The sequence below is a fragment of the Halalkalibacter sp. AB-rgal2 genome, assembly GCF_041821005.1.
GTDB lineage: Bacteria > Bacillota > Bacilli > Bacillales > Bacillaceae_D > Halalkalibacter.
On the sequence record NZ_JBGUAV010000008.1, the window covers coordinates 1 to 115,343 of the forward strand.

Consider the following 115,343-nt stretch of genomic DNA (forward strand, 5'->3'; position numbering starts at 1 on the left):
AGTTCTTCAAGGAACGGCATTCTCTATTTAGATATGAGATATTTTGATATTACTTTTTGGTCTATAAGCTTGTTATACATTCTTGCATTAGCGGGGATTTTAAGTTCAAAGCATTTAAAAGGCTTTATGAAAGTGTTACTCGCGACTGTTGTGATTTGGCTTTTAGTTGCTCTTACTTACCTTTCACTAGGAAGTGCGATGATGATCTTTTTAGCTACGTGTCTGATCATGTCGGCAGTAGCGCCGATGAAGAGAAAAAGAATATTCTATATCGTAAATAGCGTTCTTTTATTAATAGGAAGTACGGTCTTCGCATTGTTTCTTGCAGAGCATCAAATGGAACGAATCGTAGGTTTTTTGTATCCAGAGGATTATCCAAGTAGCTATGGCTATATCTACGTGGTGATCAAAGAACTATTGCGAGAGGCTACTTTTTTGGGGAATGATTATACATTTATAGGTGAAAAGCTCCCTGAAGCACATACAGACTTCATTATTGTCTCTATCATTCATCAGTTCGGTTGGGGGGGTGGAAGCTTAATATTTATTACGTTGTTTGCATTTCTAATTAGAATTCTTCAAATTGTCAAGAAAACAAATGATCCTTTTGGTCGTATCATCGCTTTAGCAAGTATGGCGGTGATTGGGGTAACGAGCGTTTGGAATATGGGAATGGTCTTTGGGCTATTACCGATAATAGGAATCTCCTTACCGTTCACAAGTTATGGTGGAGCATCTATGATTTTATATAGTATTTATGTTGGCTTTATTCTGAGTGTCTATCGGAGGAAAGATTTAGTCCAACATCAAACAAGTAGAGCTGTTTGAAACGTTAACAGCTCTTTTTTCGTATATAATGAAGGATAGTCGAATATCGTTTAGAAATAGTATAACAGGGAATATCATTCGTATGAGAAAAGGATAGGAAGGGTTGTGTCGAACGTGCATGTGTCATTAATTGTGGCAATGGATAAAAATAGAGTGATTGGTAAGGACAACCACTTGCCATGGAGCATTCCTCATGATTGGGCTTATGTTATGAAGAAAACGGAGGGGGTACCCATTATCCTCGGAAGAAAAAATGCTGAATCTAACGGGAAAGCACTCCCTGGACGACGCAATATTGTTGTGACAAGGAATAAGCAGTTTATGTACCCTGGATGTGAGATTGCTCATTCTGTTGAAGATGTGTTTGCTTTATGTCGAGATGAAAAGGAGATTTTTATATTTGGTGGCGAGCAAATCTATGAGCTGTTCATGCCTTATGTCGAAACGATGTACATAACAAAGATTGAGCATCAATTCGAAGGTGATACTTTTTTCCCGGAAGTGGATAGGACTGAGTGGCAGGAAATTTCTGTTGAAAAAGGGCTAAAGAATGATGATAATCCATATGATTATTATTTTTGTGTGTATGAACGTAAGAAGTGATAGAGAAATAGAACATAATGAGATTTAGTAAAGAGTGTCTAGAACCATCAACAAATTATATTTTTACTCAAAGGTAGGAGAAGTATGGTTCAAACTGAAAAAGTATTTATAGAAGTAGATGGACATCAACTAGGAATGTTTATTGAGACAGTAAATGAAGATCACCCAGTTTTGTTATTTTTGCATGGAGGGCCAGGCTTTCCACAATATCCAATGATCAAGAAGTCTGAACTTAGGTTGGAGGCGGAATTTACCGTTTGTTATTGGGATCAGCGTGGAGCAGGAATGTCGTATAATGCTAGGACGCAAGGTGAATTAACCTTGGATAAAGCGATAAAAGATACATTGGAAGTGACCCAGTTTTTAAAAGAAAGATTTCGCAAAGAGAAAATTTATCTATTTGGACATTCGTGGGGTGCTTTGTTAGGAAGCGTTGTAGCAAGTCGATTTGGAGAGCATTATGCTGCTTATATCGGTTCGGGTCAGTTCGGTCGCCATAATCAATCGAATGAAGAAACCTATCAATTTCTATTACATACCGCGATTGAGAAAGGGGATCAAAAAGCTGAAAAGGATATTCGTGCGTATACGTTTGATGAAAATTTCTATCAGAGTCAGACGTACAGAAAGATCTTGAGCAAGTATTTAACGAAGTATGGTGGAGGGATGAAACGCGAGAGTTATACGCAGTGGGACGGATTAAAAGAATGGTTTACATGTAAAGAGTATACGTGGGGAGAAAGATTCAATCTTCCTAAAGGGGTTTTTGCTTCTTATGATGCTTTATCAGAAACGATGGCCAAAGCTGATGCAACGCTACTTGCACCGAATTTTCAAATGCCTGTATACATTTTTCAAGGTAAATATGATTATCAAACGAGCTACAACGAAGCTAAAAGATTTTTTGAATTGATTAAAGCCCCACATAAACAATTCTATTCGTTTGACAATTGCGCTCACTCTCCATTTTTGGAGGAAGCAAGTAGATTTCTATCGATCTTAAAAGAGGAAGTATTGAGAACACCTATAGAGAAGGGAACTGGTAAAGTTTGATTTTCAACTTTTTTGGTGCTCTCAGAGCGAGGAAGCTTAGTTAGAAAGGCTTCCTCACTTTTCTTTTTAGGTTATAGTTTCTAGTAGATCTTTGAGTATATGACAAAGGATACAAAGATAGTAGTGATCATTAGCGCAATTAATACATATAGTAATTCGTTCGCATTCAACGTGATGAACTCAAGCTGTAAGCCAAATATAAAAAGGATAAAATAAACCATTAATGCAATAAAGGATGCGAACATCCCCTTCTCTCTAATGCGTCTCATGCGTTCATCTTTTTGTTTAAATTGTGGGTAAAGGTAAGCGAGGCAAAAACACATAATCGCTTGTGCTAGAAACAAATACATAACCATTAATGGTGGTTTACTTGTGAAAAGGCTAACGAAAAGTAATAACCCACTGAAACCAATGAAGCTAAATCCAAATAGTGAAAATATTCTTTTCATATACTCCTCCTGTCATAATAACTCACTTTTCCATTTATAATTTACTTGGAAAAACTATATCATTATGAAAATTCCTTCATCCTAATGAGATCCTTTTGATCATTGATGAAGCTTTCTCGCAATCGACTCTAATATATAAACAACAGGGACTTGAGTTGTCACATTTGCGTTTTCGCAATGCTCGACTGTCACGTAGTATGGGATATTAATTGTTGAGATTTTCGCAACGGTTGAATGTTTATCATTCGTAATACTGATGATTGTGCTGTTTACTTTTTTTAGTTGGTTCATTTGAGCTAATGTAAAAGGTGTTTCACCAGATACGGATAAAGCAATGGTCACACTATTATTACGAAATTTAGCATGGATGGGGAAATGAGGATCTTTAATGTAAATTGAGAATTTACCCATACTAGAGAAATAACGGGCACCGTATTCAGCGAGAATTCCCGAACTACCCGTTCCAATGAAGATGACCGTATCTGCTTCCGTAATTGTTTTTGCAGCTTGATTCATTTTATCCTCTATATCCCCTTCTAACGTTCGTTCAAAAAACTCCGTGATCGACTGTTGTGGTGTTTTTATTGTGGTTTTTGTTTTTCGTTCGTTTTCCATTTTAAGTTTGACTTTAAATTCAGAGAAGCCTTCACAGTTTATTTTTCGACAAAACCGTAAAATGGTTGCAGTTGATACATGGGTTTCATCAGCTAGTTCACGAATACGCATATAGGCCACTTTCTCACTGTTTTGAGAAATATAATTGTAAAGAGAGGTTTCTAAATCATTAAAGGATGCGATCATTTCGGCTGTAAACATTTATCGTACTCCTCATCATTTGTTATTTCATTAGTTTACCATAAAGTAACATATCGTTACATCGTTGAAACATTTCACTTGTTCTGTTATATGAAACAGGATGGTCGTGATTGCTATGAAGTGATATTGGATACGATATACTTGAACTAGAAATCGAATAGAGGAGGCTATGATATGAGTCAATTGAATACTTTACAATTTCCAGAAGGGTTCTTATGGGGAGGCGCAACGGCAGCTAATCAGCTAGAAGGTGCCTATAATGAAGGTGGAAAAGGATTAAACTTAGCAGATGTTTTACCAGGTGGTAAAGTAAGGATGAATATTATTAAAGAAACAGGTTTCAATTTTGAAATTGACAAAGAACAATACACATATCCAAATCATGATGGGATTGATCATTACCATCGTTATAAAGAAGACATTGCTTTATTTGCTGAAATGGGCTTTAAAACGTACCGTATGTCGATTGCGTGGTCACGTATATTTCCAAATGGTGATGAAACAGAGCCAAATGAAGAGGGATTAGCCTTTTATGACCGTGTGTTTGATAAACTGCATAAGTATGGAATTGAACCAGTTGTGACGATATCGCATTATGAAATGCCGTTATATCTTATTAAAAAATATGGCGGATGGAGAAGTCGTGAAGTCATTCCGATGTTTGTGAAATACGCAGAAACGCTATTTAATCGTTATAAAGGAAAAGTGAACTATTGGATGACGTTTAATGAAATTAATAGTGCGGTCTTTCATCCGATTATGAGCTTAGGCTTTTCTCCAGACAATGAGGAATCAAAGCTCCAAGAAACGTTTCAAGGCTTGCACCACCAATTTGTTGCAAGTAGCTTAGCAACGAAAGCTTGTCATGAAATCATTTCTGGTTCGCAAATTGGTTGTATGATTTTATATGCTCCTGTTTACTCAGGCGATTGTAATCCTAATAATATATTAAACGCCTTAAAGGAAGAGCAAATCTTTGATTACATTTGTGGTGATGTTCATGTCCGTGGTGAATACCCTGCCTTTACGAAGCGCTACTTCAAAGAAAACGGTATAAAGCTTGATATTCAGGAAGGAGACTTAGATATCATTAAAGAGCATACCGTCGATTATATCGCTTTAAGCTATTATATGTCGCGTACTGAAGTGAAGGAAGAAGGAGACGGTGATTATACAGCCGGAAATTTCTTCACTGGGATGAAAAATCCATTTCTAAAAGCGAGTGATTGGGGATGGGAGATTGATCCAGTTGGCCTACGTATCTCTCTTAATCAATTATATGATCGTTATCAAGTGCCACTATTTGTCGTTGAGAACGGTTTAGGAGCTTATGATACGGTTGAAGAGGACGGATCGATCAATGATGATTATCGCATCGAGTATTTACGTGAGCATATTAGAGCCATTGGCGAAGCAATCGAAGATGGCGTTGAGGTGATGGGGTATACGGCTTGGGGATGTATTGATTTAGTTAGTGCATCAACAGGTGAAATGTCTAAACGTTATGGTTTCATTTATGTGGACAAGCATGATGACGGAAGTGGGACACTTGAGCGAAAGAAGAAAAAGTCATTCTTCTGGTATCAGAATGTGATTGCAACGAATGGAGAAGAGTTATAATCGTAGCTAATGTATAACTAGCCTAAGACTGGACAAAAGGTTCCGAACATTGATTTTTGATGTTCGGAACCTTTTTTAGTAAGATCGTTCGGGGCTTTTGATCCAATAGGTGCTTTTGGCAATTATATGTCCAATAATATAAAATAAAATCCGATAACGGAAAATTTTTAAAGTAGAAGAATGTTTCGTGGTTTCTGACATTCGTTGCATTGTTTTAAGCCATAGTTAAAATTCTGTAAACTTTTGTGATTTGCCATCCTTTTTATGAATAAATTAGTAAAATGGTGCTACACGTACTGAGGATGGTGAATTCATGAAGAAGTTTTCGAAACAAGAAACTAGTTGGATGTTCTATGATTGGGCGAGCAATGCCTTTTCAGTCATAATTACGACTGCGGTTTTTCCGATATTTTATAAAGCACAGGCCACATTAGCAGGTATTGATGGTGCTGATTCAACAGCATATCTTGGGTATACAATTGCTATTTTTACATTTATTTTAGCCATTATTGGGCCAATATTAGGAACGATTGCCGATTATGAAGGATATAAGAAACGATTTTTCATTAGTTTTTTACTATTAGGATTAGTTTCTACCTTCAGTCTCGTTTTTGTTCCAGAAGGGGAATGGCTATTATTATTAGTTTTTTATACGCTAGCTTCTCTTGGATCAACAGGTGCCAATCTTTTTTATGATGCTTTTTTAGTCGACGTCACGGAAAATAAGAGGATGAACAAAGTTTCAGCTAGAGGGTTCGGCTATGGGTATATCGGTGGAGCGATCCCATTTGTTTTAAGTATTGTTGTCATTTTAATGGCTCAACAGGGGATCATTCCGATCTCAAGTACAACTGCGAGCAAAATCGCCTTTTTGATTGCTTGTATCTGGTGGGCGTTCTTTGCCATTCCATTGTTGAAAAATGTTAAACAAATCCATGCAATCAAACGCGACAAAAAGCCAATTCGTACAAGCTTTCTTCGTCTTAAAGAAACGATTACACATATTAGTCAATATAAGTACATATCAATTTTTTTAATTGCTTACTTCTTCTATATAGATGGTGTTGGTACAATTATTTCAATGGCAACCGCTTATGGAACAGATGTTGGAGTTGATTCGACGGTATTATTAATCGTACTTTTTGTAACACAAATTGTCGCAGCTCCTTTTGCATTGCTGTATGGGAAGTTAGCTGATCGTTTTTCCGCAAAGCTCATGTTAAACGTCGGTATTGTGATCTACATCATTGTGTGCGTGTATGGATATTTCCTTAAGACGGCATTGGATTTTTGGATTCTCGCCATGCTCGTTGCCACATCACAAGGGGGAATGCAAGCACTGAGTCGCTCGTATTTTGCTAAGATGGTACCAAAACATAAGTCGAATGAGTTCTTTGGTTTTTACAATATCTTTGGTAAGTTTGCATCTGTGACAGGGCCTTTATTAGTCGGCGTCACAGCTCAAGTGACCGGCAAATCAAATGCTGGTGTATTAAGCCTAATTGTATTGTTTATTATCGGAGCGATCGTGTTATTTTTTGTTCCTTCTGATAAGAAAATAGAGCAGTTTAACAATGAAGCTACTTTGAAGAGTAGGAAAATTTAAAAAGTCTAGGGAGCCTGAGCTCAAGTTAAAATAGAGGAGTGTTTTCCAGTGAAGCGGAATAATACGATAATCGTAATGGGGATAGTGTGGACGGTCATTTTTTCAGGGATGAGCTTTTATTGGGCAATGGGTGGCATGATAGGTGTTAGGTCGCTAGGAGGGTCAATTTACGAAATGTCTCTAGATCCTTCTCCTTCGTTCGTCGCAGTTGTTTGGCTTTCTGGCTTCATTAAGCTACTTGGTGTCATTGTATTATCGATGCTGTTTGTTCAATGGAAGAAGCTGATAATAATTAAAATTCTTTATTACATAACGAAAGGTGTAGGAATCTTTTTATTTTTATATGGATTTCTTAATTTTGTTACGATTACATTAAGTGCATTTGCTATTTTAGATTTTGATTTAGAAAATGATGCGACGTTTTGGAGGTTAACTTTTTGGGAGCCTTTTTGGATGATCGGAGGTATTTTTTATTTCTTTTCTGTTAAAAAGAGTAAGCTGTAACTGAGCTTGTTCCGAACCCTTTGATAGAGTCTGCTTTATATTTATAGAGACTACTGCAAAAGTATAAATGAATATTTCTAATGTCTTTCATTCGAGTAGCAATGGCATCAAACGTTGTGCGCTTGATACGAGAAGATCACTCGTATCAAGCTTTTCATAATAATGAAGGATCATTTTTAAAAAATTGCAGAAACCTTTTAATTAGTTTGATGAAATTTTAACAGCTGTCCCGTATGCAATAATCTCTGCAGCAGAAGCCATAACTGTTGACGTTTGTAAACGAAATCCAATAATTGCATTAGCACCTTGACTTTCGGCGTTTTCAACCATACGGCCGATAGCCACTTTACGAGCTTGCTCCATCATTTCGTTATAGCCACTAATTTCACCACCAACAAGCCCTTTCAATGAAGCGGTAATATCACGGCCGACATGCTTCGTCTGTACCGTACTTCCTTTCACATACCCTATTACTTCTACTATTTCACGGTTTGCCACTTCATTAGTAGTCACGATCATCATATTGATCTTCCTCCTTTTTCTCTTTCAATCGTTCTTTTATAAACAATATAAATAGTAAGACGACGGTAACCCCGTAGAGAGCAAATACAACGAGTGCCCATTTTAAAGAGTAAATTAATAGCCAAAAAGCTGCAATATGTAAAATGACAATCAATAAAATGAGCAGTAATTTGCTCTTCACGTATTTTTCTTTCATTGGCATTCCATCCATTTCTTTGTTGTGTCTATATCTTTACGTTTTGTTTAACTGAATTGTTTCATATTTTGTTCAAGTTTATGAAAAAATTTAGAATGTATGTACTCGTTCATGATATTGTTAGAATAAAATGATGCAATTGGTTGTCATTAACATTGATTTCTAAAGAAACTGATATAATAATAAAAGTAAGCAAATAGATGGAAGGATATGTGATGAAGTGTGATGGAACTAAAAACAAGAGAAGAAATAAATGAGCGTAAATCATTACGACATCATATAAGACAAGTAGTAGAGCATCGATATTTTCAACCTACCGTGATTGGGATTATTTTATTGAATGGATTGATCATTGTTGCTGAAACGTACGCAACAGGAAACTCTTTATTAATCACATTAGATAAAATCATTGTTTGGGTCTTTGTTGTAGAATTGATTTTAAAATTAATCGGATTAGGGTTTAGAGGTTATTTCTCTGATCGTTGGAATCTATTTGATTTTGCTATTGTAATAGGTAGTTTAGTCTTCTATTCTACACCATTTGTTAGTGTGTTACGACTTATTCGTGTCTTACGATTAATAAGAATGATACCTGCAATACCAGCATTACGAAAGATTATTGATTCGCTCTTAAAATCAGTACCAGCTTTAACGGGCATTTTAGGCTTATCGATTTTGATTTTTTCTATTTATGCGATTATTGGAACGACATTTTTTAGTGACGTCTTACCGTATGAGTTTTTTGGGAGCTTTCATACATCGTTATTTACATTAATGCAAGTCGTAACGTTCGAATCATGGGCAAGCCAAGTGGCACGACCGATCATTAATGAAATCCCATGGTCATGGGCGTATTTTGTTTCGTTTATTATCATTGGTGCTCTTGTCATCTTAAATCTTGTTGTAGCTGTGATTTTAAGTTATTTAGGTCAAGAGGATGATGCAGAGCGTGATAAGCAAATGAATCGTTTGTATGAAGAAAATAAGGCATTAAAGCAAGATGTAGCTGAGATTAAAGAGATCCTGTTGAAGGGACAAAAGAGTCAATAAGGAAAAGAAAATAGCGTTAATAAAGGATCATGCTGACTAAGGCTGTTTGGAGATCACAAGGGTTACTTTACATTTGTAGGCTGATTATGATGAAATGGTATCAAAAGGAGAGATGTTTATGTCTTTACATCAAACGGTTACTCATTTAAATCGTGTTCGAGAACAAAATCCACTAGTGCACAATATAACGAATGTGGTGGTGACAAATTTTACAGCGAATGGTTTGTATGCACTTGGCGCTTCACCAGTCATGGCTTATGCGAAAGAGGAAGTAGCCGATATGGCGCAAATTGCTGGTGCACTCGTATTAAATATCGGTACGCTGAAAGAAGAAGACGTGGAGGCGATGCTCATTGCCGGGAAATCAGCAAATGAGCATGGAGTTCCTATCATTTTTGACCCAGTTGGTGCAGGAGCAACTGTTTATCGAACGGAAACGTCTCGTAAAATTCTCGATGAACTCAATGTTTCGGTTATCCGTGGAAATGCAGCTGAGATTGCAAATGTGATCGGTGAGCAATCTGAAATTAAAGGCGTCGATGGCGGGAGTGGTCGCCATAATTCAGTTGAATTAGCGGAGAAGGCAGCTAAACACCTTGATACAATTGTTGTGATTACGGGTAAAGAGGATGTCATAACTGATGGTCAGTCGACATTTATTGGACGAAACGGCCATCCGATGTTAACAAAAGTGACCGGAGCGGGATGCCTATTAAGCTCTGTCGTAGGAGCATTTGCCGCTGTTGAGGAAAATCTCGTATTAGCTTGTGTATCAGCAGTATCTGTTTATGGTGTGGCAGCTGAATTTGCAGCAGATCAATCGGCAGAAGAAGGACCTGGTAGCTTTCAAATAGAGTTTCTAAATCAATTATCGAAGGTAAGTACAAAGCATTTGGATGAGCGTCTAGCAGTTAATAAGAAGTAATAGGAAATCCCTAAGCTGAGCGCTTTTAGGGATTTCTCTAAAAAAGAAACTGAATGGAATTCTTCCTGATCTCCTTTTAACCTTAAGAGGTAAAAGATGCTAAGTATTTTCCAATATAGGGAATCCTCTTTAATTCTTCTGATTTGACTAAGCCAAGTGCAAGAGTAAGGGCACAATAAAATAGAACAGTAATGGAGATAGTCAGTAAAGTATGAACAAAGAGTGATGATTGTGTAAAAGCATATTCAGATAATAGATAGCCAACCCAGCCCGAGATGAGGATAAGAAAGATGGATTTTAGCACCATCTTTGTATCGATTGTAAAGCTGATTGATTTAGCAACAGAAGCAAAATGAAGCAGCGTGACAAGAATAAAGCCGATCACAATAGCGAGAGCGGCTCCCATAATGCCGAACTCAGGCCTAGTGGCTAAGGCGAAAATAGCAACGATTTTCACAACGGCTCCAAAGAGACTATTCATCATGGCCGCCTTTGCTAAATCGAGGGCTTGTAATGTTGCTTGTAGGGGTGCTTGAAAATAGAGAAATAACGTAAAAGGAGCCATAAGCTTTACATAGGTGGCAACGGTTGGTGCGTCGTACATGAGTGTCATAATCGGCTCTGAATAAATATAAAGCACGACAACAGAAATACCACCAGAAAGCATCGCGAGTCTTAAAGCTTGATTTAGTCTGAAATGAACGGTTTGATAATGATCACGAGCAACAGCTTCGCTAATAGCAGGAACCAAAGAGACAGATAGCGAATACGTAATAAATGTAGGAAGTAGAATCAAAGGAATGACAAATCCTGTTAGCTCTCCATATTGCTTCGTTGCCATAACGGTTGTCACGCCAGCGATTGCTAGACTATGGGCAACGACAATCGGTTCAAAGAAGAGACCAACGGAGCCAATTAAGCGGCTTCCGGTTGTCGGCAAAGCAATGCCCATTAGATCACGAAATGTTTTTTTCCCATCCTTTACATATTGGAAGAAATGACGACGAACCTTAAAGCGTTTATTTGTTTTAAACATGAAGATCATATAAAGCAGCGACGCAAGTTCTCCAAAGACGACAGAAATCATAGCGCCTGCAGCAGCATATTCAATTCCTAACGGTAAGAAAGCTGAAGTTGTAATGGCTACTAGTGTGATACGAACCACTTGTTCAATTACTTGTGACATGGCTGTTGGTTTCATATTTTGCTTACCTTGGAAATAGCCTCTCATAACAGATGAGAGTGCGACGATCGGAACAATGGGAGCGATCGCAATAAGTGGATAATAAGCTCGTTCATCCGTTAAAAGCGTCTGTGCGACAAATGGAGCAAAAATGATCATAGCAGTTGTGAAGATAAGACTTAATATAGCAGTGATCGAAATGGAGACGACGAGAATTTTTTTGATTTTCCCGCGATCATTGTTTGCTTCGGCTTCAGCAACTAGCTTAGAAATGGCTACAGGTAGTCCTAATTGTGTTAGTGTGATGACGAGTATTAGTGTTGGAACGGCCATCATATATAGACCAACACCTTCAGCACCCATAATGCGAGCGACGACAATTCTATTCACAAACCCTAGAAATCTAGTGATTAAGCCTGCAATGATTAGGATAAACGCTCCTTTTAGAAACGTTTGTTTTGACATGGGCACCCCTACTTTCTTGAAAAAAATGATGGATATTTGCGGTATTTATTTATATGCTTAATAGTGGGTCAAGCATGACAAGTTGTTTACTAGAAAGAGATCATATTTATTTACTTACTGTTATCCGTTTTCCGAAAACTGGAGCGTATCGTGTTGGTTTAGCAGCAATTTTACAAAAGGGAGGAAGCAAGTATGACAGAAAAACAACAATTTGAAGTGTGGAAGGAAGATGTGGAACCGGCGTTACGTAGCAAAGTCGATGAGTTTCATCTATTGGGCTATGATCGCGCTACGATGGAGGACGTATGGACATGTGTCTTGTATCAATTAAGGAAGAAAAAAGAATACATGCATAAACATACTTTTGTGAATCACATTTTAACGTTGAAATCACAGACATATATGACATGGTTGACGATGCATGCTTTTAAAGAGCCAACGGATTGGTTTACTGAATTTGAAGAGAAAGAGGCTTAGATAAAAACATCTCTTGCTGGCTGATATTAATGATAAGAAACGATAACATTTAAGGGGATTCAAAGAAAAAACCGTTTTGGAAGCCACTGAAAAAGTCCGAATCAACTTTTTCAGTACCCTACCGCTTTGCGGTTTTTCTTTAGGCAAGATATAATGGAAATTATTGTAGTCACGGGATTAGAGAAGGGGGCAAAAGAGACATATGGTTAAGAAAGGGCGAATTGTCGCTTTTTTTCTCATTGTTGCTTTAATTGCTGGTCTTATTTGGCAGACAGCGATGGACGTGGCAACGGAGATTAAGCTAGGGCTTGACCTTCAAGGTGGATTTGAAGTGCTTTATGAAGTGAAGCCTGCTAATGAAGGAGACATTATAAATGATGAGGCACTTGAAGCGACAGCAAGTGCATTGAATCAAAGAATTAACGTCATCGGGGTATCTGAGCCATTCATTGGGATTGAGGGTGATGATCGGATACGTGTGCAATTAGCCGGTGTTGAGGATCAGCAATCAGCGAGAGAGATACTCGCAACGGAAGCAGAACTATCGATTCGAAATGTGTATGATGAAGTTCTAGCGCATGGTAGTGATTTACGACAAGGTGGGGCAAATGCCAATCTACATCCAGATACGAACGACCCAATTGTGAATCTTACGTTTCAAGATTCGCGATTAATGCAAGAGATTACTGGGGAGTTATACCATGGTCCTCCTGAAGAGAACATGCTTGTCGTATGGCTCGATTTTGAAGAAGGAGTAGACTCATACGAAGAAGAGCGAATGAAAGCTGATCCTAAATATTTATCAGCTGCTGTTGTTCGAGATGTGATCACGAGTCCTACCGCTACGATTAGTGGTGACTTTACAGTAGAGGAAACGAGACAGCTAGCGGAAATTTTAAATGCAGGTGCGCTTCCGACAACATTAGAGGAGTTATCCTCGAATTCAGTTGGGGCATCACTTGGTGAAAGAGCTATGGAGCAAACGATATATGCTGGCTTTATCGGCATTGCACTCGTATTTATTTATATGATCATCTATTATCGTTTTATGGGAGCCGTAGCAGTTGTCACATTGAGTGCGTATATTTATTTAGTGCTACTCGTCTTTAATTTGATGAATGCTGTACTAACATTACCGGGTATTGCTGCGCTTATTCTTGGTGTTGGGATGGCGGTGGATGCGAACATTATTACATACGAACGGATTAAGGATGAAATTCGTTCAGGTAAGTCTGTTTTATCTTCATTTAAAGCAGGAGCGAAACGATCTCTATCAACGATTTTAGATGCGAACATCACGACGATTTTAGCAGCAGCTGTTCTGTTTTGGTTTGGGACAAGCTCTGTACAAGGATTTGCGGTGATGCTGATTGTCAGTATTTTAACAAGCTTCATCACAGCTGTATTTGGTACGAGATTGCTCCTCGGACTTTGGGTGAAGAGTCGTGCTCTTGATAAGAAATATCGTTTGTTTGGGGTAAAGGAGGATGAGATAAATGATCTTTAATTTTCAAAACAAAGACATTGACTTTGTGAAGCATCGTAAGAAATTCTTCCTTTTCTCAGGCTCCTTTGCACTACTTGGGATCATTCTATTACTTACATTTGGTTTAAATTTAGGGATTGATTTTGATAGTGGCTCACGAGTTGACCTTTTATCTAATGAATCAATAACGGAAGAAGAGCTTATTGAAGACTTTGAACAGTTAGGACATAGTATTACAGTGAATGATATTACGCTCGCTGGAGATACCTTCGATATGGCGAGTGTACGATTTGTCGGTGTATTAGATTCAAATGAAATAGCAGAAATCCAAACGTTCTACAATGATAAGTTCGGTGCTGAACCAAATATTAGTACGGTTGATCCGCGAATTGGTCGAGAGCTTGCTCGCAATGCATTAATGGCTGTGGCGATAGCATCGGTTGGGATTATCATTTATGTCTCAATTCGGTTTGAATATTTATATGGAATTGCGGCCATTGTTGCCTTACTTCATGATGCGTTCTTTATTATTGCCGTCTTTAGCTTGTTGCAAATAGAGGTGAATGTACCGTTTATTGCTGCCGTCCTAACAATCGTCGGGTACTCAATTAATGACACGATCGTCACCTTTGACCGAATTAGGGAGAATATGAAGCTAGCGAAGAGGGTAAAGGACTTTGCTGATTTAGCTGCCATTGTGAATAAGAGTCTTGTCCAAACTTTAGCTCGTTCGATTAATACGGTCTTAACTGTAGTCTTTGCTGCAGGCGCTATCTTCTTATTTGGAGGAGAAGCGATTCGTACGTTTGCGTTTGCTCTAGTAGTAGGGTTAGTTGCAGGAACGTATTCATCCATGTTCCTTGCTTCTCAGCTATGGTTAGTTTGGAAATCAAAACAACTTGCGAAGAAACGATTTGATGCACAAAAGCAAGATCCAGAGGGAAATCCGACTGTATAAGAAGAAAGGGTACATGAGCAATTAATATGTTGCTTATGTACCCTTTTGTCGCTAGAAAACGAGTGATGATAGAAGATTTCGGGTATACTTAAGAAGAATAGAGGTTCGGTCTGACTTAAGTAACCCGAATGAAAAGTAGGTGTGAATGTTGGTAGGAGCAGAATCAGAGGTTCGTTATAAAAAAGTCCGATTTGCAGCGTGGGTAGGGATCGTTGGAAATGTGATTCTTGCAATTGTAAAGGCTATTATTGGTGTAATGTCAAATAGTAAAGCATTAATTGCTGATGCAGCTCACTCAGCGTCCGACGTAGTCGGTTCCGTTGTCGTATTAATTGGCGTTCGTGCTGCCAAGCTACCTCCTGATCGTGATCATCCATATGGACATGGAAAAGCAGAATCTGTGGCAGCGATCATAGTGGCGGTGCTATTATTTATTGTAGGGTTTGAAATTGCGATTCGTGCTATCCATTCATTTTTTGAACCTGTTGTCGTACCGAAGGCGATTGCGATTTATGCTGTTCTTTTTTCAATAATTGTAAAGGAATGTATGTTTAGATATAAGCATTACTTGGGTAATAAATATAAGAGTGAAGCGTTAGTGACAGATGCGTGGCATCATCGCTCTGATGTGTTTTCCTCATTAGCAGCCTTGATAGGGATCGGGGCGGCTTTGCTCGGGGGGCGTATGAATATTGCTTGGCTCGTTTATGGAGATGCGATAGCAAGTGCCTTCGTTGCGATTCTAATTGCGAAAATGGCTTGGTCTCTTGGGCAACAGTCGATTCATAATGCGTTGGATCATGTCCTTCATGAAGAGGATACAGTGGAGATGAAGCGCATGGCTCAAGAAGTAGATGGTGTGATGAATATTGATGAATTCTATGCGCGTGAGCATGGGCATTATGTCATTATTGATATTAAGGTTGCTGTAGATCCATATATCACTGTTGAAGAAGGCCATGCAATTGGTAAGCAGGTGAAGGCGAAACTAACGGAGGATAAGCAAGTTCAAGATGTTCTCGTTCATATTAACCCATATGATGTAGATGGAGACGAAGATGAGAAGGAGGAGACGTGATGCGAGGACAATGGGCACTCATAATAAGTCTAGTTATAGCGATTATTATTTCCGTTTTTGCTATTATTAATGTTGAAGCTGTACCTGTCAATTATTTATTTGGTGTGGCAGAATGGCCTCTTATTTTAATAATATTAGGGTCAGTACTAATGGGGGCTATTATTGCCGGAGCAATTGGGATGGTTCGAATTTATCGGTTACAGTATGAATTGAAACGAACTAAGCAAGCACAGGCAGTAGCAGAGTTTGATAGTGAAGCTAATCAGACAATTGAGGAAGAAGTCGAAAGCACATCCAATGACAAGAAGTAATACAAGAGGCCACTGAAAAAATTAAAACTAAACTTTTTCAGTGCCTTTAATAGAGAGCATTGTCACCCTTTGACCACTCCTGTATAATGGGAAGGTCAAGGGGTGTTTGTATGTTAAAATCTAAAGCACGATGGAAGGTTGAAACACAGCCAAAAGAACGTGTTGAACAATTAGTTGACAAGCTTCAAGTTGCACCATTAGTTGCAAAGCTACTGTTGAATAGAGGGATTGATACTGTAGAGGCAGCTCGAAGGTTTTTATATAAAGAAGAGATGAACTACCACGATCCATTTTTACTAGATGATATGGATCGTTTAGTTGTCCGTGTAAAGGAAGCTATTGAGAAGCAGGAACGAATATTAATATTCGGTGATTATGATGCTGATGGTGTAAGCAGTACAGCTCTCATGTATGAAGCTTTAACTTCACTAGGAGCACACGTCGATTACTACATACCGAACCGTTTTACAGAAGGATATGGACCAAATGAGCCAGCCATTCGTCAAGCAAAAGAAGACGGTGTTGACCTCGTGATAACGGTTGATACTGGTATTGCTGCTGTTGATGTTGCACGTGTTGCTAAAGAGATAGAGCTTGATTTCATCGTTACTGATCACCATGAGGCACCACCGCAATTACCTAATGCATTGGCAATCGTGAATCCGAAGAAGCCAGGCTGCGAGTACCCATTCAAAGGGCTAGCAGGAGTCGGAGTCGTGCTAAAGGTAGTACAAGCACTTTTAGGGCGTGTGCCGACTGAATGGCTTGATATAGCTGTTATTGGGACTGTCGCTGATCTTGTTCCACTAGTAGACGAAAATCGCCTTCTTGTTATGGAAGGGTTACAAACTCTACAGGAAACTTCGAGACCTGGCTTAATTGCTTTAAAGAAAATGTGCGGCTTAGACGGTCAAGTTCTCCAATCGGATCATGTAGGGTTTGGTATAGGTCCGAGAATTAATGCAGCTGGTCGATTAGACTCAGCTGATCCTGCTGTTGAATTATTACTGACAAATGATAGCGATGAAGCGGAACAGCTAGCATTAGAAATTGACCGTTTAAATAAAGAGAGAAAATCGGTTGTTGCGACAATTGCCGATGCTGCCATTGCTAAGGTCGAGTCTGAATTTCCAGCAAATGAAAATGAAGTGCTTGTCATTGCAGGTGAGGGATGGAATCCAGGTGTAATTGGTATTGTCGCATCGCGATTAGTCGAACGTTATTATCGACCAACAATCGTTCTTAGTATTGATGCAGAAAAAGGATTAGCCAAAGGGTCAGCTCGAAGCATTGAAGGGTTCGATATGTTTGCAGAATTATCAAAGAGCCGTGACATATTGCCCCATTTCGGAGGTCATCCAATGGCTGCGGGGTTGACGATGAATGTAACTGATGTTGATGAGCTAAGAGCACGCTTGCTCCAACAGGCAAAAGAGGGATTAACAGAAGAAGATTTTAAGCCTGTAACAAAAGTAGACCTCATTGCAACGGTTGAAGAGGTATCAGTATCCGTTATTCAGCAGATGGAGCGTTTAGCTCCATTTGGAGTAAACAATCCAACACCGAAAGTGATGCTTGAGAATGTTTCTCTTTCACAAATGCGAAAGATAGGCAGTGAATCTAATCACTTAAAAGTGTTATTTTCTCAAGCGGCAGCAAATCTAGACGGCATCGGTTTTCATTTAGGGTATTTATTTGAGCAAATGACCCATCAGGCGAAAATTTCTGCTGTTGGAACGTTATCGATTAATGAATGGAATGGTCACATAAAGCCACAATTAATGCTAGAGGATTTGGCGGTTCATACCTGGCAGCTATTTGATTGGCGAAGTGCACAACAGGCTAAGTTGAAGGAGAGACTTGAGGGAATAGCTGAAGAAGAACGCTTGTTAGTCGTATTTCAAAATGAGACGATTGATGATTTAGCTCTTCATGACTTAGACGTGACACTTGCTGAAAATGTGAGAACGACTGATGATCGTTATCTCGTATTACTTGATGCTCCTAAACATTTGCAACAGTTAAAGGAATTACTTAAAAAAGGGAAGCCGAACAGGATTTATGTTGTTTTTCATCAAAAAGAGGATCATTTTTTCTCAACTCAGCCTAACCGTGAACAGTTTAAATGGTTTTATGCTTTTTTAATCAAACGAACGATATTTCCATTAAATCAGAGCCATGATTTGGCGAAGCATAAAGGCTGGTCCAAGGATACGGTAGAGTTTATGATAAAAGTGTTTTGTGAGCTAGGATTTGCTACAATAGAAGGTGAGAGCTTATCAGTTGTTTCGAATCCAGAAAAGAAGCATTTAGAGGATTCTGCTAGCTTTAGACATAGATTAGAGCAAACGAAAATTGAAAATGAGCTTATTTATTCTTCCTACGATCAATTAAAGCTATGGTTTGAACAAGAATTGGAATATGATCAAATGAAAATCAAGGAGACGGTGTAAGATGGATTTTAAACAATTTATTACGATTGTCGAGGACTATCCAAAAGAAGGTATTCGTTTCAAGGATATTACAACATTAATGCAAAACGGTGAAGCTTATAAGAAGGCCATTTATGAAATGGTTCAATTTGCTTCGCAGAAAAAGGCAGATGTCATTGTTGGACCTGAGGCGCGAGGGTTTGTGGTTGGGTGTCCTATGTCCTATGCGCTTGAAGCCGGGTTTGTTCCTGTGCGCAAACCAGGGAAGTTACCACGTGAAGTGATTTCGCAAGGCTATGGACTTGAATATGGGAAAGACGAATTAACACTACATCGCGACTCGATTCAGAAAGGACAACGTGTTGTGATTGCGGATGATTTATTGGCAACAGGTGGTACGATTGAAGCAACGGTTAAATTAGTCGAGCAACTCGGCGGTGAAGTCGTTGGGATTGCGTTTATGATTGAATTAGGTTATCTAAATGGTAGACAACGATTAGATGGGTATGACGTATTCTCATTAATGACATACAACTAAGAAATGAAGGAAAGGTTCCGCAATTGTGGTGCCTTTTTCTTGTATACATGTTGGTATTGTAACGTTTTGGTTAGAATCTTGAAACGTTCTTAAAGAATAGTATGTGAATGAAAAGGCGAACTTCATAATTGTTTTCGATTTTTCTCTTTACATAAGCGACAAACTTCACCATAATATAAAGAAATATCGAATCGTAAAAAATTAGGTGATTCCATGACTTTAGATCAAGTATTAGAGCAAGCGGGTCTTTATTTAAATGAAAAAGATGTCGCTTTTATACGAAAGGCCTATGAATTTGCTGAAAGAGCCCATGAAGGTCAATATCGTAAATCAGGTGAACCATATATTCTTCATCCTATTCAGGTGGCAGGCATTGTCGTTGATCTTCAACTTGATCCGAACTCAGTGGCAGCAGCATTTCTCCATGATGTTGTTGAAGATACGGATATTACCGTTGAGAAGATTGAAGAGGAATTTAACGATCAAGTGGCTATGCTCGTTGATGGTGTAACGAAGCTGAAGAAGTTTAAGTACAAGTCAAAAGAAGAGCAGCAAGCAGAAAACCATCGTAAAATGCTGATTGCCATGGCAAAGGATATACGCGTCATTATGATTAAACTTGCTGATCGCCTTCATAATATGAGAACGTTGAAGTTTATGCCACCACATAAACAGCAAATTACGTCAAATGAAACGTTAGAAATCTTTGCGCCACTTGCTCATCGATTAGGGATTTCGAAAATAAAGTGGGAGCTTGAAGATACCGCACTTCGCTATTTAGACCCACAACAATATTATCGGATCGTTAATCTAATGAAACGAAAACGCGCGGAACGAGAGCAGTACCTTTCTGAAGTCATGGATACAATTAATGAAAATTTAGATGACGTACATGTAAAGGCAGAAATATCGGGACGGCCGAAGCATCTTTATAGTATTTATCGAAAAATGAATTTGCAGCATAAACAATTTAACGAAATCTATGATTTGTTAGCTGTTCGCATTATCGTTGGAAGTATAAAGGACTGCTATGCCGTTCTTGGCGTAATCCATACATCATGGAAGCCAATGCCTGGTCGCTTTAAGGATTATATTGCGATGCCAAAGGCGAATATGTATCAGTCCATTCATACGACCGTTGTCGGTCCATATGGTGATCCATTAGAGGTTCAAATCAGAACTCAGGATATGCATCAAATAGCAGAATTCGGGGTTGCTGCTCACTGGGCTTATAAGGAAGGCAAGACGATTAACCCAAATAAGAATACATTTGAGGATCGATTGACATGGTTTAGAGATGTAATTGAATCACAAACGGATACGAATGATGCACAGGAATTTATGGAATCATTAAAGATGGATTTGTTCTCAGATATGGTATTTGTCTTTACACCAAATGGTGATGTAATGGAGCTTCCACAAGGCTCGATTCCAATCGATTTTGCCTACCGCATTCATAGTGAGATCGGAAATCGCTGCATTGGAGCGAAGGTAAATGGCAAGATGGTTCCGCTTGATCACGAGTTAAATACCGGTGATATTATTGAAGTGATGACATCGAAGCATTCATACGGGCCAAGTCAGGATTGGTTGAAAATTGCTAAGTCGTCACATGCGAAAAATAAAATAAGACAATGGTTTAAAAAGGAACGTCGTGAAGAAAATATTGAAAAAGGTCGCGAATTAATCGAAAAGGAAATACGCGAACGTGATTTTGATGTGAAGGTCGTTCTGACGGAAGAAAATATTGCTGATGCCGCTCATAAGTTTAGCTTTGTTGGTGAAGAGGATATGTTTGCTGCAACTGGTTATGGCGGTGTAAGTGTTAAGCAAATTGTTAATCGATTAACGGAAAAGCTTCAAAAACAAATCGATCAAGAGCAAGAAGAACAATCATTAGCTGAAGCGATCTCTGATGTGCAAACGAAAGGGACGCAAAAAAAAGCAACCTCAGGTGTTCGTGTGAAAGGCGTAGACAATTTATTGACACGCTTATCACGGTGCTGTACCCCCGTACCCGGTGATGATATCATTGGGTACATAACAAAAGGTCGTGGTGTATCTGTTCACCGGGCAGATTGTCCTAATATTCAAAATGAGTCAGAGGAACGATTACTAGAAGTGGAGTGGGAAGGTAATCAACGCGAAGGAAAAGCCTATAATGTTGACATTGAAATAACAGGCTTTGATCGCAATGGATTATTAAATGAAATCTTATATGCTGTGTCTGAATCACGAACACCGATTAATAAAGTGTCGGGACAATCAGATAATCGACAAAAGCTCGCAACAGTTCATTTAACGATTTCAATTACAAACATAGATCACTTGCATAAGATTGTTGAAAAGATTAAACAGCTACGGGATATCTACTCAGTTCGCAGAGTGACACATTAAGGTAAGGTTTTGTGTCGTAAGGAGAAGGAACGATGAAGGTTGTATTACAACGTACGAAGGAAGCAGCAGTACATGTTGATGGAGAATGTGTTGGCCGCATCAAACGTGGGGTGATGCTTTTAGTCGGAGTAACCCATGAAGACACGATCGCGGATGCAGCGTATTTAGCTGGAAAAATTGCCCATCTTCGTATATTTGAAGATGAAAATGGAAAAATGAATCATTCTTTAAAGAATGTAGGAGGAGAAGCGTTATCTGTTTCGCAATTCACATTGTATGGTGATACTCGCAAAGGTAGAAGACCAAATTTTATGAATGCAGCAAAGCCTGATTGTGCTAAAGAATTATACAAGCATTTTAATCAGCTTTTGCAAGAAAAGGGCATACATGTAGAAACAGGAACGTTCGGAGCTATGATGGATGTTTCATTAGTTAATGATGGGCCTGTTACATTAATTTTAGAAAGTAAATAGAATGTAACTTTCCTCTGTTTTTGGGCAAGCTAGTAAAAAACGGAGGAATGAGAATGCGCTCTAATAAAAGACAGCTTGCTCAACAAAAGGCCGGACCATTGTTTCAAATGAATGCTCATAACGAGAAGCAAGATTGTCATGTAGAACTGACTTGTGAGTTGGGTTTGTCACGAGAAGAAGTTCAACTATTGAAAAATCAGCTATCTCGTAATTAAGCATTGACAGTTGATTGGACAATTCGTATGATGTATACATCATCATTTTGAATCCATTGAAGAGGAATAGTAATTAAGATATCAAGTAGTCTAGAGAGGAAAGGTCGTGGCTGAGAGCCTTCCCTATTTGTCTTAATGAAAGAACACCTCTGAGGAGTTTCTCTGAACGACTTCTAGCTAGTAGGAGAAAACGTGAACAGGCGTTAACTGTTTAAAGTGGAAGCGTAGGCTTCAAGTAAGGGTGGCACCACGGGTATAACTCTCGTCCCTGATGTATGTTAGGCATCAGTGGCGGGAGTTTTTTATATTTTTGAAAAAGAGGAGTGAGAGGATGAGTATTCATATTCCACGTGGGACACAGGATATTCTACCTGGTGACGTAGAGTTATGGCAATACATAGAAGCGAAGGCAAAAGAGGTGTGTCGTACGTATCATTATAAAGAAATTCGTACACCAATATTTGAACATACGGAGCTGTTTCAACGTGGTGTCGGTGACACGACAGATATTGTTCAAAAGGAGATGTACACATTCACTGATCGTGGTGATCGGAGTCTGACCCTTCGTCCTGAGGGAACTGCAGGAGTTGCACGGTCATTTGTTGAGAAGAAAATGTTTGGAAACCCGAATCAGCCTGTTAAGCTATATTACCAAGGGCCTATGTTCCGCTATGAACGTCCTCAATCAGGAAGAATGCGGCAGTTTGTTCAATTTGGTGTTGAAGCGATTGGCAGTTCAGATCCGACGATTGATGCGGAGGTTTTGGCACTAGCGATGAGTATTTATGAAGAGCTTGGATTAACAGATGTCAAGCTCGTCTTAAATAGCTTAGGTGATAAGGAAAGTCGTGATGCGCATCGACAAGCTTTAATCGATCATTTTAAACCAAACATACACGAGTTTTGTGAAGATTGTCAATCAAGATTGGAGAAAAATCCGTTACGTATTCTTGATTGTAAGAAGGATCGTGAGCACCCATTAATGCAAACAGCGCCTTCAATTCTCGATCATCTTAATGATGAATCAAGAGCTTACTTTGAAAAGGTTCGTAATATTTTAGATCAATTAGGCATTCAGTATGAGGTGGACCCAACACTCGTTCGAGGGCTTGATTATTATTATCATACAGCTTTTGAAATTATGGCTGATGGTGAAGGATTTGGTGCCATTACGACACTATGCGGTGGTGGTCGTTACACTGGACTAGTTGAGGATTTAGGTGGGCCGTCTGCACCAGGAATTGGGTTTGCTTTTAGTATTGAACGTTTGATTATGGCTTTAAAAGCCAAAGGGTTGGACAAGCCGTCTGTTGAAACGCTTGATTGCTTTATTGTAGCACTTGGTGATGAGGCGAAGGATAAAGCAGCAGAGCTTCTCTATCAATTGCGCAAAGTTGGAGTGAGCTGTGATAAAGACTATCTCGATCGCAAAATGAAAGCACAATTTAAAGCGGCAGATCGCTATCAAGCTCGTTATACAGCTATTCTAGGTGAAAATGAATTAAAGCAAGGTCTTATTAACGTAAAAGTAATGGAATCAGGTGAACAAAAAGCAGTAGCTTTAACAGAGTTTATTCAATATATGCAGGATCAACGATAAATAAGGGGGAAGAAGAATGAGTCAAAGAACACATCATTGTGGTAACATTCGTGAAGAACAAGTTGGAGAAGTCGTATCGTTAAAAGGGTGGGTCCAACGTCGTCGTGACCTAGGACAAGTCGTATTTTTAGATTTACGTGATCGTTCGGGAATTGTTCAAGTTGTATTTAGCCCAGAAGTAGATAAGGATGCCCTAGCTATTGCTGATCGTGTTCGAAATGAATATGTATTAGAACTAGAGGGCAAGGTTGTGAAGCGTGATCCAAGTACGGTTAATGAGAAGCTCGAAACAGGTACGGTTGAGGTTCATGCGACATCTGTGGCTATTTTGAATGCTTCAAAATCATTACCGTTCCAAATTGAAGCCGATACAGATGCTTCAGAAGATATTCGGTTAAAATACCGCTATTTGGATTTACGACGTCCTGATATGCAAGAGACGATGATCTTACGTCATAAGACGACAAAGCTTATACGTGATTTCTTGGATGAGAAAGCGTTCCTTGAAATTGAAACACCGATGCTAACGAAAAGCACACCAGAAGGAGCGCGTGATTATTTAGTTCCGAGTCGTGTGCACCATGGTGAATTTTATGCGTTACCACAATCGCCGCAGCTTTTTAAACAAATGCTGATGGTTTCAGGGTTTGAGCGTTACTTCCAAGTTGTTCGCTGTTTCCGTGATGAAGATTTACGAGCAGATCGTCAGCCTGAATTTACACAAGTGGATATTGAGACATCCTTTATGGATAAGGAAGAGCTACTAGCGATGGCTGAAGAAATGATGGCAAAAGTATTAAAAGAGCTAAAAGGAGTAGAGGTAACAACGCCATTTCCACGATTAACGTATGATGAAGCCATGAATCGATATGGATCAGATAAGCCTGACGTTCGTTTTGACATGGAGCTTGTTGAGTTATCTGAGATTGTGAAGGATGCTAACTTTAAAGTATTCCAAGGAGCCATTTCTAGTGGAGGAATTGTAAAAGGGTTAAACTTAAAAGGCGGTGCGGATAAGCTTTCTCGTAAAGAAATTGATGGACTAACGGATTTTGTGAAGCAATACGGAGCAAAAGGGTTAGCCTGGCTAAAAGTCGAAGAGGATGGCCTAAAAGGACCGATTGCGAAATTCTTTGAAGAAGACGTACAAGAAGCGATGAAGGCCGCGTTAAATGCTGAAGCTGGTGACTTATTGTTCTTTGGTGCTGACAAGCATCAAATTGTTTTCGATAGCTTAGGAGCTCTTCGTCTACGCTTCGGGAAAGAGTTTGGTTTGATTGATAAAACGAGATTCAATTTCCTATGGGTCGTAGATTTTCCATTAGTCGAGTATGATGAAGCAGCAAAGCGCTATGTAGCATTGCACCACCCATTCACAAGTCCACGAAAAGAAGACCTTGAATTGCTTGAAACAGATCCAGCAAGTGTTCGAGCAAATGCGTATGACCTTGTCTTAAATGGATATGAGCTTGGTGGTGGATCACAACGTATTTATCAGCGTAATGTACAAGAGCAGATGTTTAAGGCGCTAGGTTTTACGGAGGAACAAGCGAAAGAAGAATTTGGTTTCTTACTTGAGGCATTTGAATACGGTACACCTCCACATGGAGGCATTGCCTTTGGATTAGATCGCCTTGTTATGTTGCTTGCTGGACGGACAAACTTACGAGATACGATTGCTTTCCCGAAAACAGCAAGTGCGAGTGATTTATTAACGGATGCTCCTGGTGCAGTAAGTGTTGAACAATTAATTGATTTAAATTTATCAATTATTGGTAAGAAGGTTGAGCGTACAGAAGGATAATCGTGTAGAAGTAGTTGTCTCATTTGCTCTAAGGTTGGAGTAATGAGACAACTTCTTTCAAGTTTTGAGTGCACAGATAGAGAAACGTGTAGCAGAGGTAGGGGATTATCGATGATACAAGTGGGGTTAATTGGCTATGGGACTGTTGGGAGCGGTGTTTATGAGCGTATACATCAGTCAGAGGAATTAGAATTATTACTTGGTGAGCCAGTTGAAGTGAAGGCTATTTTAGTGAAAGATCGGCAAAAGCAGAGAGCGACTCATATTCCAGCTATCGTGACGTCAGAGTGGGAGCAGTTTTGTGAAGTGGCTCATTATGATGTTATTTTTGAGGCAATCGGTGGAATTGAGTCTGCTTATTTATATACAAAGCATTGGCTTCAAAAAGGGGTTCCAGTCATAACAGCTAATAAGAAGCTCGTAGCCGAGAAAGGAAAAGAGCTTGAGGTATTGGCTAGCAATCAACATACGTATTACGGGTATGAAGCATCGGTTGGTGGTGGTATTCCGATTATTAATGCATTAAAGGGAACGTTGAGCGCAACTGCCATTTCACGCGTTTCAGGAATCTTAAATGGGACAACTAACTATGTACTTACGGAGATGACTGAGCATAATCGTTTATTAGCAGAAGCGTTAGAGGATGCTAGAGAAAAAGGCTATACAGAATCAAATCCGAGTGAAGATTTAGACGGGTATGATTCATGGTATAAAATTCGTATATTAAGCCGGCTTTGCTTTGGAGAGTGGCCAAATGGGTTGCAGCTAATCCGTCAGGGGATATCAGAATTAGAGGATTGGCATGTTGAAGCTGGAGAAAAGTTTGGTTTTACAATAAAGCTAATAGGTGAAGCCTGGAAACAGGGCAGCTCGATTGTTGGTGGCGTATATCCTGCTTTCCTATGTCAATCGGAGCAGCTTACTTATGTGAATGGAGTCACAAATGGAATATCGATTGAAGGAGAACAAATCGACCAGTTATTGTTTATCGGTCCGGGTGCCGGAAAGGGTGCAACAGCTAATAGCATGATTGAAGATTTTCTTTTCCACCATCGGTTCGGTCAATGGCAGCGTTCGTATTCATCTTCAGCCCTATTAGAGCACCCATATTCACATATGTTAGTTTGTGTAACCCACACCCAAAGGGAAAAGGCTCTGCAATGGGTGAAGGAAACTGGCATTGAAGTGTTAGATACGTATACGCATCATGATGGTGAAGGCTGGATTATCGCCAATTGGAATAAAGGTGATCTGCCATATCCGCATTATCCAATTTACGGTGATGTTTCTTTAAGAAAACGAGTCAAAGCCTTATATTCAGCGCAATTCGGGACGATCTAACTTAAGTTGTTGATAAGCACTTAATAATGAGGTCGGTTCTTCTTTAATATAGAAAGTCCGTACTCCATTTGCAGTGTGTAAATAAAGAAAGCCCATATCTTGCGAGTGAGGCTTCTTTCGATACGAAATATCAAAAATCGAAGTAAGTGGGAAACGCTCTTGTTTGACGGTTATACATTCATCGTATAATTTCATTTCATAGACCGTTTCAACTGTGACTTTCTCTGTCCACTTTATTTGTTGTTCGATTTCAATACAATGCTGAGTAGCTAGCAAATCCATGAATGACACCTCACTGAATGATTGTTCTACTGTAAGTGTATCATAACTTAAAATGGATTGCTTTTTTTGACACGATGGAAATGTTACATAATAAGGGATGAAAGGAGAATAGAATGTTACATCAATTTTCACGAAATGAACTGGCGATTGGTCATGATGGTTTAGAACGCTTAAAAGGAAGTACGGTAGCAGTATTAGGGATTGGAGGTGTTGGTTCCTTTTCAGCAGAGGCGTTAGCACGTTCAGGAGTTGGCAAGCTTGTACTCGTTGATAAGGATGATGTAGATATTACGAATGTGAATCGTCAAATCCATGCATTACTATCAACAGTTGGAAAGCAAAAGGTTGAATTAATGAAAGAGCGTATTATGGATATTAACTCAGAATGCGAAGTCGTCGCTTTGAAAATGTTTTATACGGAGGAAACGTATGAACAATTCTTCAGCTATGATATAGATTATGTGATTGATGCAAGTGATACGATTTCGTATAAAATTCACTTAATGAAGGAATGTCTTAATCGAAACATCCCAATCATTTCTAGCATGGGGGCAGCAAATAAAATGGACCCAACACGTTTGCAAATTACGGATATTTCCAAGACTACTCATGATCCGATTGCAAAAGTGATTCGAACGAGACTACGTAAGGAAGGGATTCGAAAAGGAATTGAAGTTGTGTATTCGGATGAGCAACCTATTCGAATTCGTGAGGACATTCGAAAAGAGATTGTCCCAGAAGCAGCAGAAGCAGGAAAGATTCGTAAGGCCAAAATGCCTCCATCTTCAAATGCATTTGTTCCTTCAGTAGCCGGACTTATAATGGCTGGTCATGTTGTTACGAATTTGCTTGCAGGAATAGAAATTAATAGAGGGTGAAGTGAGCATTCTCTTTTCTGTGGATTGAAAGTAATGAGGAGCTATATGTCAGGCCTGTTATTCTAGTTCGTAACAGACCTGACATTTGTTTGTCTTCTGTTTATTTAATGGGGCTCTTTGTGAGTTGCCATATTTCTGATGCGTACTGTTGAATGGTTCGATCGCTCGAGAATTTTCCAGAATAAGCAATGTTTGTAATGCTTTTATTAAGCCATATTGAACGATCGCGGTAAGCTTGCTCTACAAGCTCGTGAGTTTCAATATAGGGATCGAAATCCTTTAAAACAAAGTATGGATCATTATGATATAAAATATTATAGTAGAGGTCCTTAAATTCCATTTCTTGTTCACCAAATACACCACTGTTTAACTGATCTAGGATTCGACTAATTCGATCATCGGTATTATAAATGTCTCGTGCCGAATAACCTCCATGCTCATAATAGTGGAGTACTTCATCAGAAGTAAGTCCGAACATAAAAATGTGTTGATCTCCTACTAAATCACGTATTTCAATATTCGCTCCATCCATCGTGCCTACTGTTAATGCTCCGTTCATCATCATTTTCATATTCCCAGTACCAGAAGCTTCCTTACTAGCGGTGGAAATTTGTTCACTAATATCCGCTGCCGGTATAATTTTTTCCGCTAAACTAACATTATAGTTTTCTAAAAAAATTACCTTAATTCTATCCGCTACGTCAGGGTCATGGTTTACTAAAGAAGCGACCGTATGAATGAGTTTAATGACTTCTTTTGCAAGATGATAGCTAGGAGCCGCTTTTGCTCCAAAAATAAAGGTACGTGGTGTAAGGTCAAGCTTGGGATTATCCTTTAATTCATTGTATAAGTAAATGACATGGAAAATGTTCAAAAGCTGACGCTTGTATTCATGAAGTCGTTTAATTTGAACATCAAAGATGGACTTCTCGTTCACTTTTATTCCCATTCTGTCATAAATAAATTGAGCTAGTGTTCGTTTGTTTTGTAATTTGACCTGCTCTATTTGTTGGAGAAAGGCTGCATCGTTCGAATAACGAAGTAAGCTAATAAGCTGATTTGGACGTTTAATCCATGCTGGACCGATGACATCTGTTATGACGTTAGCTAGGTGCGGGTTCACTTGAAGAAGCCATCTTCTGTGTGTAATGCCGTTTGTTTTATTATTAAATCGTTTCGGGAAAAGCTGATAAAAAAGCTTCATTTCTTTCTTCTTTAAAATCTCTGTATGGAGCCTAGCAACACCGTTAACACTATAGCTTCCAACGATAGCTAAACGTGCCATGTGAATTTGTTCATCAGCGATAATCGCTAGCTCGGGAATATGGTCTCGTAACTCAGGATAATCAAACCATAAGCCTTGGCAAAAACGTTCATTTATTTCATCAATAATCATGTATATTCTTGGAAGAAGGCTTTGAACCATCCCTTTTGGCCACTTTTCGAGGGCTTCACTTAGTGTTGTATGATTTGTATAAGCAATCGTCTTATGAGTTGTTTCCCACGCTTGGTCCCAATCAAGATCGTAAATATCCATTAACAGTCTCATTAACTCAGGAATCGCTAAACTAGGGTGTGTATCATTAATTTGAATGACAATATGATCGGATAATTGTGTAAGTGAGCCGCGTCCTTCGTTTAAGTATTGACGTAATATATTCTGAATACTTGCTGAAACGAGAAAGTATTGCTGTTTCAAACGAAGCTCTTTACCCTCATAGCTCGAGTCGTCAGGATATAAGAAACCGGATATTTGGTCAATGGAGTGAGTATGATCAAGCGCATGATAATATTGATCATTGTGATTTGCGACACCATTTCTATCTTGTGATTCGGCACTCCAGAGTCGTAACGTATTAACCGTATGATTATGATAACCACTGATCGGAATGTCGTATGGAACAGCAATAACTTCATCGGTATTTTCGTAACGGAATTCTAAAGAACCGTTTGCACGATGATGCATGTGTACACTCCCACCAAAATAAACATAAATACGCTCTTCTGACTTTCGAGTTTCCCAAGGATACTCTTCTTTTAACCAGTAGTCAGGCAATTCGATTTGATGGCCATGAATGATCCGTTGTTCAAATAACCCATAACGGTAACGAATGCCGCAGCCGTGTCCTGGATATTGAAGTGAGGCAAGTGAATCGAGAAAGCAGGCGGCTAAACGTCCTAAGCCACCATTTCCAAGTCCAGCATCATGCTCATGAATAAATACCGCATCTCGTGCAAAACCAAGTTTTTTCAAAGCGTTGTTCGTAATATCTAGAAGCCCACAATTTAGTAAATTGCTTTCAAGAAGTCGACCGATCAAGAACTCCATTGATAAGTAATAGACCTTTTTTACTTTTTTTTGCTCGTAATGCCCATTTGTTTTATGCCAATGGGGATGCATTTCATCGTTGACGATGGATGCAAGAGCATAATAGAGGTCTTTTTCGTTAGCATCGTTTAACTCTTTATCGAAAAGTGTGCGAATCTTTTCAGTTATTTGGCTGATGAATTCATCCACATTTTGATAGGTCAATTTTGACTCACTCCTTGTTCTGTCAACACTTTTGTGTATAAACGATTATATTCAGCTGCTGAATGCTTCCAGTCGTATTTGCATTTGTTTATGTTTTTACATAGTTGCTTCCAATTTCCGTCATCGTGAAAGATTCGCAATGAGTAGTGAAGAACGGTTAGCAAATCATGGGCATTATAATTAGTGAAACTAAATCCATTTCCTTCACCTGTAAGTTCATTATAAGAAGAAACCGTATCCTTTAAGCCACCCGTTTCTCTAACGATTGGTACCGTCTTATACTGGAGAGCGATAAGCTGAGATAATCCACACGGTTCAAATAGAGAAGGCATGAGAAAAAAGTCAGCGCTGGCATATAACTTGCGTGAGAGAGCCTCATCAAAGGTTAAAATTGCTGCTGACTTGGATGGGTATTTATTAGCTAGATAAGAAAAGTAAAGCTCAAATTCTCGTTCACCGGTTCCTAATACGATAAATTGAATGTCCTCTTGTAAAAACTCTTCTAAAATACATTGAATTAAGTGAAGTCCTTTTTGCTCAACTAAACGTGTAACCATAACATATAACGGTTTTTCTTCACTCATTTGAAGATTAAGCTCCTCTTGAAGAGCTAACTTATTTAATTTCTTCTTTGCACGGGAGTAGCTATATGGTACATCTACATGTGGATCCTTTAGTGGATTATACTCATCCGTATTAATACCATTTAAAATTCCACAGAAGTCAGCTTCACGATCATTTAATAAAGGATGAAGTCCTTCACTATAGTAAGGGTTTTTCAGTTCATTCGCGTAGCTCGGGCTAACGGTTGTTATTTTATCAGCATGAAACATACCTGCTTTTAAACAATTCAGCATTCCATTCCATTCCATCCCTCCGATATGCTCTCTCGGTAGAGAAAAGAAATCTTCATACATATCAAGTGGTATCAGACCTTGATATTTCATATTGTGTATAGTGAAAACCGTTTTCATCTCTTCAATAGGCTGATAAATTTTTGCGAAGGCTACTGCTAGACCCGCTTGCCAATCATGAGCATGGAGAATATTAGGGACGAAATCTAAGTAATCAAGTGATGAAATGACAGCCTTGCTAAAGAATAAGAATCTTTCACCATCATCATAGTAGCCATAGACCCCTTTTCTTTCATAATAAAATGTGTTTGCTAGGAAGTAATAGTGTACACCTTCATAATTTAAACAATAAAGCTCAGCTGTTTGATTGCGCCAACCAATTTCTACAGGGACAATCGTTTTAAATTCCATTTGATTCTTCCAATCTTGCGAGATTTCATCATAAAGTGGAAGAATGACGCTAACATTCAGGTGTTCATGAGTTTTTAATGCATGTGGAAGAGATCCTACTACATCAGCTAATCCTCCAGTTTTAATAAAGGGTGTACATTCAGAAGCGACAAATAATACATGATTCATCCGATCTCTTCTCCTTTCAGAATAAGTTTAATGTTGTTTATTACTGATTAAATGATTTTTCGTTTCGGGACAACATATGGTTTATCAACACTTCCCACTAATGTTTGACCGTCTGATATGTTGACATCTTTATCGAGAATAACATTTTCTAAATAGGCGTTAGCTTGAACAGTACAGTTTTGCATAATAATTGAGTTTTTAATCGTCGCTCCTTCTTGAACTTTTACGCCTCGAAATAAGACACTGTTCTTAATATTTCCTTTAATGTCACAACCGTTAGCAAGTAAAGATGATATGACCTTTGCTTCATTACGATACTTAGTCGGAGGTTCATTGCTAATTTTTGTTAAAACAAAAGGTTTTTGATAAAAGAGACTTTTATAATGGTCTGTAGAGAGTAAATTCATGTTATGACGATAATAGCTTTCAATGGAATCGATAAAAGAGCTATATCCTCTATGTTTGTAAGATTGAACAATTAATGAATCTAGGTTGGCAATGATCCCATTAGTGAAAAGGTTCTCTTTATGATAAGCAATACATTGATCTACAAGTTTCATTAAGCACTTTTTCGTTATAATATATACACCAGTAAATAACTGTGGGTTTGTCGTATCGTGTGTCATATGGGTGACACGATTATGCTCGTCTTGTTCGATACGCATACAAGCTTGATGTTCAGGCTTATCTTCTGCTACATATGTAGTAATAAGCGTTACATCGGCATTTGCTTCTAAATGTAGTTGAAAGGCTTCTTTATAATCACATGTTGCAATAAATTGACTGCCACTTATTAAGATATAATCTGAATTGCTTCGTTCAAAATAATCACGATTGTTATGGAAATGCCTAAGATCGCCTTTTGAAATATCAGTTGGATCATTCCAGTCTGGAGGAAGGATGAATAGGCCTCCATATCTGCGGTCAAGGTTCCAATCAGCACCTGTTCCAAGATGATCCATAAGAGAGCGGTACTTATTTCGTGTGAAGATGGCGACCTCTGTTATATCAGATTGGACCATGTTTGAAAGAGTAAAATCGATTAGGCGATATCGACCGGCAAAAGGAACAGCTGCACCGCAACGGAAATAGGTTAATTCATTTAAAAAATCTCGTTCATTCTCTAAGTTTATAACACCCATCATCGTTTCTATTTGAATTCCTCCTTACAGTTTATTATGATTTCGACATCATTAATTCTAAACTAGATTGGTCTATGACAAGTGGCTCGTTATGAGGAATAGATGAAATGTGAAACCCTTCAGGAATAACGGTATTTTCCATAACGATGACGCGTTCAAGTGTAACATTTTTTCCTACTGTAACATTCGGGTGTAAAATGGATTGTTTGATGGAGCTTTCAATATCAATGGAAACATTTTTTGAAATAATGGAGTGATCAATCGAACCACAAATCCAGCATCCAGAATTGATCAATGAATGTTTTACAACAGCATTTTCTCCTAAAAACTGTGGTGGGAAATTTGAGTCTTGCGTATATGTTCGCCAATTTTTATGGTTTAAGGACAAGGTTAAATCATCATCAAGTAAGTCCATGTTTGCTTCCCAGTAGCTTTGAACCGTACCGACATCTTTCCAATAACCATCAAATCGATATGCATAGAGAGACTGATTATGAAGGAGCATGGAAGGAATAATATTTTTTCCGAAGTCATGAGAAGAATCTTGTTTTATTTGATCATCGAGTAAATATTTTTTTAATGTTTGCCAATTGAATATATAAATTCCCATTGAAGCTAAGTTGCTTTTTGGAGTAGCTGGTTTTTCGTCAAATTCATAAATTCGCAAGTTGTCCATTGTATTTAAGATTCCGAAACGTGAAGCCTCAGCCCAATTCACTTCCATTACGGAGATGGTTGCATCAGCACCAGTCTCTTTATGCTGCTGGAGCATCTCTTGATAATTCATTTGGTAAATATGATCACCTGATATGACTAATAAGTACTCTGGATCATATTGTTCAATATAATGAATGTTTTTATAGATGGCATCAGCCGTACCTGAATACCAGCTTCCACCACCTTTTGCTGTGTAAGGTGATAGGATTGAAACACCATCGTGCTGCCGGTCCAAATCCCAAGGTTTGCCGATTCCAATGTGCTTGTTTAATTCAAATGGAGAATATTGAGTTAATACGCCAACCGTATGAATACCTGAATTCGTACAATTGCTTAACGTAAAATCAATAATTCGATATTTTCCTCCAAAGTGTACGGCTGGCTTTGCTACATTCTTCGTTAATAGTCCTAAACGTTTGCCTTCTCCTCCTGCCAATAGCATCCCGATACATTCTTTTTTCATCCAATATCCTCCTCAAGTACTGACTCCCTTAGATGGTGTTGAAAAAACAGATATGGCTAATGGTGGAATTTTGATTTTGATATGTTGGTTATGACCATGCCACTTCTCAGGGAAGCTGAAATAACGACCAACATTTAATTGATTAGATCCTCCATATTTATCCGCATCTGAATTGAACACCTCTTTATATGTACCTGGGTATGGTACACCGATCTTATAGTCATAATAGACATTCGGGGTGAAATTACAAACAATAATAAGCTCTTCATTAGAAAAATCACCTCGCCTCAAAAAGACTATGATACTTTGATCGATATTATGAGGGTCAATCCAATCAAATCCGTGCACTTCGTGATCACATTCGTATAGAGAGGGTTCGTGCTTATAAAAATGGTTTAGGTCCTTTACGAAATCGAACATCGCTTTATGCAATGGATAGTCGAGTAAATGCCAATCAAGTTGCTCCTTGTCTTTCCATTCAGAGTAAAGGCCTAGCTCTCCACCCATGAATAGTAGCTTCTTACCTGGATGTGTCATCATATAGCCGTATAACAATCTAAGGTTTGCGAATTGTTGCCATTGGTCACCAGGCATTTTGTTCAATAATGATTTCTTTCCATGTACAACTTCATCGTGCGAAAGAGGAAGAAGAAAATTCTCTGAGTACGTGTACATAATTGGGAATGTTAAGCATTGATGATGCCATTTTCGATAAACAGGGTCACACTCCATAAAGTCAAGCGTGTCATTCATCCAGCCCATGTTCCATTTGAAATTGAATCCGAGTCCACCAGAATAAGTGGGGCTTGTTATAAGTGGAATATCTGTACTGTCTTCTGCCATCATCAAGGTGTGAGGTTTATAGTCGAAAACGACTTCATTTAACTTTCTTAAAAAAGCAGCTGCTTCAAGATTTTCTTCTCCACCATAGCTGTTGTACAATTTCTCTTCTTCATCGTAATTGTCAAAGTTTAAGTAGAGCATGCTGGCAACGGCATCGACTCTAAGTCCATCAATATGAAATTCCTTTAACCAAAAGAGAGCGTTTGATATTAAAAAGCTTTGTACTTCTGGTCTGCCAAAATCAAAAGTAAGTGTCCCCCAATTCCGTTTCTCAGCTTTACGTGGATCGGCATATTCGTAGGTTGGGGTTCCATCAAATAGGCGTAAGCCATGATCATCTTTACAAAAGTGCCCCGGTACCCAGTCTAAAATGACACCAATCTCATTTAAGTGGCATTCATTTATAAAGTATTTCAAATCATTAGGATGACCATAGCGTGATGTGACAGAATAATAGCCTGTTTGTTGGTATCCCCAAGACAAATCAAATGGATGTTCACCAAGTGGAAGTAGCTCGATATGGGTGTAGCCGAGAGATTTCACATAAGGAATTAATTCTTTTGCAAGCTCTTTATAGCTGTAAAGTGTACCATCTGCATGTGTTCTCCAAGATCCTATATGGACTTCATAAATATTAATCGGCTTTTTTAAAGGATTGGTTTCTTCTTGTAATAGTCTCCACTGTTTATCATCCCATTGAAATGTTGAATCAGTTGTCAAAATCGAAGCTGTCGCAGGTCTAACCTCAGATTGAAACGCATACGGGTCTGCTTTTAAAAATGGAATATCTGATTCTGAGAGTATTTCATACTTGTATGAAGAACCAGCAGGAATAGAAGGGAAAAAACGATGCCACAGTCCTTGATTAGAAATTTTTTCAAGCTTGAAATGAGAACCTTCCCATTTGTTAAAATCACCGACTACCCTTACTTCCGAGGCGTTTGGAGCCCAAACGGTGAAAAAATATCCTTTTTTAAAATCAACTGTAGCTGGATGTGATCCAAGAAATTGGTAACTTAAGTAATGTGTACCTTGGTGAAATAAGTAGATGTCATGTTCCGTGATGAACTCGTTCATGAAGCAAGAATCTCCTTTCATAGACGAATGTTTACGATTTTTATGGGTTTTTTACAATTTAATATGAATCTTGAAAGAAAATGATACGTAGTCGTAGTTGTTTATTGTAGGTATTGTTATGATGAGACTAGAGGTGACAAGCTTGTTTTCAAGTTGATATGAATACATTATAAAGGAAGTTGAAAGAAATGTAAGAAAAAGTGTTAGACAATTTAACGCAGGAATTTAGGGGGTTGTGTCCATTTATGACGAACAAATTATTGAGAAATAGCACTAAATAAAATGATTAAAAATTGAAACAATGTCCAAAATGAAAATAGAAATCTAATCCACTTAATGATGAATTTTGAGAATGAATAACATTAATGAAGTTTTATGAATAACGTAATGTGAGATAAATAAATAAGAAAAGAGGAGTGTCCAGTGTCTTCTACGATCGCTTGGTTAGATGATGTTCATGATTTGAGACTAACGTCAGAAGGGTTAGAGGAGCTATCATTTAATACCCCTCTTCTTATAAAAGGGAAGAAGCAAAATTTCTCTGTGCAATTTGTCGGTATAGAAGGAGAGTACACAGCAAAATTTCATGTGGAAGAACCCCTTCCATTAGGAGAAGAACTATCCCTATACATCGAAGGAAAGCGTTTTCGAATCTATCCTAGAAAAATTATTAGAACGGATTGGTTTGAGCAAAATTATACGAACATTAACATTGATTTAGGAGCAATATGCACGAAAGATGAGACTAAATTTAGATTATGGGCACCGACAGCTACATCAGTTAAGTTATATATAAATAATAATATGATGTCACTAAAAAAATATGAAAATGGCATTTGGCAAGAAGAGATTCAAGGAGACATGCATGGGATGCCTTATGAATATGAGCTTGTCGTGAATGGAGAAGTGGTTCGGGCTATTGATCCATACACTAAGGCATTACTTGCTAATAGCGAAAAAGGAGTGGTTGTAGATCTAAAAAGGTTAAAAGGATCAACTAAAGTAGAGAGAAACTGTCACGAAATAGCAGTATTGAATGATGCGATCATTTATGAGATTCACGTTCGGGATGCGACGATTTCTGAAAAGAGTGGAGTTAGGGAAAAGGGCAAATTCATTGGATTAACAGAAACAAAAACAACTACCCCAAACGGATTCTCGACAGGAATATCATATATAAAGGATTTAGGAATCACACATGTGCAATTACTACCAATTAACGATTTTGCTCGGGTGAATGAGCTTGAACCAGAAGAGAGCTATAACTGGGGGTATGACCCATTATTTTTTCAAGTACCCGAAGGTAGCTATTCAACCGATGTTCAAAATCCGATTACTCGACTGGAAGAATGTAAAGAAATGATCTCATCTTTTCATAAGGAAGGATTGGGTGTGATTGTAGATGTCGTCTTTAATCATGTATACATTCGAGAAGAATCCTCATTTGAAAAGATCGTTCCAGGTTATTACTTTAGGTATGATGATAATGGAGAGGTTAGTAATGGAACAGGTGTTGGAAATGATTTTGCAACAGAACGAATAATGGCAAGGAAATTCATATTAGATTCTATTGAATATTGGCTTCAAGAATATCAAGTTGATGGTTTTCGTTTTGATTTAATGGGAGCAATGGATGTAGAAACGATAAAGGCGATTGAAAAAAGGTGTCAAAAAGAAGAGCGCCCGATTCTTTTACTTGGAGAAGGCTGGGATTTACCTACTGCATTACGATACGAATTGAAAACAACACCTGATAAAGCCAAGCAACTACGAAAGGTTGGTTTTTTTAATGATTTATTCCGAGATTCGTTAAAAGGTCAACTATTCAGTGATCAAGATCAAGGCTATGTGAATGGAGAAGGCATTTTTGTAGAAAGGCTACCACACCTTATAACAGGTTCTGTTTTAGAAGAGTATGGAATACCATTTGTTTCAGAGCCGAGTCAATCTATTAATTATGTTGAATGTCATGACAATCATACACTTTGGGACCGTCTCGCAAATACTAATCCCATACACAATGAAGAAACACGAAAACGAATGCACCAATTGGCAACTGGAATCACACTTCTAAGCCAAGGAATCCCATTTCTCCATGCAGGTCAGGAATGGTTCCGTACAAAGCATGGTGATGAAAATAGCTATATATCAGGAGACAAAGTAAATAAGCTTGATTGGGAAAAAAGAGAGGTAGAAGCCGAAAATATAGAATTTATACGAAGGTTAATGACAATAAGAAAAAAATATCCTGTTTTTCGTTTACGTTCGAAGGAACAAATACGCAAACAAATTCATTTTTTGAAAGTGAAATCGCCTATTTTAGGATATATTCTATTAGATGTAAATACAGATTTAGTCGTATTTGTGAATCCGACTGATCAAAAGCACCGTTTGCGTTTGCCTTCTTCAGCATCATGGGAAGTAATAGCATCGAATGATAATCAGGATGATGTCATTTATAAAGGCGAATTTGCAATGATTAAGCCATTTGAGCTATGTGTATTGGAAAAATCACGATTGTAAGAGTGTGAAATATAAATAGTTCTTTACAAAACACGAAGAGGTTGGGACTGAAACAAAATTGCCCCACCTCCTTCGTGTTTTATGATTCTACAAACGTTTAATCAGCATAATAAAGTGAGTTGAAATTTGGATAAGACTAATAATGAAGATTCTCAGGAGGAAAGTAATGCATATTTCCCTTATTAGACATGGGGAATCATACATTAACGAAAAGGTAAGGTAAATAGCGATCAATTTTCTGAATGGATTAAAAAAAATGATCTAGCAAGTGTTAAAAGAGAGGGAGATTCCCCTCCAGCACTTTGGAGGAGGTTGGTCATGCTAAGTAATTATAACTAGCATTCTCTTACGTTCGATTCAATTTGCGAACTTGTTAACGATGGATCGAAGCTATTACTCTGATTCACTATATCGTGAAGTAGAGATGCCAATATTTCCGTGGAAATGGAAATAGTTAAAAATAAAGACGAAGTTGTGATCTGTTCTTATGAGAATTTGTTGGTTTTTTGAGTATTCAAAAGAATGGGGATGTTGTTTTAATTGGTCATGTTTTTTTATCGTTTTGTTGGTAAGGAATTAGTGAAAAGAGGGTGGAGTGGTTCCAGTAAGCCAAGTTCAATCCCTGGAATTGTACATCTTATAACTGTAAACTTAAGAAATGAACAAAGTGAGTGATTCGTGTATAGTGGAATAAATAAATATGAAGTTAGAAACGCTTTTACTTCTCGAAGCTGTATTTAAATAGTCTAGATGAACTACTATTACTCAATCGATATAGGTGTAATAAACTAGGATAATTTTGATTAAAATAAGACTTGTTTGACCTGTAATGTTTTTGTTGTTTATTAATAGTTTTTGAACATTTTTAGTATATCGTTTCACTTCACATCTTTGTATAATGTACACACTTCTTAGATTACACATTAATAAATTGTAAGCGTTTTAAAGGAGGCACAGTTCATATTGCGTTTTAGAATCCATACTGAGCCAAACGTGTAATGAAAAAGAAGGAGTATGATAGAAAAGGAGTCTTGCCATTTTTATGTTATTTTCAATGTTTTCTAGTGTAGGATCAAGTACTTCAGCTGAAAGTAATGAAGGTGTGAATGATTTAGAAGTGACTCATATAACGGATCATTCGGTCACTTTGAAGTGGTCTGCTTATCATAAAGCTGATGAATATGCTATTTATTGGGCAAATAAAGATACTGAAAACATGCAGTATCAACGTGTCGATACGGTAATGAGCACATCTTATCTATTTGAACGTTCCACACATGTGCCACATTACTTTAAAGTAGCTGCTGTTGTTGGCGAAGAAGAAGTCGCTACTTCTCATACGGTACGATCAGAAATAAAAAAGCAATTTTCAGTTCAATTAGAAGATTTAGATCGTGGTTTAGTAGCAGCCTCAACCTCAGAAGGAGTGTTTCTAAGCTGGCGCCTGCTAGCGGATGAAGTGACAGGTTATTCTGACTTTGGCTTGAGAGGTACTAATTTTCATGTGTATCGTGACGGTGAAAGGATGGCTACTGTTACAAATAGTACAAATTATTTAGATAAAGAAGGAACGGATTCTTCACAATATTATGTGAGCGCTGTTGTTGATGGAGAAGAAATTGGTGATGTAAGTGAAGTGGTCACACCTTGGGAACACTCTTATTATGATATACCATTGCAAAAGCCAGAGGACGGTGTGACACCTGATGGGGAGACGTATACGTATTCAGCGAACGATATGAGTGTTGGTGACGTAGATGGTGACGGTCAGTATGAGTATATTGTTAAATGGGACCCTTCTAATTCCAAGGATGTGTCTCAAGTTGGCTACACAGGCAATACGTATATTGATACGTACAAGCTCGATGGAACGCTTTTGTACAGAATTGATCTAGGTGTTAATATTCGTTCAGGTGCTCATTACACTCAATTTCTCGTGTATGACTTTGATGGGAACGGAAAAGCAGAACTAATGTTCAAGACAGCCCCAGGAACGAAAGTTATTCACTATGATGAGGGCGGTAACGTGGTCTCTGAAGAATACATTTCGATACCACAAGGTGATATAGATGCTGGATATAGTCATGAGGATGATTACCGTTTTAGTTCTGAAGATTATTATGAACATGTTGTTGAAATGTTCTTAGGTTGGCATGACCATGACGAAGTTATAGCTGGAAATTGGCCAGCTACTTTAGAAGAAAGTTTTGGGATAGACATTCAATATGAATATCCACTATCGCGTGAGGATGCGGAAGCATTAACAGACTACTTTATGGATGTTTATGCGCCGAGTCGAAGTGAGCGTAATGATTTACGGAATTTTGAAGGGTTTGTTGTAACAGGCCCTGAGTATTTGTCCGTGTTTGCTGGTGATACAGGTGCTGAGTTAGAAACGATTCGTTATGAACCTGGACGTGGCGATGATGGTTTATTATGGGGTGATTATGCTTATCCGCACATTGAACCTGGCAATCGTGTTGATCGATTTAATGCTGGGGTTGCTTACTTAGATGGAGAACGACCATCGGCTTTCTTTAATCGAGGTTATTATACTCGTGCTGTGTTTGCGGCATATAACTGGAATGGCCACCATTTAGAAAAATTATGGATTGCAGATAGTGGTCATGTCGCAATGGAGAACCCATTTAAAAGTGCGCCACATGGTGGGCCAGGTGCAAATGATCCTTTTGCGAGATTAGCTGGTCAAGGTAATCATGCCATTAGTGTGGCGGATGTTGATGGTGATGGTAAGCATGAAATCATTCACGGTGGTGCAACTTTAGACCATGACGGATCATTGTTATACAGTTCAATGGATGACTTGCCAGAAGAAAGTGGCGCTCCCGGTGATTATGTCATTTTGGGACATGGCGATGCTCTACATGTCGCAGATGTAATCCCTGATCGGCCGGGATTGGAAATCTATTCAGTGTTTGAAGGAGGTCCTTGGGCTCCTTATGGCTATGCGCTTAGAAGTGCCGAAGACGGAGAGGTCCTTTATGGTGAGCACACTGGAGATGACACGGGTCGTGGCATGATAGGTGATGTTGTTCGCGGTGAGAGGGGACTTGAAACATGGTCTGTTGATCTTCGAACAGCTGATGGACGTGTCTTAAGTACGAGCCGTCCAGGGACGAATATGAATATTAAATGGGCTGGAGATATGTCTACGCAAATTGTCAATGGCTCTGGAAATCATACTCCTACCATTGATGACTGGGAAGTTGGACGTATGCTGATAGCTGATGGGACATTGACGAATAACGGTACAAAAGGCACTCCTTCCTTAGTTGCTGATGTCTTTGGAGATTGGCGTGAAGAGTTGCTCGTACGGACGGCGGATAGTACTGCTATTCGGATTTATATGAATACTGAAGTAACTGACCGGAAGCTTTATACGTTAATGCATGATAGTCAATACCGTACGGGAATTGCTTGGCAAAATTCAAGTTACAATCAACCTTCTTATCCAAGCTTCTACTTTGCATCAGATATCGATTGGGGATATGTCCCGATTCCTAATTTCTATGGTGATATAGAGTATATGGAAGAGGAAGGACCTGATTTAGATAAATCAAGGCTTGAAAGCAAGGATGAGGACTTCGTATAGGAGCTGGCAGAAGCATTAGCATGATGATCAGTCACATCCTCAAACCGTAACTAATCTATTTAATGTTTGATTATTGGGTTAATAGTCCTGAAAGCGGGCTTTAGTTTATTATTTGCATGTAAGCGATTTGTGAGATAACAGTGATTATGAAATGAACGTAATAGGGTCGTGCTTAGTTGGTGCCTTAAGAGGTTTGTTGGAACCTTGTAAAGGCACCTTCTTTTAGCATGATAACGGGGCATCAAAGAAGGTAGCTTTTGTAGCGATATAACGTACCTAGTAAATGAATAAGTCTTTTTGCTTATGACAGAAAAAAAACTAGTTAAATAGATGGATGTTTATTAAATTTATGGGATTTAAAGGTATTTATATGTATAATGATATGTAAATAGAAAGAATAAACATCTATCTCATACTTTACTAGACTGATAAAGCTTTCTTGCAGTATTTAAGCTAGTCCTAACTGAAGGGAATGAAAGGTAATGAGTGTACACAAGGATCCCCCATACATTCGTATCTCAAAGCATTACTGTCAGCAAGCAGGGATGAATCCAAATGATGTGAAGCAACCAAATATTGTCATGACAAGTGAAGAATTAATGGAAAAGAGAGAAGAATACAATGAAATACTAGAAGTTGTAAGTTTCTTTTCATATAAATTGTTAAAGGCACTTGAAGGGACACCTATATTGCTTGTTATGTCAGACAAGGATGGATTCATCTTAGATATTGTTGGGGACGAGTCGATTAAAGAAATGGTCACAAAGCTTGGTATTTGTTTGGGAGCCCAATTTACTGAGGAAGAAATGGGTACAAATGTCATTAGTTTAGCTTTAAAGCATCGACATCCAATTCAATTAATTGGTGATGATCACTATTATCGCTTTTTACATGATACAGCATGCTATGGTGTTTCGTTTCATTATACGGACATTGATAATCTTTTAGGAAGCCTCTCCATAATGACAACGACAGAGCAACAAAATCCACTGTTCTTGAATATGCTATCCAATGTTGTCGACTCCATTGAAAGAGAATTACTTCTACGAAAGCAAAATCGAAAGCTCAATATTTTAAATCAAATTATGTTAAGAAGAACGAGAAACGCCATTATCATTACGAATGAAGATGGGACAGTAACTGAATTTAATCAGTTTGCTGAAACGATATCGGGAAATAATCGCGATGATATAATTGGACGGAATATTCTTGATTCCTCTATACTCGGATTGTACTTTGAAAAAGTAATTGAAGATGAACATGTCTTTAAAGACGTGGAGTTGAAATTTACAAATCAAAAAGGCGAGGACATTGTTGCCCTGTTTGATGCTCAACCGATATATGATCATAAAAATGCTAAGATGATAGGATCATTTGCCCAACTTCGTGATATAACCGAACGCTACATGATGGAAGAGAAATACAATTATTTAGCCTATCATGATGAATTAACGGGCCTTCCGAATCGTCGTTACTTTCATACGGAGGTTAGAACGACACTCGAAGAAAAAAATCGAGATGAAGAAATTGCTCTTCTCTTAATTGATTTAGATCGATTCAAATCGATTAATGATACATTTGGCCATAGTAATGGTGATAAATTACTTATTTCTGTAACTGAACGAGTGAAGCGTTGCTTACGGCAAGAGGATATGTTAGCGAGAATAAGTGGTGATGAATTTATCGTCCTGCTTAAAAATATAGGAGGTGAGGATGAAGCAAAAAAAGTAGCTAGTCGTATTATAGAAGAGTTTCAACAACCATTTATTATTAATCATTTTCATTTTCACACAACAGCAAGTATTGGAATAGCTTTATACCCGAAAGAAAATATTGATATTGAAGATTTTATGGTACAGGTCGATCTAGCTATGTATCAAGCGAAGGCGCATGGTAAGAATGGTTATGTTTTTTATAAAAATGATATGCATCAAGATGCAAGTGATGAATTCTCACTTGAAAACCATTTAAGAAAGGCACTTGAACAAAATGAGTTTGAATTGTTCTATCAAGCGCAAATCAATAGTCAAACAGGTGAAGTGATAGGTGTTGAGGCGTTATTACGTTGGAATCACCCTGAACTAGGAATGATTTTGCCGAATATTTTTATCCCATTAGCTGAGAAAATCGGATTGATTGTTCCAATCGGCGAGTGGGTCATTATGGAAGCTTGCAGGCAAAATAAAATGTGGCAAGAAAATGGTCTTCCTTATATGAAAGTGAGTGTGAATTTATCAACACAGCAATTTTTAAAGCAAAACCTAGTTGATGTCGTTCAACAAGTATTGCAATCAACACAATTAAATCCACAATTTCTAGAGCTTGAAATTACTGAATCGATGGCTATGGATTATAAATATGCTCGTAAAGTTATTGATCAATTGAGAGGTTTAGGAGTAGCTGTTAGTATTGATGATTTTGGTACTGGATACAGTTCGTTAAAAAACTTGAAGTGCTTCGCGATCAATCGTATTAAAATCGATAAGTGCTTTGTTATGAATGTTCTTCATAATCAAAATGATGAACAAATTGTTAGCGCGATTATAGCTATGGCTCATGGATTAGGGGTGAATGTCGTTGCTGAAGGTGTCGAAAATGAGGAACAGCTTCATTATCTACACTCTCAGGAATGCTATAACATACAAGGTTATTATTTTATGAAACCACTACCTGCCTATGAATTCACAGATCAATATCCACAATTGGTAGAGGAATTCAAAAAGAAAAAGGAGATTATTCATGAAAAAAGTAGCCACTATTTTAGCTGAGCAGTTTAGGAGTTGGGGAGTCTCACATGTTTTTGGTATTCCAGGGAAAGCAGTCGTTCCACTAGCAGTTGAGATTGATAAAGCGGGCTTATCATTTGTCGCAAGCAGACATGAATGTGGAGCAGGGTATGAAGCTACTGGATTTTCATTACTTAGTGAGAAGTTGGGTGTAGCAGTTGGAACGTCTGGTCCAGGTGGAACGAATTTAATTACAGCAGCGGGACAAGCTATGGCGTCTCATATTCCGCTACTCATTATTACGGGGCATCCTTCTATGAGTGATACGGGTAAGGCCTTAGGGCAAGATTCTACAGCATTTGGTACAGATGTTGTAGAAATGTTTAAGCCTGTAACTAAGTTTAGTGCAAGAATTGAACGCTCAGACTTAGTTGAATCGTATGTAAGACATGCATTAGAAAAAGCATTTATTGGTATAAAAGGCCCTGTTCACTTATCGATTCCAGCCGACGTACTGCTTGCTGAGATCGAATCATTTCAACTAGACCTTCCAAAGGAACAGCATGTGATATCACCGAATTTAGAAGAGGTGATAGATCTATTAGAACAAGCCGAACGGCCACTCTTATTTTTAGGTAAAGGTGTTCATTCAAGTAAGGCATATGAAGAAGTTCAAGTATTTGCTGAAACTTGGAATATTCCCGTTATAACTACACCAGGAGGTAAAGGATCCTTTGTCAGCCAGCATTCCTTGTCATTAGGTGCGTTTGGATTAGGTGGTCATGAACAAGCCCATAGCTATTTGGAGGAAGGCGTTGATGTGATGGTTGTTATGGGGACCAAATTAAGTGATATGTCAGTGGCTGGATTATCAGAAGAACATTTTCCAGAAAAAGTGATTCAATTTGATTACGATCCAATGTTTGTTGGGAAAACCATTACAGTGCCAACTTTATTTATTTATGGAGATCTTAAAATGAATGTGGCCACATTACTGCAAAAGAAAGGAATTGAAGTGTTACAAAGGCAGGAGATTGTAGGGGTCGAGAGTGTAGAGCATTTGGGGTATCGCAAGCTTGAGCTGCATGATTTTCCGTTTAGTGATGAGTGGCAAAGGTCCGCAGTACAAACAAAGGAAGAACATTTCTTCCATGAGGATGCAGCATCTGAAGAAAGTGGGCAAGCTCTTGCATTAAAGGAACGAGAGCAGGAGTTTATGTCGTCAGCCCATGCCCTTACGATTTTGGACAACTATTTACCTGCAAACACGATTATGTTCGGTGATGCTGGTAGCCACTCATTTTATGCGATTAAGCACTATGGAATTAAAAAACATGGGACGTTCTTCTTTGATGATGTTTTTGGAGCAATGGGTCATGCGATTGGCTATTCGATCGGTGCTAAGCTAGCTGCACCTGAAGTTCCCATTGTTTGTTTAACTGGAGATGGCTGCTTTATGATGCATGGAACGGAGCTTTCGACAGCTGTAAATGCTGGCTCAAATGTACTGTTTATTATTTTAAATAATGAAGGGTTGGACATGGTTGATAAAGGGATGAAGGCTCATGTTGGGAGGTCTGTTGGGACAATGCTTGACCATCCGGTTGATATCCAACAATTTGCTCATTCTTTTGGGGCAAATGCATACAAATGTCGCACAGAAGAAGAGTTAACATTTGCTTTAAATCAAGTTATTACGGCTGAGTTTAGTGAACCGAATGTGATTGAAGTGATAGTGGATACAAATGAAATCCCGCCAACGATGAGAAGGGGCTAAAGGAGTGAGTGGTGTGAGTATACGAGATGAAAGCTATGAAAAAGGGATGGATATATTAAGACAGATTAGAGGCGAGCAAGGGATAGATCAAGTTCAACGCTTTCAAAGTATTCATCCTGCTTTTGAGGAAATGATGATGTCATTTGGGTATGGTGAGGTTTGGTCGCGAACAGAGCTTGATCATAAACAACGAGCGCTCATCACATTGTCGTCACTTGTGACACAAGGAATTCCAGAAGCATTAAGGTTTCATGTTCATACTGCTATTCATGTAGGTGTGACACCGAAAGAGATTTTAGAGCTTGTTTTACATTGTGCCGCGTATGCTGGTTTTCCGAAATCAGTGGCTGCTTTTCCAGTTATATTAGAAGTCTTTGAAGAAATTGGTGTGGAAGTAGAATGGTGACAAGTTAAAGGTTTACAAGGGGGCTCAAGCTTTTGGGCGCCCTTTCTTACATTAAATAGTAGTCATAGGAAGCTTTATATAACATCCTTGTTTATCAATTCATAAGAAACGTTTATACTAAAGATGTAGAAATTACTTCAGACATAGGGAATGAAGTCGTATGGTAGAGAAGGTCTTAATTGTAGAAGGTACCAATGATCGTAAGCGAGTGAAAAAGGTGTTACATGAAAAGGTTACGATTATTTGTACACATGGTACATTAAGTAACGAGAAGCTTGAGGAATTCATTTTACCAATAGAGAATGAAGATGTGTATGTTTTAGTTGATGCGGATGATTCAGGGGATAAGATTCGGAAGCAATTGAAGCGTGAATTACCGAATGCTGTTCATCTTTATACGATAAGAGAATATGGTCAAGTTGAAACGACACCCCTTGACTATTTAGCACAAATACTGAGAGCCCACTTTCAAGTGAAAGAAAAGGTGGAAAAGAAGTTTACAAGTAGGAGCCTCGAATGAAAGTCGTACCCTTTCATTCGAGGTTCTCATTCATACATACTTTTATGATTGCTTATACGGATCAATGGTTTGAATGGTTCCGTCTTCGTTGTAATGGAGCTCAGTAAATTTGACAGAGCGTTTATGATTGACGCCATCAGACAACGAACAGTCATGATAGAATAAATACCACTTATTATTAAATTCGACGATTGAATGATGAGTCGTCCAACCAATGACAGGATTTAAAATCGTTCCTTTGAACTCAAAAGGCCCCTCTGGACTTTTGCTTATTGCGTAAACAATTTTATGAGTCGTTCCTGTTGAATAGGATAAATAATAATAGTCATTATACTTATGAATCCAAGGGCCTTCGAAGTAACGTCGGTCCTCATCACCTGCTACAATAGGCTTTCCATCTTCATCGACAATTGAAATTTCTTTAGGTTCTGTCTTAAATGAAAGCATGTCCTCGCTTAATTCGGCAACGCGTGGTCCAATTGCTGGTTGATCTATTGCGGGGCCTTCTTCTACATGTGGAAGGAAGGTTCCTGTTTGCCACTTTTCTAATTGGCCTCCCCACAAACCACCGAAGTAACAGTATGCTCGATTATCTTGATCAACAAATACAGCAGGATCGATACTATAGCTTCCTTCAATGTAATTCTCTTCAGGCTTAAATGGTCCCGTTGGTGATTGGCTTGTTGCGACACCAATTCGAAAAACTCCATCATGATCTCGAGCTGGGAAGTAAAAATAGTATGTTCCATTTTTGTAAGCAGCATCAGGAGCCCACATTTGCTTTGATGCCCATGGAACATCACGAACATGAAGCGCTTCACCGTGATCTTCAACAGGGCCGTCAATCGATTTCATTGATAAAACGTGATAATCCTCCATGCGGTATTGGTCACCATTATCATTATCTGGCCCATCATGATCGAGGTCATGCGAAGGATAAATGTACAATTTACCATCAAATACATGGGCAGATGGGTCTGCTGTGTACAAATGAGTTACAATTGGTTCATTTTGATGTGCTTTTTTCGTCACTGCACGTCTCTCCTATCGATTAAGAAGTTTATACAGTGCCTAATTATAAGGAGGGTGTAACACAATGTAAACGGTTAAACTATAGATTTTATCTAAAAAAGAATAGATGGAAACGAGTAACGTATGAGACCACTGAAATGTTATGAAAACTTTTTCAGTGGCCACCCTGAATTGAATATATAAGTAGAAAGAGCCAAGCTAGGTTTTAAAAATAGACTTAAACATCGTAATCATGAAACGTGGAATATATAAGAGGGCGTCAAGTAACCATCCTAACCATGTTGAGATAAGGACATCTTTGTCTTGTTTTTTTCTCATCATTGTGCTCCTTCCCTACTCTTCAAATGAAAGGTTAATCGGTTCATGGTTTACTTGTGAAGTATAATCAATATTTGTGGTCGGGGTTCGGTTATCAACAATACTAAGCGATAGACTATCCATCCATAATTGACCTTTACCAGATAGAAGAGCTCCAAAAGAAATGATCCCACTATCTTGAGGAACTTCTAATACAATTGAATGATGATTCCAATCACAGTCCGTTGTAATGGGACGATCTGCCATGTTATCAAATTGCAATATGTCTCCGTAGGTACTGTCTACTCTCATCCAAAAACCACAGAAACCTTCAATATCCTTTGCCTTTAAAAATCCAGAAAATTTCAATCGCTTATTTCGATAATGGTCAGCTTTCACTTGCTGCATAATGGTCGCGAATTCGTGCTCTGACTCTGTTGAAATTGATTTTAATGTGGCTGAGCGTCTACCTTGATGAAAGACTTCTTCGTCTATATCGATTTTGAAGTGAAACGGGTGACTTCCACTTAAAAACCAACCTTTTATTTTTTGTGGCTCCATTGAGGTATTCTCCTTTTTTTGTAATTTTAATTTTGACATGAGCTTTCGATATTGTCCAGGTGGCAGGTGATAGGCTTTTTTAAAGGATCGAGTAAAGGATTCCTGTGATTCAAAGCGAAAATAAAAGGCGATATCAATAATTTTCTCGTCAGACTGTAATAAAAGATGAGCTGCATTTGCAAGTCGACGAGATCGTACATAGTCCATGACAGATTGCCCGATTTCCTTATAAAAAAGACGATGAAAATGATATTTAGAAAAGCCAGCATGTTTAGCAATGGACTCTAGAGAAAGTCGCTCATGTAAGTTGTTTTCGATGAATGCGATGATTTGTTTACTGATTGTATAATGGTTCATCATGACCTCCTGTATGATTAATGTACCATAATGTACCGTTTGATTTTTGACCTGTATTGCTTTATGAATTGAAGTATCTGTATAAAAATTGTGTTGAAAAACGTCAAGAGTAAAAGAATTGATGAAAAAAGATGAGTTTTTTTATAACTTACCTAACTTTTCTTCATTTTAATGTAAGCGATTACAAAATAGAATAGAAGTATCACAAGAAAGGGGGAAATATGATGAAGAAGCTCATGTATGTGTTTGGAATCTGTTTGTTTTTACTATTGATTGCAGCTTGTAATTCACAAAGTGAAGAGGCTGATGCACCGTCAACAGGAGGGGAAGAGGAAATACCTAATGAAGAGGTACAAACAAATGGTGATGAGGAAGAAATTGAACTAAGGATTACTTGGTGGGGCGGACAAGAGAGACATGATCGTACGTTGAAGGTCATTGAGTTGTATGAAGAACAGAATCCGCATGTCACGATTGTACCCGAATATTCTGGGTTTGATGGGTATTTTGATAAGCTTTCAACACAGCTTGCAGCAGGAAATGCACCTGATATTGTTCAGTATGGAGGTAATTTAAACGACTTCGTTGCTCGTGGTACAGTACTTCCACTAGATGATTATGTTGGAAATGAGCTTGATTTAAGTCAGCATGATCAAAGTATGATTGACGCTGCTACATTTGATGGACAGTTTTATGGAGTAACATTGGGGACGAATGCAAGAGGAGTTCTGTTAAATAAAACGTTATTCGATGAAGCTGGTGTAGCGCTTCCGAGTGAAGATTGGTCATGGGAAGATTTTCATGAGATTGCTAATGAGTTATCAGCAGCGTTGGATGGTATTTATGGGACGGCTGACTTTGAAGAGGATGGGTTTGGAACCTTTTTAGCACAACGGGATAAATGGACATATTTAGATGGTGAGATTGGTTTTGAATCACAAGATGTAAAGGATTGGTTTTCACTTTGGAAGGAGTTAAGAGAAGCTGGAGGTGCTGCAATTCCAGAGGTTCAAGTAACAGCGACTCAGACACCAGAACAGTCATTAATTGTGCAACGTACCGTAGCAATGGAAGCGATTGCGAGTAATCAGCTAGGGGCCTATCAAGGTGCCACTGAAGATGAGTTGATCTTATTTATTAATCCTTACAATAGTGAATCAGGCCAGAATGGAGTAGGGCTAAGGCCAAGTCAATTTTTAGCAGGTACAAATACGACCGATCACCCGGAAGAGGTGGCTAAGTTTTTAGGTTTCTTTGTCAATGATTTAGAGGCAACTGAAATTCTCGGGAATGATCGTGGAGCACCGGTCAATGCCGAAGTTCGTGACTCTCTCTTAGATTCAGGGGATGTCGTAGATCAAGAAATATTTGCTTATATTGACTGGGTTAGCTCAACATCGGATGCACCATATATTCCGAATTTACCTGGCTACAACGAGAATACTCAACTTTTTCAAGAGACAGCTGAGCGAATCTACTTTGAACAATCGACTGTTGAAGAGGCTTCAGAAAATTACTTCAATGAATTAATAGCTAATATTGAACGGTATTCGGAAGAATAATAGAATGATCGAGTGGCTCAGGTTCAATCTAATAATGAGAGTGAAGTGGAGCCACTCTCAACATGTAATAAAGAAATTTGAATTCGTTTAAAAAATAGAGAGTAGGAGGGATCGTTGTGGAGAACCCTACGGAAAAGATAAATCCGATTATCCAAATAAAAGCAGTAACGAAACAAAAACGAGATCGAAAGCATAGCTTCATTGCATATATGTTTTTATTACCATGGCTAATTGGCTTTTTCGGATTAGTATTAGGCCCGATGATTAGTTCATTGTACTTGTCATTTACTCGCTTCGACTTAATGAATCCACCGCGATGGATTGGTCTAGCCAATTATCAAAATCTCTTTCAAGATCAACGTTTTTGGGATTCTGTGCAAGTGACAGCTACGTTTGTGATTATTGCTGTCCCAACCCAGCTAATAGCTGCTTTGTTAGTAGCTATTTTGTTGAATCGTAGTATGAAAGGGATTGGCATTTATCGAACCGTTTATTATATTCCTTCGTTATTAGGAGGAAGTGTTGCGATAGCTTTATTATGGAAAAATATTTTTGGCATTGATGGTTTAGTGAATCAAGTACTTGCTTTTTTAAATATTACGGGAAAGGGTTGGGTTGCTCACCCGGACTTTGCATTAGGAACATTAATCATTTTAGCAACGTGGCAGTTCGGTGCCTCGATGGTGATCTTTCTTGCGGGCTTGAAGCAAATTCCGTCCGAGCTTTATGAAGCAGCATCGGTTGATGGAGCGAACAATATAAGTAAGTTTTTTAAGATTACATTACCACTGTTAACTCCTGTATTGTTCTTTAACTTAGTCATTGAGCTCATTAAATCGATTCAAGTATTCACCTCCTCCTACATTATTAGTGAAGGGACAGGTGGGCCAATTAACTCGACTTTGTTCTACACACTGTATTTATATCAAAAAGGGTTTTCTCATTTTGAAATGGGATACGCTTCAGCAATGGCTTGGATTCTAGTTATGGTACTAGGAACATTGACTGCGTTTATCTTTATCTCATCTAAATATTGGGTCTACTATGAGGATGGAGGGAAATCATAAATGAGGAGAAAAGTTAGTGGAAAGCGAATCGTCGTTCATATATTTATCATTTCCTTCGGTCTTCTTATGCTCTATCCTGTTTTATGGATGATTTCAAGCTCGTTAAAGCCAGAGTATTTAATTTTCTCATCACCAGGGCTATGGCCGACAGAAATAACGCTCGATAATTATTTAAATGGTTGGAATGTTGTAAGAGATGTGACCTTTGGCTCCTTTTTCAAAAATTCCTTCTTAATTAGTTCAATTAGCGTCATTGCGAATATTGTTACGTGTTCAATGGCAGCATACGCCTTTGCTCGTTTGAAATTCCCGTTAAAGAAGCTGTTGTTTGCATGTATGCTGATGACCATTATGCTACCGGCTCACGTTACATTAGTACCGCAATATACGATCTTTCATCAGCTTGATTGGATTAATACAATCTTACCATTAACAGTACCAAAGCTATTAGCAACGGATGCTTTCTTTATCTTTTTAATGGTGCAGTTCTTCCGAGGAATTCCTCGTGAATTAGATGAAAGTGCAACGATGGATGGATGTGGTATCATTCAAATTTATTTTCGAATTATCATTCCACTAGCGTTGCCTGTGTTAATTACAACAGCGATCTTTACCTTTATTTGGACATGGGATGATTTCTTTAGTCAAATTCTTTATTTAAATACGATTGATCAATTTACGGTGCCCTTAGGCCTACGTCTTTTCTTAGATTCACAAGGACAATCCTCTTGGGGGGCAGTGTTTGCGATGTCTGTTCTTTCTTTAATACCTATTTCTACGGTCTTCTTTATCTTTCAAAAGTATATTGTTGAAGGGATTGCGACAACAGGTCTGAAAGGGTAGAATGCAAGAAAGCGTTTTCTTTGCTAAATAAAGAAAAAAGGATGGCCATCTCTAATGTTCAAAAAATTAACGACGATAATGGTAATAAGTTTTGTATTAGTGAATGGAGTTTTTCTCGCGGCACTTAGCATGGCTTCTTATCGCTCCTTTTTTAACTTTACGTCCGAGGAAATTAGTGAAACGAGACTGACATTGTTGAATGAAAGTGCTAAAAAGCTTGCTGGATTTATTTCAAGTGTCAGTGAGGCAGGTGTATACATTGCTATTAATCGTAACGTTATTGAAATGTTTTCTGATGAGCCAGACAATGCTTATGACGCGATAAGTGATCAACGAGAATTAATTAGCATTATGAATGGTGTCACAAGTATGAAGACTTTTATTCATTCTATCGAAGTTTACACAAACCATTATGAGGACTATCCAATTGTTTCTAGTGAAGTGGTTCAACCGATTAATCATGTGATGAATGAAAAGTGGTTCCCTTCTCTTTTTTCAAAAGCAGATTATGCGTGGATTCCTAAGCATGAATCCATTTATTCGAATGAGGAGTTCATTAGTTATATGCATAGACTGATGAATCAACGTGGTGAGACAGTTGGTTATATTAAAGTGAATGTAACAGCCGAAGCGTTTTTTGAATATATGTCGGATAAAGAGTTGCTAAATCAAACGAGTGAACCTCTTATTCTTGTAAATACGGGTAGCAGAATTGTAGCGGAGACTCACACATCAGAAGCGTTTCCTGTCCTTGATCGAGTAGTCTCATCTATGAAAGATGAACCGTTCTCAACATTAACAGAAGACTATCAACAAATAACGAATCATCATGAGTTAATTAGGTATGATAATGACTACTTTCTATTGTTGTTATCAGAGCCTAATTATGATCAGTGGAGGTTAGCCCAAGTAATTCCGGTCGATGGTTTATATACAGAAACGAGACAAATGGGTATTATGATCTTTGCTATGGGCTTACTCGGCCTGTTGATTTCCATACCGATTGTTTACTGGATCGGAAAACGGTTTTCTCTACCAATCTCAAATTTAATTAAAGGAATGAGAAGTATTGAAAAAGGAGATTTCAATCAGAAGGTTGGGCCTTATTACATTGAAGAATATGATGTTCTTGCTTCTAATTTCAACAGAATGACAAAGGAATTGAATGAATCTGTTAAACGGTTGAAAGCTGAAAGCGGTTATAGGAGAGAGGCGGAAATCCGTGCCTTACAAAGTCAAATTATGCCTCATTTCTTATATAACACGCTAGATATGATCAGATGGAAGGCGATGGACCATCGTGCAGATGATATTAGTGATATGGTCAATCAGCTCAGCAGAATGCTACGAATTGGATTGAGTGGTGGTAATAAGTTTATCCTGCTTCGTGATGAATTAGAGCATGTGAAAAGCTATATTCAAATACAGCAGACAAGGCTTACAAGCCAGGTTCATTATCATGAAAGAGTAAAGGCGTCATTGAAGGATTTATATGTCCCGAAAATCATTTTACAGCCTTTCATCGAAAATAGTATAAGACACGGGTATCCATCATCGTATAAAGAAACGATTCATATTGGGGTAGAAGGAAGGATCATTGAAGAAGATCATCAACCCATGTTAGAGTTATTTGTTTCAGATAAGGGAATTGGACTTGCAGATGAGTGGAGCATTGAGACATGTACTGGAATTGGAATTAAAAATGTAGAAGAACGGATTTGGATGTATTGTGGAGATCCTTATCGGATTCAAATTCGAAATCGATGTGAGGGAGGGGTAGGCGTTCAAATCGTCTTACCGATTATTGAAGGGGAACATGCGTTACAGCAATGGATATGTAAGCAGCAAGAATGGCTTGATGGTTATAAGGGAGGTCAGTCATGAAGACGGTATATATTATCGATGATGATAAAGTAATTCGTGATGGCTTAGTTAAGCATGTACGCTGGCAAGAGCTTGGCTTTGAAATTGTGGAAACAGCTAAGGATGGCTTAGAGGCATTACACAAAATTGAACATAATCCTCCTGATGTCGTCATTACTGATATATATATGCCAAACATGACTGGACTAGAATTAACGAAAAAGTTATACGATCAATTTCCATCTATTCAAATCATTATCCAAAGTGGTTATGATCATTTTGAGAATGCACGTGAAGCGATTCAATATGGTGTTAAACACTTTTTCTTAAAGCCAGCCCCTATTCAAGAAATTGAGAACGTCTTAATTGAAATTAAACAAAAAATAGAAAGTGAAGAAAAGCAAAGAAAGCTACTAGCAAGCTATGAGAATCAACGTACGGAATATTTAATTTATACAAAAGATGCTCTTATTCGTGACATGTTAACGAAGCGATATAAGAAGGGAGCGATCCCGACAGAGAAACTTAAACTTTTACATATACCTCCTTTACAAAAAGTCATTGTTAGTACGTTAACGGTTATTCGTCCAGCCTATTTAACGAAAGCCCATGAGCGTGAATGGCAGCTAATGAAATTCAGTGTTCAAAATATCATTACAGAGTTAATTGAAACGGATAAGCGGACGAATAAGGTTGACCTTCATGTTGTCGACTATTCAGATTCAACATTTGTTCTCGTAGTTTTTGAGAATGAATATAAGGACTGCCTTGAGAAGTTATGTGAGGAGCTTGCGAATGAATTGATGAGTACATTGCTTTTGTATTTGAAGGTTTCAGTCATAATCGGAATTGGTCGTGTGAAACAAGGAATTCACGAGATGATCGACTCTTATCTTGAGAGTCAGCGAGCGTTAGAGGCTGCTGAGTATCAAGAGGTGAATAAAGTGTTCACTCTGTCTGAGGTTGAAACATATGGGTCTTCTCCGGTATATTCGTATCCATTTGAGATGATCACATCGATTCAAAGTGCTATTCAACAAAAAGATACAGAGCTTGTCTATTCTATTTGGATGAAGTTTACAGAAGAAATAAAAAGTGAACAAAGCATTCCATTGCTGATCGTTCAAAATGTATGTGTAACGATTTTGAATGCACTCATGTTTGATGCACAGCTTCGTGAACAATGGCACAGTAAGGATTTGTCCAAATTAATTGGAACAGTGTATGCTCATCGTACGATTCATCAGTTGACTGAATGGATGAACCTGCACATAGAAGAATGGATTCAGCAGGTGAAGGAAGAATTAACTGGACGTAAAAGCTATAAATTAATCGTTGGTGTGAAGGGGTATGTGCATGAGTATTATGATCAGGAGATTACATTGGCTGAAATTGCAGAGTCATTGTATGTGAACCGGAATTATTTGTCCCAGTTATTTAAGAAGGTGACAGGTGAAACATTTGTAAACTACCTTAATCATTTTCGAATTGAAAAAGCAAAGGACTACTTGCGTCAAAAAAAGTATATGGTCTATGAAGTGAGTGAAATGGTAGGCTATCAAAATCCTACTTATTTCAGTCAAGTATTTAAGTCGATGACAGGCGTAAGCCCATCAGAGTATCACTAAGAGGAGGATCGTATGGTCAAAAAAGAAGAGATTCAGCTACGAGATCCGTTTGTTTTTGTTGATAATGAAACGAATAAATACTACTTGTTTGGTAGTACTGATCCTAATATTTGGGAAGAGGGTATTGGATTTGATGTCTATATAAGTGAGGATTTAGAATATTGGGATGGACCATTTCCTGTTTTTCGTCCCAGTGATACGTTTTATTCTAAGGAGAATTTTTGGGCACCTGAAGTACATGAGCATAAGGGAAAATATTTTATGTTTGCGACGTTTCTAAGAAAGGGGAGCAGAATACGTGGTACAGGAATTCTTTGCTCTAACTCGTTAACAGGTCCGTTCTTACCCCATAGCGAAGGTCCAGTTACACCGGAGGATTGGCACTGTCTAGATGGTACATTACATGTTGATGGTGCAGGAGAACCTTGGATTGTTTTTTGTCATGAATGGGTTCAAATTGCCGATGGTGAGTTATGTGCTCAAAGGTTATCAACAAATTTGAAACATACGATTGGAAAACCTATTACGTTATTTAAAGCATCTGAAGCACCATGGACAACCGCTTTTAAACATCGTAGATTTCCGAACAGAAATAATTATGTAACAGATGGTCCGTATTTGTTTCACTCTCAAAGTGGTGAACTGATGATGCTATGGTCGAGCTTCATTGATCATGTTTACGCACAAGGGATTGCTAGGTCAACAACTGGACAAGTGTTAGGACCGTGGGTGCAAGAGGAGGAGGCGTTGCTTAGTAATGATGGTGGCCATGGAATGGTCTTTTCGACTTTTGAAGGGCAACGAATGTTAACCCTACATACGCCTAATAAAACGCCATTGGAGCGTCCGATTTTCATTAAGCTAGACGAAGTAAATGGGCAAATAGTCGTGAGGAGGGACTAGTATGGCAATTGATCGAAAAGAAGTCGTACAACGACATTTTCCGAAAGTGACAGAAGTAGTTCCCCATTCGCCACTTAGTGTTGGGAATGGGGAGTTTGCCTTCACGGCAGATATAACAGGATTACAATCATTTCCAGATGCGTATGAAGTTCCATTAAGTACGCAGTCGAATTGGGGCTGGCATTCATCAAATGGGCATCATGTATATACGATTGATGATGTCGATCAACAAGAGTTGCATACGAATGGACGATTTGTTAAATATCCATTGTATCCAGGTCAAACACTTGAAGCTTATCACTGGTTACGCCAAAATCCACATCGACTACAGTTAGGGCAGCTTTCCTTTCAATTTTGTAAAGAGGATGGCACTTTAGCAAAGATAGAAGATATAAAGCAGATCGAGCAAACACTAAATATATGGGAGGGGTGTTTATATAGCTATTTCACTATTGAAGGTTATCCTGTCAAAGTGAAGACTGTCTGTCATCCATCGAAGGATGAATTAGCTATAAAAGTCGAATCCCCTCTATTAAAGACAAGACGCTTATGTGTTCAATTAACGTTTCCCAATCCTGAAGTTGCCTCAAATGAATGGGATCAAGCCATTGATCTGAGGTGGGATCATCCAGAACGCCATCGCACAAATGTCATTCAGCAACTTGCTAATGAGCTTTTGCTACGAAGATGTATGGATGATGATCATTATGATGTTCGATTAAGGTGGAATGCTGGAGAAATCGAACAAACTTCCGTTCATCAATTCTCACTTAGGCCAACTACTGGAGATCAGCTTGATTTATGTGTGGCATTTGGTCTATCTGAGGTTGCGGTTAGTCGTACGGTAAATGATGCCATTCAAGCAAGTCAAGTTTATTGGCAAAAATTTTGGCTAAAGGGAGGCATGCTTGATTTTTCAAAGTGTACGGATAAACGAGCACCTCAACTAGAAAGGCGAGTTATTTTATCCCAGTTTTTATTAGCGATTCATTCAAGTGGGAGTGTTCCACCTCAAGAGACGGGCTTTATGTACAATAGTTGGTTCGGTAAATTTCATCTTGAAATGCATTATTGGCATGCAGCACACTTTCCATTGTGGGGCAGAGGGGAGCTGTTAGAGAAGAGTTTAGGTTGGTATAAAAGGATATTGCCAAAAGCGAAAGAGCTAGCTCAATCACAGGGATATGCAGGGGCACGATGGCCGAAGATGGTTGGACCTGATGGAAACCAAAGCCCTTCACCAATTGCAGTCGCTCTTATTTGGCAACAGCCGCATCCAATTACGTTAGCTGAGCTTTGTTATCGTGTGAATAAACGAGATGATTTTTTAAAGGAGTATAAGGATCTCGTTTTTGAATCGGCTCATTTTATGGCGTCTTTTGCTGAATGGGATGAAGGGAGAGCTCAGTACGTCCTTGGGCCACCACTTATTCCTGCACAAGAAAACCATCAACCAGAAGTTAGTATAAATCCTCCATATGAACTTGAATATTGGAAGTATGGGTTAGATTTAGCGATACAGTGGGCAGAGCGATTAAACGAGCCAGTGCCAAAGAAGTGGGAGGAAGTTGCAAACCATTTAGCTGATTCACCACATAAAGAGGGTGTCTATTTAGCACATGAGCAATGTCCATCGACTTTTACACAGTTTCAACATGATCATCCGTCGATGGTGGCATCGTTAGGGGTGTTACCAGGAGAGCGGATCAACCACCCTCGTATGAGACAAACGTTAAAAAAAGTAAAAGATGAGTGGGATTGGGATAGTGCTTGGGGATGGGATTTCCCAATGTGTGCAATGACAGCAGCAAGGTTAGGTGAGACGGAATGGGCAGTCGATTTTTTGTTAATGGATGGGATGAAAAATACGTATTTACAAAATGGACATAACTATCAACGTATAGGGCTAACGAGTTACTTACCAGGTAATGGAGCGCTCTTATTAGCAGTTGCCATGATGGCTGCAGGCTATGATGGGCATGAGGAGACGTTACTCGGGTTTCCGAAAAATGGTGAATGGAAAGTTGAGATGGAGGGGATACACCCGATTTTATAAGCAGTGCTAATTGAATCAGCGAATGTTTCGATAAAATAATAAACAGAAGACCATGGGTGGTGTTGGCGCATCACTGGCCTTAATTGAATAGTTTTGAAAATAATCCACCTAGCCTGTCAGACCAAGGGTGGGTTATTTTTACCTTTGTAAGCTAATAGAGTGTGACTAACGAAGCATAGATAAAGCGAGATAGATTCAAGAAGGTCATATGGCATCCCCTTTTAGTTTAGGTTGCTACCCATTCGAGAGAAGTCATATTCTACTAGTTCGTGATCGTATAGTAGAGATTTCACACAAGTTCTTTTTAGGGTGTTTAACTTTATGTTAGAATGGCCTCATAGGGGGGAGATGTATTTTGAATCCTATGAAAGGGTTATTCGGATTATTGGTCGTTAGTGTGCTTATTAATATTTATTTAGTAGTGAATATAAATCAATTATCGAACGAGGTCGAGCATTTAATTGGTCTTCATTTCAATAATGAACGGAATATGGAGAACCGATTATCTTCTATTGATCGTGAGTTACTTGAATTAAATGAACAGAACCAGTGGGTAACAAATATGAGGTTTCGTCCAGAAGTTGAAGAATCGTCTTCAGAAGAAATTGTGTTGCAGAGTGAATGGACATTTCGTGAAATAGGAGAAGACGCTCATGTTACAATGATGTATAGAAAAGAGAATAGTAGTAACTGGAATGAAGCAGAGGCGACATTAGAAGCAGGCACAATTTATTCAAGTGAATTACGATTAAATCCAAATGAAAGTTATGTCTATCAAATCGTTTCAGAGGGGGGAATGAACAGAACGACAAATGAGGAAAGAATTCCAGAACACGTATATCAAAGACAATCACTTCAACTGAGTAAATCAACATCGCGTGGTAGAGCTAATACACCAATGTTGTTTAGTGCAACCATTCATGAGAGTGAGGCACTCTTTCCATTCTATGAAATTGAATCCGCTACCGCGACGTTTCGGTTAGAAGATGGAAGCGAAATAATCGAACCATTTCTAAAGAACCCGAACGAATCAGAAATGAATTCACAAAACGAATCATCAAGGTATACATCAACTTCCGTAACATCTTCCTCTTCATTACAAACAGATACTGCTATAGATGAAGGTGTAGTTGAAGAAGCAAACATATGGTATGTACAATTACAAGAAGTAGGGATAGGTTCAGTTGAAATTGAAGTGACCTATGTCGATGGGTATAAGCTTAGTGAGACGTATCATAAGTAATAGGAAGCGAAAAAGCGTTCAACGTATATTATTTGAACGCTTTTTTCTTGATGAATGTGTATCCGATGTGTCAAATGGGCTCTTTATGAGCTTTTGTAATGGCTTCCGTACAACGCAATTAAGAAAAGACGCTGTCGCGTTTTTCTTATAATATCGTATAGTCAATTTCCTGAAAACGTTCAACTTCTACTTTCCAGCGTTCTTCTACGAAAGAGACATGGCTAGGATGATTGTTATATGTATCGTAATCTTCTTGATTAGCAAATTCCATAGAAAAGCCGAAATCAAAGTCCGTTTTTGGGCTCGTCTGTCGTAATACTTCAAAATTATTTACGACAGGGATTGCACTTAGAATGGCTTGGCCATCTTTTAAAAATGTTTCTGTTGCTTGGTCGCTAAGAGAGTGTTTAAGGGTGAAAAATGCCATATGCTTGATTGTGCCTTTTTCCATATCGATCGCTCCTTCAAAGTAGTTTAATCTTATTATTGCATAAATTTAGAAGATTAGCGATTTATTTGATTTGATGTATATGTCGAACGGAGTGCTATAGAACTAGCACTCTGTTATAAACGTACTAGTATTTGTAGGAAATGGGTTAAATTGAAGTGGAATCAGAGGGTTATTGTCTTTTTATTTTTGCAATTTCTCTTTCGTTTCGAGAAGCTTTCTCCCAAATATGGTCTTGATCTGCTTCAATACTATCTAATCGCTGTATAACTTCTTTGTATTGAGACCTTGTTTCTTCTCTATGTGCTTGGATGTCCGCACGTAGCAAAGTCTGCCCTTCTTTTAAAGAAAAAATATCTTCACGCATTGAAGATTGCTCCGTCTTTATAGAAGATTGCTCCTTCTTTATGGAGGAGAGTTCCTGTTGCATTGAAGCCTGTCCGTGTTTTATAGAGGCTTGTTCTTCTTTCATAGATTGGAGTTCTGAATTTGTTTTTCCGACTGATGTGACGAGTTGTGTTAGTAAGTTTTCCATTCGATCAAGCTGTTCTTTTGACATTTGTGTCACCTCCTTTTCTTTTATTATAATTTACTCATTGACGCATGGCTAGAAAGAGATAAGGCCCCTTAGTTGATTATTTGTTCATTTTGATTGATGATTAAGGAGCGCTATTAATTTGATATAGAAATATTGGAGGGATATAGATGGAAATAGGAATTAGTACATTTGTCGAGACGACACCAACATTAAAAGATGGGAAAGCGCCGAGTCATGCTGAGCGGATTAGAGAAGTTGTGGAGGAAATCGTGTTAGCTGACCAAGTTGGACTGGATGTATTTGGTGTAGGTGAGCATCATCGTCACGATTTTGCTGCGTCTTCGCCTGCGGTTGTTTTAGCAGCAGCAGCGGCTCAGACAGAGAGGATTCGTTTAACAAGTGCGGTAACTGTACTTTCTTCCGCTGACCCTGTTCGGGTATTTCAAGATTTTGCAACCGTTGATGCGATCTCGAATGGTCGAGCTGAGATTATGGCAGGTAGAGGTTCTTTTATCGAATCGTTCCCATTATTTGGTTACAACTTGAATGATTATAATGAACTGTTTGAAGAAAAGCTAGAGCTCTTGTTGAAGATTCGTGATTCTGAAAAAGTCACATGGAGTGGGAAACATCGCCCGGCTATTCAAGGATTGGGTGTTTACCCTAGACCCGTACAAGAACCGCTTCCTGTTTGGATTGGAAGTGGAGGAAATTCAGAATCGGTTGTACGTGCTGGAGTTCTTGGGTTGCCGCTCGTATTAGCAATCATAGGCGGTAGTCCGCTACAGTTTGAACCGCTTGTCCGATTATATAAACGAGCAGCCGAGCATGCAGGACATGATGTATCAAAACTACCGGTTGCTTCGCATTCACATGGCTTTATTGCTGAGACGACCGACGCTGCAGCAGATGATTTTTATCCATCAACAAAGTATGTCATGAGTCAACTAGGGCGTGAACGAGGCTGGCCCCCATATACGAGAGATACGTTTGATGCAGCGAGGAGCTTTGAAGGGGCTTTATATGTAGGTGATGTGCAAACCGTTGCGAAAAAAATTATTCATTTACGTAAAGAGGTTGGCATCACTCGTTTTATGTTACATGTTCCAGTCGGATCGATGCCACATGAAAAAGTGATGAGAGCGATTGAGCTATTAGGAAAAGAAGTTGCACCGTTTGTCCGAGAAGAGATTAAGAAGTGGGAGGAGAATGTCGGTCAATAAGTGCTTTGATTTTGTTAGAAAAAAGCTTTATTAACTCAAATAGAGTGTCTATAAAGTCATGTATACTTTGAGACACTTTTTTGAGTACAAAAAAGAACAATGAGTTACATACATCAGGATAGTGTTCTTACGCAATAAGAGTTTTAGGAATTAGCTAACTGTAATTCGTTTCTTAGATAATTTAATGTAAGAGTTAACGAACTGTGTTTTATACTATCGGTTTTATCGATTAAACATGTATATAAACACTTCGAAAGAGTAGTTTCAGCCGTTCATAACCAATGCTCTGGTGTTGTAACGGTTTGTGGCAGCTTAGTATTTTTATCACCATTTGCTGATTGCACTTGTGCCTGTGTTAAGAAGAGACAGTCTCTTAGATCAGCTCCACAGATATTCGCGTCTCGTAAATCAGCGCCGATCATGTCTGCCATACGTAAGTCTGCTTTACGCAAATCTGCAGCAATTAATAAGGCACCTCTAAAATTAAAACCGCTTAAATTAGCTCCACGTAATTTAGCACCTATTAGATCATGGCCTTTCTTGATATTTGGATGAGTGTTCTTACGTTTTACTTTGGCACGAAATCGTTCACTTGTTTGCAATAGTACATCATTCACATTGGCTCTATGTTTAGAAATATCAAGTGCTAGAATATTAGTTGGAGAGAGGTTTGTTAGCTGATTTATTTCGTGAATGGCTAGCTTAATATCATGATGGAATGGTTTAGCTATCTCCAGGCCAAAGGCTTCATGTAAATACCGTAGTATTTCATGTAGTTGCTGCATAATCGGAAAGACTTCAAACATTTCGTTAGCTGTATCACCGTTTGTTCTCCAATCGTTTTGACTGTATGTTTGCTGTGAAACTTTCTGACCAGCACCGAAGCATTCATAGACCGAGCAGCCACGAAAGCCTTCTTCTCTTAACTGGTCATGTATACGACAGCGATAATTGCCAAGTAAATGGCGACACGGTTCTCCGCTATCCTTATGAAAAGGGAAATCTGCTGACTTCGCATATGGTAAAGCAACGCAGCATAATCCAAAACAATTGTTGCAATCAGAGCTTAAGCTTTCAGGGATCGGAAATTCTGTTGAACGATTCAATGTGTTCAACTCCTTATGACTAAAATGAACTTTTACTAGTTTGTGTTTAGTGTAGCATAATTTCATAGAGAATGGATTTGTGTGAGAAAAAAGAAAATCTCTATTTAACTTACATAGTATCCTAATTTTGACTAAACCCTATCTTTCTCTTCAATTCTTTTAGAAAAGGCGTTGCTATCGATCTTGCATTTTCAGCTCCCTGTAACAAAATTTCATCTAATTTATGCGGTGATGCAATCAGCTCTTTGTATTTTTCTCTCGGTTCTTCTAAAAATCGATTTAAGACATGGAATAACTCTGCTTTCACTTCGCCCCAGCTTACACCAGTTTGATAGCTTTCTCTCATGCTTTCCACTTCTAAAGGAGTAGCAAACTCTTTATAAAGAGTAAATAAACTTGACGTAGTTGAGTTCTTAGGTGCTTCTGGTGGGAGAGAATCGGTTTTAATTTTGTTAATTAGCTTTTGTAGTTTGTTTGGATGAATAAATAGCGGAATCGTATTATGATAGCTTTTGCTCATCTTACGTCCGTCTAGGCCTGGTAGTATGGCTGTATGTTGTTGAACCTTGTATTCGGGTAGTTTTAATGTTTGTCCGTATTGGTGGTTGAATACTTCAGCAATATCTCTTGCGATTTCGATATGTTGAATTTGGTCTTTTCCAACGGGTACGATGTCAGCTTGGAGCATTAATATATCTGCAGCCATTAATATGGGGTAGGTGAATGTCCCCATGTTGACTCCGTAATCATTATCTCTTTCCAGTTCGTTATTTTGATCGACTAGCGCTTTATACGCATGAGCACGATTCATTAGTCCCTTAGATGAAAAGCACGATAATATCCAAGTTAGCTCAAAGATTTCTGGAATGTCGCTCTGGCGATAAAAAATAACTTTACTTGGATCGAGTCCGAGAGCTAACCAAGTGGCAGCAACTCCATAGGATAGTTGTTTAAGCTCATTCTGATCATGGATTTTCGTTAACCCATGGTAATCGGCAATGAAATAAGCTGGCTGATAGTCAGCAGCTTTCGCTAGTTCTAATGCTGGCTTAATAGCCCCGATATAATTGCCTAAATGAATTTGTCCTGTCGGTTTAATTCCGGTTAGTACGGTTTTTTCATGACTTCCTCCCACCTTAAATATAAAATTAAAAGACAAAAAGGGCTACTCATCCATCAAAAGGACGAGTAACCCGTGGTGCCACCTTCATTCGTTTATGTTCATACCATAAACGCACTTAATTTGTACGGAAACAAAATAGAAGTTTCGATACATAGTCTTTTTTATCGGTAAGACATCCGCTAGACCTACTGTTCGTTCAGTCTAGGAGCTCAGAAACCCATTCAACATAAACGCTGTACGAATTTTCACCACCCATTCGCTCTCTGAAACGTTGTCCATGCCTACTCTTTTTCTTCATTGCTCGAAATATTATGTTGATTTTAAAGGAGGAAAATGGAAAAGTCAAGTGTTTATATGCTCCATTTCAAAAGAATGCCAGAATAAGCTAAGCCGCCACCGAATCCAAAGAGTAGCATCGTATCTCCTTTTTTTATTTTTCCATCATCTACACCCTGATCTAAAGCTAATGGAATGGTCGCAGCAGAGGTGTTTCCGTAGTAAACGAGGCTGTGTAAGGTCTTATCAATAGGGAACGGGCTTTTTTCACAAATGGATTCAATCATACGCAAATTAGCGCTATGTGGGATAAACCAATCTATATCATTCAGAGTATAGCATGTATGATGGAGTAAGGATCTCATTCCTTTCGGTACTGTATTGACAGCCCATTTGTATACGTCACGACCATTTTGTACAATCTTCCCTGATGAGAATAAAGCTTCATCTGACATTTTAGTAGAAAGATTCGTCGAATATAAATGCTTCCCCATTTCCCCTTCAGATCCTAAATGAGAGGCAAGAAAGCTATCTGCTTGTTCATGATGTTCGACAAGTACGGCTCCGCCTCCGTCCCCAAATAATATACAAGTCGTTCGGTCAGTATAATCAACGATTTTAGATAACGTTTCTGCCCCGATAACAAGCACCTTTTTGTTTAAGCCTGCTGTAATTAAACCATTTGCGATATGCAGTCCATAGGTGAAGCCTGCACAGGCAGCGTTTAAGTCGATGGCACCTGTGTGTGGTATGCCTAGTTTCGCTTGAACGAGTGAGGCAACACTAGGTGTGTTGAAGTCAGGCGTTAGTGTGCAGACAATGATCATATCGACATCATTGATTGCTTTATCATATTTTGTGATTAAATTCTCAACAGCTTTCACACAAATGTCACTAGTAAATTCATCGTCATTGGCGATGCGTCTTTCCTTAATGCCCGTTCGTTTGACGATCCATTCATCATTTGTTTCGACTAGCTTCTCTAAATCAGCATTCGTTAATCGTTTCGCTGGAACATATGAGCCAATTGCGGTAATACGCGCTTTCGATTGCATTCATTTCACCTCATTAATTATTGGATTGAATTAATTATAGCACTAGATATTAGTATCTGGTACTAAAACGAGTTAATAAAAAGGAATTTCTGTGAGAAGAGAGAATCATTCATGATGCTGAAAATATGAAAAAGGAAGGATTGAAGGTCATATGAGTAAAAAGCGATTACGTGTCATTATTACAGTATGTATGCTCATCTTTGGATTGTATATCGTATATCAATGGAATGTCGCTAATGAAAACTTGATGGGCAAAGTAACTAATATACATATAGAAGGGGAGGAGGTTCTAGGAGTTGAAATTAAGGCAAATTTGTTTTCAAAATATAATCAAGTTACGATCATAATCGATCATGAAACGAAATTAATTTCAGATGGGAGTACTATTTCATTCGTAGAGTTAAGAGATACAATGGATATTGGTGATCGAATCAAGGTAGAGACAACGGAAACGACTTTGCTATCAGATCCACCAATTGTTCGTGCTCTAAGTGTGGAGCTTCGATAGTTTGAATGTTGCTCATCGTGAAAATAATCGACTAGTAGGAGAAGGCACTGAAAAAGTTGATAGATCCTTTTTCAGTGCCTTAATATGTTTATAGATGTCGCCTATGATCAATCCTCAAATAATTCCTTTAGCATACGCTCTCGATTATGTAAAAAGTAGCTCGTAACTTGATAATGATCAGTTTGCTCGTATTCTACTTCCTGGATCGTATGACTGTCGAAGCTTAAAATCGTCGCATTTGGATAGCCTAGCAGAATGGGTGAATGTGTAGCGATGATAAACTGACTATTCCCTGATGTGACAAGGTCATGAATCATTCGTAAAAAGGAAAGCTGGCGTTGTGGCGAGAGTGCTGCCTCAGGCTCATCTAATAAATAGAGAGCATTCCCGTTAAAACGATTTGTGAAAAGGGAAAAAAACGATTCTCCATGAGATTGCTCATGCAATGAGAGCCCACCATATGAGTCAGTGGCGCCAATGTCATCAATGTGTGAAGCGAATTGGTAAAATGATTCGGCCCGAAGAAAGAAACCCTTTGTTGCTTTTGGCATCCATGAAAGCCTAACGTACGGTCCGAGTGCTGATTGAGAAGCGTGTAAATCGTATGTATGATTTCTTCCACCACCTGCTGTATTAAATTCACACTTATCCGCTATCGCTTCTAGTAAAGTTGATTTTCCTGAACCATTCTCCCCGACGAAAAAGGTCACGTCGTTCGTAATTTCGAGTAGATTGAAGTTTTTTATAGTAGGTATGGAAAAAGGATATTGTCTAAAAGAATCGATTTTTTCACGCTGAAGCTGAACCCTTTTTAAAAACATTGGATCACCTGTTTGTCTTTTTTCTTATCATAACATGTAAGAGGTGATTCATCTATGCATAACGAAACCTTTTTTATCCATAATAATCATGACTAATCATTAGGAGATGAAGTGATGAAAAAGAGTGGATGGTTTGTTGTAATCGCCATGTTTGTTTTTGGATTACTATTGTCAGGTGGTGTGTTTGCAAATGAGGATATGGATCAGCAGTTTTGGTGGAAGAAGGATCGTGAAAAGGAGGATTTCCCTGATTTAAGAGGAGGACCAGAAGATCCTGAACGAAATCGTCAGCAACCGGTAGACATGAACGTATTGCAGCAACAGTATCCAGATACATTTATTCAACAAGGACCGACTGAATCAAATCGAATCGCACTGACATTTGATGATGGTCCAGATCCTCGCTTCTCGGAGGATGTGCTGAATGTTCTAAGTGAATATAATGTGCCAGCTACGTTTTTTGTTTTAGGATCTCGTGCTGTTGCTTATCCTGAAATTGTTGAGAGGATGAATAATGAAGGTCACGTGATCGCTAATCATACATATTTCCACCCTAATCTCGTGAAAGAGGGCGACATTCCAACGTTAGAGCGTGAAGTGACGAGAACGGAGGATGCACTTAATGAGATCGTTGGATATCGAACAAGCCTATTCCGTCCACCGTATGGATTTTTGTATGGAGAATTAGTTGAAAAGCTAGCAGAAATGCAATATCTTGTCATTGGATGGTCGGTTGATTCGTTGGATTGGCAAGAGGAACCACCAGAGGTCATTGCAACAAATGTTATTGATAATGTCGGACCAGGGGCGATTATCTTAATGCATGATGGAGCAGATTGGGATGGTGATCGAACAAATACGATCGAATCATTGCGACAGATTATCCCGACATTACAAGAACAAGGGTATGAATTTGTGACAGTACCTGAATTGTTGAATGTTCCCTTTGCACGATGATTATTCAACTTAGGAATCAGAATTTATAATTATGGTAGAAATAAGCAGGGAAGTATTGAGAAATGTAGGCGAATCTACATGGTGTTGGCCTCGTGCGTTACAACGTTTTTAAGATATGAAAAAGCGTAGAGAAAAGTCTCTATGCTTTTTTGAATGCGAAAAACATGCAATGCTGAATAGACTTTCACTACTATGATAAGATGGAAGAGGTTATCAGTAACATGATACAAAAATTTCGGAGGGGATACATTGGTCAAGGCGGTTTTGTTTGATTTAGATGGGACGTTATTAAATCGAGATGAATCGGTAACTCGATTCATTCAACATCAATACGAAAGACTAGTGAAGCATGTTGGGCATATTCCAAAGGATCAGTACATTAGTAGGTTCATCGAGCTAGATCAACGTGGGTACGTATGGAAAGATCGAGTATATCAGCAATTAGTCGAAGAATATTCGATTAATAGCCTGTCAGCAGAGGAACTGCTGCAAGATTATGTAAGTGAATTCAAGCATCATTGCGTTCCATTTGCAAATGTACGGGCAATGCTAGATGACTTAAAACGTAATAATTTCATATTAGGCATGATTACAAATGGTTATGGCTCCTTTCAAATGGCTAACATTCGTGCTTTAGAAATTGAAGGTTATTTTGAAGCGATTTTCGTATCGGAATGGGAAGGAATGAAGAAGCCTGAACCTAGAATATTTAAGAAAGCGATTAAGCGATTTGGTGTTCAAGCGAGTGAATGTATATTTGTTGGTGACCATCCACTAAATGATGTGAAGGCAGCTCAGCAAGTAGGGATGAAAGCAATTTGGAAAAAGGATGATCAATGGGAGGATGTTCAAGCAGATGCGGTTGTTCATGATTTAGCTGATGTGATTGATATGGTGAAGAGTCTATGATTAAAAATCACCACTATTTAAAATACGGTGCATTTCTATTTGTCTCTAGTCCCATGTTAGCCATTGCGCTTCTCTTTGATGGTATGCAAAATGGACTAATGATTTTTGTCGTGCTCCTATTTTTTACTACGATTAGGGCTATTAGCTTGATGTTATTTGGTTATTATAAAGGGACTGCCACAAATTGATCGTGAGAGTCCCTTAAGTGTTACAATTTTTTTTGAGTTTGCTGTAAGATGAAAATTAATACAATTCCGCTGACAAATGTAATTAGCGACGCGATGATGACTTGACTATTTATTACCACATCAAGCTCGTTTAATATAGCAAAGATCGATCCACTTACGAGCCCCACCATTGCTGAATATGTTTCAGACGTATAATGCTTTAACAAGTAGCGTATGAGCTTACTTGTTAACAATACTCCTAGAAGAATCCCTGAACCAACTGCAAAAAGAATCGGCCAATTTAATGCGATGAGAGAGGCGGTCATTGCTTCATATAAGCCTAAAATAGTTAAAATTAGCGCACCACTAATTCCAGGAAGGACGAGAGCTGTACTAGCAATGAATCCGGCGATTATAAAGAATACATAATCGAAAAAGGTTAAGTGATTCCAATCAATGAAATGAAGGCTACCTAACACTTGTGAGCCTACTACAATCCCAAAAAAGAACAGCATGATGACATAATGTTTTACTCGTAATTTTGATTGAGCGTGTTTAATGGTATCGTGCCAAAGGTACGGTAAAAATCCGACGATAATACCGACGAAAAAAAGGAAAGTAGGTGTGCGATACGTTTCTAATAAAAACTTAATGATAAATATCGAGCAACCAAACCCTAATACCATTCCAACACCAAAGGTTAAAAGGAATGGTATAGCTTCTTTTCTTTTATTTGTTGTAAGGATGCTTAATGAATAAATCAATCGTTCATATATACCGACAATCATCGCAACAGTACTACCACTAATACCAGGTACAGTTTCGGTCATGCCGACAGCCATTCCGCGAAGAATTAATTTCACCATACATTTTCCACCTATCTTAAAAGAATATCTCCTGTTTAACTTTACCATAGGAAGGTGCTTTTGTGGGAAGGATATTTTGTATTTTTGTGGAAATTTATAATAAAGAGATAACTTGGTTCACCGATGTATATAAGCATGTTAAGAGTTGTAAAATGCTCTATTTGTAAAGATTTATCTGTTCTGGTGAGTATTTTTATATATATGAGAATTTTAGAAAACTATTTTTATGTATAGTCCATAAAGAAAGGAAGGTTTATATGCAATTGGGGAAGCGAATAGGTGAGGGTAGTAACTCAGAAGTGTTTGAGTGGGGTGACGGGAACAAAGTTATTAAACTAGGCAATGAGAATACAAGCAAACGAGATTTTGAAAGAGAGTATCATCATCACCTTATAGCTTGGAGGATTGGTTTGCCTGTTCCACAACCTTTTAAATTAGTAGAGTTTGATAATCGGCCTGGTATTGTGTTTGAACGTATTTATGGAGAAACGTTGACAGAGCATTTATTCAAACGATTAATGGATCAGCATCATAGGAGAGAAAGGGTTTTTGATTGGCATAATGTTCGATTAACAGCACGACTATTAAGTGAAATCCATCAGCTAACTAATAATGACATGTCGCCACAAAAAGAATTTTTAATCTATCAGATAAATAGTGTGAATGAATTTGAAGAGAGCGAAAAGAATGCTGTCATAGCTCTTCTGAACGATTTGCCTGTTAAAAATCAAGTCTGTCATGGTGATCCTAATCCGAACAATATCCTTATTCATAATGAAAAACCGGTACTGATAGATTGGTCAAATGCTGCTAGAGGTAATCCTGAAGTGGACATAGCTGAATATGTGCTTATGATTCGATATGCCGTCTTACCTTCTGATACGCCACAAGTGTTAATGAATTTTTTTGATGCTAATAGGGAGATCATTATTAATGAATTTATGAAAGAGTATAGCTTTCACACTGGTATGACCTATGAAGAGATCGAACCTTGGATAGTTCCAATTGCTGCACGAAAACTCTCTGGAGACGGAATAATTGAGGAAGAAAAGCAATTATTACTAAAGGAGATCCGATCAAAGTTAAAGGAAATTGGAAAATAAGGGTGCGGTTGTGAGTCATAATTGTTCTGATTAAGTAGAGAATATACATACTACCAAATGAAAAAGATGTTAAGCCAAGGGTTACTATCCTTGGCTTTTTAGTTGGTTTGAAGCTACTAAAAGGCGAACTCATAGAATCAGACCACATTCCTATCGTATTAATGCTCCAGTATATATAGGGGGAGGATAGTAACCATGTAATCGAGAAAAATACTTCGTTCGACCGAATACAAAAAGTAGATGATTTTTTATAAATATCATTCTACAATTAATCACTACTTAGTATGGTGTATATACTTATTTCACCAACATTTAGAAAATGTTAATAACATTCATTGACATTTTTCATCTCACTGACATATACTTATATACATAACTATATAACCATATAAATGAGTGGGGTGTGGTTGAGAAAAAGGTGGTGAGGATGGTTGAGTCAATTTCACGATAAGAAGCCGATCTTTTTGCAAATTAAAGAAAAGATCGAGGATCAGATTTTTAAGGGGCAATTGCAGGAGCATGAACAGATTCCATCAACGACACAAATGGTACATTTTTACAAAGTGAATCACATTACAGTTTCAAAAGGAATTAATTTACTAGTAGATGAAGGGATTATTTATAAGAAAAGAGGTGTTGGTATGTTTGTTGCAGAGGGAGCCAAGGAGCAGTTAGTCGAACAACGTAAAGGGTTATTTGAAAGTCAATACATCTTACCGATGATAGAAGAAGCAGAAAAATTAGACTTATCAGAAACGGAAATAAATCGAATGATTCGCAAAGTAAAGGAGCGTGGACGTAAATGAATTTTAATGTAAAAGCTACGAACCTCTCCCTGCAATATAAAGAGTTTGAAGCATTAAAGGATGTCACGTTTTCACTTAAACAAGGCAAAATATATGGCTTGATTGGTAGGAATGGGGCGGGAAAGACGACTTTGCTTTCGATCCTATCTTCATTCATGGATCGATCATCAGGAACGCTTGAAATTGGTGGAGAAGATCCATTTGAAAATAGAAGAATCATGCCTTATGTCAATTTTGTCTATGAAACAGATTACAGTGAGGAATATGAGCCAATTAAGCGCTATTTTGATTTCGCAGAGCGTTATCGATTAACCTTTGATCGAGAGTATGCGACGGATTTGGCTGCTCGATTTAAATTACCTTTGGATAAACCTATTAAGAAGCTTTCGAGTGGGATGCAGTCTGCCTTGAATGTGACGATTGGGTTAGCTAGCCGTTCACCTATTACGATTTTTGATGAATCCTATCGTGGAATGGATGCACCAACGAGAGAATTATTTTATAAAGAAGTTTTGGAGGAACAAGCACGACATCCACGAATAATGATTTTGTCGACACATCTCGTCTCGGAGATGGATTATTTATTTGATCATGTGCTGATTCTCGATCGAGGAGCTTTATTAGTAGATGAACCCTACGACGAGGTCATTAGTCGAGGGGCTTCTATAACAGGTGAGGCGAACAATGTAGATCAGTTTGTAAATGGAATGAACCAGCTAAATAGGAAGCAGCTTGGAGGTACAAAATCAGTAATGGTGTACGGTAAGTTAACTGAAAAGGAAGTACGTTTCGCTGAAGAGCTTGGTCTTGAGATTGGCCCCGTTTCTCTTCAGGAGCTATTTATTCATTTAACAGAAGAGGAGGGGCATCATGAAAACAAACAGTAAAGAAGTTATTGCTAAGTTGTCACAAGATATTTTTTCCATTCAAATGAAATGGTCTTTATGGTATATGACAATTGTTCTTCTCATTTATTTTGGTAGTATGTTCTTTCCGGACGTTCGAGAAGCGAATATAGGACTGATGAATTTCTATTATGAGCCATCAAAGATTTACATGCTTGTCATTGGTATTATTTTTCCTTTGGCTATGCTTAGTCATTTTGTGAGGTATGGAATGACTCGAAAAGACTATATGATCAGTTCGGCCATTGCCTCTGTAGGTATAGCCTTTAGTCTAATGATCATCGCAGCTATATTATCAGCTATTTTACAATTATTTGAAACGTTTTCAGGAGCTAACGATGTCTCTTTTATTGAGTCTCAATCAAGTTGGCTCATTCCAATAGTTGTGCTAAGTTTAATCTTAATTTGCTATAATATTGCTGGCTGGATGATTGCGATGGGGTTCTATCGATTTGGTACTTGGGGTGGTATGGGCTTCGTTGTCATTGCGCTTGTCTTTATTGCACTAATTGATATTCTATGGGAAAGAGAATTAAGCGAATTAGCGACGACTTATCTACCTTTTTCCATTCCGGATCTTTCAATAGGATGGTCCATTATCGGAACGGCTGTATTAATTGGAGTTGGATTAACCATTATTCGCCGTATAATGAAACGGGTAAGGATTAAGTTGGAATAGATGGACAAAGCTAAATCGTTCGGAGATAGATGAGCCGAACGATTTTTTTTGTTTAGGAAAATAAAACATAATCTTGTGGATAACTAGTGTTTTAATATAGTTTTGACAAAGTAATTGTATACATTCCTTGTTACTTTAAAGCTAATGCTACATATTTAAGTTATTAATGGTTTGAATATGATTTCGTTTGAATGACTTCTGTTTTAACAATAAGATCATACAGGGATTGCTTCTTGTTCGTAAAGATGGCAGTTAATAAATAAGCAAAAATAAGTGCATAGATAAGAATACCGATTATTGTATATAAAAAAGGTATATCACCATCACCTATATAGATTAGTCGATAAACAAGAAAGTGAGATAGCTCCCATGGTAAAAACTTCAAAATGACTCGTAAAGCTGACTGTGAAAGTGAGATAGCTTCCCCGTAATGATTGACTACTTTTATACCGAGCTTCTTCTTACCAATAGACTGCCCGACTATGTTCGAATCAAAAATGATAAAGTAGACTGACACGGGAACGGTGAGCATAAAAAAACCAGTGAGTTGAGCTGAGAATAGTGAATGTGTATAAAGCTCTTGAATGTTAGGAAATAGAAACGTACTAATGATAAAAAGTGTAGCCATGTATATAAGGATAAATAAATAATCAATCATAAATGCTTTTAACCGGAGGGGAAATGTAGCGTTTAATTGTTGTCTTGGAATCATTTATTTGAACTCCTCTCATAGCATGGATTGATGGTTTTATTTTATCACGACTAGGTAGATAAAACGATATTGGCTTAAAGATCGTAAATGTTTAAAGGATTTCGGAAGGGGTTTGGTATTTTTATTTTGTTGTTGATCGCTGTCGTTTTTAGTGAATCGTATGATGGATTTGTCATTCTGCTCCGTATTTTTTTGTATTCATCCATCAAGATGATGATTTAAATTCATAAAAAGCCTTAAAGTTGGGAAAATGAATATGTAGGAAATGATGATAAAAAGGAGACGAAACGAATGGCGAATATTAAATTAGCAGTGATCTATTACAGTTCAACAGGTACGAATTACCAGCTCGCTAAGTGGGCAGAAGCAGGTGGAAAAGAAGCAGGAGCTGAGGTTAAGGTATTAAAAATACCTGAGCTTGCGCCTGAGGAAGCGATTAATGCAAATGAGGCATGGAAAGCCCACCTTGAACAGACAAAGGATATGCCAGAGGTGACATTAAATGATTTAGAATGGGCAGACGCAATTATTTTCAGTGCTCCAACGCGTTTTGGCAATCTGCCGGCGCAAATGAAGCAATTTTTAGATACAACTGGTGGTCTATGGTTTAACGGGAAATTGGTTAATAAAGTCGTCAGTGCGATGACGTCTGCTTCCAATGCTCACGGTGGTCAAGAGGAAACCATTCTATCGTTATACACCACCATGTACCATTGGGGCGCGATTGTTGCTGCACCTGGCTATACGGATCCGGTTCAGTTTACTTCAGGTGGGAATCCATATGGGGTGAGCGTAACGGTCACTCAGGACGGAAAGATGGTCGAGGATGTAGAAGCTGCTGTGAAGCATCAAGCGAAGCGTACTGTCACGGTAGCCAGCTTAGTTAAGCAAGGGAATTAGGGATTGTTAGGGTAAGTATAAGCTGCTAATAGAGGAGATTGCTCCTTTGTTAGTGGCTTTTTATGTGGAGGTATATCGTTGAAAAGAATTTGTTTGAAAAAGAGAAGGATTTTCACTAAATGTGGAGAACGATTCTAATGATTAGAAAAGATAAGGAGTGAATGGAAATGGTGGAAAGTCCTTCATTATTTAGTCGAGTCGGCTATGTGTATATGCCAACAACGAATATGGACGAATCGATTCGTTGGTATGAGGAGAAGCTTGGTTTTACATTGAAGGGGCCTAAATTTCGAGACGGTTCTAGTAATGTTGCTGTTCTGATGCTGCCAGGAGGAAACACAGTTGTGCTATTAGTGGAGGTAGACGATCAAACGATTGAGGATTTTACGAGTAATGACAAGACCGTTCCGACATTGGCGCTGACGTGTCCAGATCTTCAGAGTACCCATCATATGTTGCAGGAAAGAGGAGTGGATGTGAGTGAGATTATAGTTCGAAGTGAAGATGCGAAGTATTTCATCATTAAAGATCCTTCAGGAAATGTCATCGAAGCAGCTTGGTCTATTTGGGATTAGGAAAGGTATTGAGGAGGTGTATTTTAAAGCTACTGAAAAAGTGAAATTTTTCAGTAGCTTTGATTTGACTGTAATGGCTTCACATATTACTTAAAGAGAATTAGTATTTACGAAAAAGAAAAGAAGTACCCCTTATATTGCAAAACTTGTTCAAAGCCGAGCTTTTCGACGACTGCAACAGAAGGTTTGTTTTCCTCCATACAATCCCAATAAGGAACGAAATTATGTTTAAGGCTATGTTGGACGAAATGATAGGCGACCGCTTGAGCAAGCTTTCTCTCGCGATGAGCCTCCTCTGTTTTTATGGCTACACAGTGTATATGACCAGCGACATATGTTGAGAGACAGATGCTAACGGACTGATTACGGTGTGTGGCGATAAAACCGAAACCATTAGCAAAGAATTGATCAAGTGATGGCCAGAACTCTAATATCGTCTCTTTTACATAGTCATCTTCTACAAAAGAGTCATGCTGGACTAGCATGACGACGTCATAGTCATCTGGTAAAGTGGGTGCTATCTTTCCTTGGAAATGGTTTGGGTCAATTTCATACACGCGTTGATTCCAGCTTTCTAAATGGCGATGACCAAGTGCATTTTCGATTGATTGATTCCAAGTAGGGTGATCACCGATTGCTTCGAAGCATTCTAAATGAACACGCTTTGCTTCTGGGATGATGAGATGATCGATGAAGGAGTTAAGTTCACATAAAAACGATTTGTTGTTCGCGTCGCCAATAAAGATAAATCCATCGTTATTGCCAAGCCATACGATAGCGGTTGTTGGTGTCAACGTATCGTCGACAAAGATACGACCGGGATTCATACCATTTATAATGGCTAGTGATTCTTTCAAGCTTCGTTCGTGGAGTAATCGTTTGCATTTGTGGAAATCTTGTTTGGGAATTTCAGTAATCATAATAGATTCTCCTTCAAAAAGATAAGTTTAGTATAAAGCTATCTTTTGATAACAAAGTTTAACATGTATTTAAAATAGACGAGAAACTCCCCCTTCATGTGTTTAACGGTAAGGGGGAGTTCTCTGCCTCCGGACAAGTATCAGTGGCTAAAGATATGAAAACCACTAAGTTAAAAAAGGAAAACAATTAATCACAACCAATCGAACATTATGAATTCTGATCCGTCATTGGTTGGAGAATGTTTTGTAATACTCGTCCATACAAATTAACGGGTACGTTACTTCCAGCAATAAAGTGGAATATTCCCATACCGTTTTCAAGAGAAAGCATAGTCCAAGCTAAATCTTCAGCTGATAATTCAGTTCCATTTTTATCAACTGGCTTCATTTTTTTGATTACTTTTGAAATATGTTCGACCGACTCTAAAATGACACTTGTCCATTTTTGGCGTACAGATTCATCTCTCATCGCGTATAGAAGGAACTCCATATTTAAAATACTCCACGCTTGGTTATTTTGTTTGTCTAAATCAAAATAGTGCTCCATTTTTTCAATAAAATGTTCAAATGATTTTTCTTCATCCATTATTTCGTGGATTGTAGTTAGGTGGGATTGGATCTGTTGTTCTAATAGGGCGAGGAATAATTCCTCTTTAGATTTAAAATGTGTATAAATAGCTCCCTTAGTAAACCCAGCATATTCGGCAACCTTATCTACTGATGCACCATGGAAACCTAACTTTGCGAAGGTTTCAGCAGCTGATTCTAAGAGTATTTTTCGCGTTTCTTGTTTTCGTTCTTCATGAGTTAAACGTTTTCTTATCATGATTGATTTCCTCCTCTTGACAATCATACCATATCAACTTAAAATACTAATGAGTATATAGATTCTAATTAGTATTTATATGCTGTTAGAGATGATGTGTGTTGGGATAATTAATCTAAATGTCCATTGTAATTCATGATTTGGAAAGAAAATAAGGAACACTTAAGAATTCAATATGTAAGACTAACCTCTTTTCGAATGAGGAAATAACCTAGGAGATTATGAGATGATAAACAGTCAAAAATTAAAAGTAATAGGAAATGACCGTATTAAGGGAAAGCAAGAAATCTCAGAAATAAATATAAGTGGAACTGCGACTTTTCAAAAAGAAGTGAAAACAGAATTCTTTGAAGTTATAGGGCGTTGCAAGCTAAATGCAACGGTACAATCTGAAACGTTTATCAATAAAGGATCTTGTTTTGTTAAAGATAAATTAACATGCAATAAATTAATAAATATTGGTCAAGGGTCTTTCCACAACATTGATGCTGATAGTATTAAATCATTTGGCAGTCTTAAAGTTAACGATTCTATTTTGTGTCGCACTTTTCAATCGACTGGGTATATAAAGCTAGATGGAGAATTGATCGGGGAGCACGTGTCTATGGAAGTTAGTGCACCGTCGAAAGTGCATGAAATAAAAGGAAATGAAAAGGTTGCAATAAAATCAGTGAAAGCGACTTTTTTTAACATCATATCCTTTGTAAGAAGAAAAGTGATTGCTAACTCTATCCAAGGGAAAAATGTATACCTTGAACATACTGAAGCGAATCATGTATCTGGTGAAAATGTAGATATAGGTAAAAAATGTAAAATTGAAGAAGTATTCTACAAGCAGAGATTAAAAATTCATTCAAGCGCTTTAGTAAGAAAGAGTACTAGAATTTAACGGGAGGATGTTATGTATTCAAGTGCAATGGTCTTTAAAAGAATTGTTAGTTTAGTTGCTATTCCTATATTAAGTGTTTTATCGATAGGATTAAGTATGTGTTCAATCATTGTTGTTGTCGGTGGTATACTTTATACTATTGGCGTAGACATTAGGATGGAATTTTGGCCTGATGTATCTGTCCCTCCATATCTTGGTGTACCTACAGGGTTTTTATTTGGAGCCCTCTTATTAGCAATCGCTTTTCTATCATGGCGTTTGTTAAAATACTTGATTGCTTTTTGGAAAATATAATATACGTAAAGTGAAATTCAAAAAAGGAAAGTTGGAACGGTCAAATTCCATTAATGTAAGTTGTTAAATGATGAGCGTTTTTATGATAGATGCTTTCAACCGATAACTACATATCTAATTCATAAAGAGGAGGTTACAATCATGAAGCGAGCCAAAGATGCTTTCAGCCAGTCTAGTAAATGGATGAAGAGATTCGCCAGGCCACTTGAATGTGCACGATGGGAGTATGAATTTGAAGGAGGTTCCCGAGAAAATATTATTCACAGCTTACGAGCATTTCAAAATGATGATGGTGGCTTCGGGCATGGGATTGAGCCAGACTTTTGGTTGCCGCTATCATCCCCAATGGCAACATGGTCAGCAGGGCAGATCATGGTAGAAATAGACATAGAGCGTAAGCATGATTTAGTTCAATCAATGCTTACTTACTTGGTTCGGACTTATGATAAAGAAGTAGGGTTTTGGAGGTCAGTTTTACAAGAGAATAATGATTACCCACATGCGCCGTGGTGGCATTGGAAGGAAGGAGTACAGGAAAATTGGATGTATAATCCGAGTGCAGAGCTTGCTGGTTTTTTGATTCATTGGTCTGAGAAAGGAAGCGAAGCAGAACAGCTTGGTTGGAAAGTTGCAAACCGGGCAGTTGACTATTTGATGGATCAGGAAGAGGTGGAGCACCATCAGTTGTCGAATTTTCATGAGATGATAAAGATGATTCAGAAGCAGCAAGAGGGAGATTTTAAGCTCTCTCACTCTTTATCAGCTATTAAGGAGAAAGTGATGACTTTAATTGAACAATGTGTCGATCGTGATGTAGAGAATTGGGCAACAGGCTACAAGCCGCTTCCGCTCGATTTTATTCAGTCACCTAATGACCCGTTATGTACCCGTTTCGGTCAATTAACTGAACAAAACCTGCAGTTTTATGTCGAGCAATTGTCAGAGGATGGAACGTGGGAACCTTCGTGGAAATGGGGAAGCTACCCAGAAGCTTTTCCAATTGCTAGACGTGATTGGCAAGGGATTTTACTAGTGAATCGATATAAAATATTGAAAGAGTTTGGCTTGTTATCGTAACCTTAGAATAAAAAATAGGTAGGTGATGTGAGATGGAACCTAAGTGGATAGAATGGGCGAAGCAACTTCAAGCGATTGCCCAGGCAGGGTTAACGTACTCGAAGGATGTTTATGACTTGGAACGGTTTGAAATGATTAGAAATCTTAGTGTTGAAATAATGGCTGAATATACTGAAGTCGATCAGGATAGGATTAAAGAGTTGTTTACGAATGAAACGGGTTATGCGACGCCAAAGGTCGACATTCGTGCGGTTGTTTTTCAAGAGAATAAAATCTTAATGGTTAAAGAAAAAGCGGATAGTCAATGGGCTTTACCCGGTGGCTGGGGTGATATTGGCTTAACACCAAGTGAGGTAGCAGTAAAAGAGGCGAAAGAGGAATCCGGATTTGAAGTGAAACCTGTTAAACTAATTGGAATACTTGATAAAAAGTGTCACCCTCATCCGCCATCTCCTTATCACGTCTATAAAATCTTTATTCAATGTGAGATTATTCGTGGACAAGCAAAGAAAGGAATGGAAACGAGTGAAGTTGAATTCTTTGCGGAGAATGAACTACCACCTTTATCAATAGAAAGAAATACTGAATCACAAATTCACTGGGTGTTTAAGCATTTACATCACCCAGAAGAGCCGGTGTATGTTGATTGATTCTAGAAGAACATATCCTGAAAGATATCTTAAAACATTCATTCCCTAAAAAATTACTAGAGGCTGGGACATAACTAAAGTGTCTATCTGGAAACCCGAACAAAAGATGAACGTAGCCAAGTATATTTCAGGAGCGTTTACGTCCACCATCTATCATTGTTCGGCTTTTCTTTTAGTTCAACCACTTTTGTCCCAGCCTCTTTTATTGTTTACTCAAAATGGAGTCGTCTTATATTAGTCCCGTCTTGATTGACAACAAACCACCCGAGCTCTGAGCTTGAAATTGGTTTTTGATAAAAGACTAAGTCTTCAATAATATGAATGGCAAAGCCGCTGTCGTCGATTTTTACCAATTCTTGTGTTTCTAAATCGAGCTTATACAATGCAAAGTCGTCACTTGCATTTGTAAAAAAGATGCTATCATCAGTGACGTGGAAATCTTGTGATTCAGCGTCTAGTAGCTTTTCAATGCCATGACCATCTATGGGACTGCGGTAAATGCTATGACCATCAGATCGGTTTTGGTAATACATATAGTTATCCTTTATTTGAAATAATCCGACTAAATGTACGGTGAATAAATGACTAGATTGGCTATGTGGATCGAGATCGGTTACATATAATTGAAAATTATCTGTTTGATAATAAGCGTTTCCTTGATGAACAGTAAAACGTGAAATATTGTCTGCGAGTGAGAAAGTAGTCGTAATGGAACCGTCTATCTGAGCTTGTTGTAAAGAAGGTGGTCCAACTTCGCTAAAATTTTTATAGTAAAGGACATCATCAATGACTCGTAAATTGGCAATTCTGTAATGGATCTGTTTTTCTATCTCTGAACCATCTTTTTTCATTCGGTAGACGTTGAAGTCGTCTGTTGGGTCTTGATAGTAAAGCCAATCATCCGTCACATTTAAATAGGATGCACTGACGTCTGCTATTTTTTCGATTTGGTTATCAATGTCAGCTTGTTTAAAGCGATACACTCCATCACCCACAACGAAGTCATCAGAAAAATAAATCCAGTCATCATCTGTTGTAAAATGAGCACCGTTGAAATAGTTCCCATCAGAAATACCTTTCTGATGCTCTGTATACTCATCCTGTTTATTCAATAGGTCTTCTACGTCCTTTTCTTCAAAAGGAAGTTCTTTGATTGTTTTAGGAATGAGAATCGGTTCAATCTTAGAATAATCATATGTAATATGTATTTGTTCGACAAACATCTTATTTTGAGTTCCGTCTTCGCCAATGTTAATGTGAAGCTCAATGGTTGCTGACGTCTTTTTGAAAGTCTCCTTATTTATCGTAAAGTCATAGGAAATACGATCGATTTGTCCCATTTCTCGAATCAGATGGAGCATTAGCTCGTTAGTCATGCTGTCACTTATGTGAAAAAAAGGGATAATGTCTAATGCGAATGAATGAAAGTCTTCATCAGAAGCCGTTAATGAAAAATGATAATAGTCCTTTTCGGCATTGAAGCTGAATAAATCACTAAATTCATTCACTAGAGACATTTGTTCATACGGTGATATTGGCGTTTCTAGGAGTGGTCTTACTTCCCATTCTTCCTCGTCTTGCAAACTACTTTTATAGAAAAAGGTTTCGTCTGTAATATACACTTCTGCATCTGCTCGGGTATCTTCATCATATTCATTTATAACCGTTATATAGGAAATAAGCGGGTCATATTGAACGGAACCTTCACTGTACTTTGTTGCTATTAGGTTATCGGTTTCTTCTGCTTGAGACTCTAGGGTGAAGGTATATTCAGTAACATTGTTCATTGATTCAATGGAACGTTTCCATACTTCTGATGCGTTCAAGTTGGGTTCGCTACAAGCACTTGTGATTAACAAAAAGAATGTAAAGAATAAATACTTTTTCATATCAAATCCTCCAATTATATTCCATTAAGAATAGCAAAATAAAGAAAGTAATTCTATTAATGTGTGAGAGTAATTTTGACTTTGTCATATTAAAGTTTTATAAAATCATAACTCACTCTCTTCTTTTTTATCAATACCCTGTATATTGAAGGGATTCAAAAGTCTCTAATTTCAACTAAATACAATTTATGATTCCTTTCCTTATAGATTATGGTAAAATTAGGATTGGTTTGAAACCGAAGACATCACTAAGGAGGGATTCTTTTGGAAGCAATATTGACTCTACTTCCAATACTATTTCTTGCAGCTGTGCTAGCTGTATTTTGGGTCGTCATTTATTTTATTTTTAAGAAGCTATTATCTAATACGTTTGTGAGTAAATCGAGATTAGAGGAGACCGAACGGGAAGTGAAGGAGCTGTCGAAAGAGCTCGAGTTGTTGAAGAAGGCAAAGTGATAGAAGAAAAGAATCAAATGTTAAAACAATATATTTTAAAAAAAGGGTGATGTTTAAGCTTAAAGCAAATATCACCGGATAAATTCTTATTGCGAGGGCAACGAAAAAAGTTAGAATCCAAACTTTTTAAGTGTCCTTCTTATTGTTTAGTACGTGCTTAACAGCTATTTAGTAGAAAATGAGATATGACTTTTCATTATTTCTGGCTTTCCACTGTCCCACCCATATAAGTGTAAAAAATGAGAGGTGATAAGATGAAGGAACGTATAAGAGGAGTGTTTGACCAACTTGCTTCAGTATATGAAAATAATATTGATAAAAAAGGTTTGTATAATAGTGAGTATGAAAGACCTGCGATGATGAGACTGCTGCCTAACAATCTAAGTGATAAGACGGTATTAGATGCAGGTTGTGCAGCTGGCTGGTATACTCAGCAATTAATGAATCGAGGGGCTACTACTGTCGCAACGGATATAAGCCTTGAAATGGTCAATGCTACGAGAAGACGCGTCGGAGAAAAGGCTAAGGTCCATAGGTTAGATTTAGGTGAAAAGCTACCATTCGAAAGTCAGTCATTTGATCTCATTCTAAGCTCACTGACTTTGCATTATATTAAGGATTGGGAGCGAACGTTTAGTGAATTCCAGCGTGTGCTGAAACCGAATGGGATGTTTTTGTTTTCCGTTCACCACCCTTTTGCAGATATAGCTTTTCTAAAAGATCCTCATTACTTCTCAATTGAATTAATCTTTGATCAATGGAACAAAGAAGGTAAAGTATATGAAGTCCCGTTCTACCGTAGGCCGTTAAGCGAAATTGTTAATTGTACCTCAGCTTATTTTTCTATTGAGGAACTGATTGAGCCTCAGCCGACGATGTCATTTAAGGAGCAAGCCCCAGAAAAATATGATCGGCTTATGAAAAGGCCGCAATTCCTAATGATAAAGGCGATCAATCATTAGGGGAAATAGAAAGCTTTTTTGTGCAATTCTTTCAGTATAAAAGGATTGCGCTTTTATTTGTTTTAAAATTATGTGAGCGATGATAAAATAAATCAATATTATATAATTGTAAGGTGTTTAGATGGAGGAAGAAGAATCCACTTCAACTGCTAAACAACTAGAATATGACCGTTAGGAAGTGTGATTAATGGAAAAGGAACTAGCGGTGAAAGAATACTCATCAGAGAACCAAAATCAAGTGATTGAGTTAATTCTTCACATTCAACAAAAGGAATATGACATAGCGATTACGAAAGAAGACCAGCCTGATTTGTTTACGATAGAAGACTCCTATCAGAAGGGTAACGGAAACTTTTGGGTTGCTCTCTATGATGGGGAAGTCGTTGGTACAATTAGTTTGTTAGACATTGGCAACCAGCATGTTGCCTTAAGAAAGATGTTTGTACAAAAAGAATTTCGAGGTGCAACGTTTAAAACGGCGTGGTTGCTATTACAAACAGCTCTTATATGGGCAAAGGAACGTTCAATTGAAATCGTGTACCTTGGTACAACAGAACAATTTTTAGCAGCTCATCGATTCTATGAAAAGAATGGATTTATTACTATTGATATGGATGATTTACCAAAGGCATTCCCAGTGTTGGAAGTGGATCGGAAATTTTATAAGTATGTCGTTAAGTAAACAGAAAGAGCTTTGTATGAGCTAATTAAATAAGTGAGGTGATTTTAGTTGAGTGTTCATATTAGAGATATTGAAAATAGTAAATATGATCTAGTGTTCTTAACGGATATGATGTACGAAGCGATTCACATTCCTGAAAATAAGCCTCCAAAAGAGGAATTGTTACATTTGCCACAAAATAAAATATATAGCGAAGGCTGGGGCAGACAAGGTGATCGAGCATTAGTAGCCGTAAACGAGGAGGGGATTCCTGTAGGTGCAGCTTGGTATCGACTATTTACAGGGAGTAAAAAAGGATATGGTTATGTTAATGATCAAACGCCCGAATTAGGAATAGCGTTAACGAAAGGTGCACGAGGGAAGCGATTTGGAACTCAACTGATGACAAGGTTATTTGAAGAGGCTACAAATGATGGTTATGCAGCACTTTCCTTAAGTGTTGATCCACAGAACTACCAAGCCTTAAAGCTTTATCAAAAGCTTGGATTTAAGAGGTGTGGTTTATCAGGGACATCTTGGACGATGATTTATGAATTGGAACAGGTACGCTGTGACTAGTACCTGTTCGTTTATAGAAAGATAAGACTTGATAAAAATCTTAGGAACTTAATCACGTTGGCTGTGAATTCAGAGAAGTGCTTAGACTTCGCTTGTTACACGCTCTACTTTCAGAAAATCCTCAAGCTTTTCGTTGAAAACCTATTCTGATTCCGATGTCGAAACACTAGTATATTTCTGGAAGGTTGGTACTTGTGAGAAAATGAAATGTGTAACGGTTTGTGCGTATGGATTCACTTCTTCTATAAATTTCTCTGCTTGAGAAAAGTTTTCAAAGTGTATTTTAAGCATAAAGCATGCATCTCCGGCTATGCGATAACAAAAATCTATATTTGGAAGTGTTTGAATGAATCTTTTAAAAGCTTCATAATCTCCGTTTTTCACGGTTGCTTCGACGATACATTGAATGGGTAAGCCTAATTGGTGATAGTCAAGTTCTAATGTATAGTTCTTAATAATACCGAATGATTCCATTTGTCTTACTCGTTCTGTAACAGAAGGTGATGACAAATGGACTCTTCTTCCAAGTTCACTCATTGATAAGCGACTATTCCTGTTTAATTCATCAATTATTTGTCTATCAATTTCATCAATTTTCATTTTGAAAGTAAAACTCCTTTATTAATTATTTTTTTAAATGAAATGACCATTTAATCATATTGAATTTAATGTGAATTAAGTGATTTGTTTTCTATAATTAATATAACAAGGAGGGGTAGTAAATGACAAGAATTCAGAAATCAAGTTTTGGAAATACATCATTTCAACAACTTTTAGGTCATAATATCGATGTCATGAATAGCTGGTCAGATTTAGGGAGTGTGCTAGAGAGAGATGCTTTGCTATCTTCTAATTTAAAGGAACAAGTAAGAAGAACGTTAGCACAAAGTAATGGGTGTGAGTATTGTAAAGCAAAAGGAAAGCCTGATCCCAACAAATTTGACTTAAAAACGTCTATTGCAGTAGGTTTTGCAGAGGTGTTTTTAAAGCAAAGGTCTTCGATACCAGACTCATCATTTAATATTTTACAGCAGTATTTGACCGAGGAAGAAATTAGTGAGTTGTGTGCCTTTATCGCTTTTACTACGGCATCACAATTTTTTGGTGCAATGATGAAGTTGAAAGAGGAATAGAATCAATACGATTTAATTTGTAAAGAGTTAAGGTTTATACTTATTATTGTAATATGTGTAAATGTTTACAGAAGGGGAAGAGTTGTAGATGAACATGTCTAAGAATGGATACACGGAGCAGCATGTCATACGATTAAACAATAGCTTTAAACGATGGATCGGTCGAGATTTAATACCTTTAGATAAAAATAAAAACTATTTACAGCAGTTCATGGAAAGTAAAACAGTGATCTTGTCACATGGAATTGAAGCTGATCCTATACTTAATTTTGGTAATCAAGCTGCACTGACATTATGGGAAATGGATCGAGCCACTTTCTTAAAAACCCCATCACGCCTGACTGCTGAACCTACGGAAAGAACGGCGAGAGAGCATTTCATTAGACAAGTAAAAGAAAATAATTTTGTTGATCATTATACAGGGATTCGGATTTCGAATACAGGGAAGAGGTTCTATATTAAACAAGCGATAGTTTGGAACATGATTGATGAGAAAGATCATTATTATGGGCAAGCTGCAGCATTTGCGGATTATGAATACGTATAAGTATTTTAGAATCCCATGAAAAAAAGGAGGAAATCATGATTACACTAAAAAGTGAAAGGGAAATTCGTTTCATGCATGAAGCAGGTAAGTTACTCGCTTCATGTCATAAGGAAATTGCAAAAATGATCAAGCCTGGGATGACAACTTTGGAAATTGATCAATTTGTAGAAAAATATTTACTGAAACATGGTGCAACGCCGGAGCAAAAGGGCTTTAATGATTATCAATTTGCAACGTGTGCTTCAATTAATGATGAAATTTGTCATGGTTTTCCTAGAGCTCAGCCTTTGCGTAATGGTGATCTTGTGACAATAGATATGGTCGTGAATTTACATGGTGGTTTAGCTGATTCGGCATGGAGTTATATAGTTGGAACTGTTCCTGACAAAACGAGAAGGCTGTTGGAGGTCACTAAAGAGTCTCTTTATAAAGGAATTGAAAAAGCCTATGTCGGAAATCGGTTAGGAGACATCGGACACGCTATTCAAACATACGTAGAGAGTGAAGGCTTTTCGGTTGTCCGTGATTTCACAGGGCATGGTATAGGTCCAACCTTGCATGAGCCACCACAAGTTCTCCATTTCGGTGAACCAGATACAGGAAGGAAGCTAAAGGAAGGCATGGTCATTACTATCGAACCAATGGTAAATGAGGGAAGTTGGCATAGTCAAATGGATATAAATGGATGGACTGCTAGAACTAGAGATCGCAAGCTTTCGGCACAGTTTGAACATACGATTGCTATTACGAAGAAGGGACCTTTGATACTAACGGAGCAGTAAATGAGAGTGACAGAGGTTCCTTGATTGATTATGAAATACTTAACTAAAAGAATGATTTTGATAAGCTAAGAAAAGAATGAAGTCATATTCATAATATGATTGATGAGTAGAATGAAGGATAAAAGCATTTCTAGATGGTAATTCAGTTGCAGGGCTATTGCCTTCTAGCAATTTTAAATCCGTTATCAATAGGTTTAAAACCAATTTTCGGATAATAGTCCATAGCTGTTGGGGAAGATAAGAGAATCAGTGCCACTTCCTTGCTAAGCTCTGCCTGTACGTATCGTATTAGTTCAGTCCCGATCCCGTGATGCTGATAGTCTTTATCAACTGCTAGATCAGATAAGTAACAGCAATAGCTGTAGTCTGTTATGGCACGTGCTATACCGATGAGTCGATTTTGATGTCGAGCTGTTATGAGAATATCAGCATTGTCAATCATTTTTTGCAATCGAATTAGGTCATCGGTAGGTCTTTTAATGCCAGAGTTTTTGAACACACTAGATAATTCACCTGCTGAAATGTGTCTTTCATTTTGGTATGTTATGTTGATTGGATGGCTCATTTTTGCATCCCCCTTTTATTGTCCATTTATATTTTACCATATTTAGGTTAAATATAGACAGAGGGTTAGTACTCAATGAAAGAAGATCCTGAAAGAGTTGTCTCGTTTAAGCAATGAGTTACGTGTGAGGCTTTAAATTATTCCAATAGTATAAAATAATTAACGTCCGGTTAAGCTGGGACGTTTTTTTATTTTGGGACAATATTTTGAAATGAAAAGATAGGGATTTCAATCATAATAAGGGGGGGGTATTTATACCATATTACTTTGACAGACACAGTAATGTGGTATAAATTATATTACAGGAGGTGAAAGAGTATGTCGAATAAGATATCAACAGATTTAATTCGTGGTCATACAGACACGATCATTTTGAATATTTTGCGACAGGAAGATAGTTACGGCTATCAAATTTATAAAACCATTATTCAATTGAGTCAAAATCAGTATGAATTAAAAGAAGCAACGTTGTATACAGCTTTTCGACGGTTGCAAAAGGAAGGGATGATTACATCATATTGGGGAGATGAAACGCAAGGTGGGCGAAGAAAGTATTATCGACTTACTGACGAGGGAGCTAATCGTTATGTAAGGAGTAAAAAGGATTGGCATTTTGCTAAAGGTGTTTTAGATCAATTAATTGAAGGAGGAATTAAGACAAATGAAGAATCGCATTAATGGTACGCAAAAGGTGAAAGTATATGTAGATCGTTTATTTGTTGGCATAGGTGATAGTCAACAGCTGTTTGATCTAAAGGAGGAGTTAACGACTAATTTAAGTGAAAAGATGAGTGATTATAAAAATACAGGTATGACGGAAGAAGAAGCCTTTAAAGAGGCAATTCGCTCGTTAGGTGATTTGAGTGCATTAGTTAATGAGATGAGGGAAATTGGTCAAAATCAAGCGAAGCAAGCCGTCTATACATCCATGTCATCACGTGTTTCAGCTGCTGGAATCGTTATCGGTACATTAATTATTCTGTTTGGATTGCTGACCTGTGCTATGTTGTACTCCATGGGTTTATCGATGGATATTTCATCTAGTGCGCTTATTTTCGTAGTAATTGGTGCACCATTGGTCATTTATAGTGTATTAACAAGAGAATCAAAAACGAAATATGCGATGAATAGAGTGAGAGCTCTACTTTATAGCATTGCGATTGGAGTGATTTTATTTAGTATTTTAGTAACGGCTTTGTCTGGATTTGCAACTGGTGAAGTGTTTATTGCAATGAGTGTGTTTATGGTCTTTTTCTTAATTGGAATTGGAATATGGTTAAGCCTTCTGTTTACAGGGACAGGAAGGAGAAAAGAAGGTGTTTAAAGTTGGCGGTTGTTGTAGGTATGAAGAAGCCGTCTTATTGTAAAGACGGCTCAAACAAATTGTGCATATGAATCCTAATTGGCGTTAGGATAATGGTGAGAAGTGTTGGTGCACTTCTCACATAATTATACAGAAACTTCGCCTGAATTTCTAGAATGCAGGATTACTATAGGACACAACAACAGTTAAATGTTTCCCCAAACCAAATCTCTTGCTGTTATTTAGCTATTTTCACTGCGAGTAAGAAGTGTTCAACCTCACAAAAAGGTTGCTGTAGACCCACACGATATTCATCTGATAGGATGTAAAAGCACCTAGAAAAAGGGTGAAGATCGTATCGAAGTGGGGTGTATAAAAAGGTGGATAATCAGTTTAAACAAGCGGAGGTAGCGACATGGATAGGGATTGTGGTTAATGCATTGTTAGCTATCATGAAAGGTATCGTTGGCTGGCTTTCAGGGAGTCGGGCGCTTATTGCTGATGCTGCTCATTCTGCATCGGATGTAGCGGGTTCAATTGCCGTGCTAGCTGGGCTGCGTACTGCACAAAAGCCTCCTGATAAAGATCATCCGTATGGTCACGGAAAAGCAGAAAATGTCGCTACGATTATTGTTGCCCTGCTTTTGATTATCGTAGGAATTGAGATTGCGGTATCCTCTGTGCAAGGGGTGTGGGGACAGGCTCCTCAAGCACCGGGCGGAATAGCCCTCATCGCGATTGTGATCTCGATTGTTGCCAAAGAAGTGATGTTTCAATACAAATATCGCTTAGCGAAAAAAATAAATAGCTCCGTTTTGTTAGCTGAAGCATGGCATCATCGTTCAGATGTTCTTTCTTCCATCGCGGCATTTGTTGGGGTATTAGGAGCGATATTTGGTGAATATCTAAATATCCCTATCTTAATTTACTTAGACCCGATTGCGGGTATTCTCGTTTCACTATTGGTTATAAAAATTGGCTACAGCTTAGCAAAGGAATCAAGCATGATTATGATGGAGCAAGTACTAGCCCCGGAGAAGACAACTCCATTTTTACAGACGGTTCGTTCGGTGAAAGGTGTTATGAGAGTCGATGAATTGTTAGCAAGAACACACGGCCATTATATTGTAATTGACTTGAAGGTAAGTGTAGGATCTCACTTAAGTGTTGAGGAAGGGCATCGTATTTCGAAATTAGTTAAAGAAGCGCTAATGTCGGAACATTCAACGGTTAAGAAGGTCATGATCCACATTAATCCTTATCAAATGGATCGTCCTGCTACATAACTGGCCTGAGCCTTATTTTATATTTATTAAAAAAATATTGACAGCATAGACATTCTGCTGTAGCATTTGCATTGTTAATTAAATACCTCGTTAGGTGAGGCTCCTGTGCAGGAGATACGCTGCTGCCCAAAAACGTCCAAAGACGCCAATGGGTCAACAGGAACTATCGACATAAGGTGGTTCTTAATGTAGCTGGATCATAGATCCTATGCCGCACAGTGCTAAAGCTCTACGAATGGAGGGAATAGACGCTTAGTTTGCTGTGTCTGAATGGTTGGCATGTTTATGTTGATCGCTGGATACTGCCTAATTTTGCTGCGTGTAAAGACATCTTCATTCGTTGAAGATGTCTTTTTTTGTTGGCTTCCTTTCAATACTTAGCGAGGCAGTTGGAGGTGATGTGAATTGGATAGTGGTCCTGAACCCGAGTCATGTATGAAGTATGTGAAGGAAAATGAAAATAAAGATGACATGAAGTCCAATTCATGTCAAATTTGAAAAGTGGAAGAAGCATTTAGGGAAAGAAGTACTTGTCGGGATTAGTATGGGGTCGGTTCTAGGGATAACAGCTTGTTTCATCGCTTACTTTTGGCAAGGGATATTTGCACTAGGATTGGTCGTTGGTCTCTCTTTATTCTTTACGATTACAATTGCGACAACGATTGGTTTTTTAATTCCATACATCCTAGTTAAATTGGGCTTTGATCAAGCAGCTGGTTCTGACCCTTTCATTACGACTATTAAAGATGTTACAGGTCTGTTCATTTACTTTGGCTTAGCAACCACACTATTAGCGCATGTGATGTAAAAAAATGACAAATACTTTCGGGTATTTGTGGTTCGAAGTTTAAATCTAATCATTTCGATCTCATACGAATAGCTTTTGTTTTGAAACATGCTAAAAGGGAATTCCTTATAAACGTCATTTTTAAATTGTAATTGTGTTTTGTGAATATGAAGGTGTGGTATGAAGAGATGATGGAAGTATAAATCATCGCTTCAGAAAAAGACTATGAAAGAGGGTTCCTTTCTCATGTTTAACGAGGGGCATGAAATTGTAACGATATTAATCGTGCCGTGTGTTTATTGGTAGGAAGGAACCCTATGAAGGAGGATTCATTATGGTTAAATTAAATGCACAAAACCGTGAGCAATATGAACAGCTCATTTTAGATACACTCGAAGCCGGGGATCATAAACAATTTTTAGAAACCTTTTTAGAATTGCATCCAACTGATCAGGTCGATTTCTTTATTAAATTAGAGGATGCTAGAAGAAAACGTGTTTATGACTATTTAACAGCTGAAGATTTTTCTCATATTTTTGAAGGATTAGAAATTGATGACCAGAAGCGTATTTATCAAGAGTTAGATGAACAGTACTCATCTGAGATGTTTAACAATATGTTTGCTGATGATGTCGCTGATTTCTTAGAAGTTATGACAGGTGGAAAAGCAGAAGATATTTTACAGAGAATGGATCAAGAAGAGGCGCAGGAAGTAAAAGAATTGTTGGCATATGCTCCTGAAACAGCAGGTGCTGTCATGACGAAGGAGTTTGTTAGTATTACATCAACTGAAGTAGTATCAAATGTCATTGATACGCTAAGAAAGGATGCTCCTGATGCGGAAACGATCTATTATTTATATGTCGTTGATGATGTAAAAAAATTAGTTGGTGTTATTTCTTTAAGAGATTTAATTACAGCACAGCCGACTGAAACGATTGAAAATGTGATGGGGACAAGAGTCGTTTCTGTCGATGATGATATGGACCAAGAGGACGTTGCTCAATTAATTAAGAAATATGATTTCTTAGCTGTTCCTGTTGTTTCCAAGCAAAATCATTTAGTCGGAATTATTACGGTAGATGATGTCATTGATATTCTTGAAGAAGAGACAACGGAGGATTTTGGAGAAATTTCAGCAGCAAAAGGGGCAACGGATGTAAATGTTAGTTCGTTAAAGGCCGCTCGCAGACGTTCGCCATGGATTATTATGCTCATGTTTTTTGGACTTATTACAGCTGGGGTCATTGGGCAATTTGAAGAAACATTAGAAGAAATTGTCTTATTGGCAGTCTTTATCCCGCTTATTATGGATTCAGCTGGTAATACGGGTACGCAATCACTAGCTGTTGCAGTCCGTGGTTTAGCACTTGGCACGATTAAAAAAGGGAGTATTGGAAAGATGGTTCGCCGAGAGTTCGGTACAGGTATTATGCTCGGCTTAATATGTATGGCTGTATTAGCGATTACCGTTACGATTATGTATCAGCACTGGGTGCTCGCGCTGATTGTTGGGTTTTCAATTTTCTGTACACTTAGTATAGCGACTGTGATCGGAGCGACCGTTCCATTAATCATTAATAAGTTAAAGCTTGATCCTGCTATCGCCTCAGGCCCATTTATTACGACAGTTAACGATATCCTTGGATTGTTAATTTATTTCTCAATTGCAACGGCACTTCTTGATTTCTTGTAAATCGGTTATGTTGTATCTTTCTAAAATGTATGCATCTCACATTCGAGAGGGAGTTCGCTTATTCGTAAAAGGTCACTGGAAATGAATGATGCTTCTTTTTCAGTGATCTTAGTTATATATATTATGGAAAATGAGATGGGAGAGTCCTATCTTATTGATGGGAGAAGGTGAGTTCAATGTTATTTGAAGTAGAAATTGTCATGAAGTTAGCTCTTGCTTTGTTCTTAGGTTTGTTGATAGGGATAGATCGTCAATTGAAGCATAAGCCATTAGGGTTAAAAACGTGTATGATCATTTGCGTGGCGAGCTGTATGATTACAATTGTTTCAATTGAATCCTTTCACAAATTCGCTACTCCGACCTATCATGCAATGGATCCTATGCGTTTGACTGCTCAAATTGTGAGTGGTGTTGGTTTCTTAGGGGCCGGTGTCATTTTGCGAAGAAATAACGATATCATTTCAGGGTTAACAAGCGCTGCGGTTATTTGGGCAGCTTCTGGATTAGGCATTGCTGTTGGGGCTGGTTTTTATTTTCTGCCTATTACCGCTATAGTGTTGATGATTTTAGCGATTAATGTCATTCCTCCTGTCTTAAAAATCATTGGACCACCTGCCTTACGTCAACGAGACGTCCTTGTAAAAGTCATAATGGAGCCGAACTTGAAGATTACGGAATTAGTTAAAGCTATTGAACATAAAGATCAGGGCCTATCTGAGCAAGAAAAAAGTGACATTACGATCCGAAATCTGAAGTTGAAGGATTTAGAGAACGGCAATCAAAAAATAGAATTGAAGGTATCAGCACCAGAAAAACAATATACAACTGAAATTTATTATTTGATTAAAAAAATTGATCATGTCATCTCTGTTGAAATTGAACATTGATGATCAATTGATAGAAAGGAGGTAGGGAAGATGAAAAAGGTGACTATGAAAAATCGCGAGGAATATACGTACTATTTATTCTTATCTTTAAAAAACAAACAAAAAGATGCCTTTCGTGAAGAGTTTCTTGACCTGCATCCAACTGATCAAGTTGAAATCTTTAAACAGATGAACAACGAAAAACGTAAGGCAGTCTATGGTTATTTATTAGCCAAAGAATTTGCGGAACTATTTCAAGGGTTATCCTTACATGAACAAAAGCTAGTATTTACTGAACTCGAGGATGAGTATGCTCTAGAAATGCTAAAGCAGTTACCAGCTGATGATATTACGGACTTCTTTAGTGAAATTCCTGAGCATATTTCAAAGTATTTGTTAAACAGCATGAATGCTGCGGAAGCAGAAAATATTAAATTTCTGCTTTCTCATCAGGATGATTCAGCAGGTTCCTTAATGACGACTGAGTATATAAGTGTTTCCCCGACTGCAACGATTGACGAAGTGATGGAGCAATTGCGACAAGAAGGAATGGGAGCAGAAACGATTTATTATATCTATGTAGTGGATCAATCTAACAAGCTGATTGGTGTTGTTTCCTTGCGTGAGTTAATTTCAGCATCATTGCAGTTGACGATTGAACAGGTGATGAAAGAACAAGTCGTGACCGTTTTTGCGACAATGGATCAAGAACATGTGTCAAAGGTGATAAAAGACTATAATCTATTAGCTGTACCTGTCGTTAGTGAAGAGGATCAGTTGATCGGAATTATAACGGTTGATGATGTGCTTGATGTGCTTGATGTGCTTGATGTGCTTGATGATGAGGTAAGTGAAGACATTGGCGAGTTCGCTGCAGCTAGAGGAGCTTTAGATCTAGATGTAAGTTCATTTGTAGCAACAAAGAAGCGCTTGCCGTGGTTAGTTCTGTTATTATTAATTGGAATGCTAACAGCAGGCTTAATTGGAACGTTTGAGGCTACTTTAGCTGAAGTTGCTTTATTAGCGATGTTTATTCCACTCATTGCTGATATGGCAGGCAATACAGGAACACAATCACTTGCTGTCGTAGTTCGTGGCTTAGCATTAAATCATTTTGATCGAGATTCTATCATCCGATTAATAAAAAGGGAAACAGCCACTGGTCTAATGATGGGAATTGTATGTGGAATAATCGTATCGTTGATTGCACTATTTTTATCACAAGGAAGTTCAATATTAGGCTTCGTTATTGGTGTTTCTCTATTTGTCACGATTTTGTTTTCCACTCTTTCGGGAACGATCATCCCATTACTCATTCATAAGTTAAAAATTGATCCAGTTGTTGCATCTGGCCCTTTTATTACGACGATTAATGATATTATCGGGTTGTTTGTGTATTTTTCAATTGCAACGTCCTTACTACATTAATTTTGAATGTGTGTGTATTTGCTATTGGAAACCTGAGTATAATCTAGTAAACTAATAGGGAACTGGAAAATTGTAGCTAGGGTTCCGCTAGTAATGAGGTCTGTGACCGAGGGCTACATCTTTTACGATAAGTAAAAGGCACCTATTGACATAAAAGGTCCGAGGGGAAAGGTTCAGTGTATTTGTCATACACTGATTTCTTTCTTTTCGGATCTTTTTTTGTCGTATTCAAAAGGAGGATAAGGATATGAAGAAAATTGATGAGATTCGAGCAGGTGTTGCAGTTGTAGTATTGGATAAGGATCAAAGAGTTCTCCTGCAAAAAAGAGCAGATGTAGGGTTATGGGGGATTCCTTCTGGTCATATTGAAAAAGGTGAAACGGTGGCAGAGGCCGCGATCCGTGAAGTGAAGGAAGAAGCGAACTTGGATATAAAAATTGTGAAACTGATTGGTGTATATTCAGAACCGGAATCGCAATTGTTTATATATCCGAATGGAAGAGTCGTACATTTTATTACGACATGCTTTTTAGCGGAAGTTGTAGGTGGCTCGTTATGTTGCTATTCGGATGAATCGTTGGATATGGATTTTTTTGATCAAAGAGAGATACCAGAGAATTTACTCACGATGCACCCTAGATGGTTGGAGGATGCGATGGCTGAGCGAGATTTAGCTTTTATTCGCTAATTTTTCATGATAACGTCCATGAGGAAAGGGACTGAACCGACTCAGTACCCTTATACAGAGAGATCTCAACGATTTGTTCGTTATTAGACCCTTATTTTGAAGGGCAAGTCATATATCGATAATAGGGAGAATTTTTTGGCATTTGCTTAATGAGAGACAGGATGCTTGAATCGATTGAATGAAGAACGTGTGTCCCTATCCAGCTTCCTGGTAAGAATTCAGGTGGAAGCATAGGGTCTATTTCGATCAATTCATTGCGCATTTCAGTTAACAATAAATAATGAGATAAGAGCGTTGAAGGCTCATTTGAAACTAGTGAATCTTTGCACGGGTATGTTTGTTTTAAATATTGCTGCTTTTCTATATATGCTTGTTCAATTTGATTGAGGTTCCAAATCTTACTTGCTTGATTGGAACCCGATCCCCCTTCAGGGCTAATGGAATTAAAGTGAAACGTATCGCTTGATAAAATCGTGACATAGTTTTCTATTTCAAGGGAATCTATGATTGTTAATACTTTTGATGTGACATCCCAAGGATAGATATATACGCCTTTATATAGCTGACCAAAGCCAAGTTGAGTAATCTTAATACGAAATGCATCACGCTTTTTTCGGATTGCTTCTGGAATTTCAATAAAAACAAGGTGCCACCTTTGATCCCACTTCTTTTCGTAAAAATTCTCTTTGCCGCTAAAGAGTTGGTGTACCTCAAATCCGTTTGCAGTAATGGAGTAAATACCTCGCTTTGGCGATGATATGCACGATTGCTTTTTTAATTTGGATAATGTGTTTCGAATCGATTGTGGTGTGTAGTTCATTGATTCTAATATGGTAATCAGTTCTTTTCCTGATATGTCAGTGTTCATGGAAAGTAAGTGCAATATTTGTTTTTCTACAGCCACCTTATTCACCTCTTATTTCAAATCATAACGGATTTTGCTAATTATTCAAGTGTGAAAGAATCATTGACATCCTTTCAGTTATTATATAATATGATTTAAAACGATCGTATTATAATTAATTATAAAAGGGTGTGGATAATGTGAAAGGCAGACAAGGTAGTGAACATTTATATGAGCGAATTCAGCTAATTAGTGAAGATGGCGATCTATTAAATCGTGATAGATTGCCAGATATGAAAGAGGAGGAGCTTAAGCTATTAATGAAAAGAATGGTATACACACGTACAATTGACCAAAGGTGTATTTCATTAAATAGGCAAGGTCGATTAGGCTTTTATGCTCCTGTTTCTGGACAAGAGGCGACGATGGTGGGTACACATTTTGCTTTGGAGAGGGAAGATTGGATTTTACCTGGTTACCGCGATTTACCACAGTTGCTCTTCCACGGAGTCCCATTATCTCAACTATTTCTTTGGTCAAAGGGCCATTTTAAAGGTGGGCAAAAGCCAGACGATGTCAATGTAACACCCCCACAAATTATTATCGGGGCACAAATTGTTCAAGCAGCTGGTGTTGGTCTTGGACTTAAAAAGAAAAAGAAGCAGAGTATTGCGATTACATATACAGGAGATGGTGGGTCGTCTCAAGGGGATTTTTACGAGGGGCTTAATTTTGCTGGTGTTTACTGTGCACCTGTCATTTTTGTCGTACAGAATAACCAATTTGCCATTTCGACGCCAGTTGAAAAACAAACAGCTTCACAATCGATAGCTCAGAAGTCTGTTGCAGCGGGCATCAAAGGTATTCAAGTAGATGGAATGGATGTGTTGGCAACGTATTTAGTAACAAAGGAGGCAAGAGCAAGGGCGATAGCGGGGAAGGGGCCAACCTTAATTGAAGCGATTAACTATCGATTTGGACCACACTCAACCTCTGGCGATGATCCAACAAAATATCGAACCGAGGAATTAGATCAAGAGTGGTCGAAAAAAGATCCGATTGTGCGGTTTCGTACATTTCTAGAAAGGCGAGGTCTCTGGTCGAACGAGCAAGAGCAATCGGTAATTGAACAAGCTAAGGAAGATGTAAAGGAAGCAATTAATAAAGCTGAATTAGAAAAGAAGCAAACAGTTGCTGATTTGATGAAACATATGTATGAATAGATACCTAAGCATATAGAAGAATAATGAACAGAGAGATAGAGGGTATGCGTAAGAAATTTATTCATTGATTAAGAGAGAATGGGTGACTAGAATAGATTTATAATGAAGAACGAATGATGGTAGGTGTCGCGATGATCTTTTTTGATATTGATGGGACGTTGCTTGATCACGATCGTGCGGAGGAGCTAGCAGCCGTAGCCTTTTATCGTGAATATAGCCAGGTAATACAGTTAGCTGAAATTGATTTTGTCTCACGTTGGAAAGAAGTTTCTGAGTACTATTACAATCGCTTTCTTGAACAGAAGCTATCCTTTCAAGAGCAAAGACGAGAGCGTGTAAGAGAGATTTTATTGAGACAAGTTAATGATGAAGAAGCGGACGTAGCCTTTGGTTCGTATGTTGATGCGTATAAACAGAATTGGTCTGCCTATGACGATGTGAATCTATGCTTACAACAGCTAATAGCAAATGGCCATTCACTTGGTGTGATTAGTAATGGAGATCTTCTTCAACAAAAGGAGAAGTTGAAACAAGTCGAGCTTGAGCATTATTTTAGCTGCATCGTCACGTCTAGTGAAGTAGGTGTATCCAAGCCTGATCGGGAAATATTTGTAGCTGCTTGTAATAAGGCTGATGTAGAAGTAGAACGTTGTTATTACATTGGTGATCGATTAGACATTGATGCGCTAGCAAGTATACAGGCAGGGATGAAAGGAGTTTGGCTTAACCGCAAGAAGGAAGAGCCTCACGCTGTTGTTCGCATGATTCATGGATTAGAAGAATTTGGTGAAATGATTGAATGATTAGGTTGAGGAAGAAGTAGATAGATTCGCGGGTGGCGCTGGCTTCGCACGTTACCCGTTTTTCTGAAAGATCCTAACCCCAACTTTTATAAAAACAAGAAACCGCTGTAACGGCTCCGTACGCCTCTTTAAGGAAATGAAGCTGTTGCGTTCTTTCTTATTTCAATCTTTCTTCACAATTGCATGCTAAAATGAGGAAGTAAGGGTTATTGAAAGGTTGTTATGTGTAAATTCTAAAGTAGGAGGACACCATGAAGCGTTTTGTTATAGTAGTCGCTTTTTTTCTTATCGTGTTAAGTAGTTGTGATGAGCAACGGCTGGAAACGCCGAGTGAAGCTCCTTATTTGATGGCTGCACATGTGAAGGAAGAGTCGCTAGTGTTTATTGATACAGACCGTTATGAGGTGCTACTGAAGGATGAAAGCCCTGTTGCGATTACTGAGATGGTGAGTATTGGGGATGGGCAAGTATTAGTGACAAGCAAAGAGGGCGAATCGTTAATGGTCATTCATCTCCATGAAGGCACGATATCTCCATTTGTTCATCTAAATGAGGGATTAACGTCACTACTTTATGATGAAGAGAAAGGCCAAGCGTATGTTGCAGATACAGTCAATCATGCTGTGCATTTGATTGACGTGAGCCAACAGGAACGATTGGCGAGTATGGAAATAGGGGCACATCCAGTTGACTTTGTGTTATCGAAAGATGAGCTATTTGTACTTAGTGGAGATGAGCATGAAGTGATAGTCGTTGATCGACACTTACAGGAGGGCTTGCGTGCGTTTTCAGTCGTCGAACGACCAGCAGGACTGTTTCATGATGGAGAACAGCTATGGGTTGGGGGACATGGTCCTTTCGGTGAGTTGAATCGCCACATTTATTCGTATGATCCGAATAGTGGTGAGCTCATGGACGAAATTGAAGTAGGACTAATGCCAATTGCCTTCTATGGAGATGATACATCTCCATATTTCTACGTGCTTTGCCATGGCGAGCACTCCATTTATCAAATTGACTCAAGGTCGAATGATGTTGTTAATAAACTCGAGGTAGGGCAAAATCCGAATCAGATAATCGGAAATGAAACGTATTTGTACGTATCCAATTTGGATAGTGATACCATTTCGATTATTGATCGAGAAACATTTGAAGTGATTACGGAGCTTGCGGTGTCAGCAGGGCCGTATGCAATGGTGTTGGAGGAATAAATGGATGAGCGAGCTTACGTATGTATTAGTTGTTGATGATGAAGTGGAGCTATTAGAGCTAGTGAAGACCTATTTACGAAAAGAATCCTATGCAGTGCTGACAGCAACGAGTGGGCGTGAAGCGATAAACCTCATGCACCGATATAAAGTTGAGTTTGTTGTACTAGATGTGATGATGGATGATATGGATGGGTTTACGGCGTGTGAGCGAATAAGGTCTTTTTCACAGGTGCCGATTTTAATGTTAACAGCAAGAAGTGGTGAAGAGGATAAAGTAAAAGGACTTAAGCTTGGTGCGGATGATTATATGGTGAAGCCATTTAGCCCTCGTGAGCTTATTGCGAGGATAGAAGCGGTGCTGCGACGATCCGAACGAATGAACGTGCAGTCGAATCGGTTAAAGATGAATGAGCTTGAGGTTGATGTGAATGGGAGGGTAGTATTTGTTAATAAAGAGCCAGTGCGACTGACACGAAAGGAATATGACTTGTTACTGTTCTTACTTGAGCATCGGGGACAAGTATTTACTAGAGAGCATCTTCATGAACGAATATGGGGAATGGATACGGAAATGGGGACGTTACGTACGGTGGATACACATGTGAAAACGATACGCCTAAAGTTAAAATCAGCAGGGGCACTTCTGCAAACAGTTTGGGGTGTCGGTTATAAAATTGAGGAGTCCTCATGAAACAGAGGTCGATTCAATTCAAGGTGTGGTTCGCTATCGTTGCGATCATCGTCGTCGTTATTGGTGCAGCAGTTTGGCTTATTTCGTTTTTGTATGATGAGCTTTATATTGATAAGCAAATGGAATTGCTTATTACCGAAGGAGAGCATTTAGCTGCCTATTATGAAAGGTACGGGATGACGGATGCTTTCCTTGAACGTTTGGAATGGTCTAGTGAAAATAGTGGATCGGATGTTATCTTTTCAAATGATCCGATGGAACTTGGAAGTGGCTCTCCCTTTGAACCTTCTTCAGATGAACATATGATTACGTTTACTGAACGGCAGTCATTACTCGATGGTGAGACGGTTGTGATGGTACGACCTCATCCTCATTTTAATCAAGATATTCTAGGGGTGGCCATTCCGCTATTTGAAGAAGGTCAATTGTCAGGCTCTATTTTATTATCGATGCCGCTATCAGAAGTGTATGAACCGTTTGAGCAAATTCGAACTCTTTTAATCGTGTCGATTCTGATCGTAATGGTCGTGATTGTATTTATCGCTACAAGAGGTATTCACCACGTTGTCGCTCCCATTAGTGAAATGAAGCGTGTTTCCATACGGATGGCTGAGGGGGATTTCTCAGAACGGATCGAAGTAAAGAGTACGGATGAGCTAGGTGAGTTAGCTGATTCGTTTAACCGATTGTCACAAGCACTTGAGGAAGTAGAGGATAGCCGACGTGCTTTTTTGGCGAATGTCTCCCATGAGCTTCGCACCCCATTAAGCTATATGAAAGGATATGCAGAAGCGTTGGAGGAAGGGGTTATTGCACAGGATAAAGGGTTGAGTATGATTCAGTCTGAATCCAAGCGTTTAGAGAGACTCGTCAATGATTTGCTCGATTTGGCTCAACTTGAAGGCGAGTCATATCCATTATCCATAGAACCTATTGCTCTTGCGCAACTTGTGCATGATGTTCTTGAGTCGATCGAAGTGGCAGTGAAACAGAAGCATTTGCAGCTTGAATTAAAGCTGGATGAGGGGAGCATTATTGAAGCTGATCGTGATCGAATCGAACAAGTCATTCGGAACTTAATGGATAATGCGATTCGCTATACGGTATCCCATAAGAAAATTAATGTGACTTTACACGTTAAGGATCAGTGGAGTGAGTTAACGGTTGCTGATGAGGGTATTGGTATTCCAGAGAATGAACTGAAGGCGGTAACGGAGCGCTTTTACCGCGTGAATCAAGCGAGATCACGAAAAAGTGGTGGAACGGGACTGGGTCTTGCGATCGTATCGGAAATTGTGAAGAAGCATAATGGAGAGTTTGAGCTTCATTCTGTTGAAGGAGAAGGGACTCATGCGGTTGTTCGATTAAGAAATTTAAAGTAAGAGGTCGATATGACCTCTTACTTGTATAATAAGAAGTTTGGCTACTCTAAGAAAGTCAGTATGTTATTTAGAGTATAGCTTTTCTTATCATTTTTGTTCCTCATTCTGCTTCTTAATTTCTCCTAAATAATTGAGGATTAAGTAATTTTGTTCCATGATTTTATGGTTTTGTTCTCGTAATCTAACATAAGCCCAGATGAATATAAGTAAACAAATAAGCAGTAAAATAAAAAACATGTAATCCTCCCACATAATATGTTGTTCATCTTTAGTTATGTTAACATATTTAGGAAGAGATAGCATGATTCTCAATCCTCCAGTATGTTAACCATCGATAAAAAGTGGTTAACCTTTTTGCGGATAAGTGCTGGAAATGTATGATAGTAAGTAAATCACGTCTTTTTTAAGGACTTCATTTTTATTTCACATTCTTATTTTACACTTTAACCATGAGGAATGATTTAGTTGTGGAGACTTGATGAGAAGACGAGTCACTCTCGCTTCCTCAGGATCTCCGCTAAAGACGAAGGATGATAGCAGGAGGGTGATCTATTTCATTATGCTTGCTTTTGGTATAGTGATGCCAATGGTACGTATTTCGATTGTTGTAGTTGTAAAGGCGAGTTATTCTTAATATAGAGAGAAGAAAGGGTTTTAGTGAACATGAAAAAAGCTAGTTGGAGTGTCGTATTATTAGTGATGGTATGTTTGTTAGTGGCTTGTGGTGGAGAGGAGCAGGAGGACGTTCAAAATGATGGGGTTCCTGAAGTTGTTGAAGTCGATATTATGCTGCCAGAGATTACTCCTGGAGAAGAAGTGATTCTTCAAACAAAGGTTACACAAGGTGATGAGAATGTTGACGATGCCGACGAAGTGGAGTTTGAAGTTTGGGAGCATGGAAAAAAGGATGAAAGTGACATGATTTCAGGTGAGCACCAAGGTGACGGAGTTTATGAGATTTCATATATGTTTGCTGATGATGGGATATACAATGTGACGAGTCACGTAACAGCAAGAGGGATGCATGTGATGCCAACGAAGCAAGTGATTATTGGAGATGTTTCTGAGGAAGAGTTGGAACAGTTAGAGGAAGAGCATGCACATGATGAAGATAACGAACATGAACATCATCATTAGAACTTAAGTGGGAAATCAATGAGTGTACCTCTATCCGGAAACGGTCAGATTTCCTCCTTTTTATTGGGGGAAATCAGTTAACATTTCTGGTTTACAATTGACATCGCGCGTGGGGATAACATGTTTACAAAAGAGAATGGTGAGTGGGAGCACTGTGAAAAGTTTGGTTATTAACTTTTTTTGGTGCAATTAAAGCAATACGCGAAACCGTTGCAGCCTGATACGAGTGGACTTATCGAATCAGGCTGCAACGAATGAAGCCATTACTACTCAAATGAAAGGCACTGGTAGGATGATGTTTTATATAAGCTTGTACGTTATATTTTTCACTTTTCTTCTTGTTGTCGTTGGTCTCACCTCTTACAAAATGATTAAATCTAAAACGATTCCTGATAATAACTTTACGCCATTTGATTATATAATGGCACAATCTCCTGTTGAACTTCATGAAGAGAAGGAACTTAGAGAAGAAGAGGATGAACAGGGAGATGGTAATGGCCCGTTTATAAAGAACAAATAAAGTAAGCTCTCTCATCTTTGTAGAATAGAGAGCTTTTTTGTTCGAGCCAATTGATGAATGAAAAGAAGTCTTCGTAATGAGAACTATTACAATAATGATGTGATTATTACATGAGAATGTTCTTGTACTCTATATCAACTTTCAAAAAATACTGATATAATCTTAACTTCATAGGATATTTATGAAACAACGGTTATGTCATAATTCAGTTGTAAGCGATTACAAATGAATTGGGGGAGATGCACGATGAAAGTGAAAGGATTAAATAAGGTCTTATTATTAGGGTTGTTCGCTATGTTGGTTGCCCTTTTAGTGGCATGTGGTGGGGAAGATGCTAGTTCAGATGGAGATGAAGGTACCGCTGATGATACGAATAATAGTAATGATGGAGGAGAAGTGATCGAGCTAAGCTTTTGGGCTTCTGCCAATCCAGACCGTGATGATTTCATTTTTACGATGGATCAAGTCGAGAAATTTAATGAGGAACATGATCATATTCATTTAAATGTCGAGACAACGGCTCATGCTGATTACCGTACAAGGTTAAATACACAAGCGGCTGGTGGGCAATTACCTGATATTTTTCAAGTGTTTCCTGGTGCTGAATTAAGTCCACTTGTAGATGGAGGAGCCGTTCATTCACTTAATCACATTAGAGATCATTGGCTTGAGGATGGATTGTTAGATGAAGTGGCACTTGAAGATTTTAGCTTTGATGGGGAGACCTATGCGATACCATCTGTACAAAATCCAACAAGCTTTGTGTTCTATGATAAGGATATGATTGCTGAGCTTGGTTATAGTGAATTTCCAGATACGTATGATGATTTCTTGTCATTAATCGTTGATTTACGAGATTCAGGTACAACGCCAATTTCACTTGGTAATTCTGCGCCTTGGGTGCTGCAGTCAGTATACATTTCAACGATTGCTGATCGATTTACAGGAAACGATTTCTTAGAAGATGTTTTTGCAGGAGAGCGTGCTTTTACAGATCCTGATTTTGTTAGTGCGCTTGCAGTCATTGAAGAGCTAACGGAGATGGGTGCATTTAATGAAGATTTAAATACAATGGATTCCAATCAGATGATTGAATATTTCTTGCAAGGGCGTTCAGGTATGGTGATTGACGGAAACTGGGGTGCGATTAGTATCCTAGCAAATATGCCTGAAGATAAAAATGTGGGAATAGCAATTATTCCATTAGGTGATACAAATACCGTTTCAACGGTATACGGAAATGCATGGTCATTAAATTCTAACTTAGAAGGAGAAGAGCTTGAAGCAGCAGAAACGTTCATGAAGTGGATGTTTAGTGAAGATCATTATCAAGGTCTAATTGGTTTAGGAAGGGTAGTAGCAGCAGATGTCGATGTTCCTGACGATATTGAATTTGATGAATTGTTTGCTGATATGCTAGAGCTAACGAATACAGCGCCACCAGCACCTGTATATGACGCTGTTCTACCACAGGCGGTTAATAATGTCCTTGAAAATGAGCTACAAGCCATTACGATTGGACGGTCAACACCTGAAGAATCTGCTCAGAAAATTCAAGAGCAAGTGAATACAGAGTGATATAATAGATGCTAAAGTAGAGTATTTCTTATTGGGAGTACTCTACTTTTACTAAATGAGGCCAGGAGAATCGCGCATGAATAGATGGAACCCTTTTTATCATTGGAGCTTAAAGAGAAAGTCGATGGTTATTATGCTGTGCTTTATTTTTTTACCGACGTTGATTGTTAGCTTATTAATTTATTATCAATCGAATCAATTATTTAAACAGCAAGTGATTGATCGAACTCAGCAAAATTTAAACAATATGGAATCAAGTTTGGTATCGATCATGGAGGATGTAGAGGATATATCTGGCTATATCATTTTTAGTAATGAATTCCGAGACTTTATGACCCTACCAATGGATGATCAAAATTATTATGAAGATATTCATCGTCTTCAAGATCATATTAAGGGTTTTTTTACATTTCATTTAAATAATAAAAGTTATTTTGACTCGGCGAGTATTCAAGGTGTCAATGGTACGGATTTACATGTTGGTGAACGCTTAAATAGTGATGAAACACATTGGGATCAGCTAGCGATTGAGCGTGAAGGACGTATTTTCTGGAGCGAGCCATATGAGGTCTCTAGAACTGGATGGGGATATGATGGTCAACAAGTGATTTCATTAGTTCGTGTGATTAATGATAATTATGAAATTAAGAAGCCGAATGGTTTAGTTCGAATTCGTTTAGATTCACGCGAATTAATGAAATCAGTTACAAATGGTTATGTTGATGAAAGCAATGAAACCTTTTTATTAAGAGATAATGGTGTCGTCATGTTTCATCAAGACCAAAGCAAAGTGGGGAAACCTTTTCCGAATCAAAAGTTAGTTGAGGTCGTTGACCAGAACGAGGCTGTCGTAACCTTCCAGCATAATAGAGAAGATTATTATGCGGTCATTCGTAACGTCAATGATCAGCATATTGGAATGTCATTAGTTTCATTAGTGAGAGAAGATTACATCTTAGGAGAATTTGCTGGCATTCGTTATACGATGGTTGTAGTGATTTCAATTGTAATGCTGTTGACGATTGTTGCGTTTGTCGGATTTGTATGGACAATCGTTAAGCCAATTATTGAACTGACAGAGCAAACGAAGCGATTTGAATATGGCAATTTTAATGCCAATGTAAAGGTAAGAACAAATGATGAAATTGGTAAGCTTGGCTCGCATTTTAATGCAGCAGTTTCTCATATTCAACGATTAATTGAGACGAAGTATAAGCTAGAATTGCAAAATAAAGAATCAGAGCTAAAGGCATTGCAAAGTCAAATTAACCCACACTTTTTATATAACACATTAGATATGATTCGTTGGACAGCACGAATTGAGAATGCACCTGATACAGGGAAAAGTATAGAAGATCTTTCTAGACTGTTTCGAATCAGCTTAAGTGAAGGTAGAGTGTGGATTTCTCTCAAGGATGAATTCGCATATGTTCAAAGTTACCTTGAGCTTCAGAAAAGACGGCTAGCCGGTCAACTTCATTACTTTATAGCAGTCGAAGCAGGAATCGAGCAGGCACTTGTGATGAAAATTATCATTCAACCATTAGCGGAAAATAGTATACAGCATGGCTTTAAACGAACCCATCCAAATAAACGAATGTATATACGAGCTTACCGTACGAAGCAAGGGGTAGCGATTGATGTGATTGACAATGGAATAGGGATGAATGTGAATGAAATCAAGCATTCTTTATTTCATTCACAAAATGAACGAGATGGGGGAGGATACGCATTACGAAATATTCACAATCGAATTGTTCATGCGTTTGGAAAAAAGTACGGATTAGAATTGATTCATCAAGAAATAGGAGCATGCATCCGGATTCATTTACCTTTTATAGAAAAAGACTATGAGTTACAAAGAATACTTGAGGGGGAGGATGTCAATGATGATTAAAATGTTGATTGTCGATGATGAGCCCATTATATGCCAAGGGTTGGCGACGACAATTCCATGGGAGACGCTTGGGATAGATTTAATTGGAATGGCACATGATGGGAACGAAGCGCTACCTTTTTTAGAAGATGGGGTCGATCTCATACTTACGGATGTTTGTATGGAGGAAATGGATGGCTTAGAGCTTTCAAAATATGTCTGTGAGAATTTTCCAAATACAAAAATTGTTATGATTAGTGGCTATGATGAATTTCAATATGCGAGGCAGGCGATTCGCTTAGGGGTTGAGGACTATTTATTAAAGCCTGTGAACATTGATGAGCTTGTTGAGCTAACAACGAAATTGAAGCAAGAAATTATCGAAAAGCAAAAATTGAGTCAAGCTGAGCAACCGAAGCGTATTTCTGAATATGTGATGCATCACCTTTTCGATACTCCCTTTTCTTCTAGCAGTTTAAAGGATAAGGAGCTGTTAACTTCTCCTTATCGGTTAATGATAACAGAGTGTGTCGATTATCATTACTTATTGGAAGTACTATCGAAAGGGGAGCTAGACCAGCTTAAGGATGACTTTAGAGTTTCACTTGATGAAATGTTGACTGAGTTCGAGGTTGAGCATGTGACATTTTCAGGGAATGAGAATGAATGGGTAACGGTTTGCTATTGTCCTGATGAACGTATGCTCGATTTGAGTCAATTTCAACAGCTATGTGATAAGCTGCAAAAAAAAGTAACTCATCCTCTTCGCTTTGGCATCTCTAACCTTGAAATGGAATTATCGAATGTATTACGTGTATATGAACAGGTATCGGATGTGCTCACAGATGGACGAAGTGAGAATACATCATTATTTTCTGTTCATATGCACAGATCTGAAAAGAAGGAGCTTTCCTATCCGAAGGAGATGGAAGCTCAGCTGCGACAAGCGATCATGGCCGGAGATGAATCGTTACTACAGGAAACGGTTGATCAGTTGTTTATTATGTGGCAGGAGCAAGGTGTGATATTAGAGCAAATATTATATACGTGTCGTGAGATGGAATTAATGTTGAAAAGTCGGATCAAGGAGCTCACTTCTTCAAGTAAAATGGATCAAGTCATCTTTCATCTCCAAGAGAGAGTTGATTTGCACATTGTCAATTCAATGTCAGCAATGAAGCGGTTATTCATAGGTGATTTGCATTGTTTGTTGCAAAGCATCACCCATCATGAAGGAGACAACTGGATGATGATTCAAATACAAGATTATATAAAAAAACATTTTCAACTCGATTTGAAAGCGGCTGATATTGCTGAAAAGCATTTTATAACACCAAACTATTTTAGTGTGCTTTTTAAACAAGAAACAGGAAAGAGCTTCTCGGAATATGTAAATTCTTTACGCATTAGAAGAGCGAGTGAGCTGTTATCAGAAACATCGAATAAAGTATTTGAAATAGCTGAATACGTCGGTTATAAGGAGTATAAGTACTTTGTACAAGTGTTTAAAAAGCATGTAGGTGTAACACCGACTCAATTTAGACGTATGCATGCGAATAAATAAGAAAAATACAGATGTTTTCTTAATTATGAGGATTTTTTGTTATGGATGTCGCCTTTATAATGGTTTTATGAAAACGTTTACAGATCATTGTAAGGGAGTGAGAAGATGCATTTATTAAAAAGTCCGTGGAAAATTGGATTGGGGATTATTCCTGCATTACTTATTTATTGTGTGTTTAGTATTATTCCGATTTTTATATCGTTTTACTATTCATTTATGAGCTGGGATGGATTTTCTCCAATGCAGTTTGTTGGTTTAGATAACTTTCGGATGCTATTGAATGACCAAATCTTTTGGTTGTCAGTTCGGAATAACCTTTTAGTTGTTGCCTTTTCCGTGTTTGGACAAATTCCGATTGCGTTAGGGTTGGCACTGCTATTAAATCGTAAAGTGAGAGGAGCTAAATTCTTTCGTACGATCGCATTTATACCGGTGGTTATTTCAACCGTGGTTATTTCCTTAACGTGGAGAATGATCTTCAATGCGGAGCAAGGGATGTTGAATAACTTATTATCAAATATTGGGTTAGAAGCATTAACTCGAAATTGGCTTGGTAATCCAGATTATTCGATGTATGCGATTGGAGTCGTGATTATTTGGCAATTCGTAGGGCTTTACTTTATTATTTTCCTCTCAGCACTACAAACGGTTTCTAAGGATATTCTAGAGGCTGCAGAGTTAGATGGTGCAACGGAATGGCAAAAAACTCGCCACGTTATTATTCCTTCAATCTGGAATATTATACTTATTGCGATCGTGCTTTGTATTAGTGGAAGCTTAAAAACATTTGATTTGATTTATGTGATGACGGGCGGTGGCCCAGCTCATGCGACAGAAGTGATGGCGACGTATATGTATAGTGAAACATTTAGAGGGTTGAAATATGGATACGGAAGTGCCATATCGGTTCTGATTTTTATATTTAGTATCACGTTAATTCTCCTATGTCAAAGATTATTGAGAAGACGAGATTCTTAGAAAGGTGGTAAAAAAATGGAGCCTACTCTAAATAAAAGTACGGGACCAAAATTGAAACGGAATGAGCATTTCGACCGTGGAGCACGTACGAAAAAAAGAATATCACGAGTGCTCATATATGGTGTGTTAATCGTTTTTGCACTCATTAATTCATACCCTATTTTATGGATGATCATGAACTCTTTTAAAACGGGTCAAGATTTTGCGTTAAATCCATTTGGTCTACCGAATGAATGGATTTTAACGAACTATGTGGATGCATGGGTGACAGCAAATATTGATACGTATTTCTTTAATAGTGTTTTTGTCTCGATTGTAGCTGTGATCGTAACGATTCTTGTAGGTGCCTTGGCCTCCTTTTTCTTGGCGAGGTTTGATTTTAGAGGGCGGAAATTATTGTATGGCTTTTTCGTTTTAGGCCTTCTTGTACCCATTCATGCAACGCTTGTACCGATGTTCATTTTAATGCAGAGACTTGGACTTATTGATACGTATTTGGCGTTAATCTTTCCATATATTGCTTTCAATTTACCGATTACGATCTTCTTATTAACAAGCTTTATGAGCTCATTTCCTAAGGAAATTGAGGAATCGGCTATTATGGATGGATGTGGCGTATTAAGAGTATTTTGGTCGATTATTTTGCCGATGACAAGGCCAGCTTTAGCAACAGCGATTATTTTGAATTTTATTAATAACTGGAATGAGTTTTCTTTTGCGCTCGTTTTAATTAATAATGATGAGCTAAGGACTTTACCACTTGGTTTGGCGAACTTTGCTGGACAGTATGGAACGAATTATACGGCGCAAATGTCCGCATTAACGATTGTTCTCATTCCGACAATTATTTTTTATCTTGTGATGGAAAAGCAAATTGTTCAAGGGATGACTCAAGGTGCAGTGAAGGGATAATAACGGTTGATAGCGGAGGTGTTATATATGGAGAAGGTCGTTGTTTTCTATGATGAGACGTTCCCGTATGAAGGGGAGCGTCCTTCAAAAGAAATAATTGAGAGATTAAGAGAAAGTTGTATCATTGCTGATGCCCAATCATTGGATCAGTCATTGGATGAAGCATCTTGTATTATTCATATGCACGGAGCCTTTTTCCCGAAGAATAGTTGGACAGAGATTTTACGTTTTTTAAATAATGGAAATGGGCTCGTATATCTTGGAGGTGCTCCTTTCAAAATTCCAGTATATGAGGAAGAAGGGGAATGGAAACTAGAGGTTGAACAACTAGGCTATCATCGGCAGCTTCATATTCTTGAGACGTTAGAAGTAGCAGGTGATCGAATTAATCATTATGTGGCAAATGAAGATTTTGATTTGTTTCAGGGGAAAGAGTCTTTATTTGACGTAAGGTCAACGTATAGCATGCAGCTTCACGTTACTCGTACAAAAGACGTGCCGAATGAAAATGGCTCTGGTGGGCCGATGGATGCACATTTCTATCCGCTATTAAAAGGGGTATCAAAAGAGGGGCGTCATGTAGCTGCTCCAGCAGTATTGCTAGAGCATACGAAGGGAGAGTTTACAGGCGGACGTTGGATGTTCGTGAATCAGGAGGTAACCTCAACCTTTTGGGAGAAAGGTGGGGTTGAGGCATTAGTTGAATGGGCTGAATTTACGAGTATGGGAGTAACGGAAATATGGGTGAAGCCAAACTACGCAAGCTACTTTCCTGGTGAGAAAATTCGTCTTCTTATCCAAATACAGGAGCTTCAAAAGAAAAATCAAGGTCAAGAGTGGACGTTTCGTCTTCAATTAACGTCTGAAAAAACAACGTATAAATGGAGCGAAGCAGTGAAGATCAGCTCTAGTAGCGAAATCCAATATATTCAACATTCAATTCCTTTTGAAATTGAACCAGGATATTATGATCTTATGTGTCAGCTTGAAGCTACTGATGGGCAAAGACGGACGTTACATCAAGGGATTTGGGGTTATGATCAAGATTTGCTAATGAAAGGAGAACCTCTATCATGTGGACGTGATTATTTCGAGAAGGAGGGGAAGCCCTTTCCTATTGTTGGTATGACATACATGACGTCAGATGTGGCGAGGAAATATTTATTCTTACCTAATGCAGCGACATGGGATCGTGATATGCGCCATATGAAGGAGGCAGGTATAAATTATATTCGTACAGGATTATGGACTGGCTGGCGACAGGTGATGTTTGTCGATGGACATCCTTATGAAGAAGTGATGCGTGCGATCGATGCGTTTATACTAACAGCAAAAAAGCATGATCTAGAAGTGACATTTAATTTCTTTTCATTTACTCCTGAACGATGGGAAGGGGAGAATCCGTATCTAGATCCCCGTAGTGTAGAGGCACAGAAGCGCTTTATTTCAGCGGTTGTTATGCGACATAAGGAAACGACTAATATTCAATGGGATTTAATCAATGAGCCTTCCATGTTTGATGAGAAACGAATTTTTAAAGGACCTATGACGTCAGGTGATCGCTTTGAGCGTGAGGCATTTAGGGGTTGGTTACGAGAGCGACACTCAACGATTCAACAGCTTCAAGAGCATTGGGATATGACACCAAATGAAGTAACGAGCTTTGAAGAAGTAGAATTACCCGAGTATGACGAGATAAACTTTAGTACTACTAACAAATTAGAGAAAAAAGGAAATCGTTGGCTTGATTACTCGCTATTTTCGATGGACATGCACAATCAATGGGCACGAGAGCTAACGAAAACGATAAAGACCATTGCTCCGCAACAGCTAGTGACAGTTGGACAGGATGAAGCACTTGGAGGGAGACGACCTTCTCCACTCTTTTATGCAGAGGCTGTCGATTATACGACGGTTCATTCGTGGTGGTTAATGGATCATTTAGTATGGGACAGTCTTTTTACGAAAGATCCGTTAAAGCCAAATGTCGTTCAAGAAACGGGGATCATGCATGTGGAGCGACCGGATGGCCGTTCAAAACGATCAGAGATAGAGCTGAAGTCCATCCTAGAGCGGAAATATGCTTATGGATTTGCGACTGGTGGGGCTGGAGCTGTGCAATGGTTATGGAACACGAATCACTATATGGATAATATAAATGAATCGAATATTGGTGCGATCCGTTCTGATCAAACAGAGAAGCCAGAGACTGATGTTTCATATGACTTTGGTTCATTTATAAAAGAGGTTTCTGAGCTATTTCGTAGCCGTAAGTTAGAAGAGGTTGCAGTTATATACCCTTATTCGAATGACCTATCTAACCGAGAGTTTGCCTTCTCAGCAACCGCAAAATTAACGCGTGTCTTAACCTATGATTTACGTATTCCGTTCCGAGCATTTAGTGAATATCATTTAGATGCTTTAAATGATAATCCTCCAAAACTAATCATCGTACCAAGTGCTCATAATTTCCATACAGCGGCTTATGAGAAGCTATGTGAGCATGTTAGAAAATATGGAGGAATGATTTTGTGGACAGGTCCTCTTCACTTAGATGAATATTGGCGTCATCGTCCACGGACAACAATGTTTGGTAAGACGATTTCAAGAAATATAATACGAGAGGAAAGGTTAGAGGTTGATGGGGAAATATATCCCGTATCCTTCTTAACTGACCAGCAGTTATCTGTTACGTTTGGCAAAAACCGTTTAGCCGAGCTTGAAACAGAGATTGGAGTGGATGAACAGAAATCAAAAAGCCGAGCTACGCAGCTCCGTACACAGGAAATGGGAAAAGGAACATTTGTATGGTGCCCATTACCAATTGAATTAAATAATCGAGATGATTCACTTCGAGCTCTTTATGAAAAAGTACTGGATGATGCTAATGTTACGAAGGATTTGCACTGGGAAAAGGGAAGCAACTATTTAGGCGTATATGGACGAAAGCTGACATTTGCTCGAGGGAATTTATTTGTATTTGTGTCGGAGGAAGCCCATGATGTAGAGGTGCAAGTGGAGGATCCAGAGACTGGGATTTCTTATCAATTTACGCTTGAAAGTGATCGTTCGGTTTTATTTGCCACGAATTTAAATGGGGAAATAACAGCCGTTTATCGTCCAAATGAGGTTGAAATTAGTGCGCTATAACAATAGGATGAATTGATAAGAGGGTGGTGCAAGTTTAGTTTAATCATTGCACCACCCTCTTGTTTTCTTATTCCTCGTCTTTAAATCCACCAGCTATCAAGTCATATTTTAATCTTTGTTTAAAAATGAGCTTCTTGTTGATATACACTTTACAATTTAAGCTGAACCAGCCACCTAATTTAACCTTAACAGCAATTGGAGTGTTTGTGCCCTCAATGCTTGCTTTTAACGTTTGATA

108 protein-coding genes, 1 riboswitch and 2 other annotated features (1 of these 111 running past the window's edge) are annotated in these 115,343 nt (G+C 38.3%); of the genes, 80 read left to right on the forward strand and 28 right to left on the reverse strand.

What is annotated here, in order from left to right:
* From ACERJO_RS08425 to ACERJO_RS08435, 3 genes are all read left to right on the forward strand, one after another.
* A partial coding sequence (locus tag ACERJO_RS08425; RefSeq protein ID WP_373647207.1) for an FtsW/RodA/SpoVE family cell cycle protein occupies window positions 1-828 on the forward strand: 828 nt, incomplete at its 5' end.
* Window positions 829-942: 114 nt separating this feature from the next.
* Entirely contained in the window at window positions 943-1,431 is a 489-nt protein-coding gene (locus ACERJO_RS08430) for a dihydrofolate reductase (protein WP_373647292.1), read from the forward strand.
* 84 nt (window positions 1,432-1,515) lie between these two features.
* A complete protein-coding gene (locus tag ACERJO_RS08435; protein ID WP_373647208.1) occupies window positions 1,516-2,484 on the forward strand; it encodes an alpha/beta fold hydrolase in 969 nt (322 codons plus the stop codon).
* A gap of 80 nt (window positions 2,485-2,564) precedes the next feature.
* Here ACERJO_RS08435 and ACERJO_RS08440 read toward each other — a convergent pair whose 3' ends face one another.
* Window positions 2,565-2,933 (reverse strand): permease, encoded by a 369-nt coding sequence (locus tag ACERJO_RS08440; protein WP_373647209.1) that lies wholly within the window; start codon window positions 2,931-2,933, stop codon window positions 2,565-2,567.
* Window positions 2,934-3,032: 99 nt separating this feature from the next.
* A complete protein-coding gene (locus ACERJO_RS08445) occupies window positions 3,033-3,749 on the reverse strand; it encodes a MurR/RpiR family transcriptional regulator (protein WP_373647210.1) in 717 nt (238 codons plus the stop codon).
* A 174-nt stretch (window positions 3,750-3,923) separates the two neighbouring features.
* Here ACERJO_RS08445 and ACERJO_RS08450 point away from each other — a divergent pair, with 174 nt between their 5' ends.
* From ACERJO_RS08450 to ACERJO_RS08460, 3 genes are all read left to right on the forward strand, one after another.
* Window positions 3,924-5,369 carry a glycoside hydrolase family 1 protein gene (locus ACERJO_RS08450; RefSeq protein WP_373647211.1) on the forward strand — a complete coding sequence of 482 codons (1,446 nt, stop codon included), beginning with the start codon at window positions 3,924-3,926 and terminating at the stop codon, window positions 5,367-5,369.
* A 313-nt stretch (window positions 5,370-5,682) separates the two neighbouring features.
* Window positions 5,683-6,975, forward strand: a complete 1,293-nt coding sequence (locus ACERJO_RS08455) for an MFS transporter (RefSeq protein ID WP_373647212.1) — start codon at window positions 5,683-5,685, stop codon at window positions 6,973-6,975.
* A 48-nt stretch (window positions 6,976-7,023) separates the two neighbouring features.
* The gene (locus tag ACERJO_RS08460; protein ID WP_247104429.1) at window positions 7,024-7,479 is read left to right on the forward strand and encodes a DUF3995 domain-containing protein; all 456 of its coding nucleotides are present in this window, start codon (window positions 7,024-7,026) and stop codon (window positions 7,477-7,479) included.
* A 201-nt stretch (window positions 7,480-7,680) separates the two neighbouring features.
* Here the strand turns inward: ACERJO_RS08460 and ACERJO_RS08465 are convergent, their stop codons facing one another.
* Together ACERJO_RS08465 and ACERJO_RS08470 are read right to left on the reverse strand one after the other, a co-directional pair.
* A complete protein-coding gene (locus ACERJO_RS08465; RefSeq protein ID WP_247104428.1) occupies window positions 7,681-8,001 on the reverse strand; it encodes a YbjQ family protein in 321 nt (106 codons plus the stop codon).
* Window positions 7,982-8,197, reverse strand: coding sequence for a hypothetical protein (locus ACERJO_RS08470; RefSeq protein WP_247104427.1), 216 nt, complete (start codon window positions 8,195-8,197; stop codon window positions 7,982-7,984). Before ACERJO_RS08470 ends, ACERJO_RS08465 begins: the two co-directional genes overlap by 20 nt.
* 225 nt (window positions 8,198-8,422) lie before the next feature.
* Here ACERJO_RS08470 and ACERJO_RS08475 point away from each other — a divergent pair, with 225 nt between their 5' ends.
* Window positions 8,423-9,247: an ion transporter gene (locus ACERJO_RS08475; RefSeq protein ID WP_247104426.1), complete on the forward strand. Its 825-nt coding sequence runs from the start codon at window positions 8,423-8,425 to the stop codon at window positions 9,245-9,247.
* 118 nt (window positions 9,248-9,365) lie between these two features.
* Window positions 9,366-10,172, forward strand: coding sequence for a hydroxyethylthiazole kinase (gene thiM, locus ACERJO_RS08480; RefSeq protein ID WP_247104425.1), 807 nt, complete (start codon window positions 9,366-9,368; stop codon window positions 10,170-10,172).
* A gap of 82 nt (window positions 10,173-10,254) precedes the next feature.
* Here the strand turns inward: thiM and spoVB are convergent, their stop codons facing one another.
* Window positions 10,255-11,820, reverse strand: a complete 1,566-nt coding sequence (gene spoVB / locus ACERJO_RS08485; RefSeq protein ID WP_247104424.1) for a stage V sporulation protein B — start codon at window positions 11,818-11,820, stop codon at window positions 10,255-10,257.
* A gap of 192 nt (window positions 11,821-12,012) precedes the next feature.
* Between spoVB and ACERJO_RS08490 the strand changes: the two genes are divergently transcribed.
* From ACERJO_RS08490 to ACERJO_RS08550, 13 genes are all read left to right on the forward strand, one after another.
* Complete coding sequence (locus ACERJO_RS08490) at window positions 12,013-12,297, forward strand: post-transcriptional regulator (protein WP_247104419.1); 285 nt, start codon at window positions 12,013-12,015, stop codon at window positions 12,295-12,297.
* A gap of 202 nt (window positions 12,298-12,499) precedes the next feature.
* Complete coding sequence (secD, locus tag ACERJO_RS08495) at window positions 12,500-13,804, forward strand: protein translocase subunit SecD (protein ID WP_373647213.1); 1,305 nt, start codon at window positions 12,500-12,502, stop codon at window positions 13,802-13,804.
* Window positions 13,794-14,741: a protein translocase subunit SecF gene (gene secF, locus ACERJO_RS08500; protein ID WP_247104415.1), complete on the forward strand. Its 948-nt coding sequence runs from the start codon at window positions 13,794-13,796 to the stop codon at window positions 14,739-14,741. Before secD ends, secF begins: the two co-directional genes overlap by 11 nt.
* 145 nt (window positions 14,742-14,886) lie before the next feature.
* Window positions 14,887-15,819: a cation diffusion facilitator family transporter gene (locus ACERJO_RS08505; protein ID WP_247104413.1), complete on the forward strand. Its 933-nt coding sequence runs from the start codon at window positions 14,887-14,889 to the stop codon at window positions 15,817-15,819.
* Window positions 15,819-16,130, forward strand: coding sequence for a LapA family protein (locus ACERJO_RS08510; RefSeq protein WP_247104411.1), 312 nt, complete (start codon window positions 15,819-15,821; stop codon window positions 16,128-16,130). The genes ACERJO_RS08505 and ACERJO_RS08510 overlap by 1 nt, the downstream gene beginning before the upstream one ends.
* A gap of 110 nt (window positions 16,131-16,240) precedes the next feature.
* Window positions 16,241-18,583 carry a single-stranded-DNA-specific exonuclease RecJ gene (gene recJ, locus ACERJO_RS08515; RefSeq protein ID WP_373647214.1) on the forward strand — a complete coding sequence of 781 codons (2,343 nt, stop codon included), beginning with the start codon at window positions 16,241-16,243 and terminating at the stop codon, window positions 18,581-18,583.
* A gap of 1 nt (window position 18,584) precedes the next feature.
* The gene (locus ACERJO_RS08520; protein WP_373647215.1) at window positions 18,585-19,100 is read left to right on the forward strand and encodes an adenine phosphoribosyltransferase; all 516 of its coding nucleotides are present in this window, start codon (window positions 18,585-18,587) and stop codon (window positions 19,098-19,100) included.
* Between the two features lie 213 nt (window positions 19,101-19,313).
* On the forward strand, window positions 19,314-21,497 hold the full coding sequence (locus ACERJO_RS08525) for a RelA/SpoT family protein (protein WP_247104405.1): 2,184 nt from the start codon (window positions 19,314-19,316) through the stop codon (window positions 21,495-21,497).
* A 32-nt stretch (window positions 21,498-21,529) separates the two neighbouring features.
* Window positions 21,530-21,970, forward strand: coding sequence for a D-aminoacyl-tRNA deacylase (gene dtd / locus ACERJO_RS08530; protein WP_373647216.1), 441 nt, complete (start codon window positions 21,530-21,532; stop codon window positions 21,968-21,970).
* Window positions 21,971-22,023: 53 nt separating this feature from the next.
* The gene (locus ACERJO_RS08535) at window positions 22,024-22,185 is read left to right on the forward strand and encodes a hypothetical protein (protein ID WP_247104403.1); all 162 of its coding nucleotides are present in this window, start codon (window positions 22,024-22,026) and stop codon (window positions 22,183-22,185) included.
* A 47-nt stretch (window positions 22,186-22,232) separates the two neighbouring features.
* Window positions 22,233-22,458, forward strand: a binding site (T-box leader).
* A 58-nt stretch (window positions 22,459-22,516) separates the two neighbouring features.
* Window positions 22,517-23,785, forward strand: coding sequence for a histidine--tRNA ligase (gene hisS, locus ACERJO_RS08540; RefSeq protein WP_373647217.1), 1,269 nt, complete (start codon window positions 22,517-22,519; stop codon window positions 23,783-23,785).
* A 16-nt stretch (window positions 23,786-23,801) separates the two neighbouring features.
* Window positions 23,802-25,589 carry an aspartate--tRNA ligase gene (aspS, locus tag ACERJO_RS08545; protein WP_373647218.1) on the forward strand — a complete coding sequence of 596 codons (1,788 nt, stop codon included), beginning with the start codon at window positions 23,802-23,804 and terminating at the stop codon, window positions 25,587-25,589.
* Window positions 25,590-25,700: 111 nt separating this feature from the next.
* The gene (locus ACERJO_RS08550) at window positions 25,701-26,930 is read left to right on the forward strand and encodes a homoserine dehydrogenase (protein WP_373647219.1); all 1,230 of its coding nucleotides are present in this window, start codon (window positions 25,701-25,703) and stop codon (window positions 26,928-26,930) included.
* On the opposite strand, the gene ACERJO_RS08555 is transcribed toward ACERJO_RS08550, so the two are convergent.
* A complete protein-coding gene (locus ACERJO_RS08555; protein ID WP_373647220.1) occupies window positions 26,907-27,212 on the reverse strand; it encodes a hypothetical protein in 306 nt (101 codons plus the stop codon). The genes ACERJO_RS08550 and ACERJO_RS08555 overlap by 24 nt on opposite strands.
* A gap of 113 nt (window positions 27,213-27,325) precedes the next feature.
* Between ACERJO_RS08555 and ACERJO_RS08560 the strand changes: the two genes are divergently transcribed.
* Complete coding sequence (locus ACERJO_RS08560) at window positions 27,326-28,090, forward strand: tRNA threonylcarbamoyladenosine dehydratase (RefSeq protein ID WP_373647221.1); 765 nt, start codon at window positions 27,326-27,328, stop codon at window positions 28,088-28,090.
* Window positions 28,091-28,190: 100 nt separating this feature from the next.
* On the opposite strand, the gene ACERJO_RS08565 is transcribed toward ACERJO_RS08560, so the two are convergent.
* From ACERJO_RS08565 to glgB, 5 genes are read right to left on the reverse strand one after another with little or no spacing between them, the layout of a single operon-like run.
* Window positions 28,191-30,623: a glycogen/starch/alpha-glucan phosphorylase gene (locus tag ACERJO_RS08565; RefSeq protein WP_373647222.1), complete on the reverse strand. Its 2,433-nt coding sequence runs from the start codon at window positions 30,621-30,623 to the stop codon at window positions 28,191-28,193.
* Complete coding sequence (locus ACERJO_RS08570; protein WP_373647223.1) at window positions 30,620-32,056, reverse strand: glycogen synthase; 1,437 nt, start codon at window positions 32,054-32,056, stop codon at window positions 30,620-30,622. Before ACERJO_RS08570 ends, ACERJO_RS08565 begins: the two co-directional genes overlap by 4 nt.
* A 47-nt stretch (window positions 32,057-32,103) precedes the next feature.
* Window positions 32,104-33,201, reverse strand: coding sequence for a glucose-1-phosphate adenylyltransferase subunit GlgD (gene glgD, locus ACERJO_RS08575; RefSeq protein ID WP_373647224.1), 1,098 nt, complete (start codon window positions 33,199-33,201; stop codon window positions 32,104-32,106).
* Window positions 33,202-33,232: 31 nt separating this feature from the next.
* A complete protein-coding gene (locus ACERJO_RS08580) occupies window positions 33,233-34,378 on the reverse strand; it encodes a glucose-1-phosphate adenylyltransferase (protein ID WP_247104389.1) in 1,146 nt (381 codons plus the stop codon).
* Window positions 34,379-34,390: 12 nt separating this feature from the next.
* Window positions 34,391-36,298 (reverse strand): 1,4-alpha-glucan branching protein GlgB, encoded by a 1,908-nt coding sequence (glgB, locus tag ACERJO_RS08585; RefSeq protein ID WP_373647225.1) that lies wholly within the window; start codon window positions 36,296-36,298, stop codon window positions 34,391-34,393.
* Window positions 36,299-36,721: 423 nt separating this feature from the next.
* On the opposite strand from glgB, the gene pulA reads away from it, so the two are divergent.
* The 6 genes from pulA (at window position 36,722) to ACERJO_RS08615 (ending at window position 47,863) form a co-directional block, all read left to right on the forward strand.
* Window positions 36,722-38,821, forward strand: a complete 2,100-nt coding sequence (gene pulA / locus ACERJO_RS08590; RefSeq protein ID WP_373647226.1) for a type I pullulanase — start codon at window positions 36,722-36,724, stop codon at window positions 38,819-38,821.
* Window positions 38,822-39,863: 1,042 nt separating this feature from the next.
* Window positions 39,864-42,434, forward strand: coding sequence for a rhamnogalacturonan lyase family protein (locus ACERJO_RS08595; RefSeq protein ID WP_373647227.1), 2,571 nt, complete (start codon window positions 39,864-39,866; stop codon window positions 42,432-42,434).
* Between the two features lie 482 nt (window positions 42,435-42,916).
* Window positions 42,917-45,202, forward strand: a complete 2,286-nt coding sequence (locus ACERJO_RS08600) for a putative bifunctional diguanylate cyclase/phosphodiesterase (protein WP_247104384.1) — start codon at window positions 42,917-42,919, stop codon at window positions 45,200-45,202.
* Window positions 45,174-46,937 carry a thiamine pyrophosphate-binding protein gene (locus tag ACERJO_RS08605; protein WP_373647228.1) on the forward strand — a complete coding sequence of 588 codons (1,764 nt, stop codon included), beginning with the start codon at window positions 45,174-45,176 and terminating at the stop codon, window positions 46,935-46,937. The genes ACERJO_RS08600 and ACERJO_RS08605 overlap by 29 nt, the downstream gene beginning before the upstream one ends.
* A gap of 13 nt (window positions 46,938-46,950) precedes the next feature.
* A complete protein-coding gene (locus ACERJO_RS08610; RefSeq protein ID WP_373647229.1) occupies window positions 46,951-47,343 on the forward strand; it encodes a carboxymuconolactone decarboxylase family protein in 393 nt (130 codons plus the stop codon).
* Window positions 47,344-47,503: 160 nt separating this feature from the next.
* Complete coding sequence (locus ACERJO_RS08615) at window positions 47,504-47,863, forward strand: toprim domain-containing protein (protein ID WP_247104381.1); 360 nt, start codon at window positions 47,504-47,506, stop codon at window positions 47,861-47,863.
* Window positions 47,864-47,905: 42 nt separating this feature from the next.
* Here the strand turns inward: ACERJO_RS08615 and ACERJO_RS08620 are convergent, their stop codons facing one another.
* Window positions 47,906-48,895 carry a glycoside hydrolase family 43 protein gene (locus ACERJO_RS08620; RefSeq protein ID WP_373647230.1) on the reverse strand — a complete coding sequence of 330 codons (990 nt, stop codon included), beginning with the start codon at window positions 48,893-48,895 and terminating at the stop codon, window positions 47,906-47,908.
* Between the two features lie 333 nt (window positions 48,896-49,228).
* Entirely contained in the window at window positions 49,229-50,110 is an 882-nt protein-coding gene (locus ACERJO_RS08625) for a helix-turn-helix transcriptional regulator (RefSeq protein ID WP_373647231.1), read from the reverse strand.
* Window positions 50,111-50,334: 224 nt separating this feature from the next.
* Between ACERJO_RS08625 and ACERJO_RS08630 the strand changes: the two genes are divergently transcribed.
* From ACERJO_RS08630 to ACERJO_RS08665, 8 genes are all read left to right on the forward strand, one after another.
* On the forward strand, window positions 50,335-51,672 hold the full coding sequence (locus tag ACERJO_RS08630) for an ABC transporter substrate-binding protein (protein WP_247104378.1): 1,338 nt from the start codon (window positions 50,335-50,337) through the stop codon (window positions 51,670-51,672).
* A gap of 209 nt (window positions 51,673-51,881) precedes the next feature.
* The gene (locus tag ACERJO_RS08635) at window positions 51,882-52,739 is read left to right on the forward strand and encodes a carbohydrate ABC transporter permease (RefSeq protein ID WP_247104509.1); all 858 of its coding nucleotides are present in this window, start codon (window positions 51,882-51,884) and stop codon (window positions 52,737-52,739) included.
* Window positions 52,740-53,582 carry a carbohydrate ABC transporter permease gene (locus ACERJO_RS08640; RefSeq protein WP_373647232.1) on the forward strand — a complete coding sequence of 281 codons (843 nt, stop codon included), beginning with the start codon at window positions 52,740-52,742 and terminating at the stop codon, window positions 53,580-53,582.
* 54 nt (window positions 53,583-53,636) lie between these two features.
* Entirely contained in the window at window positions 53,637-55,466 is a 1,830-nt protein-coding gene (locus ACERJO_RS08645; protein ID WP_247104376.1) for a cache domain-containing sensor histidine kinase, read from the forward strand.
* On the forward strand, window positions 55,463-57,073 hold the full coding sequence (locus ACERJO_RS08650) for a response regulator (RefSeq protein WP_373647233.1): 1,611 nt from the start codon (window positions 55,463-55,465) through the stop codon (window positions 57,071-57,073). The genes ACERJO_RS08645 and ACERJO_RS08650 overlap by 4 nt, the downstream gene beginning before the upstream one ends.
* Before the next feature lie 12 nt (window positions 57,074-57,085).
* Window positions 57,086-57,976, forward strand: a complete 891-nt coding sequence (locus ACERJO_RS08655) for a glycoside hydrolase family 43 protein (RefSeq protein WP_373647234.1) — start codon at window positions 57,086-57,088, stop codon at window positions 57,974-57,976.
* Between the two features lies 1 nt (window position 57,977).
* Window positions 57,978-60,032, forward strand: coding sequence for a glycoside hydrolase family 65 (locus ACERJO_RS08660; protein WP_373647235.1), 2,055 nt, complete (start codon window positions 57,978-57,980; stop codon window positions 60,030-60,032).
* A 355-nt stretch (window positions 60,033-60,387) separates the two neighbouring features.
* Window positions 60,388-61,275, forward strand: a complete 888-nt coding sequence (locus tag ACERJO_RS08665; RefSeq protein WP_373647236.1) for a hypothetical protein — start codon at window positions 60,388-60,390, stop codon at window positions 61,273-61,275.
* 145 nt (window positions 61,276-61,420) lie between these two features.
* Here ACERJO_RS08665 and ACERJO_RS08670 read toward each other — a convergent pair whose 3' ends face one another.
* Together ACERJO_RS08670 and ACERJO_RS08675 are read right to left on the reverse strand one after the other, a co-directional pair.
* Window positions 61,421-61,726 carry a Dabb family protein gene (locus ACERJO_RS08670; RefSeq protein ID WP_247104370.1) on the reverse strand — a complete coding sequence of 102 codons (306 nt, stop codon included), beginning with the start codon at window positions 61,724-61,726 and terminating at the stop codon, window positions 61,421-61,423.
* A gap of 169 nt (window positions 61,727-61,895) precedes the next feature.
* On the reverse strand, window positions 61,896-62,282 hold the full coding sequence (locus tag ACERJO_RS08675; RefSeq protein ID WP_373647237.1) for a hypothetical protein: 387 nt from the start codon (window positions 62,280-62,282) through the stop codon (window positions 61,896-61,898).
* A gap of 146 nt (window positions 62,283-62,428) precedes the next feature.
* On the opposite strand from ACERJO_RS08675, the gene ACERJO_RS08680 reads away from it, so the two are divergent.
* Window positions 62,429-63,484, forward strand: coding sequence for an LLM class flavin-dependent oxidoreductase (locus tag ACERJO_RS08680; protein ID WP_373647238.1), 1,056 nt, complete (start codon window positions 62,429-62,431; stop codon window positions 63,482-63,484).
* Between the two features lie 272 nt (window positions 63,485-63,756).
* Here ACERJO_RS08680 and ACERJO_RS08685 read toward each other — a convergent pair whose 3' ends face one another.
* The 3 genes from ACERJO_RS08685 to ACERJO_RS08695 all read right to left on the reverse strand — a co-directional run bounded on the left by ACERJO_RS08685 (window position 63,757) and on the right by ACERJO_RS08695 (window position 67,044).
* Window positions 63,757-64,590, reverse strand: a complete 834-nt coding sequence (locus ACERJO_RS08685) for a pentapeptide repeat-containing protein (RefSeq protein WP_373647239.1) — start codon at window positions 64,588-64,590, stop codon at window positions 63,757-63,759.
* A 121-nt stretch (window positions 64,591-64,711) separates the two neighbouring features.
* Window positions 64,712-65,749, reverse strand: a complete 1,038-nt coding sequence (locus ACERJO_RS08690; protein ID WP_373647240.1) for a tryptophan--tRNA ligase — start codon at window positions 65,747-65,749, stop codon at window positions 64,712-64,714.
* Between the two features lie 18 nt (window positions 65,750-65,767).
* Window positions 65,768-66,020, reverse strand: a binding site (T-box leader).
* A 43-nt stretch (window positions 66,021-66,063) separates the two neighbouring features.
* Window positions 66,064-67,044 (reverse strand): ketoacyl-ACP synthase III, encoded by a 981-nt coding sequence (locus ACERJO_RS08695; protein WP_373647241.1) that lies wholly within the window; start codon window positions 67,042-67,044, stop codon window positions 66,064-66,066.
* Window positions 67,045-67,195: 151 nt separating this feature from the next.
* On the opposite strand from ACERJO_RS08695, the gene ACERJO_RS08700 reads away from it, so the two are divergent.
* Window positions 67,196-67,552: a hypothetical protein gene (locus ACERJO_RS08700; protein WP_373647242.1), complete on the forward strand. Its 357-nt coding sequence runs from the start codon at window positions 67,196-67,198 to the stop codon at window positions 67,550-67,552.
* A gap of 107 nt (window positions 67,553-67,659) precedes the next feature.
* Here the strand turns inward: ACERJO_RS08700 and ACERJO_RS08705 are convergent, their stop codons facing one another.
* Window positions 67,660-68,373, reverse strand: coding sequence for an AAA family ATPase (locus tag ACERJO_RS08705; RefSeq protein ID WP_373647243.1), 714 nt, complete (start codon window positions 68,371-68,373; stop codon window positions 67,660-67,662).
* 114 nt (window positions 68,374-68,487) lie between these two features.
* Between ACERJO_RS08705 and ACERJO_RS08710 the strand changes: the two genes are divergently transcribed.
* From ACERJO_RS08710 to ACERJO_RS08720, 3 genes are all read left to right on the forward strand, one after another.
* Window positions 68,488-69,330, forward strand: coding sequence for a polysaccharide deacetylase family protein (locus ACERJO_RS08710; protein ID WP_247104359.1), 843 nt, complete (start codon window positions 68,488-68,490; stop codon window positions 69,328-69,330).
* 249 nt (window positions 69,331-69,579) lie between these two features.
* Window positions 69,580-70,239: an HAD family hydrolase gene (locus ACERJO_RS08715; RefSeq protein ID WP_373647244.1), complete on the forward strand. Its 660-nt coding sequence runs from the start codon at window positions 69,580-69,582 to the stop codon at window positions 70,237-70,239.
* Window positions 70,236-70,427 carry a hypothetical protein gene (locus ACERJO_RS08720; protein ID WP_373647245.1) on the forward strand — a complete coding sequence of 64 codons (192 nt, stop codon included), beginning with the start codon at window positions 70,236-70,238 and terminating at the stop codon, window positions 70,425-70,427. Before ACERJO_RS08715 ends, ACERJO_RS08720 begins: the two co-directional genes overlap by 4 nt.
* A gap of 20 nt (window positions 70,428-70,447) precedes the next feature.
* Here ACERJO_RS08720 and ACERJO_RS08725 read toward each other — a convergent pair whose 3' ends face one another.
* Window positions 70,448-71,272 carry a DUF368 domain-containing protein gene (locus tag ACERJO_RS08725; RefSeq protein WP_373647246.1) on the reverse strand — a complete coding sequence of 275 codons (825 nt, stop codon included), beginning with the start codon at window positions 71,270-71,272 and terminating at the stop codon, window positions 70,448-70,450.
* A 257-nt stretch (window positions 71,273-71,529) separates the two neighbouring features.
* On the opposite strand from ACERJO_RS08725, the gene ACERJO_RS08730 reads away from it, so the two are divergent.
* The 4 genes from ACERJO_RS08730 (at window position 71,530) to ACERJO_RS08745 (ending at window position 74,765) form a co-directional block, all read left to right on the forward strand.
* On the forward strand, window positions 71,530-72,375 hold the full coding sequence (locus ACERJO_RS08730; protein WP_373647247.1) for a phosphotransferase: 846 nt from the start codon (window positions 71,530-71,532) through the stop codon (window positions 72,373-72,375).
* A 431-nt stretch (window positions 72,376-72,806) separates the two neighbouring features.
* Window positions 72,807-73,181 carry a GntR family transcriptional regulator gene (locus ACERJO_RS08735; protein WP_373647248.1) on the forward strand — a complete coding sequence of 125 codons (375 nt, stop codon included), beginning with the start codon at window positions 72,807-72,809 and terminating at the stop codon, window positions 73,179-73,181.
* Entirely contained in the window at window positions 73,178-74,068 is an 891-nt protein-coding gene (locus tag ACERJO_RS08740; RefSeq protein WP_373647249.1) for an ATP-binding cassette domain-containing protein, read from the forward strand. The genes ACERJO_RS08735 and ACERJO_RS08740 overlap by 4 nt, the downstream gene beginning before the upstream one ends.
* The gene (locus tag ACERJO_RS08745; RefSeq protein ID WP_373647250.1) at window positions 74,052-74,765 is read left to right on the forward strand and encodes a hypothetical protein; all 714 of its coding nucleotides are present in this window, start codon (window positions 74,052-74,054) and stop codon (window positions 74,763-74,765) included. Before ACERJO_RS08740 ends, ACERJO_RS08745 begins: the two co-directional genes overlap by 17 nt.
* A 163-nt stretch (window positions 74,766-74,928) precedes the next feature.
* Here ACERJO_RS08745 and ACERJO_RS08750 read toward each other — a convergent pair whose 3' ends face one another.
* On the reverse strand, window positions 74,929-75,477 hold the full coding sequence (locus tag ACERJO_RS08750; protein ID WP_247104352.1) for an RDD family protein: 549 nt from the start codon (window positions 75,475-75,477) through the stop codon (window positions 74,929-74,931).
* Between the two features lie 291 nt (window positions 75,478-75,768).
* Here ACERJO_RS08750 and wrbA point away from each other — a divergent pair, with 291 nt between their 5' ends.
* Together wrbA and ACERJO_RS08760 are read left to right on the forward strand one after the other, a co-directional pair.
* Window positions 75,769-76,377, forward strand: coding sequence for an NAD(P)H:quinone oxidoreductase (wrbA, locus tag ACERJO_RS08755; protein ID WP_247104351.1), 609 nt, complete (start codon window positions 75,769-75,771; stop codon window positions 76,375-76,377).
* Between the two features lie 167 nt (window positions 76,378-76,544).
* Complete coding sequence (locus ACERJO_RS08760) at window positions 76,545-76,952, forward strand: VOC family protein (RefSeq protein ID WP_373647251.1); 408 nt, start codon at window positions 76,545-76,547, stop codon at window positions 76,950-76,952.
* A 107-nt stretch (window positions 76,953-77,059) separates the two neighbouring features.
* Here the strand turns inward: ACERJO_RS08760 and ACERJO_RS08765 are convergent, their stop codons facing one another.
* Both ACERJO_RS08765 and ACERJO_RS08770 read right to left on the reverse strand, forming a co-directional pair.
* Window positions 77,060-77,872 carry a GNAT family N-acetyltransferase gene (locus tag ACERJO_RS08765; protein WP_247104349.1) on the reverse strand — a complete coding sequence of 271 codons (813 nt, stop codon included), beginning with the start codon at window positions 77,870-77,872 and terminating at the stop codon, window positions 77,060-77,062.
* Between the two features lie 208 nt (window positions 77,873-78,080).
* Window positions 78,081-78,698 (reverse strand): TetR/AcrR family transcriptional regulator, encoded by a 618-nt coding sequence (locus ACERJO_RS08770; RefSeq protein ID WP_373647252.1) that lies wholly within the window; start codon window positions 78,696-78,698, stop codon window positions 78,081-78,083.
* A gap of 226 nt (window positions 78,699-78,924) precedes the next feature.
* On the opposite strand from ACERJO_RS08770, the gene ACERJO_RS08775 reads away from it, so the two are divergent.
* The 4 genes from ACERJO_RS08775 to ACERJO_RS08790 all read left to right on the forward strand — a co-directional run bounded on the left by ACERJO_RS08775 (window position 78,925) and on the right by ACERJO_RS08790 (window position 81,608).
* The gene (locus ACERJO_RS08775) at window positions 78,925-79,587 is read left to right on the forward strand and encodes a hypothetical protein (protein ID WP_373647253.1); all 663 of its coding nucleotides are present in this window, start codon (window positions 78,925-78,927) and stop codon (window positions 79,585-79,587) included.
* Window positions 79,588-79,599: 12 nt separating this feature from the next.
* A complete protein-coding gene (locus ACERJO_RS08780; RefSeq protein WP_373647254.1) occupies window positions 79,600-79,881 on the forward strand; it encodes a hypothetical protein in 282 nt (93 codons plus the stop codon).
* Between the two features lie 141 nt (window positions 79,882-80,022).
* The gene (locus tag ACERJO_RS08785) at window positions 80,023-80,958 is read left to right on the forward strand and encodes a hypothetical protein (protein ID WP_247104345.1); all 936 of its coding nucleotides are present in this window, start codon (window positions 80,023-80,025) and stop codon (window positions 80,956-80,958) included.
* A 32-nt stretch (window positions 80,959-80,990) separates the two neighbouring features.
* Entirely contained in the window at window positions 80,991-81,608 is a 618-nt protein-coding gene (locus ACERJO_RS08790; protein ID WP_247104344.1) for an NUDIX hydrolase, read from the forward strand.
* A gap of 209 nt (window positions 81,609-81,817) precedes the next feature.
* On the opposite strand, the gene ACERJO_RS08795 is transcribed toward ACERJO_RS08790, so the two are convergent.
* A complete protein-coding gene (locus tag ACERJO_RS08795; RefSeq protein ID WP_373647255.1) occupies window positions 81,818-83,497 on the reverse strand; it encodes a DUF6612 family protein in 1,680 nt (559 codons plus the stop codon).
* A gap of 264 nt (window positions 83,498-83,761) precedes the next feature.
* Here ACERJO_RS08795 and ACERJO_RS08800 point away from each other — a divergent pair, with 264 nt between their 5' ends.
* From ACERJO_RS08800 to ACERJO_RS08815, 4 genes are all read left to right on the forward strand, one after another.
* Complete coding sequence (locus ACERJO_RS08800; RefSeq protein WP_247104342.1) at window positions 83,762-83,953, forward strand: hypothetical protein; 192 nt, start codon at window positions 83,762-83,764, stop codon at window positions 83,951-83,953.
* 254 nt (window positions 83,954-84,207) lie between these two features.
* The gene (locus ACERJO_RS08805) at window positions 84,208-84,915 is read left to right on the forward strand and encodes a class I SAM-dependent methyltransferase (protein WP_247104341.1); all 708 of its coding nucleotides are present in this window, start codon (window positions 84,208-84,210) and stop codon (window positions 84,913-84,915) included.
* Window positions 84,916-85,102: 187 nt separating this feature from the next.
* Window positions 85,103-85,597, forward strand: a complete 495-nt coding sequence (locus ACERJO_RS08810; protein ID WP_373647256.1) for a GNAT family N-acetyltransferase — start codon at window positions 85,103-85,105, stop codon at window positions 85,595-85,597.
* A gap of 48 nt (window positions 85,598-85,645) precedes the next feature.
* Window positions 85,646-86,155, forward strand: a complete 510-nt coding sequence (locus tag ACERJO_RS08815) for a GNAT family N-acetyltransferase (RefSeq protein ID WP_247104339.1) — start codon at window positions 85,646-85,648, stop codon at window positions 86,153-86,155.
* A 141-nt stretch (window positions 86,156-86,296) separates the two neighbouring features.
* Here the strand turns inward: ACERJO_RS08815 and ACERJO_RS08820 are convergent, their stop codons facing one another.
* Window positions 86,297-86,755, reverse strand: coding sequence for an Lrp/AsnC family transcriptional regulator (locus ACERJO_RS08820; protein ID WP_247104338.1), 459 nt, complete (start codon window positions 86,753-86,755; stop codon window positions 86,297-86,299).
* Window positions 86,756-86,877: 122 nt separating this feature from the next.
* Here ACERJO_RS08820 and ACERJO_RS08825 point away from each other — a divergent pair, with 122 nt between their 5' ends.
* The 3 genes from ACERJO_RS08825 (at window position 86,878) to map (ending at window position 88,617) form a co-directional block, all read left to right on the forward strand.
* Window positions 86,878-87,288: a carboxymuconolactone decarboxylase family protein gene (locus tag ACERJO_RS08825; protein ID WP_247104336.1), complete on the forward strand. Its 411-nt coding sequence runs from the start codon at window positions 86,878-86,880 to the stop codon at window positions 87,286-87,288.
* A gap of 88 nt (window positions 87,289-87,376) precedes the next feature.
* Complete coding sequence (locus tag ACERJO_RS08830; RefSeq protein WP_373647257.1) at window positions 87,377-87,835, forward strand: MEKHLA domain-containing protein; 459 nt, start codon at window positions 87,377-87,379, stop codon at window positions 87,833-87,835.
* A gap of 35 nt (window positions 87,836-87,870) precedes the next feature.
* A complete protein-coding gene (gene map, locus ACERJO_RS08835; protein WP_247104333.1) occupies window positions 87,871-88,617 on the forward strand; it encodes a type I methionyl aminopeptidase in 747 nt (248 codons plus the stop codon).
* A gap of 154 nt (window positions 88,618-88,771) precedes the next feature.
* Here map and ACERJO_RS08840 read toward each other — a convergent pair whose 3' ends face one another.
* Window positions 88,772-89,182 carry a GNAT family N-acetyltransferase gene (locus ACERJO_RS08840; RefSeq protein ID WP_247104332.1) on the reverse strand — a complete coding sequence of 137 codons (411 nt, stop codon included), beginning with the start codon at window positions 89,180-89,182 and terminating at the stop codon, window positions 88,772-88,774.
* Between the two features lie 318 nt (window positions 89,183-89,500).
* Here ACERJO_RS08840 and ACERJO_RS08845 point away from each other — a divergent pair, with 318 nt between their 5' ends.
* The 8 genes from ACERJO_RS08845 to ACERJO_RS08880 all read left to right on the forward strand — a co-directional run bounded on the left by ACERJO_RS08845 (window position 89,501) and on the right by ACERJO_RS08880 (window position 97,236).
* A complete protein-coding gene (locus ACERJO_RS08845) occupies window positions 89,501-89,860 on the forward strand; it encodes a PadR family transcriptional regulator (RefSeq protein ID WP_373647258.1) in 360 nt (119 codons plus the stop codon).
* The gene (locus ACERJO_RS08850; RefSeq protein ID WP_373647259.1) at window positions 89,844-90,506 is read left to right on the forward strand and encodes a permease prefix domain 1-containing protein; all 663 of its coding nucleotides are present in this window, start codon (window positions 89,844-89,846) and stop codon (window positions 90,504-90,506) included. Before ACERJO_RS08845 ends, ACERJO_RS08850 begins: the two co-directional genes overlap by 17 nt.
* Before the next feature lie 359 nt (window positions 90,507-90,865).
* Window positions 90,866-91,771: a cation diffusion facilitator family transporter gene (locus tag ACERJO_RS08855; RefSeq protein ID WP_247104331.1), complete on the forward strand. Its 906-nt coding sequence runs from the start codon at window positions 90,866-90,868 to the stop codon at window positions 91,769-91,771.
* Between the two features lie 79 nt (window positions 91,772-91,850).
* A riboswitch (M-box (ykoK) riboswitch) is annotated at window positions 91,851-92,019 on the forward strand.
* 233 nt (window positions 92,020-92,252) lie between these two features.
* Window positions 92,253-92,579: a magnesium transporter gene (locus ACERJO_RS08860; RefSeq protein ID WP_373647293.1), complete on the forward strand. Its 327-nt coding sequence runs from the start codon at window positions 92,253-92,255 to the stop codon at window positions 92,577-92,579.
* 313 nt (window positions 92,580-92,892) lie between these two features.
* The gene (mgtE, locus tag ACERJO_RS08865) at window positions 92,893-94,254 is read left to right on the forward strand and encodes a magnesium transporter (RefSeq protein ID WP_373647260.1); all 1,362 of its coding nucleotides are present in this window, start codon (window positions 92,893-92,895) and stop codon (window positions 94,252-94,254) included.
* Between the two features lie 176 nt (window positions 94,255-94,430).
* On the forward strand, window positions 94,431-95,141 hold the full coding sequence (locus tag ACERJO_RS08870) for an MgtC/SapB family protein (protein ID WP_247104328.1): 711 nt from the start codon (window positions 94,431-94,433) through the stop codon (window positions 95,139-95,141).
* Window positions 95,142-95,171: 30 nt separating this feature from the next.
* Window positions 95,172-96,548: a magnesium transporter gene (gene mgtE, locus ACERJO_RS08875; protein ID WP_373647261.1), complete on the forward strand. Its 1,377-nt coding sequence runs from the start codon at window positions 95,172-95,174 to the stop codon at window positions 96,546-96,548.
* A 247-nt stretch (window positions 96,549-96,795) separates the two neighbouring features.
* Entirely contained in the window at window positions 96,796-97,236 is a 441-nt protein-coding gene (locus ACERJO_RS08880) for an NUDIX domain-containing protein (RefSeq protein ID WP_373647262.1), read from the forward strand.
* Between the two features lie 91 nt (window positions 97,237-97,327).
* On the opposite strand, the gene ACERJO_RS08885 is transcribed toward ACERJO_RS08880, so the two are convergent.
* Window positions 97,328-98,140 carry a PaaX family transcriptional regulator C-terminal domain-containing protein gene (locus tag ACERJO_RS08885; protein WP_373647263.1) on the reverse strand — a complete coding sequence of 271 codons (813 nt, stop codon included), beginning with the start codon at window positions 98,138-98,140 and terminating at the stop codon, window positions 97,328-97,330.
* A 188-nt stretch (window positions 98,141-98,328) separates the two neighbouring features.
* Between ACERJO_RS08885 and pdhA the strand changes: the two genes are divergently transcribed.
* The 14 genes from pdhA to ACERJO_RS08955 all read left to right on the forward strand — a co-directional run bounded on the left by pdhA (window position 98,329) and on the right by ACERJO_RS08955 (window position 115,105).
* Window positions 98,329-99,303, forward strand: coding sequence for a pyruvate dehydrogenase (acetyl-transferring) E1 component subunit alpha (pdhA, locus tag ACERJO_RS08890; protein ID WP_373647294.1), 975 nt, complete (start codon window positions 98,329-98,331; stop codon window positions 99,301-99,303).
* Between the two features lie 113 nt (window positions 99,304-99,416).
* Window positions 99,417-100,106, forward strand: a complete 690-nt coding sequence (locus tag ACERJO_RS08895) for an HAD family hydrolase (protein WP_373647264.1) — start codon at window positions 99,417-99,419, stop codon at window positions 100,104-100,106.
* 251 nt (window positions 100,107-100,357) lie between these two features.
* On the forward strand, window positions 100,358-101,317 hold the full coding sequence (locus ACERJO_RS08900; RefSeq protein WP_373647265.1) for a YncE family protein: 960 nt from the start codon (window positions 100,358-100,360) through the stop codon (window positions 101,315-101,317).
* 4 nt (window positions 101,318-101,321) lie between these two features.
* On the forward strand, window positions 101,322-102,008 hold the full coding sequence (locus ACERJO_RS08905; RefSeq protein WP_373647266.1) for a response regulator transcription factor: 687 nt from the start codon (window positions 101,322-101,324) through the stop codon (window positions 102,006-102,008).
* Window positions 102,005-103,390, forward strand: a complete 1,386-nt coding sequence (locus ACERJO_RS08910) for a sensor histidine kinase (protein ID WP_373647267.1) — start codon at window positions 102,005-102,007, stop codon at window positions 103,388-103,390. The genes ACERJO_RS08905 and ACERJO_RS08910 overlap by 4 nt, the downstream gene beginning before the upstream one ends.
* A gap of 478 nt (window positions 103,391-103,868) precedes the next feature.
* Window positions 103,869-104,024, forward strand: coding sequence for a hypothetical protein (locus tag ACERJO_RS08915; protein ID WP_373647268.1), 156 nt, complete (start codon window positions 103,869-103,871; stop codon window positions 104,022-104,024).
* 29 nt (window positions 104,025-104,053) lie between these two features.
* On the forward strand, window positions 104,054-104,527 hold the full coding sequence (locus ACERJO_RS08920; RefSeq protein ID WP_247104318.1) for a FixH family protein: 474 nt from the start codon (window positions 104,054-104,056) through the stop codon (window positions 104,525-104,527).
* A gap of 226 nt (window positions 104,528-104,753) precedes the next feature.
* Complete coding sequence (locus ACERJO_RS08925; protein WP_373647269.1) at window positions 104,754-105,047, forward strand: DUF3951 domain-containing protein; 294 nt, start codon at window positions 104,754-104,756, stop codon at window positions 105,045-105,047.
* A gap of 246 nt (window positions 105,048-105,293) precedes the next feature.
* On the forward strand, window positions 105,294-106,625 hold the full coding sequence (locus tag ACERJO_RS08930; protein ID WP_247104316.1) for an extracellular solute-binding protein: 1,332 nt from the start codon (window positions 105,294-105,296) through the stop codon (window positions 106,623-106,625).
* A gap of 76 nt (window positions 106,626-106,701) precedes the next feature.
* Entirely contained in the window at window positions 106,702-108,522 is a 1,821-nt protein-coding gene (locus tag ACERJO_RS08935; RefSeq protein ID WP_373647270.1) for a cache domain-containing sensor histidine kinase, read from the forward strand.
* Window positions 108,512-110,065, forward strand: a complete 1,554-nt coding sequence (locus tag ACERJO_RS08940) for a response regulator transcription factor (protein WP_247104314.1) — start codon at window positions 108,512-108,514, stop codon at window positions 110,063-110,065. The genes ACERJO_RS08935 and ACERJO_RS08940 overlap by 11 nt, the downstream gene beginning before the upstream one ends.
* A 105-nt stretch (window positions 110,066-110,170) precedes the next feature.
* Window positions 110,171-111,043 carry a carbohydrate ABC transporter permease gene (locus tag ACERJO_RS08945; RefSeq protein ID WP_247104313.1) on the forward strand — a complete coding sequence of 291 codons (873 nt, stop codon included), beginning with the start codon at window positions 110,171-110,173 and terminating at the stop codon, window positions 111,041-111,043.
* A gap of 15 nt (window positions 111,044-111,058) precedes the next feature.
* The gene (locus ACERJO_RS08950; RefSeq protein WP_247104311.1) at window positions 111,059-111,955 is read left to right on the forward strand and encodes a carbohydrate ABC transporter permease; all 897 of its coding nucleotides are present in this window, start codon (window positions 111,059-111,061) and stop codon (window positions 111,953-111,955) included.
* Between the two features lie 27 nt (window positions 111,956-111,982).
* Window positions 111,983-115,105 carry a beta-galactosidase gene (locus ACERJO_RS08955; protein WP_373647271.1) on the forward strand — a complete coding sequence of 1,041 codons (3,123 nt, stop codon included), beginning with the start codon at window positions 111,983-111,985 and terminating at the stop codon, window positions 115,103-115,105.
* A gap of 67 nt (window positions 115,106-115,172) precedes the next feature.
* Here ACERJO_RS08955 and ACERJO_RS08960 read toward each other — a convergent pair whose 3' ends face one another.
* Window positions 115,173-115,343: the 3' end of a hypothetical protein gene (locus tag ACERJO_RS08960; protein WP_373647272.1), read on the reverse strand. 381 nt of this gene lie beyond the right edge of the window; 171 of the gene's 552 nt are visible here — the last part of the coding sequence; its start codon lies beyond the right edge, outside the window — the gene reads right to left on this strand; the stop codon is at window positions 115,173-115,175.

What these genes read in the sequence shown, in the direction of transcription:
- ACERJO_RS08435 (WP_373647208.1), top strand. Translation starts at nt 1,516, where the DNA reads ATGGTTCAAACTGAAAAAGTATTTATAGAAGTAGATGGACATCAACTA.
- ACERJO_RS08440 (WP_373647209.1), bottom strand. Translation starts at nt 2,933, where the DNA reads ATGAAAAGAATATTTTCACTATTTGGATTTAGCTTCATTGGTTTCAGT.
- ACERJO_RS08445 (WP_373647210.1), bottom strand. Translation starts at nt 3,749, where the DNA reads ATGTTTACAGCCGAAATGATCGCATCCTTTAATGATTTAGAAACCTCT.
- ACERJO_RS08450 (WP_373647211.1), top strand. Translation starts at nt 3,924, where the DNA reads ATGAGTCAATTGAATACTTTACAATTTCCAGAAGGGTTCTTATGGGGA.
- ACERJO_RS08455 (WP_373647212.1), top strand. Translation starts at nt 5,683, where the DNA reads ATGAAGAAGTTTTCGAAACAAGAAACTAGTTGGATGTTCTATGATTGG.
- ACERJO_RS08465 (WP_247104428.1), bottom strand. Translation starts at nt 8,001, where the DNA reads ATGATGATCGTGACTACTAATGAAGTGGCAAACCGTGAAATAGTAGAA.
- ACERJO_RS08470 (WP_247104427.1), bottom strand. Translation starts at nt 8,197, where the DNA reads ATGAAAGAAAAATACGTGAAGAGCAAATTACTGCTCATTTTATTGATT.
- ACERJO_RS08475 (WP_247104426.1), top strand. Translation starts at nt 8,423, where the DNA reads ATGGAACTAAAAACAAGAGAAGAAATAAATGAGCGTAAATCATTACGA.
- thiM (WP_247104425.1), top strand. Translation starts at nt 9,366, where the DNA reads ATGTCTTTACATCAAACGGTTACTCATTTAAATCGTGTTCGAGAACAA.
- spoVB (WP_247104424.1), bottom strand. Translation starts at nt 11,820, where the DNA reads ATGTCAAAACAAACGTTTCTAAAAGGAGCGTTTATCCTAATCATTGCA.
- ACERJO_RS08490 (WP_247104419.1), top strand. Translation starts at nt 12,013, where the DNA reads ATGACAGAAAAACAACAATTTGAAGTGTGGAAGGAAGATGTGGAACCG.
- secD (WP_373647213.1), top strand. Translation starts at nt 12,500, where the DNA reads ATGGTTAAGAAAGGGCGAATTGTCGCTTTTTTTCTCATTGTTGCTTTA.
- secF (WP_247104415.1), top strand. Translation starts at nt 13,794, where the DNA reads ATGATCTTTAATTTTCAAAACAAAGACATTGACTTTGTGAAGCATCGT.
- ACERJO_RS08505 (WP_247104413.1), top strand. Translation starts at nt 14,887, where the DNA reads ATGTTGGTAGGAGCAGAATCAGAGGTTCGTTATAAAAAAGTCCGATTT.
- ACERJO_RS08510 (WP_247104411.1), top strand. Translation starts at nt 15,819, where the DNA reads ATGCGAGGACAATGGGCACTCATAATAAGTCTAGTTATAGCGATTATT.
- recJ (WP_373647214.1), top strand. Translation starts at nt 16,241, where the DNA reads ATGTTAAAATCTAAAGCACGATGGAAGGTTGAAACACAGCCAAAAGAA.
- ACERJO_RS08520 (WP_373647215.1), top strand. Translation starts at nt 18,585, where the DNA reads ATGGATTTTAAACAATTTATTACGATTGTCGAGGACTATCCAAAAGAA.
- ACERJO_RS08525 (WP_247104405.1), top strand. Translation starts at nt 19,314, where the DNA reads ATGACTTTAGATCAAGTATTAGAGCAAGCGGGTCTTTATTTAAATGAA.
- dtd (WP_373647216.1), top strand. Translation starts at nt 21,530, where the DNA reads ATGAAGGTTGTATTACAACGTACGAAGGAAGCAGCAGTACATGTTGAT.
- ACERJO_RS08535 (WP_247104403.1), top strand. Translation starts at nt 22,024, where the DNA reads ATGCGCTCTAATAAAAGACAGCTTGCTCAACAAAAGGCCGGACCATTG.
- hisS (WP_373647217.1), top strand. Translation starts at nt 22,517, where the DNA reads ATGAGTATTCATATTCCACGTGGGACACAGGATATTCTACCTGGTGAC.
- aspS (WP_373647218.1), top strand. Translation starts at nt 23,802, where the DNA reads ATGAGTCAAAGAACACATCATTGTGGTAACATTCGTGAAGAACAAGTT.
- ACERJO_RS08550 (WP_373647219.1), top strand. Translation starts at nt 25,701, where the DNA reads ATGATACAAGTGGGGTTAATTGGCTATGGGACTGTTGGGAGCGGTGTT.
- ACERJO_RS08555 (WP_373647220.1), bottom strand. Translation starts at nt 27,212, where the DNA reads ATGGATTTGCTAGCTACTCAGCATTGTATTGAAATCGAACAACAAATA.
- ACERJO_RS08560 (WP_373647221.1), top strand. Translation starts at nt 27,326, where the DNA reads ATGTTACATCAATTTTCACGAAATGAACTGGCGATTGGTCATGATGGT.
- ACERJO_RS08570 (WP_373647223.1), bottom strand. Translation starts at nt 32,056, where the DNA reads ATGAATCATGTATTATTTGTCGCTTCTGAATGTACACCCTTTATTAAA.
- glgD (WP_373647224.1), bottom strand. Translation starts at nt 33,201, where the DNA reads ATGATGGGTGTTATAAACTTAGAGAATGAACGAGATTTTTTAAATGAA.
- ACERJO_RS08580 (WP_247104389.1), bottom strand. Translation starts at nt 34,378, where the DNA reads ATGAAAAAAGAATGTATCGGGATGCTATTGGCAGGAGGAGAAGGCAAA.
- glgB (WP_373647225.1), bottom strand. Translation starts at nt 36,298, where the DNA reads ATGAACGAGTTCATCACGGAACATGACATCTACTTATTTCACCAAGGT.
- ACERJO_RS08595 (WP_373647227.1), top strand. Translation starts at nt 39,864, where the DNA reads ATGTTATTTTCAATGTTTTCTAGTGTAGGATCAAGTACTTCAGCTGAA.
- ACERJO_RS08600 (WP_247104384.1), top strand. Translation starts at nt 42,917, where the DNA reads ATGAGTGTACACAAGGATCCCCCATACATTCGTATCTCAAAGCATTAC.
- ACERJO_RS08605 (WP_373647228.1), top strand. Translation starts at nt 45,174, where the DNA reads ATGAAAAAAGTAGCCACTATTTTAGCTGAGCAGTTTAGGAGTTGGGGA.
- ACERJO_RS08615 (WP_247104381.1), top strand. Translation starts at nt 47,504, where the DNA reads ATGGTAGAGAAGGTCTTAATTGTAGAAGGTACCAATGATCGTAAGCGA.
- ACERJO_RS08625 (WP_373647231.1), bottom strand. Translation starts at nt 50,110, where the DNA reads ATGAACCATTATACAATCAGTAAACAAATCATCGCATTCATCGAAAAC.
- ACERJO_RS08630 (WP_247104378.1), top strand. Translation starts at nt 50,335, where the DNA reads ATGAAGAAGCTCATGTATGTGTTTGGAATCTGTTTGTTTTTACTATTG.
- ACERJO_RS08635 (WP_247104509.1), top strand. Translation starts at nt 51,882, where the DNA reads ATGTTTTTATTACCATGGCTAATTGGCTTTTTCGGATTAGTATTAGGC.
- ACERJO_RS08640 (WP_373647232.1), top strand. Translation starts at nt 52,740, where the DNA reads ATGAGGAGAAAAGTTAGTGGAAAGCGAATCGTCGTTCATATATTTATC.
- ACERJO_RS08645 (WP_247104376.1), top strand. Translation starts at nt 53,637, where the DNA reads ATGTTCAAAAAATTAACGACGATAATGGTAATAAGTTTTGTATTAGTG.
- ACERJO_RS08650 (WP_373647233.1), top strand. Translation starts at nt 55,463, where the DNA reads ATGAAGACGGTATATATTATCGATGATGATAAAGTAATTCGTGATGGC.
- ACERJO_RS08655 (WP_373647234.1), top strand. Translation starts at nt 57,086, where the DNA reads ATGGTCAAAAAAGAAGAGATTCAGCTACGAGATCCGTTTGTTTTTGTT.
- ACERJO_RS08660 (WP_373647235.1), top strand. Translation starts at nt 57,978, where the DNA reads ATGGCAATTGATCGAAAAGAAGTCGTACAACGACATTTTCCGAAAGTG.
- ACERJO_RS08670 (WP_247104370.1), bottom strand. Translation starts at nt 61,726, where the DNA reads ATGGAAAAAGGCACAATCAAGCATATGGCATTTTTCACCCTTAAACAC.
- ACERJO_RS08675 (WP_373647237.1), bottom strand. Translation starts at nt 62,282, where the DNA reads ATGTCAAAAGAACAGCTTGATCGAATGGAAAACTTACTAACACAACTC.
- ACERJO_RS08680 (WP_373647238.1), top strand. Translation starts at nt 62,429, where the DNA reads ATGGAAATAGGAATTAGTACATTTGTCGAGACGACACCAACATTAAAA.
- ACERJO_RS08695 (WP_373647241.1), bottom strand. Translation starts at nt 67,044, where the DNA reads ATGCAATCGAAAGCGCGTATTACCGCAATTGGCTCATATGTTCCAGCG.
- ACERJO_RS08700 (WP_373647242.1), top strand. Translation starts at nt 67,196, where the DNA reads ATGAGTAAAAAGCGATTACGTGTCATTATTACAGTATGTATGCTCATC.
- ACERJO_RS08705 (WP_373647243.1), bottom strand. Translation starts at nt 68,373, where the DNA reads ATGTTTTTAAAAAGGGTTCAGCTTCAGCGTGAAAAAATCGATTCTTTT.
- ACERJO_RS08710 (WP_247104359.1), top strand. Translation starts at nt 68,488, where the DNA reads ATGAAAAAGAGTGGATGGTTTGTTGTAATCGCCATGTTTGTTTTTGGA.
- ACERJO_RS08720 (WP_373647245.1), top strand. Translation starts at nt 70,236, where the DNA reads ATGATTAAAAATCACCACTATTTAAAATACGGTGCATTTCTATTTGTC.
- ACERJO_RS08725 (WP_373647246.1), bottom strand. Translation starts at nt 71,272, where the DNA reads ATGGTGAAATTAATTCTTCGCGGAATGGCTGTCGGCATGACCGAAACT.
- ACERJO_RS08730 (WP_373647247.1), top strand. Translation starts at nt 71,530, where the DNA reads ATGCAATTGGGGAAGCGAATAGGTGAGGGTAGTAACTCAGAAGTGTTT.
- ACERJO_RS08740 (WP_373647249.1), top strand. Translation starts at nt 73,178, where the DNA reads ATGAATTTTAATGTAAAAGCTACGAACCTCTCCCTGCAATATAAAGAG.
- ACERJO_RS08745 (WP_373647250.1), top strand. Translation starts at nt 74,052, where the DNA reads ATGAAAACAAACAGTAAAGAAGTTATTGCTAAGTTGTCACAAGATATT.
- ACERJO_RS08750 (WP_247104352.1), bottom strand. Translation starts at nt 75,477, where the DNA reads ATGATTCCAAGACAACAATTAAACGCTACATTTCCCCTCCGGTTAAAA.
- wrbA (WP_247104351.1), top strand. Translation starts at nt 75,769, where the DNA reads ATGGCGAATATTAAATTAGCAGTGATCTATTACAGTTCAACAGGTACG.
- ACERJO_RS08760 (WP_373647251.1), top strand. Translation starts at nt 76,545, where the DNA reads ATGGTGGAAAGTCCTTCATTATTTAGTCGAGTCGGCTATGTGTATATG.
- ACERJO_RS08765 (WP_247104349.1), bottom strand. Translation starts at nt 77,872, where the DNA reads ATGATTACTGAAATTCCCAAACAAGATTTCCACAAATGCAAACGATTA.
- ACERJO_RS08770 (WP_373647252.1), bottom strand. Translation starts at nt 78,698, where the DNA reads ATGATAAGAAAACGTTTAACTCATGAAGAACGAAAACAAGAAACGCGA.
- ACERJO_RS08775 (WP_373647253.1), top strand. Translation starts at nt 78,925, where the DNA reads ATGATAAACAGTCAAAAATTAAAAGTAATAGGAAATGACCGTATTAAG.
- ACERJO_RS08780 (WP_373647254.1), top strand. Translation starts at nt 79,600, where the DNA reads ATGTATTCAAGTGCAATGGTCTTTAAAAGAATTGTTAGTTTAGTTGCT.
- ACERJO_RS08785 (WP_247104345.1), top strand. Translation starts at nt 80,023, where the DNA reads ATGAAGCGAGCCAAAGATGCTTTCAGCCAGTCTAGTAAATGGATGAAG.
- ACERJO_RS08790 (WP_247104344.1), top strand. Translation starts at nt 80,991, where the DNA reads ATGGAACCTAAGTGGATAGAATGGGCGAAGCAACTTCAAGCGATTGCC.
- ACERJO_RS08795 (WP_373647255.1), bottom strand. Translation starts at nt 83,497, where the DNA reads ATGAAAAAGTATTTATTCTTTACATTCTTTTTGTTAATCACAAGTGCT.
- ACERJO_RS08805 (WP_247104341.1), top strand. Translation starts at nt 84,208, where the DNA reads ATGAAGGAACGTATAAGAGGAGTGTTTGACCAACTTGCTTCAGTATAT.
- ACERJO_RS08810 (WP_373647256.1), top strand. Translation starts at nt 85,103, where the DNA reads ATGGAAAAGGAACTAGCGGTGAAAGAATACTCATCAGAGAACCAAAAT.
- ACERJO_RS08820 (WP_247104338.1), bottom strand. Translation starts at nt 86,755, where the DNA reads ATGAAAATTGATGAAATTGATAGACAAATAATTGATGAATTAAACAGG.
- ACERJO_RS08825 (WP_247104336.1), top strand. Translation starts at nt 86,878, where the DNA reads ATGACAAGAATTCAGAAATCAAGTTTTGGAAATACATCATTTCAACAA.
- ACERJO_RS08830 (WP_373647257.1), top strand. Translation starts at nt 87,377, where the DNA reads ATGAACATGTCTAAGAATGGATACACGGAGCAGCATGTCATACGATTA.
- map (WP_247104333.1), top strand. Translation starts at nt 87,871, where the DNA reads ATGATTACACTAAAAAGTGAAAGGGAAATTCGTTTCATGCATGAAGCA.
- ACERJO_RS08840 (WP_247104332.1), bottom strand. Translation starts at nt 89,182, where the DNA reads ATGAGCCATCCAATCAACATAACATACCAAAATGAAAGACACATTTCA.
- ACERJO_RS08845 (WP_373647258.1), top strand. Translation starts at nt 89,501, where the DNA reads ATGTCGAATAAGATATCAACAGATTTAATTCGTGGTCATACAGACACG.
- ACERJO_RS08850 (WP_373647259.1), top strand. Translation starts at nt 89,844, where the DNA reads ATGAAGAATCGCATTAATGGTACGCAAAAGGTGAAAGTATATGTAGAT.
- mgtE (WP_373647260.1), top strand. Translation starts at nt 92,893, where the DNA reads ATGGTTAAATTAAATGCACAAAACCGTGAGCAATATGAACAGCTCATT.
- ACERJO_RS08870 (WP_247104328.1), top strand. Translation starts at nt 94,431, where the DNA reads ATGTTATTTGAAGTAGAAATTGTCATGAAGTTAGCTCTTGCTTTGTTC.
- mgtE (WP_373647261.1), top strand. Translation starts at nt 95,172, where the DNA reads ATGAAAAAGGTGACTATGAAAAATCGCGAGGAATATACGTACTATTTA.
- ACERJO_RS08880 (WP_373647262.1), top strand. Translation starts at nt 96,796, where the DNA reads ATGAAGAAAATTGATGAGATTCGAGCAGGTGTTGCAGTTGTAGTATTG.
- ACERJO_RS08895 (WP_373647264.1), top strand. Translation starts at nt 99,417, where the DNA reads ATGATGGTAGGTGTCGCGATGATCTTTTTTGATATTGATGGGACGTTG.
- ACERJO_RS08900 (WP_373647265.1), top strand. Translation starts at nt 100,358, where the DNA reads ATGAAGCGTTTTGTTATAGTAGTCGCTTTTTTTCTTATCGTGTTAAGT.
- ACERJO_RS08905 (WP_373647266.1), top strand. Translation starts at nt 101,322, where the DNA reads ATGAGCGAGCTTACGTATGTATTAGTTGTTGATGATGAAGTGGAGCTA.
- ACERJO_RS08910 (WP_373647267.1), top strand. Translation starts at nt 102,005, where the DNA reads ATGAAACAGAGGTCGATTCAATTCAAGGTGTGGTTCGCTATCGTTGCG.
- ACERJO_RS08915 (WP_373647268.1), top strand. Translation starts at nt 103,869, where the DNA reads ATGAGAAGACGAGTCACTCTCGCTTCCTCAGGATCTCCGCTAAAGACG.
- ACERJO_RS08920 (WP_247104318.1), top strand. Translation starts at nt 104,054, where the DNA reads ATGAAAAAAGCTAGTTGGAGTGTCGTATTATTAGTGATGGTATGTTTG.
- ACERJO_RS08930 (WP_247104316.1), top strand. Translation starts at nt 105,294, where the DNA reads ATGAAAGTGAAAGGATTAAATAAGGTCTTATTATTAGGGTTGTTCGCT.
- ACERJO_RS08935 (WP_373647270.1), top strand. Translation starts at nt 106,702, where the DNA reads ATGAATAGATGGAACCCTTTTTATCATTGGAGCTTAAAGAGAAAGTCG.
- ACERJO_RS08940 (WP_247104314.1), top strand. Translation starts at nt 108,512, where the DNA reads ATGATGATTAAAATGTTGATTGTCGATGATGAGCCCATTATATGCCAA.
- ACERJO_RS08945 (WP_247104313.1), top strand. Translation starts at nt 110,171, where the DNA reads ATGCATTTATTAAAAAGTCCGTGGAAAATTGGATTGGGGATTATTCCT.
- ACERJO_RS08950 (WP_247104311.1), top strand. Translation starts at nt 111,059, where the DNA reads ATGGAGCCTACTCTAAATAAAAGTACGGGACCAAAATTGAAACGGAAT.
- ACERJO_RS08955 (WP_373647271.1), top strand. Translation starts at nt 111,983, where the DNA reads ATGGAGAAGGTCGTTGTTTTCTATGATGAGACGTTCCCGTATGAAGGG.